Genomic DNA, 115,343 nt, shown 5'->3' with positions numbered 1-115,343 from the left:
ACCAGAACGTCTGCACCCAGTGTGGCCACCATATGGCAATTACCCCGCGTGACAGGTTCAAGCACCTGTTTGATGGCGGTGTTTTCACTGAAGTTGACGTTCCGGCCCCCAAGGACGATCCGCTGCAGTTCCGCGATCAGAAAAAATATCCCGACCGCATGAAAGCAGCCCAGAAGAAGACTGGCGAAAAAGAAGCGATGCTGGTTGCTTTGGGCGAAATTGGCCGCACCCCAATTGTCGCAGCAGCGCAGGACTTTTCTTTCATGGGCGGGTCGATGGGCATGTATGTCGGCAACGCGATCATTGCCGCCGCGCAAGAGGCCGTAAAGCTCAAGCGCCCGCTGATACTGTTTTCTGCCGCAGGTGGCGCTCGGATGCAGGAAGGCATCCTCAGCCTGATGCAAATGCCGCGGACAACCGTAGCTGTTGAGATGCTGAAAGAGGCGAACTTGCCCTACATCGTCGTTCTGACCCACCCCACCACCGGGGGTGTGACCGCGTCTTATGCCATGTTGGGCGATGTCCATATCTCAGAACCCAACGCGCTTATTTGTTTCGCTGGTCCACGTGTGATTGAACAAACGATTAGGGAAAAGCTGCCCGAAGGGTTCCAACGCGCCGAGTACTTGTTGGATCACGGCATGCTGGACCTTGTTACCAAACGCACCGATATGCGCGAAGAGCTGATCACCATCACACGGATGCTGATGAACCAACCCCCGGCGATCAAGGGTGATCTGCCTGCGCCGGAACCGGCAATAGCCGAAGAAGTCGCTGCAGAAGAGACCGGCCAGAAATGACCGCTCAGACATCTGACGCCATTCTTGATCGAATGATGGCGTTGCACCCCAAGATCATTGATCTGACCTTGGACCGCGTCTGGCGTTTACTGGCGGCGCTGGATAATCCACAGCTCAAACTGCCTCCTGTCATTCATATTGCCGGAACCAACGGCAAAGGTTCGACCCAGGCCATGATCCGCGCGGGGCTCGAGGGAGCTGGGCATTCAGCACACGCCTATACTTCGCCCCACTTGGCGCGGTTTCATGAGCGTATCCGTCTTGCCGGAGACCTGATTTTAGAACCCGATCTGACTGCAGTTCTCGACGAATGTTACGCCGCCAATGGCGGTGAAAACATAACCTATTTCGAAATCACGACCTGCGCGGCTTTGTTGGCCTTTGCCCGAGAAAAAGCGGACTATACTCTTCTTGAGGTCGGCCTGGGCGGGCGTCTGGACGCTACCAACGTGGTCGAAAACCCTGCAGTGACTGTGATTACGCCGGTTTCGATCGATCATGAGCAGTTTCTGGGCAACACGTTGGGCAAGATCGCGGCCGAAAAGGCTGGGATCATAAAACCCGGCGTGCCCTGCGTCGTTGGGCCTCAACAGGACGAAGCCCTTGAGGTCATCGAATACACGGCCGCACGGCTCGGCGCGCCTCTGTTAGTCCATGGTCAACACTGGCATGTGCATGAAGAAAACGGACGCTTGATCTATCAGGACGAAACCGGATTGCGGGATCTTCCATTGCCCAACCTTCTGGGCGCGCACCAAATTCAGAATGCGGGCGCAGCCTTGGCTGTTTTGCGCCACCTGGATATGGGCGATGATGCCTATGAGGCTGCCGTGACCAAAGCCGAATGGCCCGCCCGTATGCAGCGTCTGAAAACCGGCCCTTTGATCGAACAGGCACCACAGGCCGAGCTGTGGCTGGACGGCGGTCATAACGCGGCTGCAGGAATTGCGCTGGCTGATGTGCTGGCCAAACTGCCACAGAAACCGACGCATATGATTTGCGGTATGCTCAATACCAAAGACGTGACAGGCTATCTCGCACCGCTGGCCGGACAAGCCGCAAGCCTGACTGCGGTATCAATTCCGGGTGAAGCCGCGACACTCAGCGCAAAAGAAACGGCGACTGCTGCGGCAAAAGTTAACTTGCCCGCGTCTACGGCAAGAAGCGTGTCAGACGCGCTGGCGTCAATTACAAGCCAAGACCCTCAAGCTCGTGTGTTGATCTGCGGCTCGCTCTACCTTGCAGGCAATGTTTTGCGCGAAAACGGCTAACACTTCTTCTGTTTGAAAATACCTTGGGGGAGGCGCGCGCAGCGCGGCGGGGGCAAAGCCCCCTAGGAGCCCCAATCTTTGTCCTGCATCTCCCGTAGGCGTGAGGCCGTGCGTTCAAATTCGAACGTCCCTTCACCTTCCACATACAGCATTTCGGGCTCGGCTGCTGCGGAACAGATCAAGCGGACCCTGGCCTCATAAAGTGCATCGATAAGGGTTACGAACCGTTTGGCTTCGTTGAAGTTGTTCCGCGACAAACGTGGGATGTCTTCCAGCACCAGCACTTTCACAGCGTCGGCAATTGCCAGATAATCAGCAGGTCCCAACATCCGTCCACACAGGTCGTAAAACGATGCCCGTGCAACCCCGTTGCGAAAGGCTGGCAGTTCTACCGCGCGGCTATTGACTTGCAACACAAGCGGTTCGGCAGGGCCGCCCGCAAGATCCTTCCAGACCTCCCGTATGTTCTGCCGGGCTTCCGGGCCTATTGGTGCAAAATAAACCGGCGCGCCTTCCAACCTGTTTTGGCGGTAATCGGTTGGGGACACCAGTTCCCAAACCCGTAGCTGTTCTTTGATATGTGCAATGAAAGGCAGGAACAGCTGCCTGTTCAGCCCGTCTTTATACAGATCGTCCGGGTGCCGGTTTGACGTTGTAACGACAACGACACCGCCCTCATGCAACAGATCGAACAGACGTCCAACAATCATCGCATCGGTGATGTCGGTGATCTGCATCTCATCAAATGCCAGCAAACGGACGGATTTGATCACGTCCTTCGCCACTGGAGCCAGAGCATCTTCGACATTCTCTTGCCGGGCTTTATGCATACCTGCGTGGATTTCCTGCATGAACGCGTGAAAATGGACACGTCGCGCCGGAATATCGCCCAACGTTTCGACGAACATGTCCATGAGCATAGATTTCCCACGCCCGACTCCGCCCCATAGATACAACCCTTTGGGGGGTGGGGGTGCCTTACGGAAAAAACCACGTTTGACGGGCTCGGACAGCGCCGCACGGATGCGTTCGAATTGGGGAAGAACGGCCTCTTGCGCGTCGTCGCGGGTCAGAGTTCCATCCGCGACGCGGGCCTCGTATAGCGATATCAGATCCGTCATAACTCCGAGCCTTACCCGCCCCACCGCGCGTTGAAAAGAAACCATTTTCTCAACACATCAAATTTGGTTATCCGTGACCACAAATCTGCTGAATTGACGCCATCCGGAAAAACGATACGGTCCATCGGAAGAAACGCCCGAGGTCTGAATGCCGCAATCCGCCCGCCTGCTGAATCCGATCCTGATTGTCGGATGTATCATCATCACGGTCAGCTTTGCCGTGCGCGCCTCTTTCGGCGTGTTTCAGATTCCAATCGCGGATGAGTTTGGCTGGCTGCGTACTGATTTCTCCTTGGCGATTGCCATTCAAAACCTCGCTTGGGGAATTGGCCAGCCGATCTTTGGTGCAATTGCCGAAAAAGTCGGCGACCGCAAGGCCATCATACTGGGTGCTTTGACCTATGCTGCTGGCATGGTGCTATCGGCGTGGTCCGTCACACCTTTTGAACATCAGATCTATGCCTGGTTGGTGGGTTTCGGCATTGCCGGAACCGGGTTTGGCGTGGTTCTTGCTGTGGTCGGGCGTGCATCTTCTGATGAAAACCGATCCATGTCGCTTGCCATTGTCACAGCCGCAGGTAGCTTTGGGCAGGTGCTCGGGGCACCTACCGCTGAATGGTTGATGACCTTCTTGCCCTGGCAGCAAGTCTTCATCGTGTTTGCGGTTGCGATTTTGGCACTTGTTCTTGTTCTGCCTTTCATGCGCGCCCCTCAGACGGCAAGCAAGGCGGAACTGCATGAAAGCATGGGAGAGATTTTAGGGAAGGCATTCCGTGATCCTTCCTATGCGCTGATCTTTCTGGGATTTTTTAGCTGCGGGTATCAGCTTGGGTTTATCACCGCTCATTTCCCGGCATTTGTGACCGAGATGTGCGGCCCGATCCAACCTGGTGGCGTTTTGCATTCCGTTGGCATCACCTCAACCTCAGCGCTTGGGGCCGTGTCGATTTCGCTGATTGGTCTGGCCAATATCGGTGGTACGTTGCTGGCCGGCTGGGCAGGAAATCACTTTCCCAAGAAATACCTGCTGGCTGCAGTGTATACAGGCAGAACATTGGCTGCGGCCTTATTCATCCTGCTGCCGATCACCCCAATCTCGGTTATTGTGTTTTCTCTGGTAATGGGATCACTTTGGTTGGCCACTGTGCCACTGACCTCGGGCCTTGTGGCGCACCTTTATGGCTTGCGGTATATGGGCACGCTATACGGCATTATCTTTTTCAGCCATCAGCTTGGCAGCTTTCTGGGTGTCTGGCTGGGCGGTCGTATGTATGACCAGTTCGGCGACTACAGCATGGTTTGGTGGATCGGTGTGGCAATTGGCGCGTTCAGCGCGATCGTGCATTTGCCCATCCGTGAGAACCGCACGGCTGTTCCGGCCTGACGCTTTTTGTCCTGATCTGCCAACGGAAAGAGAGCCAGGACAGATCAAGAACCTTTGTGTTTACGCTGACAAGCGACACACGGCTTGTGCGGGATTAGCTAGCCAGCCCTGTCCGGGAACAAGCCTGCCAAACCTTCTGCAGAGGCTTCGCACATGCCACGCTCGGTAATCAGCCCGGTTACCAACCGGTTGGGGGTGACGTCAAAGGCAGGATTGCCCCCTTCTGTCCCTACCGGAGTCACGCGAACATCTGTTATGGCCGAATTCTCATCCACGCCAAGGACATGCGTCACTTCCCTTGCGTCGCGTTCCTCAATTGGGATTTCAGCCACACCGTCGCGCACCGTCCAGTCAATGGTTGGGGAGGGTAAGGCGACGTAAAAGGGCACTCCGTTGTCATGCGCGGCCAAAGCTTTGAGGTAGGTGCCGATCTTGTTGCACACGTCGCCCTGAGCTGTGGTGCGGTCCGTGCCTGTGATGACCAGATCAACCAACCCATGCTGCATCAGGTGCCCCCCGGCATTGTCCACGATGTAGCGATGGGGGATACCATGCTCTCCCAGTTCCCATGAGGTTAGCGCACCCTGATTGCGGGGCCGGGTTTCATCCACCCAAACATGCAGAGGGATGCCTTCGTTATGCGCATGATACATCGGGCTTGTGGCTGTGCCCCAATCTACCGTCGCCAGCCAACCCGCATTGCAATGGGTCAAAAGCCGTACCGGTTCGCCAGCGAGCTTGCGCGCGGCGATCTCCTTGATCAACGCTAACCCGTGTCGACCAATCGCCGCGTTGATTTCGACATCTTCGTCCGCGATCTCTTGTGCCAAGGCCAAGGCGCGTTCGGCACGATCGGACGCAGCCAGCGGCATCAGAGCCTCTCGGCATCTGTCCAAAGCCCAACGCAGGTTGATTGCGGTGGGCCGCGTTGCGTGCAGAACATCATATGCAGCATCAAACGATGCTTCGGAACTGTCACGGGACATCTGTTCAGCTATGCCAAAAGCGGCCGTCGCGCCGATCAAAGGTGCACCTCTGACCCACATATCCCGAATTGCCGCTGCAAACTCGTCCAGAGTTTTCAGGGTCACGACCCGGAAATCATGCGGCAGCCAGCGTTGATCGATGATCCGAACCTCACCCTCCGACTTGTCCCACCAAATCGATCGATAGTGAGTGCCCTGTACTTGCATAATGCAATCTCCGTGTTCGAATGGTCTGATCAGAATTCAATCACAGGGTGCGTTCTTACGCAGGGCTTGTAAACGGGCGTTTCTGATTTCGTATCAGTATTTTGGATCGGCGTCTGTTTTAGTCAATCGCGCGTGGCTGCGCGTATTTCCCGTTCCAGTGCGTCCAGGAACCGCGACCGGTCGGCTTTGCTGAAGGGTCGTCCACCACCACCCGCACCAAGTGGGTTGGCCGCACGCAGGTCTGCCATCAGGTCGCGCATCGCCAATTGCTGACCAATATTTGCAACTGTGAAGGCTTCACCGTTCGGGCGCAGAACCCGCGCGCCTGCCTCGACACATTTGGCAGCCAGAGGGATGTCGGATGTAATTACGACATCTCCTGCGCCGCAGCGCTCGGCGATCCACTTGTCGGCCTCATCAGCGCCTTCCGAGACGATGACAACCTGGACCAGCGGATTGGCCGAAGGGCGCAGCCCGCCATTGGACACCAGGGCCATGGGCACTTTGTGTCGCGTTGCAACCCGCTCAGCTTCGGCTTTTACGGGGCAGGCATCGCCATCGACATAAAGCGTGGTCACGCCTTCTTGGCCTCTTTCCTGGCGGGTTCAGCCGGTTTTTTGCGAACCTTGAACTCTTCAGGGATCGGCATCCGATTAAACGCATCCAGCCCGGCGATCTTGTAAGCCTCGGCCAGGGTTGGATAGTTGAAGGTGTTCTGAACGAAATAATCCACCGTGCCCTTAAGGTTCAACACAGCCTGCGCAATATGGATCAGCTCTGTCGCGCCTTCGCCGACGATCTGCACACCCAAGACCCGGCGGGTTTTGAGCGAGAACAGCATTTTCAGCATCCCGTGCTCCAGACCCATGATGTGCCCGCGTGATGTCTCGCGGAACCGGGCGACGCCAACCTCATAGGGGATGCCGCGTTCCTGTAATTCTTCCTCGGACATGCCGCAGGTGGAAATCTCAGGTACGGAATAGATGCCATAGGGATACCACGGGCTTTCCGGCAAAGTCGGTGTTTCAAGTGCGTGACAGGCGGCTACGCGCCCTTGTTGCAGAGATGTCGAGGCCAGAGAGGGGTGCCCGATCACGTCACCCGTCGCATAGATATGCGGCACCGCTGTCTGGTACGTTTTGCGATCTACCTTGATACGGTTGCGATGATCGGTTTCCAGCCCAACGGCATCAAGATTGAGTTTCGACGTCGCACCCATACGTCCGGCTGCAAACAGAAGCATTTCAGCCCGAACGTGACGGCCGTTTTCCAATGTCACTTCCACGTGCTCGCCGGCGTCCTCGATCTTTTCAACAGCAGAGCCCAATCGCAGGTCAACACCGTTTTCACGAATCTGATGGGTGAAGTCGTGAATCAAACGGCTGTCGATGAAGTCCAGAAACGTGTCGCGCGGTTCGATCAATGTCACCCGCACGTCCAGGGCGGAAAACATCGTGGCGTATTCGACCCCGATAACGCCCGCGCCAATGACGACCAGCGACCGCGGGATCTCGGCCATTTCCAGAAACTCGTCCCCGTCAACCACGGTCTTGCCGTTGAAGGGTACGTATTTGGGGCGATAGGTTTTTGTTCCTGTGGCAATCAGAAACTTGTTGGCCGTCACCCGCGTGGTCTCACCGGCATCGGTGGCAACTTCAACCTCATGGGGTCCGACGAACTTGGCCAGACCATCCAATGTATCGACGTGATTGCGGTTGAACTGGTGCTCAAGCACATCGACCTCATGGTCGAGTGTCATATGCAGACGGGCTTTCAGATCTTCGGCGCGGATCTGGTCCTTGACCCGATAGGAACGGCCGTAAAAGCTGCGTTCGCGCCAGCCCGAGAGGTTCAACACCGTCTCGCGCAAGGTCTTGGACGGGATGGTGCCGGTATGAACCGACACGCCGCCGAAGCGATCCTTGCGGTCGATGACCAGAACGCGACGTTTTAGTTTTCCCGCCTGAATGGCCGCAGACCGACCCGAGGGGCCAGACCCGATGATGATCAGGTCGTAATCGTATTTGCTCATGCTTCAGTCTCCGTACAGCGCTTCAGCATGGAATGTGATGTGGTCTTCCATAAACGTGGAAACGAAGAAGTACGAATGGTCATAGCCGGGCTGGAAGCGATAGGTTGCCTGCTGACGGCGTTCGGCGATGGCTTGGGCCAGCGCTTCGGGGCGCAGCAGGTCCATGAACTGGTCATTGGCGCCCGTGTCGATCAGGATCGGACCGTCGAAGCCTTTGTCCTTCATCAACAACGACGCATCATGCTTGGCCCACAGGGTCTCGTCGTCACCGAGATAAGCGCTCAACTGTTTGCGGCCCCAATCTGCACCCGTAGGGTTCGAAATCGGAGCAAAGGCCGAAACCGAGCGGAACCGGCCGGGCAGGTTCATCGCCAATGTCAGGGCTCCGTGACCGCCCATGGAATGCCCGGTGATCGCCTGGCGTTCGCTTTCGATTGCGAAGTTTTCAACCAGCAAGGCGGGCAGTTCTTCTGCGATGTAGTCCCACATCTGGAAATGTGGGGCCCATGGATCTTGCGTCGCGTTCACATAGAAACCTGCGCCCTGTCCCAGATCATAGTCTTCATGGTCCGCGACCCCCTCGCCACGCGGGGAAGTATCAGGGAATACGATGGCGATCCCTTGTTCTGCAGCCCAGGCCTGTGCACCCGCTTTGGTCATGGCGTTTTCATGTGTGCAGGTCAGGCCGGACAGATACCACAGGATGGGAACCGGCCCATCCTTCGCTTCAGCCGGAAGAAAAAGGCCAAAAGTCATGTCGCATTGGCAGACCGAAGAGGTATGGCGGTACACGCCCTGCACTCCACCGAAACAGGCGTTTTCCGAGAGGGTTTCCATCAGGCATCGTCCTTACATTAGAGTCTCGACATGGCTAACGATCCAGAGACGCGGCGTAAAGTCCGCGACCGCTGGTCGCGAGAGTATTTTTCTAAAAGGTGAAGGTCAGAGACCACTCAGCCAAGCGATGACCAAGGGTACAGTTAGGATGCTGGTTGCAGTCGAGAGCAAAATGGCCGCCGAGACACGCTGTGGCGCAACGCCGTAATGGGCGGCCAGCATGTAAACATTGCCGGCAACAGGCAAAGCGGCTGCCGCGATTGCAACGGTGGCTGGAAAGATATCGATCGGCATCAGCCATAACAGGACAACGGCAACGCAAACCGGGTGTATCACCAGCTTGCAAAAGCTCAACCAAGCGGCGATTTCGATGCGTTCGGCCGACTTACCGGCCAGAGACGCCCCAATGGCGAACAAAGCGCCGGGGGTGGCTGCGCCGCCCAGAATAGTCAGAAAGTCGTAGAAAGGTCCGGGCACCGGGATTTCCAAAGACGACCAGACCAACCCGACCGAGATGGACACGATCATCGGATTTTTAACCAGCCCAAGACCGATCAGCTTGAACGTGCCCAAGGTAAGCTTACCGTCGCGGCCTCCGTTGATCAGGATTACAATGAGCGAGGAAAATACAACGAGATCCACGGTAAGGACCACCATCACTGGGCCGATGGCAGCTTCGCTGAACAAGAGCGCCAGCATCGGTAGTCCCAGAAAGCCTACGTTGCCAATGGCTGCGCATTGTGCCTCGACAGCTGCTGTTGGAACATCCAGCCCTCGCAGCCAGGCAACGCATGTTGCCAAAACGTAAACAGCAACTGTACCGCTCAGATATCCAAGCACCAAACGCGCATTGAAGATTTCGGCAAACGGCAAGGTGGCTGCAAAGCGAAACAGCATGGCTGAAAGTGCAAAGAAGAAGACAAATTTGGTAAGGTAAGCAGTAGCCTCGGCGGTGAAAAACCGAGTGCGACCCGCCCAATATCCCAGGCCGATAATCGCAAAAAAGGGAAGGGTGCGCAGAAAAACTTCGACCATGGACAGACTCCTAACATGGTTTGTCTGCGCCGCAAGCCTTTGACATCACGGCGCGCGCCCTGGGTTACGGTTTCATAGAGTTCGAAAATCGTTGTATCTGAACTGAACGGTTTATAAACTACAGCAAAGACCAATCCCGGAGATGACATGACCCAAACTGCCACCATTCTGCGCACAGGCCGTAAGTTTGATCAGGTTTTGCGCGGGGCCCGAGAGGTTTTCATGGCAGATGGGTTCGAAGGTGCAAGCGTAGACGACATTGCCCGCGCAGCAGGCGTGTCAAAGGCAACGTTATACAGCTATTTCCCGGACAAGCGCCTGTTGTTCATGGAAGTTGCGCAAACAGAATGTCGTCTGATGTCTGAGCGCATTTTGTCAATGATTGATGAGAGCAAACCTGCGCGCGAGGTGCTGCAGATCGCGGCTACGCAGCTCACTGCTTTTCTTGTATCCGAATTCGCACAACAAGTATTTCGGATCTGCGTAGCCGAACGGGACCGGTTCCCCGAATTGGGCCGCGCCTTTTATGAGGCAGGTCCGCAAAACGGCCAAAGGCAGATGGCAGCGTATCTTGAAAAGGCGGTGGCAAAAGGCGAGTTGTGCATCGAAAATGTGAACATCGCCGCGGAACAGTTTTCCGAACTGTGCAAAGTACGCATCTGGGCGCGTGCTGCATTTGGAATTCAAAACAGCTTTAACCAGAGTGAGATCGATGAGGTCGCGACGCAAGCGGTGGATATGTTCTTGGCCAGCTACGGCTGCGAAAATTCGAAAAAGTGATGGCCCGCGGCCCGAACAGGCACGCAGACCATCGCTCACTCACCAAAGCACTCGATACTAATAGGCTTTATTCCAAAAGTCTTTTGAAAGCCTTTACTCGATAAATGCTCGTGCGAGGCGTTCGCTTATGGGCTGAGCCAGATAGGCAATAACAGCGCGTTCTCCGGTGGTGACAAACAAGTCTGCCGGCATGCCGGGCACCAGATCCAAGGCTGCTACCTCTTTGGATTGCTGATCATCCAGTTTGACCCGCGCTTTGTAGTAGGCCTCGCCCGTGCGTTCGTCTTCCAGCGCGTCGGCAGAGATATCGACAATGGCTCCTTGCGCTTCGGGAACGTCGGCTTGGGCGAAGGCAGACAAACGGATACGCGTGGCCTGACCGATCTTCAGCTTGTCGATGTCGCCGGGTTTCACGCGCGCTTCGACAATCAAAGCTTGGTCTGCGGGCACGATTTCCATGATGTGTTCACCGGGTCTGATCACCCCTCCTGTGGTCGAAGCGGCAAGGTTCACGACACGGCCACTGACTGGTGCAAGGATTTCGATCCTTTTACGGCGCTCCACGGTCCCTGAGAACTGCGGGCGCAGCAGATCAAGCTGGGCATCGACGACAGCCAGTTCTCCGGCCAGAACTTCATCGCGCAGCTTTTTCTGACTGATTATTGTCAGTTTCAACTCGCTGACCTGGTTTTCTGCTTGGGCTATCTGTGTCCGAAGCGACGCATCGACACCTGAAAGCCGTTCAAGCTCGATCTGGCGGGCGCTGACCCGCGTGATTGCAACCAGGCCTTTGTCCAGAAGGGTCTGCAGGCTTTCCAACTCTGCACGTGTGATGGACATCTGGTTTTGCGTACTGATCCGCTGCTCGTTCAGACCTTCAATCTGATCCCGCAGCGCCGAAATGCGCTGTGCGTTGATCTCCGCTTCGGTCGCGCGGGCGCGATGTTCGGCGTCAAACAGTTGTTTTTGTGTCAGAAAAGCTGAAGCCCAGTGAAGGCGCTTCATATCTTCTTCAAAGTTCTGGAAGGCGGTGGCTTCGTCAAACTGAGACTGTCCCTGTAGCTGCGCAATCAGTCGCGCGCGACGGACAGAAAGCTCGCCGATCTGGCTGCCCAGCACGCTGAGGTCGACGTCAATCTCGGTGCTGTCTAGCCGGATCAGAGGTTGCCCCTGTTCAACGGCCTCACCATCGGCGACCAGAATGGACCGGACGATGCCACCGTCGAGATGCTCAACTGTTTTGCGATCCCCTTCGACGACAAATGACGCAGGGGCCACGACGGCGCCGTCAAGTCTGGATGCGAAGGCCCAGTAGATGCTGCCACCGACAAACGCGAGCAATGTGAAAAAACCAAATAGTACATACAGCCGGATGTCGGGTGTCGCTTCGGTCACGTCGACAACCCGCGCATCGTTAAGGTCTGGTGTTGTGTCGTTTGAAGCATAGGGAACGATACGGGTCATTGTGCGGCTCCTGTAATGCGCGTGTCTTCTGAAAGATGCAGGGTGGGCTTGCCAGATGCAGCGCGTTGTGCGGGCGATTTGAGAACGTTTTGAGTTTTGACCTTCAAAACGTCACCCTTGTCGCCAAACTGGGCTTGTGATCCGTTGCGAAGAACCATGACCTTGTTGGCCGCCTGCAATGTGGCCGGGCGGTGGGTCATCACGATACTGATTGATCCCCGCGCCTGAGCTGCCAGAATGGCGTCACGCAGAGCCTTTTCGCCATCTGCATCCAAATCTGAGTTCGGTTCGTCCAGCACTAGCACAAACGGATCACCATAAAGCGCACGGGCCAGGGCAAGGCGCTGTCGTTGTCCGCCAGACAGGAAGAATCCCTGACCGATGCGTGTTTCATACCCATCTGGCAGGCTGCTGATCAGTTCATGCACTCCGGCCTCGCGCGCGGCGCGCAGAACCTCGGCATCATCGATGGCGACGGCAAAGCGACCTATGTTTTCACGGATCGTGCCGTCAAACAAGTCCACATCCTGCGGCAGATAGCCGATCTGCTTGCCCAGATCCTCATGGTTCCATTTCGACATCGGGCTGCTGTCCAGCAGAACCTCACCCCGTTGCGGGTGCCAGATGCCTGTCAGCATCTTGCCCAGTGTTGTTTTCCCGGAACCGCTGGGGCCGATGATTGCCAGCACATCGCCAGCAGCCAAGCTGAAATCAATTCTGCGCAGAGTGGCATTGACCGCGCGTGGCGGACCCGCTTGCGCAATTCTGACATCCAGAGATTTGAACGCACGAGGCAGATGCAGATTGGCAGGCGTTTCCGCGAAATCCTCGGTGAGTTTTGTGATTTTGGCGTACGAGCCGCGTGCGGCAAGGAAGGTGCGCCATTGCCCAATCAACTGATCGATTGGGGCAAGAGCGCGGGCCAAAACAATGGTCGCCGCGATCATGACGCCAGCTGTGGTTTCACCAGTAATCGCCAGCGCCGCGCCAAGGCCAAGAGCCGCGGATTGCAACCACATGCGCAGAGTTTTGGACATGACCGAGAAACTGGCGATCCGGTCGGCCACACGGGTCTTCTGACGATGCGCATCGACCTGAAGGGCAGTCCAGAGCCGAACCAGATCGGACTTCATGCCCAGCGCGTGGACCAGTTCGGCATTGCTGTCTCCGGTTCGAAACAGTGCCTCTGCACGGCCGCGCGCTTGCGCTGCCTGCTGCATCGGCTTGTGTGCACGGGCGTTGTTGATCAGGGCCATTCCGGTCAGTGTCAGAGCTCCGGCCAGTCCAAGCAGCCCAAGAAGGGGATGCAAGACATACAGGACCAACAGATACAGCGGTATCCACGGTGCATCGAAAAAGGCGGTCAGTGTTGTGCCTGATATGAACTCGCGAAAGCCGTTTACGTCCTCGACCAGATTGTCGCCGGGGGTGGATTCCCCCTGCACACGGCGGTTCATCGCGGCCCCCAGAACAGGCGCTCCGACTTTCATCTCGAACCGGGCAGCCAAGCGGCACAGGATGCGCATCCGTATCAGATCAAGGCAGGCAATCACCACAAAGACCCCCGCCAGCAGAAGCGACAGGGCGATCAGCGTGTCGGCATTCTGGCTGGTCAGGACACGGTCATAGACCTGCAGCATATAGATCGGTCCGGCCAGCATCAGCAGGTTCAGAAACAGACTAAAAAAGGCAACTGCGACAAATCCTTTGCGCAGCGACCCCCAGGCGGCTTTGACGGGATTGGTTTTCTGCAACATCGTGTTGATCCTTTCCGGTTTGGAAAAACGGGGCGACCACAAGCCGCCCCGCCAACTGTTTGCTTATGCAACGAAATCGTCGTCGTTCAGTTCGGCGACATTGATGCCAACCAGGCGGACCGAACCCTCATCTCCGAAGCTGATTACGGCATCGCCACCGTCCTGAGCCACGTTGACTTGCGCCCCAAAGTCTGGACCGAAGTCACCAAATTGCAGCTGATCCAGACCTACTTCGAAGTCCTCAATGGTGTCGTTGCCGAAGTTCGCGCCAAACTGGAACGTATCCGCCCCGGCGCCGCCGATGAGGACGTCGTCGCCGCCTTCACCATTCAGCAGATCATCACCGTCCGCGCCATTCAGCACATTGGTCTGATCGCTGCCGAAGATCACGTCGCCATCACCGGATCCGACAACGTTTTCAATGGACTGCAGGATGTCGGTTTCGATCTGATTTTCGATGACGTCCTGCCCAATGACACCAGTCCCACCCTGCGCATCCACATCAAGCGTGGCACCTGCATCGACCAGCGTGTCCTGCACGACCGGGCCATTCTGACCGGCAGGTGCGTTGTGCAGATGGATGGCGGAAACGACACCGGGGATCGGCGTGTTCAGGTCGGCTTCGTTCAGGCCCGCAACACTCAGGTCGCTGGAATAGCTGACTTCGCCCGTTGCCAGATTCTGAGTGATGACAACAGTTGCCTCGCCGGTCGCTAGGCTGTCCGAAGTTGGCCCAGGCTCCTGTGCCGCGTCCAGACCGCCGCTAAGAGACACTGTGCGAATTCCGTTTTCGGTTACATCGCTGTCGACCAGCAACTGTCCGCGGATTTCACCAGCAGGGAAATCGGTCGTGTGGATGTTGTAGTACAGGTTGCCCTGAACCGCTTCCTCTACAAACCAAGCGCCGTCCGGAATGTTTGCTCCGAATTGGTCCGGCGCCGCGACTACCGCATCCGTGATTGACACGTTGAAACCGGTGTCGCGGGTAGCGGTGCCGTTGCCATTGGCGTCCAGACGAACATTGACTGCGACATCCAGATCCGAGAAGTCTGCGGTGTCGATGCCTTCTCCACCGTCGATGAAGTCATTGCCCAGACCACCGGTCAGAACGTTGTCTGCATCGCCGGCGATCAGAACATCATCGCCTGCGCCACCGTCGATATCGCCATTGGTGGTGCCCAGATCCACAAAGATGTCATCACCGTCGCTCAGTAGAACATTGCCGTTGATCACACCTTCGTCGTCGTTGACGATTGTAACGGTGCCTGCATCAGACGCATCGATGGCATTAACCGTGCCACGGATTTCACCTTCATTCAGGATTGCACCCAGCAGATTCAGGCCGCCATCCACGCGGATACCGGCGGCGGCATCCGAACCTTCGGACCCTGCGATCAGACCTTCGTTGACCACAATACCGGCAAAAGAAGCGTCATCCTGGCTGGTGAACAGGCGCAGGCCATCGCCAACCTGATTGCCTTCGGCCGCGTCACCACGACCTTGCAGCGTACCTTCGTTCACAACAACCGCCGATACAACGTCGCCCGACACGTCACCGGTTTGCAAAGACACGGCAGAGCCATTGTTGCCTTCGCCCGCATCCACCAAGCCGGTGTTTGTGAACGCGTAGTTGTCGGCTGTGCCATCCGCATAAACAGTGCCATTGCGCTGATTTCCGGTGCCAATGATTTGGCCTTCGTTGAGCACCTCAAGCCCAACGCCATCGATGTTCAGCGCGCGGCTGTCCGAGGTGATGAGACCGCGGTTAACGAACGATCCGCCGGAGTGGTCACCGGTTCCAAAGTAGACGCCGTTCTGACCGCCTTCGAACACACCAGTTTCTTCATTGATCAACCGGCCTTGGAAATTGACATTGTTCACTGCCCGGAACGCGCCAACTGTACCGTTTGCACCTTCGGACGTGACACTCCCGCTGTTGGTGATGGTGCCAGTAAACGAGGCAGGCGCAAAGCCACCCTCCTGACGCACACCTTCCAGACGAATGCCGTCGCCCGCCGTGCCCAGCGCGGCACCCGCGTTGCCACGTCCGGCGATGACGCCTGCGTTCTCGATTTCAATGTCACCATTGCCGTCTTCAGCCAACGACAGAGAGATACCCGCACCGTTATTGTGCTCACCTGCATCGATCGCGCCTGTCGCCAGATTGTTAATCGAAAAATCGCGTGCAGTATCATCTGCGTAGACGGTGCCGTTGCGCTGGTCACCGGTGCCAAGGATATCCCCGCCGTTGATCAGATCGACACCAGATCCGTCGATATTAACCGCGCGGCTGCCCGACTGGATGGTGCCAAAGTTCAGTACGTCCAGATCATGTTCACCATTGCCAATGTAAAGGCCGTTGCGAGGGCCTTCGATCACACCGGTTGAGGTGTTCAGGATCTCACCCTCGGCATTTGCACCATCTGCGATGCGAAGACCAGCCGCTGTGCCCTGATTGCTTTCGGTCGAGATCAGGCCGCTGTTAATGATCTCGGTTTCCAGGATGGTGCCTTCAGCGCCGTCGTCGATCCGGATGCCGTCGCCCGCCAGCGGGGTGTTGGCAGCCGTTTGACCGCGACCCTGAATGGTTGCGCCAAAGCCGTTGAACACATCGGTTTGCACGCGGTCACCGGCTTCATCACCGATCTGCAGGGAAATACCTGCGCCCTGGTTGCCTTCGCCTGCATCAATCGTACCGCCGGTGAAGTTCGAGATCGAGACTTCCTCGGCCGTTGCGTTGGTATAGATGGTGCCATTGCGCTGGTCGCCAGTGCCAACGATGTCGCCAAAGTTGCGCACATCTATGCCCTGGCCCTGAATATCAACCGCTCGGCTGTCGGAAGAGATGACAGCACCGCGGAAATTGTCCAGGCTGCCCGAGCTTTCGGCACCAGCAAACTGCACGCCGTTAAACTCACCCGCGATCTCGCCGAAATTGCGAACCGCGGCGCTTCCGGTGACTTGGACACCAGTGGCCAATGCGTCAGGCCCATTGTTCGTTTCAATCCGGCCCGAGCGTAAGTTGAAGACATCGACGTCCTGTCCCTGAGCCTGAACAGCGGCAACAGCGTTATTGGTGACAATCTCGCCAAAGTTCAGCAGGCGCGAAAAATCATTTGCCAGAACAAAAGCGGGTGTGTCGTCCACGACAGTGGATTGAAAGAAGTTGTTGATGAGGGTTTGGCCATCGCGGGATGTCTCTTGCGCCAGGGTTGACGTGGTCAAGAGACGGGCGCGCAGGCTTTCTGCAAATTGGGACAGCATGGATCACTCCGTCATTAGGTTGCGTTTGTGCTGGCGGCCCATCTGTCCGGGCTACCGACGCAACAAAGGACTAGGCCGCCCCGCGCGGCGGCTGAAATTCATGGTTCAAATCGGGTATATAACCGGCGCGAATACTCACGAATTTCGTGAGGTGGACGTCGGCAGAATCACTATAAACAAGGGGCTTGCGGTAAATCCGGGATCGGGTGGTCATCTATTCGATTTCGAATTCTGACAGATTTGTCAGCGGATGTGATCGGCATCCGGCCTCGATTGACCTCAGCGGCCTTCTGAATCCAGCCACCAGATCGTATCTTGATAGCTGATTAATCCGAGCACTTTACGTCAGAACTGGATGCCCGTTGAACCTCAGAGATCTGGAATATGTCCTTGCTATCGCAAAACACGGGCAGTTCAGTCAGGCCGCTGCTGCCTGCAACGTGTCGCAGCCTGCGATGTCGAACCAGATAAAAAAGCTGGAACAGGAACTGGGTGCTGAACTGTTCCTACGTCTGAACAACGAGGTGCGCCCAACGCTGTGCGGGGAACGCATTGTTGAGATTGCGGACCGTATTCTGAAGGACGCCCAGAAAATCCGCGATACAGCGATCGAATTTCGAGACCCCGAGGCGGTTCCGCTGACCATCGGCATGACGCCGACGCTCGCACCATATCTGACGGGATACTTTTCCGAACTGTTCAGCGTCCTGTTTCCAAGAATGCGCGTCACTCTGGTCGAAGATCTGCCCCAAAATATGCTGCGCATGGTTGAGGATCACGAGCTGGACATGGCGCTGGTGGCCAAGGTCAATAACAGCGCCAATTTAGACTTCACTTCAATCTGGTCCGAGCCACTGTTCTTGGCTTTGCGCCAAGGGCATCCGCTGTCCACGCTTACCTCCATTACTCCTGAAGAGGTGCCGCCGCATGATTTTATCCGTCTGCCGCACAGTTTTGGCTACGATCTTGAGGATCGGCTTCCACAGCAGGACGGGACAACCCGGATCAGTAAGCGTTTTGATCTGACAGCGTTGCGGTTTGAAACGATCTGTCGTCACATTTGCCATTCAGACGATTGCACAATTGTCTCGGCTCTGGCTGCGGAACAGTTCAAACGGGATAATTGGCCGTTACAATTCATTCCATTTGAGGCACCGGGACATTTACGAGATCTTGGTGCAGCCACGCGCCCCAATTGCCCAAGAAAACCCATGCTGGCGCGGATTGGGGCCTATATCCTTGAAAACCCGCCCGTGGGCGTGATCCCGACCTTCAAGCCCGATGCATCGTCCAAAGGCAAAACCAAGCTTGCAAAACCACTGCCCGAGAAAGCCTGACAGATACGCGAATTGCCCCTGACAGGCGGTACAATCTGTTGACGCAAGGCAAAGGGCGGCTCTATCGGTTGGCGTATCGAAATCCGCAGGAATCTGCCTGCGGCTCTCAGAGCGATGGGGCAGGGCATGAGCAAAATGGAAATTCGCCACGAAGGCATGCGTATCGGGGGACAGGTGGTGTTCACTGATGACGTCGTGCCCGTACACTACCCTTACACAAATGACGTGATTGGCACTGTCCCCGCCGGTATTGCTGAACATGCGCGGCACGCGTTTGAAATCGCGGCGAGTTACAATGCCAGCCTGACGCGGTATGAGCGAAGCCAAATCCTGCGCCGAGCCGGCGAGTTGATCGGAGAGAAGCGCGATTATCTGGCCAAGTGGTTGACGCTTGAGTTGGGTATCTGCCTACAGCATTCGATCTATGAAACCAAACGCGCGCAAGACGTGTTTCAGTTCGCCGCCGCCGAAGCCCTGAAAGACGATGGCGAGGTATTTTCCTGCGATCTGACCCATAACGGGAAGGCTCGGAAGATCTTTACCAAGCGCGAGCCCGTACAGGCGATCAGCGCGATTACACCGTTCAACCATCCTCTGAATATGGTTAGCCACAAGATTGCGCCTTCGATTGCGACCAATAACTGTATGGTTTGCAAGCCGACTGAACTGACGCCACTGACAGCACTAACGCTGGCCGACATACTGTACGAGGCGGGCCTGCCCCCCGAGATGTTCCAGATCGTGACAGGTTGGCCACAGGACATTGGCGACGAAATGATCACCAATGACAATATCGACGTCATCACCTTCACAGGTGGCGTCCCTGTTGGGAAGCTCATTGCATCAAAAGCAGGTTATAGACGACAGGCGCTTGAATTGGGCGGAAACGATCCGCTGATCGTGCTGAATGATCTGGGCGATGCTGATCTGGAACGCGCAGCAACGATCGCAGTTGCGGGGGCCACGGGGAATTCAGGTCAGCGATGCACCGCCATAAAACGCATTCTGGTGCAATACAGCGTGGCGGATCGGTTTGTTCCGTTGGTGCTGGAAAAGGCCAAGGCTATCCGGTTCGGGGATCCTCAGAACCCCGAGACCGAGCTGGGTTGCGTCATCCATGCCGAAGCGGCAGCGTTGTTTGAGAATCGTGTGCGAAAAGCGGCAGAGCAGGGGGCCAACATCCTGTACCACCCAGCGCGGAAGGGCGCGCTGTTGCCGCCAATCGTTGTCGACAATGTGCCCCATGACAGCGAGTTGGTGATGGAAGAGACGTTCGGTCCGATCATACCCATCGTTCGTGTGCCGGATAACGACGTGGATGTGATGCAGATTTCGAACAGCACTGCCTTTGGGTTGTCCTCTGGTGTCTGCACCAACGATTTGAACCGGGCCATCGCTTACATCAATGGATTGGATGTGGGCACCTGCAACATTTGGGAGCAACCCGGCTATCGGATCGAAATGTCACCCTTCGGAGGGATCAAGGACAGCGGCAACGGAGTAAAAGAAGGCGTAATTGAAGCAATGAAGTTTTTCACCAACGTCAAAACCTATTCGCTGCCCTGGCCTCAGTAGGTTGTGCGCATTTGGTAGCCTTGGTGAAAGGTCATACGCACGAAAGTCACAGGGTCTTTGCGGAACCAAGTTGTGCGTTCCAACTGAAACAGGGGTGTTCCAGGAGGGACTGAAAGGAAGTCCTGCAAGGGTGCAGTGGCCGGAACAGCGGAAAACGCGATCTCGGCGTTTGAAAAAGGCACCTCGGACAACAGCCATTCGTTTGGGCCGGTAGTCAGAAAATCTTCGTTCACGACCTGAGGCACAGCTTCGATGTTGATCCAACGCTCTTCAAATTGGAAAGGGCGGTTGTCGGCGTGGTGCATGCATTGCAGATGCACGACTTGGGTGCCTTCGGGAATGCTCAACTTGGCCTGAAGCCAAGCGGGGCAATCAATCACGCTTCTGCTGACAAGCGCATAGCGATATTCGGCGTTCATCTCTTCGATGGTTTGGCGCACCACTGTGATCGGCAGTTTGGCTTGCTTTACAGGCGTGGTCACGACACGCGTGCCCCCCTTGCGCTTTCGGGTCACGATACCTTGTTCTGCCAACTCGCGCAGCGCGCGGTTAACCGTGGCCCGCGCAACGCCAAATTCGGCCGCCAGTTCCAGTTCCGTTGGCAACAGACTGCCCTGCGGCCAGACGCGGGTTTGAATTCGGTTGATGACCTCATCCCGAATATCCTGAAAGCCGACATGTTTTTGATCGGTCACGCTGTGGTTTTTCCGTTAAGCATATTCATAAACTTGTTATGAGCGTTTTTGGTGTGCTGCGTAAAGGGCAGAGCGACCCGTTACAGTTTTGCAAGAAGATCCGCCATGGTTCGTTGATAATTTGATACGATCTGATCCCGTGCAACGTGGCGACCCCCTCGCACCTGATGGCGGCCCGCCGACCACACATCGGTGACAACCTCGTCCTTTGCTGAAAACACCAGCCCATCAAACAATTGTTCAGATGTCAGTGCACAAAGCGCTGGGTTCTGGCAGTCGATGGCTATCAGGTCGGCCAGTTTGCCTTTGGCTATCACACCGGCATCGCGGCCCAGAGCCTGTGCTCCGCCTTTGGCTGCGCCACAATACAGCGTCTGTCCCACAGACCCTTCTCCGACCACCATCACGTTGCGCGCCAAATCCCGCAGACGCTGTGAATATTCTAACGTCCTCAGTTCCTCGGTCAGCGAAATCAGGACGTTTGAATCCGACCCTACGCCAAACGACCCGCCTGCGTTTAAAAATGTGGGGCCATTGAATGGGCCGTCCCCCAGGTTGGCCTCGGTCACAGGGCACAGTCCCGCCACAGCGCCGCTGGCGGCCATGGCCTGTGTTTCGTCTTCGGTCATATGCGTGGCGTGAATCAGGCACCAGTTGGCATCGACATGGACATTGTCCAACAACCACTCAACCGGGCGGGCGCCCAGACCGGCCATCACCTCGGACACTTCCTTGGGTTGTTCGGCGATGTGGATGTGAACAGGACCTTCGCCATGCGTCGCTAAAACCCGCGCCAGATCGCCAGAACAGGTCGCGCGCAATGAATGCGGCGCGATGCCGACCCTGCAGTCTTCGGGCAAATTTCCGAGCGCGTCCTTGGCCTGATCCACCAACATGCAGAAACGATCAACATCGTTACCGAACCGAGCTTGCCCCGTCTCCAGAGGTTTTTTGCCCACCCCGGCATAGGAATACAGCACAGGAAGATGGGTCAGTCCTATCCGTGTCTCGACAGCGGCTGCCATGATCCGGTCAGACAACTCGGCCAGTCGGTCATAGGGCGAGCCATCTGGTTGGTGATGCAGATAGTGGAATTCTCCAACTGAGGCGTATCCGGCCTCTTGCATCTCCATATACACCAAGCTGGCGATCTTCTGGATCTGGTCTGGTGTAAGGTGCGTCGTAAAGCGGTACATCAGATCACGCCATGTCCAGAAGCTGTCGCGACCTGCCATGCGGTATTCGGTCATTCCGGCCATGGCGCGTTGAAATGCATGGCTGTGCAAGTTGGCCAGGGCAGGCAGCAAAGTATCTACAGACACATCATCGGTCTGGGCCGATGTCTCGGCGTGCAAGGCTGCGATTCTGCCGCCTTCAATCTCGACCCGCAGGTTATTTGCCCATCCCGTACTCAACAGAGCGCGTTTCGCAAAGATCGCCATGAATTTCACCTCATTTTATGGATAGACATATTACATATAGAAATGTACGAGAAAAGAGAGAACTGCAAGGAGGCGCAGAGTCGGATGCACTCGCAAGATCGGGTATTTTCAGGTCTGAACGCGACAACGATGATCGCGGAATCTACGGCCTATGGGCTGATCGAAGATGCGGCGATTGCAGTCGAAGACGGCCGTATTGCCTGGGTGGGTCCTCGGGTTGAACTGCCCAGCAAATTTGCCGCGCTGCCCCGAACCGACCTTGAAGGCCGTCTGGTGACGCCCGCGCTGATCGATTGCCACACCCATGTGGTGCATGGTGGCCACCGCGCCGTCGAGTTTGAGATGCGACTGAATGGTGCAAGCTATGAAGAAGTGGCGCGCGCGGGTGGGGGTATCATCTCGACGGTAAAAGCCACGCGTAACGCCAGCATTGATGACCTTATTGCACAGGCGTTGCCTCGCGTGGACGCAATGCTGGCCGAGGGTGTATTGGTGATCGAAGTCAAATCCGGCTATGGTCTGGATCGTGATACGGAATTGAACATGCTGCGCGCTGCCCGCGCGTTGCCGGATCATCGCCCGGTACGTGTCGTAACCAGTTTTCTGGGCGCACATGCAGTGCCCGAGGAGTACAAAGACCGGCCCGCGGCCTACATAGCTGAAATCTGCATTCCAACCCTGCGCGCAGCCCATAAAGAGGGTCTGGTGGATGCTGTGGATGCCTTTTGCGAAGGAATAGCATTCCTTCCCGATCAACTTGTTCCGTTGTTTGATGTGGCGAAAGAACTTGGCCTGCCGGTCAAATGCCATGCCGAGCAATTGTCCAATCTCGGCGGCGCAAAACTGGCGGCCTCGTACAGCGCATTGTCTGCCGATCACATCGAGTATTTGGATGAAGAAGGCGTTCAGGCCATGGCCGACGCCGGCACTGTCGGGGTAATCCTGCCGGGGGCCTTTTACACCCTGCGCGAAACGCAGGCCCCGCCAATAGATCTGTTGCGCAAACATGGTGTGCCAATGGCGCTTGCCACCGATTGCAACCCCGGATCAGCTCCGGTCACTTCACTGTTGCTGACCATGAATATGGGCTGCACCCTGTTTCGTATGACACCCGAAGAGGCTCTGGCAGGGGTCACCGCCCATGCGGCGCGCGCGTTGGGTCTGCAGGATTGCGGGCGGATCGTCGCTGGATTGCGCGCGGACTTGGCTGTGTGGGACATCACCCATCCGGCGGAACTGGCCTATCGCGTTGGTTTCAATCCCCTTCACACCCGAATACTCGGAGGCGTAATTTGACGACCCTCACGCTCATCCCCGGCGCTGTTACTCTGCTGCAGCTGGAACAGGTTTTCCGAGAAGAATGTGCCGTGCGGCTGGATCCGGGTTGCCGGCCCGGTATCGACGCGGCGCATGCCCGTATTGCCGATGCAGCGGCGGGCGCCGCTGCGGTTTACGGGGTCAATACCGGTTTTGGCAAGCTGGCCAGCGTCAAGATCGCGGCCGAGGACACCGCGACGCTGCAACGCAATCTAATTCTGTCCCATTGCTGTGGTGTTGGTCCCGCCATTCCACGCGCGGTTGCGCGGCTGATGATGGTGCTGAAACTGCTCAGCCTCGGACGCGGCGCCTCTGGCGTGCGGCTGGAGCTGATCGACCTGCTTGAGGCTATGCTGGACAAAGGTGTGACCCCGCTGATCCCCGCGCAAGGATCGGTTGGTGCGTCAGGCGATCTGGCGCCGCTGTCGCATATGGCCGCCGTTATGATGGGCGAGGGAGAGGCCGAATTCGGCGGAAGTGTTTTGCCCGGTGGTGAGGCGTTGGCGGCGGCGGGTTTAACACCCGTTGAGTTGGGCCCCAAGGAAGGGCTGGCACTGATCAACGGCACTCAGTTCTCGACGGCTTTCGCACTGGCAGGGCTGTTTGGTGCGTGGCAAGCGGCGCAGAGCGCATTGGTCACTTCGGCTCTCACCACAGATGCAATCATGGGATCTACCGCGCCATTGCAGCCGGAGATCCACACATTGCGCGGTCATCGCGGCCAGATCGAGGCAGGCGTAACGATGCGTGCCATTCTGGCAGGCTCGGTAATCCGAGAAAGCCATCGAGAAGGTGACACCCGCGTACAGGACCCGTATTGCATCCGCTGCCAACCTCAGGTGGTAGGTGCCGCCATGGATGTGTTGCGCCAAGCAGCAACCACGCTTGAGATTGAAGCGAACGCAGCCACCGACAATCCTTTGGTTCTGTCCGAGGCCGGGCTGATCGTCTCGGGTGGAAATTTCCACGCCGAGCCGGTGGGATTCGCGGCGGATATGATCGCACTTGCCGTGGCTGAAATCGGGGCGATTGCGCAACGCCGTATTGCGCTGATCGTCGATCCAGCGCTCAGTTTTGATTTGCCGCCTTTCCTGACGCCAAATCCCGGCCTGAACTCGGGCTATATGATAGCTGAAGTGACAACCGCCGCGTTGATGAGCGAGAACAAGCACTTAGCCAATCCCTGCGTGACAGATTCAACGCCCACATCGGCCAATCAAGAAGATCACGTCTCGATGGCCGCCCATGGTGCGCGGCGATTGGGGCAGATGGTCACTAATCTGGAACGTATTCTGGGGGTCGAATTGCTTTGCGCGACGCAAGGGGTCGAATTCCGAGCGCCATTGCCCACAAGCGAAACGCTACAAGGCGTGATGGCGCGCCTGCGGGCGGTCGTTCCAGCCTTGGGCGATGATCGATATATGGCGACCGAGATCGAAGCAGCCTCGGCCCTGATTGCAAGTGGCGAGATCGCCCATGGCACAGGTGTCGCGATGCCGGAGCTTGGCGCGTGAGCGGTCCGGTCGAAGTCACGCGGGGCGACGGCCCTATCGTTCTGGGCCTGCCACATACCGGCACCGATGTGCCCGCCTCGATCGAAGCCAAGTTGAATGCACGGGGCAGGGAGTTGGCGGATACGGACTGGCATATCCACTCGCTTTACGAGCGACTCCTGCCCGGTGCGACCACTGTGCGGGCAACCTTTCATCGTTATGTGATTGATGCAAATCGCGACCCGGGCGGCGTATCGCTTTATCCCGGTCAAAACACGACGACCTTGGTGCCGCTTACAGATTTTGACGGGCAAGACATCTGGGATATCCCGCCAACAGAGAAGGATATTGTCGAAAGACGCGAGGCGTTTCACGCGCCTTATCATGCCGCGCTGCGGGCCGAGCTTGAGCGGGTCAAGGCGATCCACGGGATAGCCGTTTTGTATGATTGCCACTCGATCCGCAGCCACATTCCGTTTCTCTTCGATGGCATTCTGCCTGATCTAAACATCGGAACAAACAATGGCGTGACGTGCGCGTCAGCTATTGAAGCCATCATACATGAGTTCGCATCATCCTCACCTTATAGCACCATTTTGAATGGCCGTTTCAAAGGCGGATGGACGACTCGGCATTATGGCCGCCCTACCGAGGGCTTCCACGCCATTCAGATGGAACTGGCGCAGTCCACCTACCTGAGCGCTGAAACTGCGCCTTGGGCATATGATACCACCAAAGCCAACCGGCTGCGCCGATGGCTCAAAGATATACTGGACGCCATCCAGGACACCGCATTGGAGATTGCTGCATGACCGATCCTCGCAAGAACACCCGCGACGTCTATCCGCCCACAGGGCCGGAACTGAATGCCAAAAGCTGGATGACAGAAGCGCCGATGCGGATGCTGATGAACAACCTGCATCCGGATGTGGCCGAGAACCCGCATGAGTTGGTGGTCTATGGCGGCATCGGGCGCGCAGCGCGGACGTGGAACGATTTTGATACCATCGTCGCCAGCCTCAAGGATCTAGAAGAGGATGAGACGCTTGTCGTGCAATCCGGCAAGCCGGTGGCCATTGTGCGCACGCACACGGATGCGCCTCGGGTGCTGATCGCGAACTCAAACCTTGTGCCGCATTGGGCCAATTGGGATCACTTCAACGAGCTCGATAAGAAGGGTCTGATGATGTATGGCCAGATGACCGCTGGCTCGTGGATCTATATCGGAACGCAAGGCATCGTGCAGGGAACTTATGAGACCTTTGCCGAAGCCGGGCGTCAGCACTATGACGGCGATCTGACCGGCAAGTGGATTCTGACTGGTGGTCTGGGCGGCATGGGAGGCGCGCAGCCTCTGGCGGCTGTCTTTTCCGGGGCCTGCTGTCTGGCGGTCGAATGCAACCCGGACAGCATCGATTTCCGTCTGCGTACCAAGTACCTGGATGAAAAGGCCGAGACGCTGGACGAGGCGCTTGCCATGATCGACCGCTGCACAAAAGCGGGCGAGGCTAAGTCCGTTGGTCTATTAGGCAATGCGGCTGAAATTTTCCCCGAGATTTACCGGCGGATGCAGGCCGGTGGGATGCGTCCCGATATCGTTACCGACCAGACCAGCGCCCATGATCCGCTCAATGGCTATCTGCCTTTGGGCTGGACCCTGGCCGAAGCTGCCGCCAAACGTGAAAGCGATCCCAAGGCCGTTGAGAAAGCCGCACGCGCCTCGATGAAACAGCACGTCGCTGCAATGGTCGATTTCTGGAACGCAGGCGTACCGACGCTGGACTATGGCAACAACATCCGGCAGGTGGCGCAGGATGAAGGGTTGGAGAACGCATTTGCCTTCCCCGGCTTTGTCCCCGCCTATATCCGCCCGCTCTTTTGCCGCGGCATAGGCCCGTTCCGTTGGTGCGCGCTTTCGGGCGATCCTGAAGACATCTACAAGACCGATGCCAAGATGAAGGAACTGTTCCCCGAGAACACCCATCTGCACAATTGGCTCGACATGGCGCAAGAGCGCATCGCGTTTCAGGGCCTACCCGCGCGTATTTGCTGGATCGGGTTAGGCGACCGCCATAAGGCTGGGTTGGCATTTAACGAGATGGTCAGAAACGGCGAACTGAAAGCGCCCGTTGTCATCGGCCGAGACCATTTGGACAGCGGCTCGGTCGCTTCGCCCAACCGCGAAACCGAGGCAATGAAAGATGGCTCTGACGCTGTCAGCGATTGGCCTTTGCTAAACGCTCTGGTCAATACCGCGTCAGGTGCCACTTGGGTGTCGCTGCATCACGGCGGCGGTGTTGGCATGGGCTTCTCTCAGCACGCAGGTGTTGTCATTTGCGCCGACGGCACGGATGCAGCAGCCAAGCGGTTGGAGCGAGTGCTTTGGAACGACCCGGCCTCGGGCGTCTGGCGTCACGCGGATGCTGGTTATGAGGATGCCAAGGCCTGCGCACGTGAACATAGGCTGCGTTTGCCGGGCATTCTGGGCTGAATTGCTCATCCATCTTTGAATTTGTCTGCATGGCTTAGCGCTAACGCCGAAATTTCCGGTTTCGAACCGGGTGTCTTTCGGCTAGGGCTAAGCCGTTAAGCAGCCAGCAAGGCTAACGACAACTGACAAAGGTGGCTCGCCCGTTGCTCGATATTACACATGTCCGCTCGGTTCTTTCGGACGTCTATGACCTCGCCCCATCGGCCACGCTGGCCAATGAGATGAATGACACGTTTGCCCGTATGGACCGCGTGGTCAGCCCACCGGACTGGGCAATCTATGCGCCCTATGTGCGTGCCATCAATGCGCTTAAGAAAGAGCGTAACGCTGTGATCCTTGGGCACAATTACATGACGCCCGAGATTTTCCATGGTGTGTCTGATTTCGTCGGCGACAGTTTGCAATTGGCGATCAAAGCCAGCGAGGTGGAAGAGGATGTGATCGTTCAGGCCGGTGTGCATTTTATGGCCGAGACGTCGAAAATCCTGAGCCCTCAGAAAACCGTTCTTATGCCTGATATGGAGGCTGGCTGTTCGCTGGCAGAATCGATTACTGCAGACGGAATCGAAGAGATGCGCGCCAAATATCCCGGTGCACCGGTTGTGTCTTATGTGAACACCACAGCCGAGGTCAAAGCGGGTTCCGACATTTGCTGCACATCATCCAACGCGTTGCAGATCGTGAACGCGATGGAAAGCGACACGGTTATTATGACGCCGGATCAATATTTGGCGCAGAATGTCGCAAATCAAAGCCACAAGAACGTGGTTTATTGGCCTGGGTCCTGCATCGTGCATGAACAATATACAGCTCAGGACCTGCGCGATTTCCGCGAATGGAATCCAGGCACACGGCTGATCGCTCATCCCGAATGCCCGCCAGATGTGGTGGCCGAAGCGGACTATTCGGGTTCGACCAGCGGTATTATCAAATACGTGCATGACGAGAAGCCCGAAAAGGCGATGCTGATCACCGAATGCTCGATGGCGTCGAATATTGCCGACGAGCTGCCCGAGGTCGATTTTGTGGGCCCCTGCAACATGTGCCCGTACATGAAGAAGATCACGCTGGAAAAAATCCTCTACGCCCTGCACACGATGGAAGGTCAGGTCGAAGTTGCAGAAGACGTGGCGGAAAAGGCACGCAAATCCGTTCAGGCCATGATTGATCTGTCCCGCAAGCTGGGCATCTGAATTGAAATGACTGACGCCACCACGGATCGGGTCATTATTGTCGGGGCCGGTATCGGTGCGCTTTATGCGGCGTTGAAGCTGGCACCGCGCCCGGTGGTGGTGATCTCGCCAGATCCGTTGGGGCAGGGGGCAAGCTCAGCCTGGGCGCAAGGGGGTGTCGCGGCGGCAATGGATTTGGCGGACAGCCCGGAGAGTCACGCTGTCGATACCGTGAATGCCGGCGCAGGCACCGTCGAGCCTGATGTGGCCGACTTGGTCACTCGCGAAGCACGAGAATACATCCTTGACTTGACCGAGATTGGCACGCCCTTCGACCGCACTGAAGATGGCGGTTACGTTCTTTCGCGAGAAGCCGCGCATAGTTACGCCCGTGTTGTGCGCGTGAAAGGCGATCAGGCGGGCAGTGAAATCATGGCTGCCCTGATCGAGCGTGTGCGCGAGACTTCTTCGGTTCAGATATTGGAAGGCGTCCTTGCGGTGGCTTTGGACGTGGACGAGGGCAAAGTCTCGGGGGTGGTGCTACAGGAGGCAAGACAGACTGGCTCTGCACCCATTACTTTACGTGGACCTGCGGTGCTGCTGGCGGGTGGCGGCTCGGGCGGGCTTTATGCACTGACCACAAACCCGGCACGCATTCGGGGGCAGGTTATTGGCATGGCCGCACGCGCCGGGGCGCTTATTGCTGATGCCGAGTTTGTTCAGTTTCACCCTACAGCTATGGATGTGGGTGAAGATCCTGCGCCTTTGGCCACCGAAGCGCTGCGTGGGGAAGGCGCGATCCTGATCAACAAGCGGGGCAGCCGGTTCATGCAGGCCGTTCACCCGGACGCTGAACTGGCCCCGCGCGACGTCGTGGCGCGTGCGATCTTTGCCGAAGTGCAGGCAGGCAATCGACCTATGCTGGACACACGCGACGCCTTGGGTGCGCGAATTCATAAGCTGTTTCCCGCAGTGGCAGCCTCCTGCGCGCGCAACGGTATTGACCCAGCAAGCGACCCGATCCCGGTCGCCCCGGCGGCCCATTATCATATGGGCGGCATTGCCACGGATACAGATGGTCGGGCCAGCCTGGACAGGTTGTGGGTCTGTGGTGAGGCGTCTTCGACGGGTCTGCACGGGGCCAACCGTCTGGCATCAAACGGGTTGCTCGAAGCGCTGGTCTTTGCCCGCATATGTGCCGAGAGCATAGCAAAGTCGCTGCCAAACGGTGCAAATACCGACCCGATATACTTGCAGTTCGCTCCCTGCGAGGCACCCGATACGGCGCAAGCAGTCCAAGAGTTGCGCGATACCATGACCCGTGATGTCGGTGTCGTCCGGGAACGTTCAGGACTGACCCGCGCATTGAAAACCATAGCCGAGTTAGAGGCGCGCCATGGTGATTGTCCCTCGTTCAGGAACATGTGCGCGACGGCGACGCTGATTGCGGCCTCTGCTTTGCAGCGCGAAGAAAGTCGCGGTGCGCATGAACGCTCTGACTTCCCTGACACCGGTGGCCAACCCGGTGAACGGTCCAAAATGTACCTCTCTGAGGCCCTGCGCATTCGGGCCGAAGCTTGCAAGGAACTGACATGACATTTGCAACCCTGCCAGATCTGATCCTTGAACCTGTGATCCGCGCTGCGCTGATGGAGGATTTGGGAAGCTACGGCGACGTGACCACCCGAACCGTGATCCCGCAGGAGACCACATATACGGCCCGGCTGAACGCACGCGAAGATGCTGTCGTGTCGGGTATGCAGGTCGCCGAAATCGCGTTCCGCCTTGTGGACCCCGCGCTTGAGGTTGAAGTGCTGGTCAAAGACGGCGCGCCCTGTCGTCGTGGTGACACGCTGATGACCATTAAGGGATCTGCTGCCTCAATCCTGTCGGGTGAGCGGGTCGCCCTGAACTTTGCCGGTCGTCTGACCGGCATTGCCACCAAGACCGCCGCATTTGTGGGGCAGACCAAGGGCACCAACGCTCGTATTACCTGCACGCGCAAGACCACGCCTGGCCTGCGTATCGTTGAAAAGCAGGCCGTGTTGCATGGAGGCGGTTACAATCACCGCTATTCCCTGTCCGACGCGATCCTGATCAAGGACAATCATATCGCTGCAGCGGGCGGTATTCGTCAGGTATTGGAAGCCGCCAAGGCCCAGGCCAGCCACATGATGGCGGTTGAAATCGAAGTTGACCGTCTGGATCAGTTGGCCGAGGTCCTGAAAGTTGGCGGAGCCTCGGTCGTGTTGCTGGACAATATGGACGACGACGTGCTGCGCGAAGCTGTTGCCATGGTGGATGGTCAGATGAAAACCGAAGCCAGCGGGAACGTAACCCTTGATCGCGTGGCGTCCATCGCAGCAACCGGCGTGGACTATATCTCGTCCGGTGCCTTGACGCATTCCGCGCGTACTGTGGATCTGGGGCTGGATTTCTGAAGGCGCGGCATTTCCGCTTGATTTGGGTTCATTTGCGCCAACATGGTTGCGCAATTCAGTTTTATCGATAATAAATCTGCGGCAACGCAAGCTGCAGGAAGTTTTATAGATAAAATGATCATCCCTCATTCCGGCTGGACCCGAAAGTCTGCGCAAGCTGTTCATGATCTTCCCTTGATGGATCTTCTGTTCCGGGCACAAACCGTGCACCGTGAGAACTTTGATCCCAACAAGGTCCAGACCTCGAAGCTGCTGTCGATCAAGACCGGTGGGTGTGCCGAGGACTGCGCTTATTGCTCGCAATCGGCCCGCAACGGATCGACCCTGCCAGCGTCAAAACTGATTGAAGTTCAGCGTGTTCTGGCCGAGGCCAAGAAAGCCAAGGATGGCGGCGCAACCCGGTTCTGTATGGGTGCTGCCTGGCGCGAACCCAAACAACGTGACATGCCTGCTCTGGTTGCCATGGTTGAAGGCGTCAAGGCGATGGGTATGGAAACCTGCATGACGTTGGGCATGCTGGATGACACTCAGGTGGTTCAGCTGCGCGACGCCGGGTTGGACTATTACAACCACAACATCGACACCTCCGAACGTTATTACTCCGAAGTGATCACCACCCGAACATTCTCGGATCGGATCGACACGATGAACCGGGTGCAGGAAGCCGGTATCAAGGTCTGCTCGGGCGGTATTCTGGGTATGGGCGAACATACCGGCGATCGTATCGACATGCTTCTGACACTTGCCAACATGACCCCTCCGCCGGATTCGGTGCCAATCAACATGCTGATGCCGCAGGCGGATACACCATTGGCCGATGCAGAGCCGATTGATCCTATCGACTTTGTGCGGATCATCGCAACCGCACGTATCCTGATGCCGAAATCCTATGTTCGCCTGTCCGCCGGGCGCAGTGACATGAGCGATGAGATGCAGGCGATGTGCTTCTTCGCCGGTGCGAACTCGATCTTTGTGGGCGAAACGCTCCTGACTGCGGAAAACCCCGAGGAAGACACCGACTCGGTCCTGTTCGCGAAACTTGGCATTCAGGCCGAAACGGCGGAAGAGCATAAACGCACGGAAGCTGCCGAATGAAAGCAGTCGATCGGCTGGAATCCATGCTTGATGCGCTTGAAGCCCGGCACCGCCGCCGGGATTTGATCCCTGCGCGCGGGTTGGATTTTGCGTCGAACGACTATCTGGGGCTGGCCGGATCAAATCTGTTGAAAGATGCCGCACAGGCCGCCTTGGCGCGCGGGGTGCCGGTTGGTTCAGGCGGCTCGCGCTTGCTGCGGGGTAATCACCCTGAACACGAGGCGCTGGAACAGGAAGCCGCCGCGTTCTTTGGATCTGAAGCCGCGCTTTTCATGGGTGGAGGGTTTCAGGCCAATCAGGCGATCTTTTCCGCCCTGCCGGCGGCTGGAGATCTGGTGCTTTATGACGCTTTGGTTCATGCCAGTGCCCATGAAGGGATGCGTGCCAGCCGCGCGGATCTGCGTGCCTTCCGCCACAATGATGTAGAAGATGCGCGCAAGGCTTTAACCGAATGGCGGGCAACGGGTGGTGCGGGCCACATCTGGATTGCTGTGGAAAGCGTTTATTCCATGGAAGGCGACCTTGCCCCGCTGGAGGACCTGGCTTCCTTGGCGCGCGACACTGACGCTGTTCTGATCGTGGATGAAGCGCACGCCACTGGCGTTTTTGGCCTGAATGGCAAAGGTCTGGCCCATGATCTGAGCGCAGACCTCTTAACCCTGCACACTTGCGGTAAGGGTCTGGGTGTTGCGGGCGGGGTGATCTGTGGCCCGCGTGTGATGATTGATACGCTGATCAATCGCGCGCGACCCTTTATCTTTGCAACCGCGCCTTCGCCTTTGAACGCTGCTTTGGTGCGGGCCACTCTGCAAGAGTTGGCTGCCAATGATCGTTTGGTTGCTGCTGCACGCGAACGCGTCGGCCATGCCCATCACGTGGCCCGGCAAACAGGACTGCCGGATTCGGCCCTGACCAGCCAGATCGTCCCGGTTATTTTGGGGGACGAGGCCAGAACGATGGCGACAGCCTCTGCCTTGCAGCAACAGGGCTTTGACATCCGAGGCATCCGTCCCCCCACCGTTCCCAAGGGAACGTCCAGACTGCGTGTGTCGATCACCGGAAATGTAACCCACGAGGACATCTCGGCACTGTTTGCAACCATCGCCAGCTATCAATCGGAGGCCGCATGAGCGCGCTGATCGTTGCCGGAACCGACACAGGCGTCGGGAAAACCGTTTTTTCCGCTGGTCTGGCGGCGGCTCTGAATGCCCGGTATTGGAAACCCGTTCAGTCGGGCCTGGAAGATGCGACGGACACAGAAACCGTTCTAAAATTGTCGGGCGCCGAAGTGCTGCCCGAGGCGTATCGCCTGAACTTGCCTGCATCACCCCATCTGTCTGCCGAAGACATGGGCGTCGAAATTGATCTCTCACGCCTTGCTGTGCCGCAGGTTGACGGGCCGCTGGTCGTTGAGGGGGCAGGGGGCCTGATGGTGCCGCTGAATCGTAAAAGCTATTACCTGGACCTGATCGCGCAATGGCGGGCTCCGGTGGTTTTGGTCGCACGCACGGCGCTGGGAACGATTAACCACACCACATTGTCCTTAATGGCCCTGCGTGGCAGGGGATGTGAGGTCGTGGGTGTTGCCTTTGTCGGTGAGGCTGAGCCGGATGTTGAACAAACTATCGTTGAGATGAGTAATGTTCGTCACCTTGGGCGGCTTCCGATGCTCGGCGATTTGACACAGCAAAGCCTGGCAGATGCCTTTTCAGCGATAGACGTTGCCACCATTCGGAGGTTCCTGTGACCCCGCTCGAGTTTGACGCCCGACACCTGTGGCACCCTTACACCAACGTGGCCAACCCCGGCGCGATGCACCTGATCGACCGGGCCGAGGGCGTTTATCTGTACCGGGAAGACGGCGTGAAGATGATCGACGCCATGTCCTCGTGGTGGTGTGCAATCCACGGCCACAAACACCCTGCGATCACATCTGCGATGCAGAAACAGCTGGAGAAGATGCCCCATGTGATGTTTGGGGGGCTGACACACCAACCGGCCGTAGATCTGGGGCGCAGGATGGTCGACATGCTGCCCGAGGGACTGGACCGCATTTTCTACTGTGACAGTGGCTCGGTCTCGGTCGAAGTGTCGATGAAGATGGCGGTGCAATACCAAATGGCCCATGGCCGCACCGGTAAATTCGAGTTCGCCACCATTCGGGGCGGCTATCATGGCGATACCTGGAAGGCTATGAGCGTCTGCGACCCGGTCACCGGTATGCACGGGTTGTTCCGCGGGGCTTTGTCGATCCAGCACTTCCTGCCGCGCCCCCACGTGCGGTTGGGTGACGAATGGCCCGCAGATTCGGTACAGAACGGGCTGGAGCCGCTGGAGCGCTTGCTTGCCGAGAAAGGCGACCAATTGGCGGCCCTGATCCTTGAGCCTGTGGTTCAAGGCACAGGTGGCATGTATTTCTATCACCCTCAATGGCTGCGCGCGGCCCGCGCTTTGTGCGACGCCCACGACGTGCTGATTATCTTCGATGAGATTGCAACGGGCTTTGGCCGCACCGGCAAGTTGTTCGCCATCGATCACGCTAACGTCAAACCCGATATTCTGTGCTTGGGCAAAGCGCTGACCGGTGGACATATCTCGTTCGCGGCAACGGTTACCAGCGAGCAGGTGGCTTATGGCATCGGCAACAGCGAAGCGGGCGTGTTCATGCACGGCCCGACTTACATGGCCAATCCGCTGGCTTGCGTTGCGGGATCGGCCAGCCTCGGTCTACTGGCCGAGGGAAATTGGGAACGCCAGGTGTCTGATATCGAGGCCCAGATGCGCACCGAACTGGAGCCAGCCCGCGGTTTGCCTGGCGTAGCGGATGTCAGAGTCCTTGGTGCCATCGGCGTCATCGAAATGAAGGATACGGTTGATCCTTCTGTCGCCCACCAGCTGGCGCCAAAGACCGGAGTGTGGCTGCGCCCCTTCGCGCGCAACATCTATTGTATGCCCCCTTACGTCATCTCTCCTGATGAGCTCAGCCAGGTCACGAGCGCAATGGTCGGGCTGGCCGGGGGGCAGGGATGAAGCACAGGTGGCTGGAGCAATCAGACGACGGCGCTCTGATCCTTGTGTTCGGGGGTTGGGCGCTTGGTGCTGCACCGTTCCAGGGTCTGACCGGTGACGCGTCTGTTTTACTGATTGATGACTATACCCGGCTTGATGATCCCTTGCCTGATTTGACAGGTTTTGACCGTGTCGACATGCTCGCGTTTTCCTTTGGCGTCGCATCCGCTGCGCATTGGTTGGCCAACACTTCGTTTCGTCCCGACCGGCTGGTTGCGGTCAGCGGCACGTTGCACCCGTCTTGTCCTGACCGCGGAATAGCGCCCGACATGATCCGGGCTACAGCAGATCAGCTTACGACCTCCAGCTTTGCCAAATTTTGCCGCCGCGCTGGCTTGCGCGGCGACGCTCCGGAACTGGACATTACCGCCGCACAAAAAGAGCTGCATTCGGTGATTCAACGCGGACCGGCATCGGACCCTGGGTTTGATCTGATGTGGATACCCGAGCGTGACCGCGTCATTCCGACGAAGGCGCAAGAGGCGGCCTGGGCTCATTCTTCCAGCGAAGTCAGATCCATCGCCGGGCTCCATGTGCCTTTCCAAGCGGGTCAGACCTGGGCGGAGTGGCTATCATGATCGTGCAATTGGCGGATAAGGTGCAACGAAGTTTCAGCAGAAGCTTCGAAACCTATCACGACACAGCCAGTCAACAGGCTTGGGTCGCGGAAAAATTGGTTTCCGAACTCTGCCGTGTCGGTGCTCCGGCTCAGTTTCACACAACGTTTGAAATGGGATGTGGTACCGGGCACCTGACCAGAATGCTGCGGCAAAACTTCGATCTTCCCGATTTCATCGTGAACGACATCGCGCCACAAGCCCAAGTGACGGCAGAGGCCGAAGCAGCAGCATTCATCTCAGGCGACGTGCGCTCGGTGCAATGGCCCGATCAGATTGATCTGGTCGCCTCGGCCTCGATGATCCAGTGGATGGAAGACCCGGCCGGATTGTTGCAGCAGGCAGTCGATGCCTTGGCCCCCGGTGGTTGGTTGGCCATTTCAGGATTTGGACCGCAGCAATATCAAGAGTTGTCCCGCATCGGATCAACTGCACACGCACCCGGACTTTGCGAAGCCCGTTCATTAGTCGCAGCTGTCGAAGGGTCGATGCAGGTTCTGGCCGCTGGAGAATGCATCCGGCCATCTTTCTTCAAAACACCAAGGGACGTTTTAAAATATCTGCGCAGAACCGGGGTGAATGGGCGTGCAAAAGGGACATGGACCAAGTCCACTCTGGCCCGGTTTGAAGAAGACTATGTGCGAAATTTTGGAACGGCCAACGGGGTGTCTTTGACATATCACCCGATTTGGATTGTCGCTCAAAAACGATAAGCGCTTATTCGGCGACAACAAGATCAATTTCGTTTGCAGACAACATCTGGCGGATATCCTCTGACGGACGGGTGTCCGTAAAGAACAGATTGATCTGTCTGGCAGAGTCTAAAGTGACCGGCGCGCGCTTACCCAGCTTTTCTCCGTCAGCTACCACGATGCGAACCTGGGCATTCTGGGCGGCGATACGCGCCAGGTTGGCCTCCTGCAGGTCATGCAGCATAAAGCCGGATTCGGCATTGACCGCCCCAACCGACAGAACAGCAAACCGGACGTTCAGACGTTTGATAAGGTCTTGTGCCTCAACACCAAACGCGCCGCCGTCATGGGGGCGCAGTTCACCGCCTGCCATAAACACCCGGTTATTGTTCCGGGACGCCAGAGTCTGGGCAACAAAAACCGAATTCGTCACCACAAACAGGTTGTTATGGTCACACAGAGCCTGCGCCACATAAGCTGTAGTCGAGCCAATATCCAGAAAGACCGAATCTCCGTCGCTGATGACTTCGGCCACTGCTTTGGCCAGCTTTTCTTTTGCATCAACCTTCTTGTCTAGCCGACTTTCCAGCGACGGCTCCAGGATGTCCTCCAACAGATGGACGCCACCATGAACCTTACGCACGATGCCGCGTTCCTCGAGATTGCGCACATTGCGCCGAATGGTTTCCAGCGTAACGCCCAACTCATTCGCCAGGATGCTTACGCGACAGGATCCGCCTGTGCGAAACAGCGCGCGCAGAATCTCTTCTTCTCGTTGGTTGGTTGTTTTAAGGTTCATGTTTTTCGCTCTGATAGTCTCGTCATACGAGTAGTTCAAGGATACCGCAACACCCACAGAAAGCAACATTACGCCAAAACATAGTAGAATATTTGAGCTCAGAATTAAAAATATGTGGCTTTACTTGGTTTTTATTGACACAAAACCCCACAGTGTGTTGGTCTGTCTTCAATGCCACCGATTCATCAAAAAATTCACGACAGGGAGATGGTGTTATGAAATGCAAACTGGGACTTTCGGTACTTGCCGTTGCGGCTGCTACGTCAGCCTGGGCGGAGGAATCCACTGATCCGATCAAGCTTACGCTGCACGACTGGTCCGGTCAGCTGATCAATACCAAGATCATGGGTTCGATCCTTGAAGAAGCGGGCTACAACGTCGAATACGTTCAGGCTGACTACATTGCCCAATTCGCTGGCCTGAAAACGGGCGACCTGCATCTGGCGATGGAAATCTGGGAAACAACCGGCCGCGAGGCATTGGACGAAGCGACGGCTTCGGGCAATGTTGTGAATGTCGGGGAAACCGGTCTGATGGCCATCGAAGAGTGGTGGTATCCCAGCTACATGAAAGAGCGTTGCCCGGGGCTGCCGAATTGGGAAGCTCTGCGCGATTGCGCGGAAGAATTCTCGACCGCTGAAACCGCACCAAGCGGCCGCTATGTCGGTGGGCCCGTGACCTGGGGCGGCTTCGACGAAGAGCGTGTCGAAGCTCTGGAGCTGGATTTCGAGGTGGTACATGCGGGTACCGATGCAGCTTTGTTTGCCGAGCTTGAATCTGCCTATCAACGGCAAGATCCGATCGTTCTGTGGGTTTACGTACCCCATTGGGCGCCGGCCAAGTATGAGGGTGAATTCGTAGAATTCCCGCCATTTTCAGCCGAATGCTATAGCGACCCTTCGGTTGGTGTGAATCCCAACATGGCTTATGACTGCGGCAAGCCGCGTGGGCCAATCTGGAAGGCTGCCTGGTCCGGCTTGCAGGAGAAATGGCCCGGTGCTTATGACATCATCGAGGCGTACAACATCAACAATGACGAAATGAGTGCGATGGTCGGCAAGGCCGATCTGGACGGCGTGGAAATTGACAGTGTTGTTTCAGAGTGGATGGAGACCAACAAAGACCGCTGGTCGGGTTGGATCTCAAAATAATCCACTGGCCAGAGCGGCCCTTTCGCTCTCTCGGACCGCTCTGGCCTTTTTTGCAAACTTACCGGACCACACCGATGCCCCCCAAGACGAAACTGTCCTGCCGCAACGTTTGGAAACTATACGGGCCAAACGCTGAAGCGCTGTTGAAGCAAAACCCCAACCCGTCAGCGGATGACATCCGTGATGCAGGTTTGATTGGGGCCGTGCGCAACGCCAATATCGACATCGCGGAAGGCGAGATCTTTATCATTATGGGGCTGTCCGGGTCGGGGAAATCGACTTTGGTTCGTTGCCTGTCGCGCTTGATTGAACCCACTGGTGGTGAGGTCATTTTTGACGACGCTGATCTGTTACGTGCAAACGACAAAGAACTGATTGAAATTCGACGCCACAAGATGGGCATGGTGTTCCAGCATTTTGCATTGCTGCCACATCTGACCGTCTTGCAGAATGTGATGTTCCCTCTGACCATTCAGGCCACACCAAAAGCCGAGGCCGAAACGAAGGCTCGCGAAGTGGTGGAACTGGTTGGTCTGAAAGGGCGCGAGGATTACTATCCGCGTGAGCTGTCCGGCGGCCAGCAACAGCGTGTGGGTATCGCCCGTTCGCTGGTGACCGAACCCGATCTGTGGTTTCTGGATGAGCCGTTTTCGGCCCTCGACCCCCTGATCCGGCGCGAGATGCAGGACGAGTTTCTGCGGCTTCAGGAACGCCTGCACAAGACCATCGTCTTCATCACGCACGACTTTGAAGAGGCTGTCCGCCTGGCAGACCGCATCGCCATCATGAAAGATGGCGAAGTGATTCAGATCGCCACTCCGGAAGAGCTGGTGATGCACCCTGCCACGGAATATGTGGCTGAGTTCACGAGACATATCCCGCGTTCGAAGGTTCTGACCGTCGGCGGCGTCATGACCCCCGGCGCCGCAGGTGAAGGAGAGCCAATTGCGCAATCTGCCCGCGTTTCTGACGTGGCCGAACGCATCATCGCCGCCGATGCGCCGATCCCTGTTGTGGATGCAGAGGGGCAACCCGTGGGAGCGATTGATCGCAAAGCTGTTGCGCATGTACTATTCGGCGACGGAGATGCGGCATGATCCGGTTGAACCGGGCGCAGGCCATTGCTCTGGCCCTTGTTCTGATCACAATCGTGCTTGGGTACTATGGCCGCGATCTGGGCAAAGCGCTGGATGCGCGTTGGCTGACCAAGTTCCCCTCGGCCTGGGTGATCCCGTTCAAGACCTATATTTCCTCGGCGATGACGTGGCTGATCGAGGACGCTGCCATCGGGCCCGTCTCGTTCACCGATGTCACCCGCGCCATCGCGTGGATGATTGAACAACCTTATAATCTGGTGCTTGCCTTATTGGCGGACGGGTTTGTCAGCGGTCAGGGCAATGACGCGCAGGTCATCCTGCCTGCGATCAGCTGGATCGTTGTGATTACCGCTGTCATCGCTTTGGGGCAATACTGTCGTGACTGGGCACTTGCCGCATTGGTCGGGGCCTGTTTCATCTATCTCGCTGTCTTCGGGCAATGGGAAAGCGCGATGGTGACGCTGGCCTCGGTCCTGATCGCGGTGCCGATTGGAGCGGGCGGAGGGCTGCTGTTAGGCATCCTCGCCTATCGCCATCCGCTGTTCGAAAAGATCATCTCGCCCATTCTGGACCTGATGCAGACGATTCCGATCTTTGCCTATCTGGTGCCGATCCTGTTCATGTTTGGCTTTGGTCCGATCTCGGCTTTGGTTGCCACGATTATCTACGCCACGCCGCCAATGGTGCGGATCACCACGCTGGCGCTCAAGGGCGTGGACCCCGAGATCCTCGATTTTGGTCGCATGGCCGGCACAACCCAGCGGCAGTTGATGTGGAGGGTGCTGGTGCCCTCGGCCAGCCACAGCCTGATGGTGGGCGTCAATCAGGTGATCATGCTGACGCTGAACATGGTAATCATCGCCTCGATGATCGGGGCCGGAGGGCTGGGGTTTGACGTCCTCGCTGCACTGCGCCGTCTGGACATTGGCGCGGGGTTCGAGGCCGGGATTGCCATTGTAGTATTGGCCATCGCTGTCGATCGTCTCAGCCAGGCTTTTGCCGAACGCATGGGGCAGGTGCATCACGAACAACCGGGCTCGTGGGTTGCGCGCCATCGCCGGACAGTTTTGGTGTTGATCCTGTTGGTTGTGACCTGGGTGCTGGGCCAGTTCTCGCCGCTGCTGTTGGAGTATCCCGACAGCCAGACAATCACCACGGGCGCGTTCTGGGACAACACCGTCGAGTATCTGAACGTCAACTATTTCGACGTGTTCGAGGCGATCAAAGTCTTCTTCCTCACGTGGTTCATGATCCCGATAAAGACGGTTTTGCTGGGCATCCCGTGGCCGTGGGCCATTGCAATGCTGATCCTGTTGGGCTGGCACGCGGGCGGCTGTCGTCTGGCAACGCTGTGCGGAGGAATGGCCTCATTAATCCTTGTGTCGGGCCTGTGGTCCAAAGCGATGGTGACGGTCTATCTGTGCGGAGCCTCGGTCATTCTGGCGACGCTGATCGGGGTGCCTCTGGGTGTGCTGGCGGCACTGAACAAACGCGCCGGAGCGGTGATCAACCTACTGATCGACACGCTGCAAACCCTGCCCAGCTTTGTTTACCTGATCCCCGTTGTGATGTTGTTCCGGGTAGGAGATTTCACTGCGCTGATCGCAATCGTCCTTTATGCGCTGGCCCCAGCCGTGCGCTATGCGGCACATGGTGTGCGCTCGGTCAGTGAGGAACTGATTGAGGCCGGTTTGGTTTCCGGCTGCACCCGTACGCAATTGTTGCGCCATATCCGCCTGCCCATGGCGCTGCCTGAGATTCTGCTGGGCATCAACCAAACCATCATGTTGGCCCTGTCGATGCTGGTCATCACTGCACTCGTCGGTACGCGCGATCTGGGGCAAGAGGTCTATATCGCCCTGACCAAGGCAGATACGGGCAGGGGTCTGGTCGCGGGTTTGGCCATCGCGTTCATTGCCATCATTGCCGACCGCCTGATCAATGCAGGTGCCCGTCAGGCCCGCATCCGCTTTGGACTGGAGAGTTAAGATGAGCCAATCCGATTTGATGACCCGCATCCGCGCCCTGCCGATCTGGCAAAGTGAGATCGAGGCCGCGCCTCTGACCGGCGGTATCACCAATGTGAACTACAGAGTCACCGACAGCAGCGGATCTTATGTGGTGCGTGTGGGGGACGATATCCCGCTGCATCAAGTCATGCGGTTCAACGAACTGGCCGCCAGCAAGGCCGCCCATGCGGCGGGTTTGTCGCCGGCGGTTGTACACTCGTCAGGCGATCTGACGGTGCTAGAGTTCATCGAAAGCCGCACACTTACCGAGGAAGATGTCCGCAACCCGGATATGCTGCCGCGCGTGCTGGAATTGGTGAAGGCGTGCCATACCGAGGTACCGAAGCACCTGCGGGGTCCATCGCTGGTGTTCTGGGTCTTCCACGTCATCCGCGACTATGCCGCCACACTCATCGAACGCGGCAGTGCCCATTCAGCGCTGATCCCTGACCTGATCAACGCAGGCGCTACGTTGGAACGCGAGGCCGGGCCGTATGACATGGTGTTTGGCCATAACGATCTGCTCTGTGGCAACTTTCTGAATGACGGCAATCGCCTTTGGCTGATCGATTTCGACTATGCCGGGTTCAATTCGCCGCTTTTCGATTTGGGTGGGCTGGCTTCAAACAATGGTCTTTCCCCCGAACAGGAAGACTGGGTGCTTGAGACCTATTTCCACGCTCCCGTCACCGACGATCTGCGCCACCGTTATACGGCGATGAAATGCGCCTCGCTTCTGCGGGAAACCATGTGGAGCATGGTGTCCGAGATCACCTCGGACATCGAATTCGACTACGCAGCCTATACGGCCGAAAACCTCGCGCGGTTTCGCGCAGCCCTTTCCGATTTCAAAAATACCTGAGGACAGACATGACCGACCTTCCGAAAACAGCCAAAGCCGTCATTATCGGCGGCGGGATCATCGGCTGCTCGACCGCCTACCACCTGGCCAAACTTGGCTGGACCGACACGGTGTTGTTGGAGCGCAAAAAGCTAACCTCGGGCACCACCTTCCACGCGGCAGGACTGGTAGGGCAGCTGCGTTCGAACGCGAATATTACGCAGCTGCTGGGTTACTCGGTTGATCTGTATAACAAGATCGAAGAAGAAACTGGGCTTGGTACCGGCTGGAAGATGAACGGAGGACTGCGTCTGGCCTGTAACGAGGAACGCTGGACCGAGGTGAAACGTCAGGCCACCACCGCGCATTCCTTTGGTCTGGATATGCAGTTGCTGTCGCCGTCTGAGGCGCAGGAACTGTGGCCGCTGATGGACGTCTCGGACGTGATCGGCGCGGCTTATCTGCCAACCGATGGACAGGCGAATCCCTCGGATATCACTCAGGCACTGGCCAAAGGCGCACGTATGGCCGGTGCAAAGACTTTCGAGGACACAAAAGTCACCGATATCGAAATCGAAGACGGCAAGATCCGTGCGGTGATCACGGAACATGGCCGGATCGAATGCGAAAAGGTAATCTGCTGCGCCGGTCAGTGGACCCGCACCTTTGCCAGGCGCTTTGGTGTCAACGTGCCGCTGGTGCCGATGGAGCATCAGTATATGGTCACCGAACCTTTTGATGTACCGTCCAACCTGCCAACCCTGCGCGACCCGGATCGCCTGACCTACTACAAGGAAGAGGTCGGTGGCTTGGTTATGGGCGGCTATGAGCCGAACCCAATTCCTTGGGCGACTAAAGGGATTCCGCAGGGATTCCACTACACGCTGCTCGACAGCAATTTCGACCATTTCGAACAGTTGATGGAATTGGCTCTGGGTCGTGTTCCAGCACTGGAAAACGCAGGCGTTAAGACGCTGACCAACGGGCCGGAAAGCTTCACGCCAGACGGCAACTTCATCATCGGCGAAGCGCCCGAGTTGAACAACTTCTTCGTTGGCGCAGGCTTCAATGCCTTCGGCATTGCCGCTGGTGGTGGGGCGGGTATGGCGCTGGCTGAATGGGTCCACAAGGGAGAACCCCCCTTTGATCTGTGGTCCGCCGATATTCGCCGCTTTGGCCGCTCGCATTTCGATACTGATTGGGTACGCACCCGGACCGTCGAAGCCTATGGCAAACATTACACAATGGGCTGGCCGCATGAGGAGCACGACTCGGGTCGCCCCTGCCGCAAGTCACCGCTCTATGACACGCTGAAATCGCAGGGCGCGTGTTTTGGTGAGAAACTGGGCTGGGAACGCCCGAACTGGTACGCGAATGCGTCGCTAGGAGAGACCGCCAAAGATGAATACAGCTTTGGTCGCCAAAATTGGTTCGATGCGGTGGGCCGCGAACATAAGGCCGCGCGTGAGGCGGCGGTGCTGTTTGACCAGACCTCATTTGCCAAATTCGCGCTGAAAGGCCCCGATGCGCTGGCGGCGATGAATTGGATCTGCGCCAATGATGTCGACAAGCCGGTCGGCGCGTTGGTCTATACTCAGATGCTGAACGACAAGGGCGGAATCGAATGTGACCTGACCGTTGGTCGAGTGGCACATGACGAATTCTACATCGTCACTGGCACTGGCTTTGCCACCCATGATTTCGACTGGATCAACCGCAATATCCCGGAAGGCATGAACTGCCAGCTGTTCGACATCACCTCATCGAATGCGGTGCTGTCGCTGATGGGACCAAAGGCGCGGGATATTCTGGCGGCGGTGACGCGAGATGATGTTTCGAATGACGGGTTTAAATTTGGAACGATCCGCACAATCGGCATCGCCGGTTGCCCAGTCAAGGCGCTGCGCGTCACCTATGTGGGTGAGCTGGGCTGGGAACTGCATCTGCCAGTGGAATATGCCCAAACCGTCTATGCCGCGTTGATGGAGGCGGGCGCGCCTCATGGTCTGGTGAATGCAGGATACCGCTCTATTGAATCGCTGCGGCTTGAGAAGGGCTACCGCGCTTGGGGCTCGGATATCGGGCCGGATCATACACCGTTCGAAAGCGGGCTGGGCTGGGCCGTCAAGCTGCGCAAGGATGTTGCCTTCAAAGGCCGTGCCGCATCCGAAAAGCAGAAAGCAGAAGGCGTCAAAAAGATGCTGGCCTGTTTCACAGTTGACCCCGACATCGTCCTGTTAGGGCGGGAAACAATCTATCGAAACGGTGAAAGGGTCGGTTGGCTGACCTCAGGTGGTTATGGCTATACCATCGGGAAATCGATTGGATACGGTTATATCCGCAACCCCGAAGGCGTTGATCCAGAATATGTCACGTCCGGAGAGTATGAATTGGACGTGGCGACTACGCGAGTACCCTGTCAGGTGACTTTGCAGCCACTTTACGACCCCAAGATGGAACGCGTGAAGGTTTGAAGCCCCGAACGTGATCCGTAATCTATGCGGTAAGCAAAAGCTAGCGGCGGGGCACATCCGTGCCCCGCTTGGTGATTGGCTTGTAGCGGAAAAATGGCGTGAAGACAGCCCGAAAAGGACGCCCGGACCGCTTAAAATGGCTGATACTGATCGTGCCATGTTCCCCATTGCACCCGATGAAAACCGTCGTCAGAAACAACGCAGAAACATCCGTCTGAAAGGATTGAAATGGTCGTCGCACATACGCTGAAGGAACATGCCATTCAGATGGCTGACATTGCGTCGTCGTCTGCGATGCGGTTTTTCCGTGGATCTCTGGGTGTCGAGTTCAAACTGGATGAAAGCCCTGTGACGCAAGCTGACAAAGCGGTTGAAGCCGAGGTTCGGTCCTACCTGAACCAGCACTTTCCCGAGCATGGGGTCTTTGGCGAAGAGCACGGGCAAGAGGCAGGTGATGGTCGGCACATGTGGGTCATTGATCCAATCGACGGAACCCGATCATTTCTGTCTGGGCATCCATTGTTTGGGTTCCTGTTGGCACATCTGGTTGATGGGCAGCCTCAGTTAGGTTTGGTCGGAATGCCCGCTTTGAATGAGGTGTATGTGGGTGTCATTGGTGAAGTGGCCGCTCTGAACGGTAAACCCATTCGGACCTCACAACAAAAGCGTTTGGATCAGTCTATCTTATACGTAAACGAGGGCGACAAGATCCACCGGGATCACCCGGACCTATTCAACCGTTTGATGCAGGCCGGGCAGACGCGTCGGTTTGCCTATGACTGTTATCCGCATGCGTTGTTGGCCGCGGGGCATGTGGACGCTGTAGTGGATTATGACCTGCAACCCTATGACTACTTGGCGGTAGCGCCGCTTGTTGCGGCAGCTGGTGGTGTGATGACCGATTGGCAGGGCAGGGCGTTGACACTGGAGTCAGATGGCGCGGTCGTATCGGCGGCAACCCCTGATCTGCATGCAGATCTTCTGAAACTTATCAACACATAGTCAGTAAAAAGAAGGCCCGGCACTGTGGCCGGGCTCTTCCGTTTTTTGCTTATTCGGCAGCGATGGCTTGTTCAGAGCCAGCGGGTTTCGCAATCGGGCTCCATTCCAGATCACCTGTGTAACGCCAGGCCAGATCACCATTTTCATCCATTGCGATCAGGTGAAGCCAGCGGTTGTCAAACAGGGCTTTGACATTCGCATGCCGTTTCAGAATGTCGTTCATGGCTTCACGCGGCGCTTCGATTACAACGGACAGGCGCAGAGGATCATGCTGGAACGCTTCGCCATCATGGACCGATTGCCAAGGCAGCCCTGGGCGTAAAGCACCTCCGTTCCCCTCGACAACACCAATCCCGCCGACCACGTTGTGCAGCAGCTTGTTGCCACCGCCAAACAAGCCCGGCGCGACGGACGACCCGTAATACTGCAGGCTGATCCAGCTTGCCACGACCACCGGGGCGGTCATGATCAACTCAAGCACGCCAAACCCATCATCTGAACGCCAGTCATAGCTATGCAGAAAGGACAGTCCGGCCAATCCGGTCCCATCGGTCCGGCTGCGTGGGGCCGCAATAAAGGCCCGGCAACCTGCCAAACCCCATTCAGGCCGAAGTTCGGCCCAATCCTTGGCACGGCGGGCGATATCGTCACCTCCGTTGGCACGAGGCAACCGCGCCGAACGCTCGGCGCGCGCCAGGCGTCCGGCTTCATTCAGCCAGGTTTTCAATTTGGCGATCTGCGGGGCCCACAATCCTGCCGGATGGTCCTGATCAAACAGGGTGACGTCATCCGTCGTCGTATTGTGCAGCGCTGGAAGGAACAGCGTGTCAGCGGGGATGTCGATCCCTTTGCCCCGCAGACCCTCGCGCACCTGGTTGTCGTTCAGGAGGCTGGCCAGAAGCCGGGCGCTGACGTCCCCTGCATGACCACCGCAGGCACCGCACTGCAACGCGCTTTCATGGGGGTTGTTGGTGACGTCCGCCCCATGTCCTGCCAGCATCACGATACGAGCAAAATTCCCCGTCAGAGACATAGCGCCCAGGATGGCCTTAGCGGTATCGATGCGCGTGTTCAGATCCATCGAAGGATCCAGCTTGGGTGCAGGATCAAACTTGGTTTCCTTGCCACTGGCTGCCAGCGAGTCCCGAAGCAATTTACCTGCGTAGATCGGCCCGGTCGCTTCGACAAAGGCAAAGGATGAAACAGCGGCCAGCTTGAAACGCCCCCAAGCACGTTTCGCGCGGGCCGTGTAGCGCCGGTCGAGATCGGACAATGTGTCTTCTGCTGCTTTAGATGTGACATTGGGGTTCAGAAGAACGGGCCCCCGCAGCTCGGTCACGTCTGATCCTGCGCATTTATGCGCGCTGGCCAACCCAAAGAACCCGGCAAAGCCTATGGTTTCAATGCCTGCATCCTGTGTTTCCAGCGCCCTGCGGAAGACCTCGGACCGGACGTCAATACAGAACGCGGCCTGAACCATGGGGCGGCCTTCGGTTTTTCTTGGCTGAGATCCGGACAAAGCCTGCCCCAACTTGCGCTGTTGTGCCCGTTCAGCGGCATCTTGCAGAATGGCGTCAATCACCATGTCACGGGACGGTGTGATCGGCGTTTCGTGCACTGCGATGGTCTCCGACCAACGTGACGTAATCTGATCGCGGTACTGGTGGAACAGCGCCTCTTCAAACACCATCCGAATGGCAAGTAGTTCAGCCGTTGTTGTGTCGGTCTGTCCCTGAAGCTCGGCCTGCCACAACAAGTAGCGCGCATATTGTGCCCAACCGCCCAACGTGATCAGCCAGCGATGAAAGGTTGTTCCGGCCGCCTCTGGCGTCACGCCCAGCGTTTCCGCGGCCCGTCCGATGGCCCGCCATTGAGAACGGTTGGTGGCCGCCACAAATGCGCCAAAGCCCTTCAACCCATTGATTTCCGGCGTAAGGTCACGCGAGGCGAACTCCCGCCATGCACTGAATGCACCGCCAGCGCGGCTGGGCTGCCACAGGGCCTGGCCTTCGTCGAAATGACTTGCGGCCCAAGCTCCGATACGTTCTTCGATCAAACCCGGCCAGTCGATGCCCGACACGTCGGCGGCGAGATCCGCAACTGTTGGCAACGGGGCAAGAGGTGCCGCGTTCTTGGTCAAAGCAACGGTCACATCTTCCAGCTTTGGCGGATCAAAGCGGCTTTCGACATGAGAAATTGCCTCGACCAGATCACCGTCAACCATCTCGCCGGTCTTCAGCTTTTCGGCCATGGCTTGCCGGTCAGGTGTGATGCGAACACCGGCGACACGACCAAGGCGTGCAGCTGTCACCGCGAGGGTGTCTTCAGTCTGCCCCAGGAAGGGGTTTACGGCGACGTTGGCCGCCAGCGGAAACAAAGGAGGGATCTGACGTACGGCGTCATTTGCAATCGCGACCAGTTCCAAAAGCGGAGCAGGATAGCTTTCGTGTTTCATATACATGTCTGATCCCCTTTTCATACAGACCGCCGCGTGGACCATCCGTCCAGCAGCCGATCAAAGATTGCGTTGGCATAAAGCCCGTTGGACAGATGCACCCGGATGCCAGCCGCCGCAGGATGCGAGGCCCAAAGCGGGAAGGTTGACTGAGCCAGTGCCACTGCACCAAAGCTGATGAGCGCCAGTACGATCAGAGCCCATTCCAATGGTCCCGCAGCGGGTGTGGGTGGCAAAGTTCCGGCGGTCAGATGCTGCGCTGCAATTTGCAGAACGAAGTAGCTGACAGATGTTGCTCCGGCATAGATGACGGTGCGGCGGGTCAGGGCTCCGGGGGCTGCATCGGCAAATCCCTGCGCCAGCAGATAAGCGACGCCGAAGATCAGGATAACGCCCAGTGCGATGGCCTGAACCGATTTCCCATCGATCCCGAATACCGAAGCCACCGCGCCGTAGATCAAAATGCCGGTTGCGAAAGCCAGCAATACGTTGCGTGCGCTTGGCACAGCCACTGGCCCCGGCCGACGGATCGCCGCAACGTTGCGCACGGCTTCACCGGCGCTTAGGAAGGCATGCGCTTTATAAAGTGAGTGCGCCACGATGTGCAGCAGCGCCAACGGGAACAGTGCCAGCCCGCATTGCATGATCATGAACGCCATCTGAGCGATTGTGGACCATGCCAGAGACGTCTTTACCGCTGGTTGTGTCAGCATCACCAGCCCGCCAAACAGTGCAGTGAACCCGCCAAGCATGACCAGCAAGGCCATGATGCCCGGTGCAACCAGCATCACATCAGCAAAGCGGATCAACAGGAACCCACCGGCATTAATCACGCCTGCGTGCAGCAGTGCTGACACCGGTGTCGGTGCTTCCATAACCTCGGTCAGCCAGCCATGAACAGGGAACTGAGCTGACGCCAGCACGGCGGCCACTGCGATCAACAGGGCCGCAACAATTGTCACCACGGTTGGCTGTGCGGATGACAGGATCGTGGCGATATCGTTTGTTCCGTAGCCGATGATCAACAGGACTACGGCCAGCGCAAGTGCGGCCTCGCTTAGCCGCGCCACAACCGCCTTTTTGCGCGCTGCACGCTGTGCCGTTGTGCGTTCCGGGTAGAACAGCAGTAGTTGATGCAGCGCCAGGCTTGTTGCGATCCAGGCTGCAAGAAGTTGAGTGAGGTTGCCGGACATGACCAGCAAAAGAACGGAAGCAAGCGCAACGGACATCCATCCGGTGAAGGCGCCCTGTTTCTGTTCCCCATCCATGTAAGTCGCTGAATAACGCAGGACGATCCAGCCAATAAAGCTGACCAGAACCAGCATCGTGGCGCTTACCGCGTCCAACCGTACTGACAGTCCGACGCCCCAGAACCCGATCAGTGCCGATGTTCCGGATCCATTCGCAATCAGCAACACTGCAGATAGCGCAGACACAGCAAAGGCTGCCAACGCAGCCCATTCTGCGATTTTAGGTAAGTTGCCCGGGCGCATCCCCGGATGACGGCTGCAATAAAAAGCCGACCCTAAAAAGATCAGCGGACTCAGGAGGGGTAGAAGCAAATAGCTCATGCGTGTGTCCCTTGACGTTCGATACTGACTCGAATTGTTCAAGGAGACATATTTCGCGTGCCATCATATGAAAAATACATTGTTTGATTAAATACGTTCGGTTAAATAGAACGATATGCCGCTTAACTATCATCATCTCCGCTATTTCTGGGCGGTTGCCCATGACGGCAATCTGACCAGGACTGCACAACGTTTGAATCTGTCACAGTCCGCCTTGTCCGTGCAGATAAAGGAATTGGAAGATCGCCTTGGCCATCCCCTGTTTGAGCGCAGAGGCCGCAAGCTGCACCTGACCGAAGCCGGACATATCGCGCTGGACCACGCAGATGCGATTTTTGCGACAGGCCAGGAACTTGTGGCAACCTTGCAAGATGCTGGAAACACGCGGCAGGCGCTTAGGGTGGGGGCGCAGTCCACCCTGTCGCGGAACTTTCAGATTCGCTTTTTGCGACCCATATTGGCGCGTGTTGATGTCGAGGTCATCTTGAGGTCTGGCAGTCCAAGTGAGTTGCTGGAAGGGCTGGAAACGTTGAATTTCGACTTGGTCCTCATGAACCACGAACCCGCGAGTGACAGCCTGACCAGCTTTGTCACTCATCATCTGGCCGAACAACCGGTGAGTATCGTTGGAACCCCGGATCGCCTTGATCCGACGCGCCCGATACGGGATTTGTTGGAAGAACAACCTTTCATCCTGCCCACAACCAACAACAGTGTTCGTACTGCGTTTGACGCTATGGCCAGCCGCATGTCGGTACGGCCTCAGGTAGCTGCCGAGGTGGACGATATGGCCATGATGCGGCTTTTGGCGCGCGAGGATATCGGCTTGGCTCTGGTGGCTCCGATCGTTGTTCAGGATGAGCTGAACTCGGGCCGTTTGGTCGAGGCAAATGAGCATCCGAAGATCAAGGAAAACTTCCACGCAATTACGTTCAAGCGCCGGTTCCCTAATCCCTTGGTGCAGGAGCTTTTGTCACACGGACCAGACACGTAGGCCAAAATCTGACGTCAATCACCGCGCGCGGATTTGAACAGATATAGGAACACAAAAAGAGACCCGATCGACGTTGTTACGATACCTACGGGCAGTTCTTGAGGGGCCAAAAGCAGGCGGGACAGAATATCCGACATCGTCAGCAGGATCGCCCCGACGATAGCTGAGGTAATCAACAGGTTTCTGTGCAGCGTGCCGGCAATGCCCCGTGCAATATGAGGGACCATTAACCCGACAAAACCAATAACGCCGGCCACGGAAACAAAGCTCGCCGTCGCCAATGCCGCGACAAAGAACATACTAAATCGCAAGCCCTGAACGGGTATGCCAAGAGAGGACGCCGTGAAATCTCCGGTTAAAAGGGCATCCAGCCAGCGACTGCGGTAAAGAGCATAACTCAGGATCAGAGCCAGTCCGGTCAGAACCAGTGGGAATGTCTCCCACCGTGCAAGGCCCAACCCGCCAAGCATCCAGAAGATGACCGAATGCGCCGCGCGATTGTCGCCGGAAAAAATCAAATAGTTTGTGATGGCCGAGAACAGAAAGGACACGGCCAAACCGGCTAGAATCAGTTTTTCCGGCGCACTTGTGCGCAGGCCCTGAACCAGTGCCAGAACAATGCCCGAAGCAATCAAGCCTCCGCAAAATGCCGCCAAGGGCAGGGTCCAAATGCCCAGTACATCACCCGTGACGGTGATCACCAACACAGCCCCGGCAGCCGCGCCCGAGGACAGGCCAAACAAGAATGGATCGGCAAGATCGTTGCGCGTGGTTGTTTGCAAAACCACACCAACAACCCCCAATCCTGCCCCGATGACCGCGGCAAACAAGGCGCGGGGAAGGCGCAAGTCGAAAACGATCCGGTGAAGCGGGGACATGTCGCCATCGATCAGGCCTGTTCCTAGACCAATCGCGGCGACCACGTCGCGCACAGGAATATTTGTTGTTCCATAAACGATGGACAGCAGCAAAAGGGCGATCAGAACGATCGCCCCCAGCAAGATCGAACGGCCCAAATGGGCCATATCAGTTGGTCTCCGGGTGCATTGCCTTGACCATCTTTTCGATGGCCTCAATGTTTGCCGGGCCGGGTGTCAGCTCTTCGTAGCGCAGGCCGATCCAGCGCTCGTTCTTGACTGCATCGGTTTGAGACATGACGGGATGATCTTTCAGGAACTGAAAGGTGTCTTCTGCACCGTTTCCTGTCTGATAGTCCAGCAGAACCAGGAATTCCGGGTTTGCAGCAGCCACGGTTTCCCACGACGTACGACCCCAGCTGGTGTCCATGTCATGGGTCACATTCTCTCCGCCTGCTGCGGCGATCATCGCGTCCGGTATCGCAAATTTACCAGCGGTAAACGGCGCATCTGCCGGCCCGTCCAGCAGGAAGACACGTGGTTTGGGCAGATCAGCTGTTTTGGCTTCGATAGCGGCCAGTTGGTCTTTCCAGCCCGAGACAAGCTCTTGCGCCTTGGCTTCGACGCCCATGACCTGACCCAAACGCAGAACGTCGCCAAACAGCAGGTCCATGCTGGCCTCTGGCCGATCTTTGTTCAGATGTACGCAGCTTTCGGTCAGAACCATGGTCTTGATGCCGAAGGGCGAAAGGGTGTCCGGAGTAACCTCGCCACCCGGCTGCATACCGTAATACCACCCTGCAAAGAACATGTCGGGTTCTACTGCGATGAGGTTCTCAACAGTAGGGTATTTTGGTGCAAGCTCTGGTATATCACCGCGCTGTGCATCAAAATCAGGGCTTGTCTTGTACCAGCCCGTGATGCCGGTCAGGCCCACGATCTTGTCTTGCAGACCCAATGCGAAGGCCATGTCGGTCATGTTCATGTCGTGGACAACGATCCGCTCGGGCGCGGTTTCAAAAACCAGCGGTTCGCCGCAATTGTCCACTGTGATGGCTTCTGCGACCGCGCCGCTTGCCAGGCCAGTGAACAGAGCCACAGGCCAAAGTTTCTGCATCATTGTAAGCTCCTGTTATGATGACAGTTTTCTTTTTCGGATATCCAGCGCAGGGATCATGCGGCCTTCATGCTGAAAGCATAGATAATCCACACCAAAGGTGTCGCGGACACGTTCTGAGGTCAGCACGTCGCTGACCGGGCCATAGCCCGTCAGGCGTGTGGATTTCATCAAAGCCACATGCGTGGCGAATTCCGGGATCATGACCAGATCGTGGACGATCATGACCACCGTGACGCCCAGCTCGGCCACCAAGGACAACATGTGCCCCTTGGCGTCTGGATCCAGGTGATTGGTCGGCTCGTCCAGAAACAACAAGGATGGGTTTTGTGCCAAAGCGCGCGCGATGTGAGCGCGCTGTCGCTCGCCACCCGATAGCTGGCTCATCGGCTTGCGGGAAAGATGAGACAATCCGGTTGTTTCCAGAACTCGATCAAGATCTACCTTATGCTCGGTTGCCGATTTATCCGCCTGAATCGGGATTTGCCCAAGCGCAACATAGTCTCGCAAACGCAACCGACCGTCTGGCATTTCTTGCTGGCCTACGACCGCGATGGTTCGGGCACGCTCATGCGCGGACAGGGTGCGCAAGCTTTTGCCTCTTATAAGCACATCACCCAGAGCAATACGTTCTATTCCGCAAAGCAACTTGAGCAGTGTTGTTTTTCCCGCGCCATTCGGTCCCGCAATTGCCAGAATCGAGCCCTCCTCCAAGCCGAAGGATACGTCCTGCAAAAGGACATCGCCGTTCAAAGCGTAATATTCGAGGCCTTCGACCGACAGAAAACTCATGACACCCTCTCCGTTGGAAGGGCTGGTATTCGCGACAAGGTCTTGGTGAATAACGCGGGCGGGCGTTCGGTAGCACTTGTCCAGCCATCGGAACTAAGGCGGTATTGTCCGGCAAATTCCGCCACTGCGTCCAGGTCCAGTTCCGTGTCGATGTCTCCAAACAGATACTGCGCCTTGCCCGGTGCCTGAAGGCCAATGGTGGTTGGTCGGGAACAGCCCGCCATGCAATCAACTGTTCGGATTGCAAATCCCTCGGGCAGTATTGGAGCTAACGCGCCAGTCACTTGATCGGTGGACATGGCACCAGAGCAGGTCGCGCACACAAGAATGAAATGATCAGCGGTTTTCGTCATTGCGTGTAGCGCTTACTGTGGGTTGGACAAAGAAGCAATGTTATAACGTAACGTAGCGCTGAATTAGTGGCACCGCGGGATGCCTCAGCGCAGTAGGTGTTGAAAAAGAAATTTTTGCTGTCAGTCACTCTTAACGCTGTCCGCTCCGCTTGAAACCAAGCGCGGACAGAAGGTGCCACCAATGTAAACACGCGAAAAACGTGCCATCAAAGCCTCCTTCCAGGACGCCCCGCCCCGGGTTGGTTTAACATCGGATGGCAGGTCTCCTGACTTGCGGGTCAAGGCTCGGCCCACCTTCCCAACCCTTTCGGGGTCAGTGGCGCAGTGGCGTCGCTCTCCGCTTACAGTTGCGGGGGCAGTCACGGACTTGGCAAAATACTGTGCCGCACCGTATTCCCATTTTCATCCCTTACGGAACCATCCCGCTCAGCTAGTCTCCTGGTGCTGGACTTGTCAAGCAAGAGAATGAGTGGCGTTTGACGAAATCACTTGGGCTCAGCCCAGTTGTCTGTCGGTTATTGTCAACCCGGTCTACGTCAGTAGTCGGAAACCAATAGGAAATCTGGCGCGGCATCTTCCTCGATCTTTGAAAATCGAGGGATCGGATCTTCGAACACATTATCCGTTCGATCATCATTCACAGTCGAAACCTCGCCGATAAGGCAATCACCGTGCTCGGCCCAGAACGCGTGCCAAACTCCGGGCATCAGGGTTACGCTTTGCCCTGGTTTCAGGCGTAGATGCTCACCTGGTTGCAACGTAACAGGGCAGGCATCGCTGGGCACTGTGACAGGCGTATGCCGGTCGATGCCACCTTCTGGGTCCGATGCATAGATCTCCATCACCAGATCGCCGCCGCCACGGTTGATGATGTCCTCTGCCTTGATGATGTGGCGATGCATCGGAGACAGTTGTTTGTCTTTCGAAATCAGCAATTTTTCTGCGTAAAGCATCCCGCGCCCAGACTGCAAATCATTCACTTCGCCGTTGCGCAGCGTGAAAAGAAACAGGCCCAGTTCATCGAACCGGCCCTGAGCGTAATCGGTGATGTCCCACCCCAACCCGCGGCTGCGGACCGTTTGCGCCACTGGGCTGCGCATCTGTTCGGGTGACCAGTCTGCAAAAGGCGGCAGTACAGCGCCAAAGGACTGGATGAACGCCTGCGCTTCGGATTTGATGCGATTTATGTCAGATCGTTTCATTGGTTTTTCCAAGAATTATAGCTCATGAGCCCAGGGGGGTTCCGCCCCGGCGCGAGATACGGTTACAGCGGCAACTTCGGCGCCCAGTTCCATGGCCGCGTGCAAAGCGCTAGAAGTTAAGTTGCGTACAGCGGGTTTTGTCAGATGCCCGGCGCGGCTGAGACCAGTGAGCACACCTGCATTGAACGTGTCCCCCGCACCGATCGTGTCCACGACCTGCACCGGTTTTACCGGCACCGTCACTTGCGATCCATCCGCCAGATACCCGTTCGCGCCGTCGCCGCCCCGGGTCACAATCAGGGCTGATGGACCGGCTTGCAACAACAAGGCTGCTTTGGCTGCTTCGGGTTCCGCACCGGGAATGATCCAGTCCAGATCCTCGTCCGACACTTTGACGATATCGGATTGCGCGATCATGCGGTTCAAACGCGTTCGAAATCGGGTTTGATCCTGAATAAAACTCGGACGAATGTTGGGATCCAACATGACAGGGCGGTCGTTTCCGTGTTGAGCCAGCAAAGATGCATAAGCATCTGCACATGGCTCACACGCCAAGCTTATACCCCCAAGATACAATGCCGAGATGGCAGGGAGTTGGTCTGGCATATCTTCGGGTGCCAACATACGGCCAGCCGTGTTTTCATCAACGAAACTGTAGGTTGCGTGCCCATCTTCAAGTTGTACAAACGCAAGTGTAGTGGGACGATCCGAGACAATTACATGCGAAACGTCAACGTGGCTGGCCTTTAACGCGTTGATCAGTTGCTGACCAAACATATCCGTAGAAACACCGGTCAACATCCCCACGGACTCACCCAAGCGCCCCATGGCAACAGCGGTATTCAGGATCGCGCCACCCGTATGGGGCACAAAGCCGTGCGCGCCGGACACTGTCGGCTCGGCAATCATGTCAATCAGGGCTTCCCCACAGCACAGGATCATTCCAACGTCCTCTCCCAGAGCCTCAAGCGCAAAAGTCGTTCATCGCTTTAGTGCGTTTTTGCAAAAATTGTTCGCCCCGATGATGCCGAACTCGGCCTGTTCTGAGACGTAAAGGTTCAAGGATTTACGAAGCTCGCTGAACCGCCCGCCGCCATTGAATGCGTCCTTGAAGTCCTGATCAAACAGCCAGCGGTTTTTCTCGGCGACCCCGCCGACAAGAAACACTCCACCAGCAGGCATAAGCGTGACAGCCATATCACCCATAAGCGCGCCCAGATGCGTTGTGAACATCTGCGCAGTTTTGACTGCGATGGGGTCCGAAGCATCGCGGGCTTCCGTCAAAATGTCTTTGGCCGAACGAAACGATGACCGCCCGGTGCCCGCTGCCAGCCCAACGGCCTGATACAGGATTGGAAGGCCAGTTCCGCTCAGAAACATCTCTGCTTCCAAAGCAAGGCTATCGCCAAAGAAACAGTCAGGAGCAATGTGGCGGGCGGCTTCAAAGACGTCGACCTCGTCCCGGTGACGCGGGTACAGCCCAACATGCCCACCTTCGCCGGAAACTGTGTGATAGTGACCTTCGGAAAAAAGCAATGCTCCGACGCCAAGTCCGGTGCCGGGTCCAACCACCAAACGCGTGCCTGCTGGTGGTTTCGCCTGACCTTGCAAAACCGAAACTTCGTTCTGTGTGACGTCAGCAACTGACCATGCCGCGGCCGTAAAGTCATTGATAACAAAAGTATGTTCCGCCCCGGTCGCCTGCGCCAGTTCCAACTCAGACAAGTCCAAATTGGCGTTTGTAAGGCGGATGACGCCGTCTCTGACAGGACCAGCCCCAGCGGCAACAACCGCCTGAGGATTCGTGCCAACCTCATCGCGTAACGCGTGAAATGCGTTCAGCAGATCATCCAGAGTTCCCGTTGGGTGCTTGCGCAGGTCTGTCAGTTCGCCGTTTGTCACAACGCCCAGACGCGTATTTGTTCCACCGATGTCCGCAACCAAATTCCAGTGCTCATGCACAGATCCGGATGGTTGCGCTAACGGCTGAGAGACGTTCTGCCCCTCTGAAAGGGCGGATTTAAGCGCCACGAACGACGCTTTGGGCGTTCTTTCCAGAGTTTCAAAATCCACGTCCACCAGTCCAAACCTTTTCTCGTATCCGAAGGCCCATTCGTAATTGTCCAGCAGAGACCAGACAAAATAGCCTTTAACCGGAACACCTTGTGCCAAAGCGTCCTGCACGGCTGCAAGGTGTGTATCAAGATATTCGATACGGTCCTCATCCCGCACGCGCTCTGCGCTCGCCATTCCGTTTTCGGTGATATAGATTGGTAGCCCGCCCGTATAGTCCTTCTGTGTGCGAACTAGAAAACGGTTTAGGGCAGAAGGTTCTATTTCCCAACCCATTTGCGTTTTTGGCAATGGTCCTGGAACATCCGTCAAGCTGGGCCAAGCGGAATCCTTCGGGGCAATCAGCTTTCGCGTATAGTAGTTCAATCCGCACCAATCGACCTTTGTGCCAATTGTCTCGAAATCATCCTGCCAGCCAGGGGGCAAGTGCGACTCAAGGCCGTCCAGCACCAATTGAGGATACTCTTTCCTGAATACACCACCAAGAAAGAACCGATTGTAAATCGCGTCATACCGGTCCGCTGCAAGTCGCGCTTCGACGCTGTCATCGGCGGGTTCTGCCCATTCAAGGTTGAACACCGCACCAAGGTTGCTCATGCCAAGGCTGCGCATGGCTTGAATGGCGCGTCCATGAGCAAGCAAAACGTGATGCATTGCGCGGGCCGTGGCGCGAATATCGCGCAAACCGGGCGCATGATGGCCCTCGAAATGGCTGAGCCAACCGACACACCATGGCTCGTTGATTGGGGCCGCACTGAACATCCTGTCACCGATGCGGCCCATGATGATTTCGGTGAAGTCTGCGAACCATCCCGCGATGTCTCGGTTGCACCACCCCCCCTGATCCGCAAGAGCGGAGGGCAGTTCCCAGTGATACAGCGTCACACACGGGCGGATTCCGCGGGCCAGCAGCGCGTCTGCCAGCCGGTCATAGTAATCCAGCCCGGCTTGATTGATCTGGCCGCGACCTTCCGGCATGACACGCGCCCAGCTGGTTGAGAACCGATAACAGTCAAAACCGGCCTCGCGCACCAGATCAAAATCCTGCTCGAACCGGTTCAGGTGGTCGCAAGCCAGATCGCCGTTTTCCTCACGCACCACATTGCCGGGTGAGGCCGCAAATGTATCCCAGTGCGTTCGCCCGGCACCACCCTGTGCATGCCCTTCGATTTGATAAGCCGAGGTTGCGACCCCGAAAAGGAAATCTTTTGGGAAGTCAGCGCGAGAATGTTTCATGATTACGTCCTGTTGGGCGCAGGGCCAGTCGAGCGGCCAACAACCAGTTCGGCCTCAAGTAATTTGGTATTGGGCGGACCATCCGGAGACTTGATCCGATCAATCAGCATCTCTGCTGCCATTTCCCCGGCTTGGCGGACAGATGATCGGGTCGCTGTGAAAATCGGGATGTCTTGCCCGTTCTTCAGATACGAAAGGTCATCGTCATGTGCGATGACCGAAACGTCGCGCCCCATAACTAAGCCTGCTTCGTCAATCGCGCGTCTGACCCCGATGGCGGAAATCATCGAGGATGCCAAAATAGCTGTTGGAGGGTCATCAAGCTGCAACATGCCGTGCGTTTCCCGATGCCCGAAAACCTCGGTCATCTCGGCACTGCGCATCAGGTCAGGGTCTGCGATTAAACCGGCTTGCTCCAGCGCCGCCAGATACCCCGCACGTCTGCGCTGTGCAAAATCCATCTCCTCCAGCCCGTTGATAAGGGCGATCCTGCGGTGTCCAAGATCAATCAAAAACCGGGTCGCCCGCAAAAACGAGCTTTTGTTGTTTACATCTATCCAGTCGTAAGGCGTATCCGCGCCCGTTGAACGCCCATGCACGATGAACGGCACTCTCATACGTTTGAGGACCTCGATCCGAGCTTCGTTCACTTTTGGACCTTGCAGCACAATACCATCAACGGCCCCTCGCTGAAAAAGGCTGCGATAGGCTTCTTCGATCGAGGTATCGTCAGCGTTGGTGAACATCATGTCGTACCCATGTTCCGCATATTTCTTTGCTGCTCCGGCGACAAAATCTCCGAAGATCGGGTTCACCATTTCATGTTGCGACGAACTGGGGATCACATGTCCGATAACCATGGATCGACCGGTTGCCAGCCCCTTTGCTCGGCTGTTGGGACGATACCCATGTTTCTGAGCGGCGGCTTGCACACGTACACGCGTTCCCTCGCTGACCTCGGGATAGCCGTTCAGCGCACGGCTTACCGTTGTTTGCGAAAGACCCAGAATTTCTGAGAGCTGCTTTAGGTTCATTATGCTATTCAAAGCGCCTTCAATTGTGTGCACGCACTTGTTGTGTGGGCAATTTAAGCGTCCGTCAACTTGTTTTGCCGCAAATGCCAGATTTATTAATATTGCTGGATTGGGAAAGCGAATTATTGACAGAGAGAAATTGTTAGCGGATAACACATCGCATCCAAAGCGCTTTGAAACTGAGTCTGCAAGCGCACGAAAACTTGGGAGGAGGATGAGATGAGACACTCGCTTTATGCAGGTGCGGCGGTGTTCGCCCTGATGGCTGGGTCTGTTCAGGCGGAAGGTGAATTGATCCACGCCGTAGGTGAGGGCAGCTTTGACTGGGACGGGTTTCAGGCTTTTGCCGATGCAAACGATCTGTCCGGGGAAAGTCTGACCATTTTTGGTCCCTGGCTGGCGGGTGAAGGCAAATCCTTTGAAAACCTCGTCGCGTATTTCGACGAAGCAACAGGCGCGAATTCCAGCTATGTGGGTTCAGATTCGCTTGAGCAGCAAATCCTCATTGACGCGGCAGCAGGCTCGGCGCCGAACCTGACGGTGTTTCCACAGCCCGGTCTGGCCGCAAACCTTGCGAAGCAGGGGTATCTGACACCGCTGGCCGAAGGATCGGCTGACTGGATCAAAGATAACTTTGCCGCAGGTCAGTCCTGGGTCGATCTGGGCACCTTCGAGAACGATCAAGGTGCTGCCGAGTTCTATGGTTTCTTCTTCAACGTGAACGTGAAATCTCTGGTCTGGTACATCCCGGAGAATTTTGAAGATTTCGGGTATGAAGTGCCTCAAACCATGGAAGAGTTCAAGGCGCTGATGGACCAGATGGTCGAAGATGGCGAAACCCCCTTGTGTGTTGGTCTGGCTTCAGGGGGTGCAACCGGATGGCCTGCAACCGACTGGGTTGAAGACCTGATGCTGCGCACCCAGCCGCCGGAAGTCTATGACCAGTGGGTGTCGAATGAGATGAAGTTTGACGATCCTCGGGTGATCGCCGCAATTGAGGAATATGGCAGCTTTACCCGCAACGACGACTATGTTGTCGGGGATGCTGACGACACCGCCGCGATTGACTTCCGCGACAGCCCCAAGGGTTTGTTCGACAGCCCTCCGGCCTGCATGATGCACCGCCAAGCGTCGTTTATTCCGGCGTACTTCCCTGAGGGCACCGAATTAGGCGTTGATGCCGATTTCTTCTATTTCCCGGCTTATGCTGAAAAGGATCTGGGTACTCCGGTACTTGGGGCGGGCACGCTGTTTACAGTCACCAACCCGAACCCTGCTGCCGAAGCGTTCATGGAGTTCCTCAAGACACCTTTTGCGCATGAGATCATGATGTCGCAAGACGGCTTCCTGACGCCTCACCTTGGTGCGAACCCTGAAAACTATTCCAACGACACTCAGCGTGGGCAGGGTGAAATCCTGACCAATGCCACCACTTTCCGCTTTGACGGGTCTGACCTGATGCCAGGTGCAGTTGGTGCGGGAACGTTCTGGACCGGGATGGTGGATTATTCGTCGGGTGCAAAAGACGCAGCCACCGTGGCCAGCGAAATCCAGTCGTCCTGGGACGCGGCCAAGTGATCAACCGCTGGGGCGGTCTTAGGATCGCCCCGCTTGCCAAACGGATGAGCGCACCATGACACCGGCACTTCAAGGCCTGCTGACGATCGCCATCGGCGTGTCGGGTTGTGTGGGCTATTTCTACCTCTCCAACCAGTTTCTGGACAAAGTCCTGTTCCCGCCGCGCGGGCCGAATGCGGGGCGCAACATCAACCGGGCCAACATGATCCGGCCATGGCTGTTTCTGTTCCCTGCGCTTGCTGCGCTGGGGCTGTATCTGGCCTATCCGGTTGTTGAAACGCTGCGCCTGTCACTCACGGAGCGTGTGCCCGGCGGCGGGTACAAGTGGGTTGGTTTGGACAATTACTCGCAAATGGCGGCTGAGCCCAAATTTTGGGAGGCCATGCGCAACAACATGTTCTGGCTGATTGTTGTGCCGGCCATGTCCACGGCCTTTGGTCTGCTTGTCGCGCAATTAACCGACCGCATCCGCTGGGGTAACTTCGCCAAATCTCTGATCTTCATGCCGATGGCGATTTCTTTTGTCGGCGCTTCAGTGATCTGGAAACTGGTCTATGATGCGCGACCTGCAGAACAAGACCAGATTGGCATCTTGAACGCGCTCTATATCTTTTTTGGCGGGGCCGAACCGCAAACCTGGCTGACGGTCCCGTTCTGGAACAGCTTTTTCCTGATGATCGTTTTGGTTTGGATTCAGACCGGTTTTGCCATGGTCATCCTTTCGGCAGCCCTGCGGGGCATTCCTGAAGAAACCATCGAAGCAGCCATTCTGGACGGCGCGAATCCGTTCCAGATCTTCTTCAAGATCAAGGTACCCCAGATCAAGACAACCATCCTTGTTGTTTGGACGACGATCACAATCACCGTGCTCAAGGTCTTTGACATCGTTTTTGCGATGACCAACGGCCAGTGGGAGACACAGGTGCTGGCTAACTATATGTACGACAAGCTTTTCCGGGCCAATGACTGGGGCGTCGGATCAGCCTCGGCCATGGTGATTATGCTGCTGGTTGCTCCAATCTTGGTGTGGAATGTGCGCAATGCCCGCAAGGAGATGGAGTAAGCCATGAGCGATATTGCAGGAACCAAACCGGCGCTCAGATGGGTTGTACACCTTTCGGTCGTCTTTCTTGTGGTGTTGTGGGTCATTCCAACTTTGGGTCTGTTGGTCTCGTCCTTTCGGACAGCCGACCAAATCTCATCAAGCGGGTGGTGGCGATCGCTGTTTCCATCCGAGCAGAACTTGACCCTTCGCAGCGCTGCGCCTGAAACACAGGTGTTGGAAAACGGCGTATACGTGATTGAAGGCCAATTGTTTGACGCGGGCGAGCAGGCAAAAATTTCGAGCTGGGGCATCAGTGCGCGCGAAGTCGACGCCTTTGCGCCCGGCCAAACGGCTGAACTACGCCGAGGTGGCACGATCACAGTGGACGCTGATGGTAATTACCGGATGGAAAACACCGAAGAGTTCTCCGGAAACCGCGGCGCACGTATCTTTGTGACGGCTGAGTTGCCGCCCGAGTTCACTTTGGACAACTACCAGAAAGTTCTTCTGGATCAGAGCAGTACGGACAGCATGGCCAAGGCGTTCTTCAATACGCTGACTGTGACGATACCGGCAACAATCATCCCGATTCTGGTTGCCGCCTTTGCGGCCTATGCGCTGGCCTGGATGGATTTTCCCGGTCGGGCATTGTTAATCGCGGCGGTTGTTGGGCTGTTGGTTGTTCCGCTTCAATTGGCCCTGATACCCTTGCTGAAATTTCACCTGAATATCGGCATCGGTAAGGGTTATCTGGGCGTCTGGCTGGCACATACCGGGTTCGGGATGCCTTTAGCGATTTATCTGCTTCGCAACTACATGGCCGGATTGCCGCGTGACCTGATCGAAAATGCCCGCGTCGACGGTGCGACTGAGTTCCAGATCTTCACCAAACTGATCCTGCCGCTCAGCTTTCCGGCGCTGGCGTCTTTCGCGATCTTCCAGTTCCTTTGGACATGGAACGACCTTCTGGTTGCGAAGGTCTTCCTGATCGACGCGACAGGCCAGACGACCGTGATGACCAACCGCATCGTCGAGCTTTTGGGGACGCGAGGTGGCAACTGGGAAATTCTTGCGACCGCCGCTTTTGTCTCGATCTTTGTGCCGCTGGTCGTTTTCTTCGCAATGCAAAAATACCTGGTCCGGGGCCTGTTGGCCGGATCTGTAAAATAGAGGCGTCTGATGAACGTGCAGAACAACCTTGAACACGGCAAAGCAACAAAACTGTCTTCGGATTGGTGGCGCGGAGGGGTGATCTATCAGATCTACCCGCGGAGTTTTCAGGACAGCAACGGCGATGGGATCGGTGACTTGAAAGGCATCACCACGCGACTGGACTATATCGCGTCGTTGGGTGTTGATGCGATCTGGATCTCACCGTTTTTCAAGTCACCAATGAAAGACTTTGGATACGATGTCAGCGATTATCGCGACGTCGACCCGATGTTCGGAACGCTTGAGGACTTCAAAGAGCTTCTGGATCAGGCGCATGCCAAAGGACTCAAGATCATGATCGATCTGGTTCTGTCGCACACGTCGGACCAGCACCCTTGGTTCAGCAAAAGCCGCAGCAGCCGTGAGAACCCGAAATCCGACTGGTATGTGTGGGCTGATCCCAAGCCGGATGGCACACCACCAAACAACTGGCTTTCGATCTTTGGCGGCTCGGCCTGGCAATGGGATTCTCGCCGCCTGCAGTACTATCTGCACAACTTTCTGACATCGCAGCCGGATCTGAATTTCCACTGCCCGGATGTTCAGGATGCTTTGTTAGACGTCGCACGGTTCTGGCTTGATCTTGGCGTAGACGGCTTTCGGTTGGACACAATCAATTTTTACTTCCATGACAAAGAATTGCGCGACAACCCAGCCCTGCCGATGGATCAGCGCAACGCATCGATTGCACCAGCAGTCAACCCGTACAACCATCAGGACCACCTATTCTCGAAAAGCCAACCCGAAAATATCGCATTCCTTGAACGGCTGCGCGCGCTGACGGACGCATACGAAGGCCGCGCGTGCCTGGGCGAGGTCGGCGATGCGCAGCGTGGGCTCGAGATCATGGGCGAATACACCTCGGGCGACAAGCGGATGCACATGTGCTATGCGTTTGAGTTTCTCGAGAAACGCGCACTGACGGCAAGTTACACCAAACATGTCTTTGACCAATTGCAGGCCAAGGCAGGGGATGCATGGCCCTGTTGGGCGTTTTCGAACCATGACGTGCAACGCCATGCCTCTCGCTGGAATTTGGATGATACCGCGGCCCGGCAACATGCGGTTCTCATGATGTGCCTACGCGGCTCGGCTTGCCTGTATCAAGGCGAAGAATTGGGCTTGCACGAAGCAGATGTGCCGTTTGAGAAGCTACAAGATCCCTATGGCATTGAGTTCTGGCCCGAATTCAAAGGCCGCGACGGTTGCCGTACGCCAATGGTTTGGCAAGCGCAGGATGAACAGTCCGGCTTCAGCACCGCAGAACCCTGGCTGCCGGTCAGCGTCCAGCAGGCTGAACACGCGGTAGACCGGGCCGAGGCGGATCCGCAATCGATGCTGAACCACTATCGCCGCGCCATTGCACTGCGTCATGCACACCCGGCTTTGGCATCTGGACGCCTTTCTGAGATGAACGAAATAGGCCCGGTTCTGACTTTCCTGCGCGAGGACAGTTCTGAACAAATCTTCTGTGCGTTCAATCTCGGATCAGATCAGACCGAGATCAAAGTGCCTGAAGGCAATTGGCAAACCATCAGTCAGGAACTTGGCGGTATCGACGGTGCAAATTCAATCACTTTGGCGGCTTCGCAATTCTGCCTGATGGTTCGGGGAAAGGGATGAGACATGTCTGAACTCAACCTAACGGATGTCGCCAAGTCTTATGGCCCTGTTGACGTTCTGAAGAACATCAATCTCGACATTGAGCAGGGCGAACTGATCGTTTTTGTTGGTCCTTCCGGTTGTGGGAAATCCACTCTGCTTCGGATGATCGCCGGTTTAGAAAAGATTACAGGCGGCACGCTGGAAATCGAAGGGCAGGTCATGAACGATGTGCCGCCCGCACAACGGGGCATCGCGATGGTTTTTCAAAGCTACGCCCTGTATCCCCACATGACCGTGCGCGAGAACATGGCGTTTGCCCTGAAAATCGCCAAGATGCCTACGGCCGAGATTGATGCTGCGGTAGAGCGTGCCGCCAAGATTCTGCAACTGGACCCCTTTCTGGACCGGTTGCCCAAAGCTCTATCCGGCGGTCAGCGACAACGTGTTGCGATCGGGCGCGCGATCGTGCGCGACCCAAAGGTGTATCTTTTTGATGAGCCTCTGTCGAACCTTGACGCAGCCCTCCGGGTCGCCACACGGATCGAAATCGCGCGGCTGAAAGAGGCCATGCCTGACAGCACCATGATCTACGTCACCCACGATCAGGTCGAAGCGATGACATTGGCCAGCCGGATTGTGGTTTTGGCCAACAAGGGTATTGCTCAAGTTGGCACGCCGCTTGAGCTTTATGAAACGCCCGACAACGAGTTTGTGGCCCAATTCATTGGCTCGCCTTCAATGAACCTTTTGCCCGGAACTATCACCGGAACGGGGGCGACAACGACCGTCGAGCTTGCCTCGGGCGGCACCGCCGTTTCCGCGATTCCGACCGAGGACAGTAATCAGGGCAAGCAGGTCAAGATCGGGGTGCGCCCTGAAGACTTTGTCATCACAGAAAGCACCGCGATCCTGACTGGAACCGTTGATTTCACCGAGGCTTTGGGTGAAGTCACACTGTTGTATTTTGAGAAAACCGCGGACGCGGAAGCGCCAATTGCCAAACTGCCTGGTGTTCAAAGGAATATGCGCGGGCAAACGGTTTCCGTGACCGCAGCCCCTGAAAAAGTACACCTGTTCCACAACGGCGTATCGATGCGAAAGTGATAGCAACGGGCGTTCAACGCGACGCTTGACAACGCGATAGTTCGTATTCCACCATAATTGAAACGTTTCAATGGTGGTGAATGAGAGTTTCAGCCCAGCTTTATACCGTCCGCCAATGTGGCGATCTGTCAGATCAGCTGCGTCTGGTTGCAGCTTGCGGTTTTACTGATGTCGAAACCACCGGCCTGCATGATCTCAGCCCGCAGCAGATGGCACGCATTGTTCATCAATCAGGTTTAAACGTAAGGTCGGCGCATTTTGACTGGGAAGAGTTCGACACCCGTTTCGACGAGGTCGTCGAAGTTCTAGGTCTTTTGGAATGCCAGGTGGCCGTCATGCCTTGGCTGGCGCCCCAGGTGCGGCCCGACACTGCCCGGGGATGGATGGCAGTGTCGGGCCAGTTGTCTGAATGGGCTGATCAGCTTAGTGAACACGGCATCCGCCTTGCCTATCACAATCATGATTTTGATTTGGTGGGAAACCCCGGTGAAACGCCTCTGGATCAAATACTGGCCCAGGGGAAAGTTTATTGGCAGCCGGATGTCGGCTGGCTGCAAGCTTCTGGTCTAGACCCTGCGGCAACACTCACTCTCCACGCAGACCGAATCCTGTCGGTCCATGCAAAAGACATCGATCCGGATGCTGGGACAGGTGACGAATGTTGGCGCGATCTGGGTGAGGGCGTTGTGGACTGGGGTGCCACATTAAATGCCCTCGCGCACAGCAACTGCACCGATCTGTTTGTAGAACATGACGAAAGTTCTAATCACAGACGCACGTTGAACACAGGGCGGATGTTCCTGACCGAACAGCTGATCGGGGCCACCTGATGGCGCGGGCGACGATCAAATCGATCGCCAAGAAGACAGGCTATTCTGTTGGCACGGTCTCGAACGCGTTGCGGGATGCCCCGTCAGTGAAACAAGAAACGCGCGAGGAGGTTCAAAAGGCCGCCGCCGCGTTAGGCTATCGCGTCAACCTGGATGGGCTCAAGCTGCGCACCAACAAGTCCTATCGGATCGCAGTTTTGGTGACCGTGTCGGAAGAGTCTGCCGAGGAATGGGAAGGCGTAGAATTCACGCGTATTTTGGCCGGAATTTCAGGCGCGGTTCAGGGGTCGCGCTATCAACTGAGCGTTTTCAGCATCAGCGAAAGCGACACTGAACTGGAGACCTTGCGCTCGATCGTGCAAGAGGGTTTGGCCGATGGCGTGATCTTCTCGGGCACCCGTGTGAACGACCCGCGCATCGCATACTTGCAGGCCGAGGGATTCCCTTTCGTCACATATGGTATGAGCGACAGTACCCGGTCGCATGCCTATGTGGACCTCGACAGTCAGGCGGCTGCCTTCGATGCGACCGCGCGACTAATCCGCCTGGGTCATCGTCGGATCGCATTGATCAACCCGCCTGATGATCTGATCTATGCGCAACAACGACTCAAGGGTTATGCAGATGCTTTGTCAGAGGCAGGGGTGGGCTTTAACCCGACACTGATAGAAACCGGGCCAACGACAGCAGAGACAGGCCAAGTAGCCTTTTCTGCACTAATGAAACTGCCGAACCCACCAAGCGCTATAATTTGCGCTAACGAGGCGATGACCCTTGGCGCCTTGTCAGCCGCAGCCGAAACAGGAGTGAGGGTAGGGCAGGACGTTGTGGTCATTTCAAACGATGACCTGAAACTCAGCCAGTACTTTGTGCCCCCGCCCAGCACCTATTACCTGCCCATTGGTGAAACGAGCCGCCTGTTGGGAGAGTTCATGCTGAAAGCCTTGGACGGCGCTGACCCGCCAGAGATTCAAAAAAAGATCAAGCCCAAACTGATCGAGCGGCAACCTGACACACCTGCGTCACAAGATGCGCAAGTAACCTAGACCAACAGAGGAGAGACCAAACATGTTCAAACACCTAATTGCCGCGGCGACGCTTGCCGCGATGACAGCGCCCGCAGCGTTTGCCGCTGATCTGGAAGGTCGCGTGCTCAAGATCGGGACGGACGCGACCTATCCGCCGATGGAAACCGTGGATGAAACAACCGGTGAGATTGTGGGCTTTGACGTTGACGTCATGAACGCCATTTGCGAGCGCGTGAACTGCGTTCCAAACTTCGTCAACACGGCGTGGGATGGCATCTTTGCAGCCCTTCAGCAAGGCGAGTTCGATCTGGTGATTTCGGGCGTCTCAATCACGCCGGAGCGGGAAGAAACAATGGATTTCTCCGAGCCATACATCGTTGTCAGCCAGGCGATCCTGCTTCAGGTCGACAACGCGGACATGACGTTGGACGATTTCAAGGCGGGTGGTCAGAAGCTTGCCGCACAAACCGGAACGACCAATGCGCAACTGGCCGAAGAATTGGTGGGCCGTGAGAATGTCAGCCTGTATGACAACTTCTCGGCGGCCATTCTAGCGCTGCAAAACGCAGACGTTCAGGGTGTGATTATCGATGGCACATCTGCATCCGCATACGAGCAGGAATTTGCTGGAGAACTGACGGTCGGGATAACCGGTCTGCAGTCCGACCCGCTGGGTATTGTTTTTCAGGAAGGCGACCCAACCGTCGACGCAATCAACACTGGCCTCGCCGCCATCAAGGAAGACGGCACGCTGGACAAGCTGATGGCCCAATACTGGGGCACCAACTGATCCTCTGAACACCTACAGCCCCGGCGGAGTTTATTCGCCGGGGTTTTGACTTAGCGGAGAACCCCATGTCGCGCCTGAGCTCGATCCGCCCGAGCAACCTTGTGTTGCTCGCTGCCGCGCCGTTCATTATTTACCTGTTTGCCACCTCATCCAAGTATTTGCGATCTCTGGTTGCCATCCTGGGGATCGGCAACAATGCGGGGCCTATCTTTGTCGGGTTTTTGCTGATCCTGACAACGGCGACCCTGGGCTATCTCTGCGCCCGGCACTCTCGTTTCCAGTTGCAGGCGCCAGCCTGGTTGCGTGTCTCAGCAATAGCGGCATTTCCGGTTGCGGTCGGGCTGTCGATCCTTTCCTTTGTTGCGCCTCAGATTCTTTTACCTTTCGCCGAGTCAGTGTTTTTTCATGCACTTAACGAAAACACTTCAACTTTGATTGACCGATCCAGCCAGACCTGGGTTCTGTTCCCCGAAGTGGTAAATCAGGTTCAGACAGGTTTACAGATTTTGCTGGCGATCTACGCGGTTGTCGTCGCGCTGTGCTTTGTGTCGGGTCGTCTGGCCAATCCATTGCGCAGTTTCGTGCAAATTGGGTTTGAGGTTCTGACCGGAGCTTCTTTGTTCTACCTGATGTTCATGGCCCATTGGCAATTCGCCACCGGGGTTGCGATCACGTTCCGCGCGGCGATCTTTGCTTATATCTTCGCCGCTATCCTTGGGCTTATCTGGGTTGGGCTACAGTCATTCAAACCCAAAGCGCGCACAACGATGGTCTATGGTGCGATAAGCTTGGGTCTTTTGGGCGTTTCGACCTTCTTCTTCATGCAGCCACAGGTGAATTATGTCCTTGTTGGCAGCACGGACGCCCGCATTGCCATTGTGCGCGGCACCCCGCAGGCGCAGGCAGACATTATCCGTTTCGGTGAATTCGAAGGTGGCGGAGAACAAAATTATCGCATTCGCAGCGCCACAGACGCAGCGGCGGCGCTTGAGCAAATAGAAACCGTTGACAGCGTGTCGGGGGCATTTGTCCCGGTTGAGGCGCATACTCAGGGTTATCCTGTGCTCTGGCAAACCAGCTTTTTGCCGGACAAGTTTCGCAATCCGGCGCTGGCTTTTGCAGTTTTTGGCTTTCTGCTTTTAACGCTGACCATAGGCGGAGCGCAGCATAAATTGCACCCGCTTGCCGTCGGGGCCGAGTTCTTTGTGGATACCATCCGGGGCATCCCGATGCTGGTGATCATTCTCTACATAGGTTTGCCGCTGGCCGGTGCGGTCAAGGACGCCACAGGGGGCGGCATAGACATGACGAATATGACACGCGGGATCATCGCCATCTCGGTGGGTTATTCCGCCTATATGGCCGAGATCTTCCGATCTGGAATCGAGGCGATCCCTAAAGGACAGTTGGAAGCGGGCAGTTCTCTGGGGCTGTCTCGGTGGCAAACTGCACGGCTGATCGTCCTGCCACAGGCATTGCGGATTGTGACACCGCCTTTGGGTAACGAATTCATTGCGATGATCAAGGACACCTCTCTGCTGTCGATCCTTTCAGTCCGGGACATGACCCAGAGAATGCGAGAGTTTCAAGCCGCCAGTTTCCTGCCGTTCGCCCCATTTAACACAGCGGCCATCCTTTATGTCGTGATTACATTGGGATGCGCCAGCTTCTTGAAGTGGATCGAGCGGCGCACCGCAAAGGACGATAGATGAGCAAGCTTGAACTGGGGGTTTGCTATTACCCCGAGCAATGGGACCCGTCCCAATGGCGCGACGATGCCAGACGCATGGTCGAGATGGGGTTGGATTGGGTGCGGATCGCCGAATTCACCTGGGGTCTGATCGAACCCGCGCGTGGGCAATTCCGTTGGGATTGGCTGGACGAGGTGATCGAAATTTTGGGGGATGCCGGTCTAAAAGTTATGATGTCGACCCCCACGGCCGCCCCGCCAAAGTGGCTGATCGATGAGCACCCCGAAATTCTGCCAGTTGGGCCGGACGGTCGGGTCAGAGGATATGGCGCGCGCAGGCATTACTGCTTTTCCAGCGAAATCTATTTGTCCGAAGCCCAAAGGATCGCAACCGAATATGCCCGCAGGTATGGAACAAACCCTCATGTCCACGCCTGGCAGATCGACAATGAATATAACGACCACGATACGGTGCTTAGCTATTCAGAAGCGGCACGCATCGGATTTCGGCGCTGGCTGGAACAGCAATACGGAACTATCGACGCGTTGAATCAGACATGGGGAACAGTGTTTTGGGGATCGCTCTATTCCGCGTTTGGACAGATCGAGCTGCCAATCGGCTTGGTTGCTGCCCCGAACTCGACGCAGGCGCTGGACTTCATGCGGTATTCTTCAGACAGGGTACGTCTGTTTAACAAAGCGCAAGTCGACGTTCTTCGGAAACACGCTCCGGGCCGCGAGATCACGCACAACTTCATGGCCGGTAGTTTTGAGTTCGACCACCATGCCGTCGCTGCAGATTTGGATGTTGTCGGATTCGACAGCTATCCGTTGGGGAACCTGATGGGTTCGACCTTGTCCGATGACGAAAAGCGTCGATATCTGCGAACAGGTGCTCCAGATTATCAGGGCTTTCATTGCGATCTGTATCGCAGTCAGGGACGTGGCCGGATGTGGATTCTGGAGCAGCAACCGGGGCCGGTGGACTGGGCGGCTAAGAATCCCGCTCCGGCTGAGGGTATAGTGCGGCTTTGGACTTGGGCAGCTTATGCTCATGGGGCGCAAGCGGTTATGTTCTTTCGCTGGCGGCAAGCAAAATTTGCACAGGAACAATACCATACCGCCTTGCTGCGTTCAGATAACAGCCCGGATCAAGCCGCAACAGAACTGACTCAGATCGTGAAAGATCGCAACGCGCTGCCCCCGGTTGAACGGTGCAAAGCCAAGGTGGCGATACTGCTGGACTATAGTTCGATCTGGGCGGCGGACATCCTGCCACATGATGAGGATTTTCCGAACGCACATATTTTCCGGGAATGGTATGCGGGCTTGCGCCAGCTTGGCGCAGACGTCGATTTCCTCGGGCCGGAAGATGACTTGAATGGCTACGCGCTGATCCTTCTTCCTCAGAGCATGATTGTCAGTGCAAACCTTGCCGCCAGAATTTCTGATTCGGGTGCGAAACTGGTGATCGGGGCGCGGTCCGGCAGCAAAACGCCTTGGATGCATACCCCAGAAAACCTCGCACCCGGTGCTTTGGCCGCGCTGACCGGAGTTCGTGTGACCCGTGTCGAGTCTCTTCCACATTTGGCGCAAGAGACTGTGCAACTGGCCGACGGTCAACGGTTTGCTTTCTGTGGATGGCGCGAGATTGTCGAGACCAAGGAACACGTTCTTGCCCGCTTTGACAGCGCCTATTGCGACGGAAGCCCTGCTGTCGTTCGATCAGACCGGGCGATCTATTTGGCCATGATCCCTCGCGACAGATTGCTTTTGTCCATTTTGCGACAGGCAATGGAATGGGCTGGCATAAGCACTTTGGAATGCGATTCTGACATTCGTATGACCCGACGTGGTAACTTGCAATTTGCGTTCAATTTTGGGGACGTTCCGAAACACTTGCCCGTCGGAGAGCACCGCACATTTTTGTTGGGCGCTGATCCAGTAGGCGCCAGGGATTTGGCTGTTTGGCAAGAAGATGTGACACCAAAAAGAACAATCTGAACGTGTTCTTGTAAGGAACTGGACTTAAGATTTCTAAAAACTGTCACTTTTGGACTGCCGTACTGACACGGAAAGTCCTATAAACAAAAAATAAAAACAAAACAGTCCATCAATGGGAGAATTCTAATGGCTGATAAATCGACTCTTTCCAGACGCTCGGTGCTAAAAAGCGCGGGCGCAGCTGCTTTGGCGGCACCGCTGTACAGCAAGAGCGCGCTGGCGTCTTCGGGTGAGATTAACATTCTGATGTGGTCGGACTATCTTCCACCCAGCTTTATCGAAGAGTTTCAGACCCTGACCGGCATCAAAGTTAACTACACCGGCATCGGTTCGAACGAAGAAATCATCAACAAGATGAAGGCCACCAAGGGCCAGGGCTTTGACATTGTCTCGCCCACCAACAACCGCTCTTTGCAGTGGGAACCTTTGGAGCTGCTGCAACCCTTTGACATGAACAAGGTTCCGATTGATCTGGTGAACCCGGCAATGGCCAAGATCGGTACTGACGCTTGGAACTTCGGCGGATCAGGCGCGCATTGGCTGCCGCATATCTGGGGCACAGAAGGCATCGCGTATCGCACCGATTTGTGGCTGCCGGAAGGTGATGCGCCGTCTTATGGCGATGTCTGGTCGGAAGAAAACGCGGGCAAGACAATGGGTCGCGCGCATTCGATGATGCTGGGTGCGGGTCTGTTCATGGAGCGTTCTGGCGAAATGGAGCCGGGCTCGGTCTGGGCTGCGTATGGTGACGAAGACACAATGCGCAAGGTCTGGGGTCAGATCACTGACTGGTGCATCGCGCGGAAGGATCGTATCAAATTGATCTGGAATGACGCCGATACGCAGAAGAACGGTCTGCTGAACGAAGGTGTGATCGTTGGCCAAACTTGGGACGGCCCGCCACTGGCGCTGAAGTCCGCCGGCGAGCCAGTGCACTACCAGGCGCCTGTCGAAGGTGCGATGGCCTGGGTTGACGGTATGTCGATTCCAACAGGTGCTGCGAATATCGATCAGATCTACGCATTCATTGACTTTGCCTATCAGGCGAAACCTGCTGGTGTTGCTATCGACAGCCACGGCTACAACTCGCCGGTTCTGGGTGCCGATCAATATTCGGGCGACACTTACAAGAAGAACTTTGCCGAAGCCTATCCGGGGGACTCGCTGGCCAACCTCAACCCGTGGCCGGCCGAAGCGCCTTGGTATGCTGAAACACGGACCGAGTTCGTCAACAAGTTCAAAAGCGCTTAACCGCTTAGAAAAACGGCCCTCCGCAAACCGCGGGGGGCCACAATCTGCGCGCCGTCCCGGCGTGACGGAAAGCAATGTGGTGTGACGACAATGCGCGCCTCAGGGAGATACCTAAAATGAGTGCAGGGGTCGGCGTCGATCTTGAAAACCTGTGGATCCGCTTTGGTGATTTCGTCGCTGTGCGGGACGCGAATGTGAACATCAACGGGGGCGATTTCTTCTCGTTTCTCGGGCCATCGGGCTGTGGCAAAACGACGATCCTGCGCGCCGTTTCAGGTTTTCTGGAGCCCAGTGAAGGCAAAGTGCTGATCGGCGGCAATGACATGCGTGGCATCGGCCCTAACAAGCGACCCACGGCGTTGATCTTTCAGAACCTGGCGTTGTTTCCGCTGATGAAAGTGTGGGAAAACATTACTTTTTCGATGGAAATTAAAGGCGCCAGTGCAGCCGAACGTCGTAAGCGAGCCGATGAGCTTCTGGACATGATCGCGCTGCCGGGACAGGGCGACAAACTGCCCAGCGAACTGTCCGGTGGCCAACGCCAACGTGTGGCCATTGCTCGTGCGCTCTGCGCTGAGCCTGATGTTTTGCTGTTAGATGAGCCGCTGTCGGCACTGGACCTGAAACTGCGTCAGCACATGCGGACCGAGCTGCGTGAGATTCAGCAGCGCGTGGGCATCACCTTTATCTACATCACCCACGATCAGGGTGAGGCGCTCACCATGTCGGACAACATCGCGGTCATGCGTGCAGGCGTGATTGATCAGATTGCGGATGGCAAAACTATTTACAACGACCCGAACACCGCGTTTGCCGCCTCTTTTGTTGGCGAAAACAACGTATTCCGCGGTAAAATTAAACAAGTCATGGGAAATGAAGCGCTCATTGCGACCAACCGATCGGGCGAACTGGTGGCGCGCATTTCAACAGCCAATCAGGGTAAGATGAAAGAGGGCGACGACGCGATGATGTTCGTGCGCCCAGAAGCCTTTACCATCGCTCCCGATGGCAGCACTGGGGACCATTTCGTGACCGCCCGGGTGAAGCACGAGGAGTTCGAAGGAAACGTCTTCAATATCTTCACCGAAGGCGATGGTGGCAAAGAGATCAAAGTGTCTCTGCCAAACCTCGGACAGTCCTTTGAAGACCACACCGGCCAGACTATCACGCTGGAATACGAGACCCGCAATGCGGTTCTGGTGCCAGCGGGTGAACTGGCCGCAGAGTAGGGGTGTAGCAGATGCCCCAGTTTCTAAAAGAATTCTTCAACCGCAATGGCACGGGCATGGGGTTGGCGATCTTGGGTCTGGTTCTGTTTTGGACCATCGGCCTGATTATCCTGCCGCAGCTATCGATGCTGGACTTTTCATTCCGTCCGAACCTTCCGCCGCCCGAGATCGGCGGCCCCAAGGACGTCTATACGCTTGAGAACTACAAGTATCTGATTTACGGCCCGGAAGGTGGCAGTCAGGACTACAACACAGTCGATCTGAGGGTGTTTTTCCGCACTCTTGTCGCAGCAGTTTGTGTGACGATCTTCAACCTGATTATCTGCTATCCAATCGCCTATTACCTTGGGCAATCCGAAGGAAGCCATATCCGCATCTTTGCGATCATGCTGATCATCCCCTACTGGATCAACGAAATCCTGCGGGCTTTTGCCCTGCGGATCATCTTTGGTGAAACCGGGGTGCTGAACACGTTGTTCATGGGCTTGGGAATCTGGGATACGCCGTTTGATTTTATCCGAAACGACATCGCGCTCTATGCCGGTCTGGGTTACGCCTATATCCTTCTGATGGTCTTCCCGATGTATAACGTCATAGAAAGTCTCGATAAAAACCAGATCGAGGCCGCCCGTGACCTAGGTGCGCCGTGGTGGCGGATTCACTGGCGTGTGGTCATTCCTTATGCGAAGCCGGGGATCAGTTCAGGCTGTACCATGGTTTTCATGCTCAGTGCCGGTGCGCTGGCCGCACCTCAGATTCTGGGCGGACCGTCGTCGCTTTGGTTCACGCAGCTGATTTATCAGCAGTTCAACGACAACAATGACTGGCCTCAGGGTGCCGCCTACGCCATCGTTCTGTTGGTGACGTGTATCCTGTTCGTGCTGGCAGTCATGCGCCTGTTCAAGGTGAACATGGGGGATATCGGGAAATGAACAATTCCTTCCTCCGTATAAGCGTCTGGGCATATCTGGCGATCTTCTTCCTGTATCTGCTGGGACCGCTTGTGATCATGTCGATCACCGCGTTCAACTCATCCGGTTTCCCAAGGATGAGCCCATGGGAATGCCTGACCTTCCAGTGGTTTGGTGAGTTGTTTCAGGATCAACGTATCCTGAACGGCATCAAGAACTCGGTGATTGTCGGTCTGGGGACAGTGATCCTGTCGGTAGCAATGGGACTGGCGGGCGCGTTGATGCTGACGCAGATCTGGCCCAAGCTGCGCGCGACCTACTATACGATCATCATTGCGCCAATCCTGATCCCTGGTGTGGTTCTGGGTATCTCGACTCTGGTGTTCTGGGACCGGATCAACCGGATGCTGGGGTTGGGTGCAGATAGCTTTCTGTCGAACGGTATCTTCCTGACGGTGATCGGCCAGTCCACCTTTATCGCAAGCTATTGCATGCTGGTGCTGGTGGCGCGATTGCAGCGCTACGATATTGCCCTGACCGAAGCAGCATTGGACCTTGGGGCCAGCCACGCACAGGCGTTCCGCAAGATATTGCTGCCGTTCATGCGCCCGGCGATTGCCTCGGCGGCGGTGCTGGCATTCCTCGCTTCGTTCGAGAACTACAACACCACCACCTTTACGTTTGGTGAATACCCGACGTTGACAATCGAGCTGGCCCAAAAAGTTCGCTATGGTATCACACCCGCGATTTCAGCGCTGGCGTTCATTATTGTGGCATTAACGGTGTTCTTTGCTTTGCTGAATGAAGCGAAACTCAAGCGTCAGGAACTGGTGGCAGCGGCGCGCAAGAACGCAACGGTTGAGGAACTGGCAGGCAAGATCAAATTGCCCAGCTTCTTTGCTGGAAACGCAGCTGCGGTTCTGGTGGTTGTTTTTGCGATTGCAACGATCACGGTTGTCGGCACCGCAACGGCCTACGACCCTGGTCAGTGCATTGCTGACGTACGCGAGCAGAAACAGCTGGAGGCCGAACAGCGCATTCAGCAACTGCGCGAGCAACGCGAAGAGCGCCGCAAGCAGCGCGAAGCCGAAGAAGCCGAACAGGGCGGGGCACAGTCCACGCCGAAGCCGTCGAACAACAGTGGCTTTGGAAACGTGTTTGCCCCCAACTCTCTGGGCGGAGACGAAAGCGAAAGCGACGATGGTTCGTCCGAGGCCGACCCGGCCCCATCGAACAACAGCGGGTTCGGCAACGTCTTCGACCCCAACAGCCTGCAAAACGACGACTAACTTTGCCGGTTGATAGCCAAGGCATCCGCCCGGATCAGGATCAACCCTGTCCGGGCGGATTGCGTTTCAGGATGGCGACATCGCAGCCTTGAACAGTTTGCCCATTCCAGATCACCGGGTTTGCGTTGTAGTTGATCAGAAACACATGATCAGCTGTCTCGCGCATCCTCAGGCCTTGAGGCATGGCCTGCACGCTCAACCCTGTGTGCCTTGCCGCCATCGCAATGACCCGATCCCAAAGCTGTTCGTCAGGAAACCCCGCCAGATACCAAACCCCGTTTTCCCCTTTGAGCGCGGCTGCCCCATCTTCGAAATTCAGCAAGTCCGTGGCGGAACCTGACAGTCGATCAACCCAGTGCAACGCCGCGCCACCGCCGTTAACAGGTCGCTCAACCGTCGGAGGAAGCGTTTCGACCAGATCGACGTCACAGTCCAATGCACTCAATCCGGGGCGGCCATTCTCGGGAATTTGGAAATCGCCCGTTATGGCACCACTTCGGGGGCCAAGGATGGCGAGTTTACATGCCGATTGCAGACGGCTCTCCAAATCCTGACCAAGCGTCGCCAGACCCGGCGCAAGGATCAGATCGTATTTTCCTGAGAGGTCATGAGTAGATACGAAATCCACCGACATCCCCACGCGGCGCAGCGCGCGATAGGCCGAGAGGACCAATCGAAAGTAATCAAACCCGGCCCCCTGCGGCTGAGTGGCCCATGCCCAGTCCGATGCATAGTCGAACACGATAGCCACCTTGGCTTGCTCTTGCCGCACTTCACCCAATTCTGACAGTGCATCTGCGGTTTGGCGGGCTTCGGTCAAAGCAGGAGCGGGGCGGTTATTCGGCGTCAACAAGCCTGCGTGCATCTGCTCTTGCGCGAAGGGGGCTTGTCGCCAACGAAAATAGCTCACCACTTCAGCGCCATGAGCAACGGCCTCAAGAGACCACAGCCGTACCATTCCGGGAAGGGGCGCCGGGTTATAAGGCGCCCAGTTTACGGGACCGGGTTGCTGTTCCATCACCCACCAACGTCCGCGTCCGACGGCCCTGTAAAGGTCATGATGAAACGCCTGCATATCCGGATCGCCTTGCTGCAGAAAAGCGACCTTGTGCCCGTCGTCATCTTCCAGCCGATCCGACAAAAACCCAATTGGGTAACTGTCCCAGGTGGCGATATCCAAATCTGCGCCGACCTCGAAGTGATCGAAATCCAGAACGCGGCCCATGTAATTGTGCAGCAGCGGGACGTCGGTCAGCTGCCGCAAGACGTCAACCTGAGCCTTGTTGAACGCCACAACCTGATCCGAGCTGAACCGCCGGAACGCCAAAACGTGGGCCGGGTTCGGTTCGGTTACGGTTTGATTGGGCAGGTCGATCTCATCGAAGCTGGCGTATTCCATCGACCAAAACACATTGCCCCATGCAGTGTTGAGCGCTTCGATCGACCCGTATTGTTTCGCAAGCCATTGTCGGAACGCGTGCAGAGCAGGGGCACTGTAGCTGACCGTCGTGTCATGGCACCCATATTCGTTGTCGATCTGCCATGCGGCCACGTGTGGGTTGTGGCCATATCGCTCGCCCATGATACGGGCAATGCGTGAGCATTCATCGACATAGCCTTGATGGCTAAAGCAATAATGCCGCCGCGACCCAAACTTGCGTGGGTGCCCCTGTTCATCCACGGCAAGCATATCCGGGTGTTTATCCACCATCCAGCGGGGCGGTGTCGCCGTTGGCGTGCCCAGCACGACCTTCAAGCCAGCGGAACCAAGTGTTTCGATCGCACGGTCCAGCCAATCGAGTTGCAAATGTCCCGGCTGAGGTTCCATACGGCTCCATGCAAACTCACCGATCCGAACACAGGTCAGGCCGGTGCCGATCATGCGTGCGGCGTCCTCCGCCCACATCGCCTCGGGCCAATGTTCGGGATAATAGCAAACGCCAAGTTCCGGCTTCATAAAATGACCCTGTGTTCTGCCTGACCCCGCCCGGCATTCAGCGCGGCAAAGGTCTTTCCGTTGTTTGGTTGCGCTTCGATTTCGTCGGCACTTAACCCCTGACGCGCTGTTGTGCAGAACAGCGTACTCAGATCACTGCCGCCAAAGGCCGGGCAGGATGTGTGCGCCGCGTCCATTGCCACAGCGCTTAGGAATTGTGCGTCAGGAGTGTAGCACGCAACCCGGCTGGCACCCCATTGGGCAATCCAGACGTTGCCAGCGGCATCAACCACAGCACCGTCGGGGTTCAACCCTTCGGCCCGAAGGTCCAGAAAGACCGTATGATCCCCTTCAGGCCAACCGGTTTCCGCGTCCAGCTTCCAACGCCGAACCTGCCCTGTCACGGTATCGCAAAAATATGCAACCGACCGATCCGGAACAAAACAGATCGCGTTTGAGATTGTTACATCCGCAACCAGACGCTTCAACGCTCCATTCCAGAAACGATAGATCGATCCTGCCCCGGGTTCGGCTTCCTTCCCCATCGTTCCGATCCAGAATCCACCCCAAGGATCAGCACGGCCATCGTTCGAGCGGGTCACTGGGTTGTCTGCCTCCAATGGCGTGATCAGGCTGCGGTCTGCAGTATTGAGGTCAAAACGCCAAAGCCCCGTTTCCGACGCCAGAAGCAGCGTATCGCGGTCTACCCACCCGGCGGCCGAGACATGTTCATCAAATGCCCAGCTATGCGGTTCTTGCCCGTCACGGGTCATCAGGCGTTTGCCGATGATGTCAAACCAATACAACTGTTGCCGCTCGGGGTGCCACAAAGGGCCTTCGCCCAGTTCGCAGGGGCGATCATCGAAAACAGTGCTCATCCCGCCGCCTTGTCATAGGCGGCAACGATCTGGTGGGCGCGATCAGCGATCTCGGTCACGTCCATCCCAGGTTTATACAGCGCCGATCCGATCCCGAACCCATCCGCACCGGCCTTGATCCACTGATCGAAATTCTCAGGTCCCGCACCACCTACGGCAAAGACCAGCGCACCGTCAGGCAAAACCGGGCGTAATGCGGCCAGTCCGGCAGGGCCTGCCATCACTCCGGGAAACAGCTTCAATCCTGTGGCCCCGGCCTTAAGGGCCCCGAATGCTTCGGTCGGGGTGTAGATACCCGGCCAGCTTTGCAGCCCCAAGGCAACCGAACGTCCGATCACGTCAGCATCATAGTTTGGGGACACGATCAGTTTGCCCCCGGCAGCGGAAACAGCTTCAACCTGATCGACTGACATTACAGTGCCAGCGCCAATCAAAGCCTGATCCCCGAATGACCCGGCCAGAATGGCGATGCTGTCTAACGGGTCGGGAGAATTGAGCGGTACTTCGATCCGGTCAATCCCTGCGTCAAGTATCGCGTGCCCAACGGCTTCGGCCTCGGTCGGATTAAGCCCACGAAGAATGGCGATGATGGGACGGCTCATGAATTCACCTTGTCTTTTGCCAGAGCAAGCCCTGCCAGCGTTGCCGCAGTGACGTTTTCAGTTTCGACAAACGCGCCCTGCAATTTAAGAGCAGTTACATAGATCTGCGATACACCGTCGGCACCAATGACAGCCAACTGTTGCCCCAACCAATAGGGTCGGGTGGCGGCCAACTCGGCACCGATCAGCAACCCCGAAAGCTGCGCGCGCGCGGTGCCTTTGTCCTGTCCTTGCAACAAGTCTGCAGCGCGTATACCGAATAGGCGTGCAGCCAGTTGTTCGGGCTTGGACAGTGTATCTGCAACGGCGTCCACAAATGCGTTGTCATCCCAACCTTCGCAAACTGAATGCAGGAGCACCGATTGCCCTGACAACAGGTCGAACATCTCTCCCGTCATAAACGTCCGAAAGCTGACAACTTCGCCCGCGCTAACTTGGACCCATTTCGTATGGGTTCCAGGCAAGCAGATCACCCCATCCCAATTCTGCCGCGCGGCAAGAAATCCCGCGATCTGCGTTTCTTCGCCCCGCATAACGTCCGGTGGTGTTACCTGTTTCAATCCTGGCACGACAAAAGCGCGGATGCGCGGATCGGTGTCTGGAACTTGCACCGGCGCACCGGGCAGAGGTTGGGTTGGAACAGCGCCATAAGGTGCTTCGACCCAGCCTTGCCGTGCTCCGACCATACCGCAGGCAATCACATCGATGCGGGTATCTGTAAGCCACGTTTCAATGAGATCCAGCAAAGCCGCTTGAAATCCACCTTTGCCAACATGAGCCATACCAGCACCGGACTGCGCCTGATCCAGAACCTCAGTCCCCTGCATGGCCCAAGCCCGCAGATGAGAGGTGCCCCAATCAACAGCGATCCAATCTGCTTTCATCCCATCACCCCGTTACAACAACGCCACCGTCAACGACCATGCACTGCCCGGTCATCGCGCGGCTGGCCTTAGACGCCAGAAACAAGGTGGGTGCAATCATATCGTCAGGTGTCAGATGCTCTTTCAGGCACTGCCGATCCAGATGTGCAGCCAAATCTTCGGGCGTGGCCCACATGTCCAGCTGTTTCTGTGTCAGAACCCAGCCAGGGGCCAGAGCGTTGACCCGGATGTTCTGCGGCCCAAGTTCGCGCGCCAACGAGCGTGTCATACCGGTAATTCCGGCATTTGATGTCGTGTAGATTGGATAACCTGCGTTGCCCATCATGTAGCTGATCGAGCTGAAATTGATAATCGCTCCGCCTTCTTTCATCTGCCGGGCCGCTTCCTGACAGGCGAAGTAGTAGGCTTTCAGGTTGACCTCGATCATCCAGTCCCAGAACTCTGGCGTTGTTTCGTCCAAGGCGTGCCGCTGATCGTTGGCCGCGTTATTGACCAACACATTCAGGGGACCATGCGCCTCAGCTGCCTTTTGCATAGTAGCGTGCAGCAGTTGGGTGTCAGTCATGTCACCCTGCATGAAAAGGGGGGCGCGGCCATGTTTGTCGCGCATCTCTTCGACAAACGCATTGGCATCCGAGCGACCGATGAAGGCCACATTGGCGCCTTGAGCCATGAAACCGTCGGTCAGCGCAGCGCCCACGCCGGAGCCACCGCCTGTGATGTAAACGGACGCCCCGTTCAGGTCGTGAAATGTTGCTGGTTGTGGCATCAGTGGCTCTCTCTGGTCACAAGGCGTGTGTCTTTGCCCACAAGGAAATCAAGGTCGGCCCCCTGATCGGCTTGCAGAACGTGGTCGATATAAAGTTTCGCATAACCGCGGGTATAGTGAGGTTCGTCCGGTTGCCACGCGGTGCGGCGCGCGTCCAGTTCCGCTTCATCAACCAGTAATTCCATCTCACCCTTGCTGGCCGAGATACGAATGCGGTCACCGGTTTTCACCAGTGCCAGTGTACCACCGGCTTGCGCTTCGGGGCTGACATGCAGAATGACGGTGCCATAAGCGGTACCGGACATGCGCGCGTCTGAGATGCGGATCATGTCACGCACACCTTCTTTCACCAGCTTGGCCGGGATCGGCATGTTGCCAACTTCGGGCATGCCGGGATACCCTTTGGGGCCGCAGCCCTTAAGAACCAGAATGGTTTTGGGTGTGACCGGCAAGTCATCCCGGTCGATATTGGCTTTCAGGTCCTCAATATTTTCAAAAACATAAGCCTCGGCTTCCGTTTCCAGAAGTTCATCTGTCGCCGCCGAAGGCTTCACGATGGCCCCGTTGGGCGCCAAGTTGCCTCGCAAGACGCGCAGACCGGCGGCAGGTTTCACCGGATCGTTGAAAGGGCGGATGACGTCCGTGTTGAAGCACTCGGCCCCTTCGTAATGGGCTGAAATGTCCTTGTTCAACACGGTTTTTGCCGGGCGAAGGAAAGGTTTAAGCTCGTTCAGCACGACGGGAACCCCGCCTGCGTAGCAGAAGTCCTCCATCAGGTATTTGCCCGAAGGCATACAGTTCACCAACAGGGGAATTTCCGATCCGATCTCAAAATCCTTGAGCGTCAGATCAACGCCAACACGGCCTGCCAGAGCCAACAGATGAACGACGGCGTTGGTAGACCCACCCACGGCGGCATTGGCCAGAATGGCGTTTTCAAAAGCTTCTTTGGTCAGAATGTCCGAGGGTTTCAGGTTTTCGTCCACCATCTCGACGATCCTTTTGCCGGTCAGATGCGCCAGCGCCATACGGCGGGCATCCACGGCAGGCAAGGCAGCATTGGTAGGCAAGGACATACCCATCGCCTCGACCAGCGATGCCATAGTGGAGGCTGTTCCCATTGTCATGCAAACGCCTGCGCTGCGAGACATGCCGGATTCGGCGTTCATGAAGTCCTGCAGGGTCATTTCTCCAGCACGGACCGCTTCCGAGAATTTCCAAACATCTGTGCCCGAGCCGATATCCTGCCCGCGGTACTTGCCGTTCAGCATCGGGCCAGAGCTGACCACGATTGACGGCAGATCGACCGAAGCCGCGCCCATCAACTGCCCCGGTGTTGTCTTGTCACACCCACCCAGAAGGACAACGCCGTCGATGCCGTAAGCACGAATACTTTCTTCGACGTCCATCGCCAGCAGATTGCGGAACAGCATGGCGGTCGGCTTCATCTGCGTCTCGCCCAGTGACATAACGGGGAATTCGACCGGAAAGCCACCTGCCTCCCACACGCCACGTTTGACCCCTTCGGCGAGATCGCGCAGGCCCGAATTACAGGGGGTCAATTCCGACCAAGTGTTGCAGATGCCGATGATAGGGCGCCCGTCAAAAGCATGGTCAGGAAACCCCTGGTTTTTCATCCAGGAGCGATGAATGAACCCGTCCTTGTCGAGCTTTCCGTACCAATGCTGTGAGCGGCGTTTTGTCATTTTTGCGGTGCTTTTCTTGGCTGCGGTTGGAATTGAGTATTTTTTAAAAAGATGAAGATCAGGCGGCCCGAGCAGGGCGGCACCAATCGGGCAGCCAGTCGGCATGGGCTGTTAACAGGTCACTCACCAGGTTGCGGATTTGGCGCAGGTCGAGTTCGGCCGCGGTATGCGGATCCATCATGGCGGCGTGATAGATGTATTCGGGGTTCTGATCTATCAGAGCCCGAACGGTCAGTTCCTGCACGTTGATCTGAGTGCGCATTAAGGCAATCAGTTGCGGCGGGATATCGGTGACGACCGAAGGCTGCACACCGTTGCTGTCGACTAGGCAGGGCGTTTCAACCGCTGCGCCCAGTGGAAGTTGGGGAATTTGGCCGGTGTTGGGCAAGTTGCCATAGGCTGTATAGGGCGTATCCGTGACGATGGCGTTCATCAGGTCAGCGGCAAATTCGTGGCTGCGGATGACTTCAATGTCACGACCGTCGGTCAATGTCTTGGCTTGTTCTTTCCAGTTGGCCACCTGTTCAACGCAGCGGGTCGGGTACTCGTCCAGCGGGATCGAGAACTGCTCGATCAGGTCCTGACGCCCGTCCTTGATGAACCACGGGACGTACTCCGCCAGATGTTCCGAGCTTTCAGTGCAAAAATAGCCAAGGTGATCCATGACTTCATACCGCACTTTGTTGGGGCAGCGTGGCATCAGCAGCGGAGTCTTGGGAATTTGGCCACTGGCATAGCCTTGCCGCAGCGCGGGGTAGAGGTCGCGCCCCTGGTGTTCGAGTTTCAGGAAAAAGGCGACGTGATTTACACCAGCGACTTTGTAGCGGAACTCGTCTTTGGGCAGGTCAAGATCATGGGCCAGTTCTTCGACCGTATTCTGAACCGAATGGCACAGGCCAACCTGTTTCAGCGCCGGGAATTGCTCGGCCAGCGCCCAGGTGTTGATCGCCATCGGGTTCACATATTGCAACAGTGTTGCGTTCGGGCATAGCTGCATCATGTCACGTGCGACGTCCCACAACACCGGAACCGTGCGCAATCCGCGCATGATGCCACCGACGCCCAGCGTGTCGGCAATGGTTTGGCGCAGGCCATATTGCTTGGGGATTTCGAAATCGGTGACAGTGCAGGGCTCATACCCTCCAACCTGAAAAGCAGTAATTACAAAATCTGCGCCATCCAAAGCTGCGCGACGGTCGGTATGAGTCGTCACCGTTGCCCCTGTGCCGACCGAACGGATCATAGCGCGTGCTACAGTTTCGCTTTCAGCAAGCCGCTCGGGATCAATATCCATAAGCGCAAAGTGGCTGTTTGCCAGTGCAGGGGTCAGCAGGGCGTCACCAACGATATTCTGCATGAAGATCGTGGAACCTGCACCGATAAAGGTGATCTTTGTCATCTTACAAACTCTTGGTTTGACGTTATTTTACTGCACCGAGGGTCAGGCCCGCGATGAAGTGTTTCTGCATGAGGAAGAACATGGCAACAGGCGGCAAGGCTGCGACGATCGAGCCTGCACTCATCAATTGGTAAGCAGCCCTGAACTGGGCGTTAAAACTGGTGATCCCCGCCGTAACAGGTTGGCTTTCTGCGCCTTGGGTTAGAACAACGGCCCAGAAATAGTCGTTCCAGATAAAGGTAAAGATCAGCACGCTGAGCGCAGCGATTGCAGGTTTCATCAAGGGCAAAACGACATACCAGAAGATACGGATTTCGCTGATACCCTCGACCCGTGCAGCTTCGATCAACTCGAAGGGCAGGGCGCGAATGAAGTTCCGCATGAACAAGGTGCAGAACCCGGTTTGGAAAGCAATGTGGAACAGGACAAGGCCAGTTTTGGTATTGTAGAGACCGAGTTCAAGCGTGAGATCACGGACAGGCACCATCAGGATCTGGAAGGGAACAAAGTTGCCCGCAACAAACATGAAAAAGATCCAGAGGTTTGATTTGAACTTGTAGATCCCAAGCGCAAAGCCTGTCATGCAGCTTAGCGCGACAGCTCCGATCACCGTCGGGACGGTGATCATAAACGAATTCAACAAATAGCGCGGCATGTCCGAGTTGAAGAACACCTGCCCGTAGTTGAACGCGCCTTCAAAGCTTGATGGCAATCCCCAATAGTTTGCATTGGTGAAGTCTGCCGCGGGCTTGACCGAAAACAGGGCAACCGCCAGCAATGGACCAAGCCATAGCAACAGGGCCAGCGGCAGCATGGCCTGATAGGTGATCTGCGCCGCGCGAGGTTGTTTTTCGATGGGTTTGGGAAACATTTCAGTGCCCCTTTTCTTCGCGGTACATCGACCACAGGAAGTAGGCGATGAAGCAGAGCATGATGAGGAAGAGGATCACTGCGATCGCGGCGCCATATCCCATGCGGAAGCCGTATTCAGACAGGGCAACCTCGAACATGTAGTAGGCCAGCACCCGAGATGATCCGAAGGGTCCGCCTTGGGTCATGATCGAGATCAGGTCGAAGCTGCGCAACGCGCCGATGATTGTAACTACGAAAGCGATGAAGGTGGCGGGGCGCAATTGTGGCAGGATGATATGCCACAGCATTCTCCACCCTTTTGCGCCATCCAATCGCCCGGCCTCGATCTGTTCCGGATCCACAGCGTTCAAGCCCGTCAGATACAGGATCATGCAATATGCGGTTTGCGGCCAAAGACCGGCGAAGATGATGCCATAGGTGACGAACCGTTCGTCGCCTAGCACATTCAGCGGGCCAAGGCCGAAGAAACCAAGGAATTCGTTCAAGAGCCCGAAGGTCGGGTCATAAAACCATGTAAATACAAGGCCGACGACCACCTGAGAGATCACGAACGGGAAGAAAAACAGGGACTTGTACAGGCGGATGCCCCAAACCGTCTGGTTCAGGAATAATGCAATGAACAGGCCCGCCGGAATCGCCAGAAGATAAAGGACCAGCCAGATCAGGTTATTTTTCAGCGAGATGAAAAAAGCATCCCGATCCACCCATTCCCAATACAGGTCTTCGTAATTCCGGAACCCGACATATTCGGCTGCGCCCAAACCGTCCCATTCGTAAAGGGACAGGTTGAAGGATTGGAATACCGGGATGATCACATAGACCATGAAGAACAGCAGACCCGGTGCCAGAAACAACCACGGCGCAATTCGCTGCTGGTTGCGGTGAAACCAGCTTTCTTGTTCTGGGATGTCGGCGGCAACGGTCATGACGGTGTTCCGGGTGATAAGGGGTGGCGGACTGAAGCCCGTCCTATATTTCAGGGGATAGGTAGGCCGGGCAATTAGCCCGGCCCGATCCGCTTAGTTGTCGTAGATGCGCTGACGAGCGCGTTCCAGTTTCGCCAGAATACGATCAGCATTGTCCGGCTTGACCATGAATTCCTGGAAGCCTTCCATCGACACTTTGGCCATTTCAGCCGGTGCATCGCGATCCCAGAACTGAGCGACACCGCCCGGGCTGTTGGATGACAACATTTGGAAGCCCTGCTGGAGGAACTTGTCGTCATCCACCGAAGACTGCGCGTTCACAGGCAGCTGACCAAGGTTTGCTCCATTGTTGATCTCGGTCTGCTCGTCTGCCGAAACCACAAAGCGCAGGAACTCACGTGCGGCTTCTTTGTTGGACGCATTGGCCGGGATGTGGAACGTGTCTGTCGGCGCGTCTTCGGCCAATTCGACGTCGGGATTGATGGAAACGAACTGGTAGAAGTCCAGTTGATCATCCGTCAGCCCCGCATCACGCAACGGCGCAACGGCGAAGTTGCCCATCAGGTAAGCAGCGGCTTCGCCATTGACCATGAAGGGCAGGGCCTCTTGCCAGCTATAGGTCTGGTGGTTGTCGATGAACGCACCCATGTCGATCAGCTGTTTCCAGTTGGCGAAGGTCTGTTTGACTCGATCATCTTCCCAGCTGATTTCGCCATTGGCGAGCTGGTTGTGGAAGTCAAACCCGTTGGTGCGCATGTTCAGGTAGTCGAACCAGCCACCGGCGGTCCACAGGAACTTGGTGCCGATGGTATAGCAGGCGCGACCTGAATCGACGATCTTCTGGCAGTTGGCCAGTTCTTCTTCCCAGGTCGTCGGCTCGCTCAAGCCCAGCTCATCAAAGATGTCTTTGCGATAGTAAACGCCCCACTGATAGTAGGTGTATGGCACACCCCACTGCTTGCCATCGATGGTCATCGCGCCTTTGGTCGAAGCCAGGTTCTCGGCAATTTCAGGCTCGGCCCACAGGTCTGATACGTCTTCAAACAGGCCAGCCTCAACATACGGCTTCATGCGATTGGCTGCGTACCAAGTGGCCACGTCCGGAGTGTCGGCCGTAAGGAAATTGCGGATCTGCGTTTTATAAGCTTCGCGGTCGATCACGGTGGTTTCGATTTCCAAACCTGGATGCTGTTCCGCAAACCGCTCGATCATCGCTTCCATCGTCGCACGCGGCGCCGGGTTTGACGTGTCCAGAAAAATGCGCAGCTCTCCGGTCAGTTCCGCAGCTGCCGGCGCCGCCATTGCGACGCCAAGCGCCAGCGCAGCCGTTGTGCGCTTGAAAGTGGAATACATGGTCTCCTCCCTGTTGCTCCCATGTGAGGTTCCAAATATTGAAACCAAGTTTTATATATTGAAAACTACACATCGACTCGGTTAGTCTTGTCAAGACCCATCGAGAGGAAGCGATGGAAAACGGAGGAGAACGCAAGACCGTGTCAGGTGATGGAACCATAGGCAAAGCATGTGACGTGTTGGATCACGTCGCGGCTTTTCAACGCCCTGTGCGGTTTTCTGAACTGCTGGACAGCAGTGCCTTTCCCAAGGCAACGCTCTACCGATTCCTTCAATCCCTGACGAATCAGGGAATGTTGTCTTACGACCCGGACAGACAAACCTATGCGCCTGGAATGAGGTTGGTTCGGCTGGCCCATGCCGCATGGACACAAAGTTCTCTGGCACCGATTGCTCGCCCGTTTCTTGACGGGCTGAGCCGGGAAACCGGGGAAACCGTGCACCTGGCACAGCTCGATTCGGGGCAGGTTCTGTATGTCGACAAACGCAATGCGGCGCAGCCCATAGAAATGTACTCGCAAGCTGGCAAAGTCGGCCCTGCTTACTGCACCGGGGTCGGCAAGGCGATGATGGCGTTTTTAGAGGAAGACGCGCTGAACAGGGTGATTTCTCAGCAAAGCTATCACCGTTTCACCGAAAAAACCCTGACTTCCGAACAGGCGCTGCGTGAAGATCTTGATCGGATAAGAGCCCGGGGATTTGCGGTAGACGACGAAGAACACGAACCCGGCATCATTTGTATCGCCTGCCCGGTGTTGACGTCGAACAATCGAATGCTGGGCGCGATTTCCGTGACAGGCTCGACGGAACGGATGAATTTCAAACAACTCGAAGCCTGGGTGCCGCGTGTACGCCGCGTGGCTGAACAGATCGGGGCCGAAGCGCAGGCATGGCGCTTTCCCGAAACAGGTCCAAACCATAGCAATGACAGGATGCAAGTGACATGACAGGAGTAACTCTGAACCAGGCGATCAAGCGGTATGGTCAGACGCAGGTCATTCACGGGATTGACCTGCAGATCGACGATGGTGAGTTCTGCGTTTTTGTTGGCCCCTCGGGATGCGGCAAGTCCACTTTGTTGCGCATGATTGCAGGGCTTGAAGAAACCTCGGAGGGTCAGATTCACATCGGTGCGCGGGACGTCACGCATATGGACCCTGCTAAACGTGGGGTTGCGATGGTGTTTCAAACCTATGCGCTTTACCCGCACATGACGGTTGCCGAAAACATGGGGTTCGGCCTTCGCATGAATGGTGTCGCAAAACCCGAGATTGAAAAGAAGGTTCAGGAAGCATCGAACATTCTGAAGCTGGATCAATACCTCAAGCGCAAACCCAAGGCTCTGTCTGGGGGTCAACGGCAGAGGGTTGCAATCGGTCGGGCCATTGTTCGCGGGCCCGAGGTTTTTCTGTTTGATGAACCCTTGTCGAACCTGGATGCCGAATTGCGGGTCGAGATGCGGGTCGAGATCGCGCGTTTACACCAAGAGATCGGTGCAACGATGATCTACGTGACCCACGACCAGGTAGAAGCCATGACTATGGCCGACAAAATCGTAGTCCTGCGCGACGGTCGAATCGAGCAGGTGGGTGCCCCGATGGACCTCTACAGAGATCCCGACAACCGCTTTGTTGCCGGCTTTATTGGCTCACCCGCGATGAACTTCCTGGAATGTGAGTATGCCGATGGGCACGTTACCCATCCTGCCTTGGCTCAGCCATTGCCGATCACTGCAACGGTTCCTGCCGGACAGAGCAAGGTGACTTTGGGGATGCGCCCGGAACATATCCAGATCGACCGCTCGGCGCAGACCTGCACCGTGGATCTGACCGAGGCCTTAGGAGGCGTTTCTTATTCCTATCTGCTGACACCAAATGGCGACAAACTGATTGTCGAGGAGCGGGACGATCAGCGTAGCAAAACGGGCGACCGGATTGGCATTTCAATCCTGCCCGAACGTGCCATGGTGTTCGACCCCGAGACAGGGCAGAGGTTTCGGTAGCGTTTCAACATTTGGCTGATCCGAAAAGCTTGTTTGGTGCCTTCATAGCAACTACCTATGGTAGAAACGTATTTGTTTTGAGGATACTATGCGCATTCGCCTCGCCGCGTTGATCGTCGTTTTTGCGACACTGTTACTGGGCTTCAACACGCCTTCGAAAGCGGAAAGAGAATACGCCAAACTGCGTGCCGTCTGTGGAATGGGCGGTGGATCAAAATTGGCTATTCCGGCCTGCACTGCGCTGCTTGCCCTGAATGACGAGCCGTTGGATGCGCGTCAGGACTACTACGCCAAACGGGCGCAGGCTTTGCACTGTAGCGGGTACTATCAGCAGGCCATTCAAGACGCGGATCGCGCGTTATCCTTGAATTCTGATGATGCGGTTACACTCATCTGGCGCGGCTATTCCAAGAACGCGCTGGAAAACAAAGCCGGTGCCCGGGCCGATTTTGTACAGGCACAAAAGATCCGACCCAACAGCACATATGTTTTGTTCAACGTGGCAAAGCAGATGCAAGCATGGGGTGAAGTTTCTCTTGCGTTGGAAGGCTATGAAAAGGTGTTAGACCTTGATGCTGGCTATGAAGATGTCGGCGTCCGCTATTTGAATCTTCTATACGATGCTATGCCCACCGAGGACTTTGAGTCCCAGTTGACGAAAGCTGAAACGAAATGGCCGGATCAGCCATGGGCACACGGCGCCCGAGTCACGTATGAACTTCGCCATGGCTATGATTTGGGCAAAGCCTTGTATGCGGCTGAATCAAGAATAGCGCTTACCCCGAATCCGAAAGCGGATTTGTTTCTTCTTGCCATTTTTCACATGAAGATCGGCGATGAAGAAAAAGGGATCGAATACGCCGCGGCCTATGCGAAAGCAGAGAACAAAATCGACTGGGGCGAAAAAGGATCGGTCCGGAGAACGATAGATCTTTTGCTTGGATACATAGTCCATGGGCAGAGTACTGAGTGGGTAACGCGAAGCCATGCCTTTGCTGCTTTGGGTGCAACAGATCTCGCTCGTGCAGAGTATCAGCAATTCTTGGCAAAAGGCGGTCCGTACTCTTTGGGGCTTCTTATGGACATTATTGAGGGCGCTGGCGTTCCCGTCGACCCGCAAGCCCGAAATGGTTCAGTTGAACATATCAACAAGGCAATTGATGATCACATCCGCCGATTGGAACAGAAAGTCGGGTTCGCGTCACTTGGCCCCCAAGTCAAATGAGGGCAGGGCTGCGAGTAGTTTTCCCGACCCGTGGCAAAACGCGCGCATGTAGGCAATTGATTCCAAGCCAAACCTGATTTATGGGAAGCCCTGTCAAAACAGAGTCACCCAGGGGCGGTATCGTGATCGCGTCCCTCCCGCGCCGCGCTATTGCGGCCCTTAACTCTTAGATCGCACGCCCCGAAAGGCTTAAAAAAGGTAAAAGAATATGGCAGATAAATCGAACTTCGACATATTGTATACCATTGTAGACGAAGCGCCCGAGCTGGCCAGCGCCTCGTTCCTGCCCATCATCCGCAAGTTCGCATCTGCAGCGGGCGTTAGCGTTGGAACCAAGGACATTTCACTGGCTGGGCGCATTCTCGCAACCTTCCCCGAGAAGCTGACAGATGCGCAGCGCATCACCGACGATCTGGCTGCTTTGGGGGATCTGGTAAAAACACCAGACGCCAATGTCATCAAGCTGCCGAATATCTCGGCCTCAGTCCCACAGTTGGTTGCCGCCATCGAAGAGCTTCAGTCGCAGGGATATGACATTCCCGCTTACCCGGAAGAACCTTCCACGGACGAAGAAAAAGCAATTCGCGCACGGTATGACGCGATCAAGGGTTCCGCTGTGAATCCAGTTCTTCGTGAGGGCAACAGCGACCGCCGCGCCGCTCGTGCCGTAAAGAACTATGCCCAAAAGAATCCCCATTCTATGGGTGAGTGGGTCTCGGACAGCAAAACCAAAGTGTCGTCCATGACCGGCAACGACTTTTATGCCAATGAAAAATCCGCAACCATTTCCGCTGCTCAGGCCGGTAACGCAAAGATCGAATTCGTTGGTAAAGACGGCGGCGTAACCGTCCTGAAAGACGCCTGGCCGCTGGAAGAAGGCACTGTGGCCGACGCTACCTTCATGTCGGTCAAGGCCTTGTCTTCTTTCTTGGCAGACGCTGTCGAGGACACCAAGAAAGACGGCACCATGTTCTCGCTGCACATGAAGGCGACGATGATGAAGGTCAGCGACCCGATCATCTTCGGCTATGCCGTCAAAGCGTGGCTGGCCCCGGTGTTTGAGCAATTCGGTGCCGAATTGGACGCACTGGGTGTGAACCCGAATTCGGGCCTGGGTGACGTGTTGGATCGTGTGAAAGACAACGCCGTTATCATGGCCGCCATCGATGCGATCAAAGGTGATCGTCCGTCGATGTACATGGTTGATTCAGATCGCGGTATCACCAACCTGCACGTGCCCTCAGACGTGATCATCGACGCCTCTATGCCTGCCGTGATCCGTGCAGGCGGCAAGGGTTGGGATGAGACAGGCGCCAAGGGTGACACCAATTGTGTGATCCCTGACCGCTGCTACGCGCCGGTCTATGACGAAACCATCAAGTTCTTCAAAGCCAACGGCGCGTTAAACCCAGCGACCGCAGGTGCAGTCGCCAACGTCGGCCTGATGGCACAGAAGGCCGAAGAATATGGCTCGCACCCGACCACGTTCCAAGCCCCTGCCGATGGTACGATCCGCATCGTTCTTGCGAATGGTGAAACGTTGCATAGCCACGAGGTCGAGGCTGGCGACATCTGGCGCGCCTGCACCGTCAAGAAAGCACCGATCGAGAACTGGATCCAACTGGCGATGGACCGTCAGCGCCTGACCGGGTCCGAGGCGATTTTCTGGCTGGACGCAAACCGCGCCCATGATGCCGAACTGATCAAATACGTCAAACCGGCGCTCGAGGCCGCTGGCGTTGCCGACAAGTTCCTGATCATGGCCCCGCGCGAAGCCACCCGCCAGTCGCTGGAAACCATCACGGCGGGCAACGACTCGATTGCCATCACCGGCAACGTGCTGCGTGACTATCTGACCGATCTGTTCCCGATCCTCGAACTGGGCACTTCTGCCAAGATGCTGTCGATTGTGAAACTGATGAATGGCGGCGGATTGTTTGAAACCGGGGCAGGAGGGTCCGCTCCGAAGCACGTTCAGCAGTTGGTTGAGGAAAACCACCTGCGCTGGGACTCGATGGGAGAGTTCTGTGCTCTTGGTGAATCTCTGAACTTCCTTGCTGACAGCAAAGGCAACGCCAAGGCAGGTGTTCTGGGTGCTGCTGCCGAAGCTGCAACGCAGGGCATCTTGGACAACAACCGTTCGCCAAGCCGTAAAGTGGGTCAGCCGGACAACCGCGACAGCCACTATTGGTTCGCACGCTACTGGGCAGAAGCTTTGGCAGCCCAATCCGATGACGGCGAACTCGCAGCCGAATTCGCGCCCTTAGCAGACGAACTGGCAGGGAAGGAAGAGCAAATTCTGTCTGAACTGGCTGCTGCTCAGGGTGCTGCTGCGGATTTGGGAGGGTACTACCACACAGACCCGGCCAAGACGGCCGCTGTGATGCGCCCCAGTGCAACACTGAACGCGATTATCGGCTAATCAAAATAACAGCAGGTGCTTAGGCATTTGCCTTGTATGCCACCAGGGGCCAGCACACAGTGCGGCCCCTATTTTTTGGGCTCGGTCAGCCCAAAGTTATGGTGTCACAAAAATTTGGAGCTTTCTCTAGGTCTCGGGTGCTCGTTTGAAATTCACAGAAGTCCGAGAACACAGGTGGAATAAAATTAGCAAATTTTTTCAATACGATGGAGTGAAACTGCACTGACCTACGGGATTCCCCCAATAGCTGCGACCATCACACTACGTTAAATGTGTGGTAACAGAGAATTTCACTGGTGAGGCCTTAGGGCTATATCACTCACTCAGAAAATGACCAGCATTTGGGGTGCTGGTCATTTTGCTTTTTGAAGCCCGAGATCGTGAAAAGTCCGTAACAACCGACACGGAGATACAGAGCACGCAAACGCTGTTGGGTGGAGTAAACCAATTTTTGAAAATACGCTGCCCGTCAGGCGAATTTGCGTGACTTGGCTTTTGCAAGGGAAGTTTGCATCCGGTTCACCCCTGAGGCAGCGACACCTTCATACTGAAGGTAGGACATGCGGCGCGCCTCTCGCCGTGCGAGGGCAAGAGATTGCAGGATAAGTGCGCATACAATCGACAGCATCGAAGCAACAAACCCCGATACGGCAACGACCAGTGATGGAATCCGGTCAACCAGCCCTGTATCCAGAAACTCGCGGAAAACCGAAATAAAGACCAACAGCGAAGGTACGAAAGCCAACACGGCCAAGGACAAGAAGAACGAGATGGGTTTTTCGTCTTTGATCAGAAGGCCGATCATCTTCAAAATACGCCAACCATCCGAAAAAGTGGCCAGTTTGGAGTTCGAATCCGGCAGTCGTGAAAAGTAGCGGGTTTCTACTTCGCCAATTGGCATACGCATCTGCATCGCATGTACGGTGAGTTCGGTTTCAATCTCGAACCCGTTGGATACAGCCGGGAAGCTTTTGACAAAACGTCTGCTGAAAACCCGATAACCGGACAGCAGATCGTTGATTTTGCTTTTGAAAAAGAACTTCACGAGCCCGCTGAACAGGGCATTCCCGAATTTGTGTCCGCGACGGTAAGCGTCCGTTTGATCATTCACGCGCGCGCCATTGACCATGTCCAGGTTCTGCAAAACCAACAGGTTGATTAAGTCCGGAGCAGCCGAGCTGTCATACGTCGCATCTCCGTCCGCCATGACGTAGACATCAGCATCTACATCGGCAAACATTCTGCGCACAACGTTGCCTTTGCCCTGATAAGGCTCAGAGAAGACCAGCGCACCAGCCTCTTCCGCGATCTTGACCGAGTCGTCTGTGGAATTGTTGTCAAATACGTAAATGACTGCCTCAGGCAGGGCGGCACGAAACTGTTTGACAGTTTCGCCAATGGCAATCGCTTCATTGTAGCACGGTAAGATCACGGCAATATCCAGGTCCGGCCTGTTCACAGGCGTGACCGATTTTTTCCTAAGATCCAAGGCACCTTGTATCATGCGTCACTCATGCTTTTGCGGTCCCGCAAGGGGAATGATGATTGCGCTTCAGGCTCAGAATGCTGTGCCTATGAGGCGGTTATGCAGCAGATAAACGGCCAAAATTTGTCTTCCGAAGAAATTGGACGCTTCCTGAAAGAAAAAAGGGCCGGTTCAAAGACCGGCCCGTAGTTTCAGCTGAACCGAGGGATCAGTTCGAAGCTGCGTTCAGTTTTGCATTTTGTTCACGTAGCGAGTCTGAAATAATCGCGTACCATTCGCCGGACTCGCGCATTTCGTTCAGGCCTTTGTTCATCATCGCAATATACTCACGCGCGAACGGGTTTGTACGATGCGCAAGGAAACTCATCGATGACAGCGTCGAAACATAGGGGTTTTCAATGATGTCAGACGAGGTCAAACCCATGTCGTTCATTGTGGATGCGAATAGATCAACCTCGAACGCGGCCACATCGGCCGTGCCGGTCAAAACCGCATCCAGGCATTCACGCGCGGAATTCGGCTGGACAACAGTTGTATTCTCACGGTTCAAGCCGACTTCTTCCAGGACAACCATGCTCCAACCTGCCATCCGACAGATGGTGGATCCTTCAAAATCCTTGAAATCCGTAGCGTTAGCATACTGGCTTTCTGGCAGGGTGAAGAAGCCACCAACGATGTCGTAAACTGGAACCGAAGCAACAAACTGGGTACAGCGCGCGGTTGTTTCAGCTGACCATTCGTATGTGCGGTTCGTACAATCTGGGATAGTCCAAGCGATGGAGATGTCAAACGCACCAAGTGGCAACAGGGTATCAAGGTGCGAGCTCCAGTCATCAACGAAACTGACCGAATAATCGCGTTGGTTACCCGCGCGCTGAAGGCTGGTCGTCGCCAGACGAGTCATGATGCCGCCACCGCTAAGGTTCTCGGTTGTAAACGGCTCCCAGCCGTTACCGGCAACCATCTTGATGGGAGGCGCATAGACGTTGGAACGCTTGACACTCGCCGCGCGCTCTTCTTCTTCTGCGATGATTTCTTGAGCAGTCCGACCGTTGGGCAGGCTACCGTCTTCGCAAGGCAGCGCCAGTACCAGGCCCGGCTCCAGAGCGTTCGGGTTGATGATCTCGTTGCGGTTCGCGTTGAAGATCGGCTGGTAGTTCGAGGTGCCATAGGCTGCGATTGCGATAGTCGCCATCGTGTCGCCGTCCTGAACGGTGTAGTTGGTACAAGCTTCCTGCGCTGCGGCTGCACCAGCAGACAGTGCTGTAACGGCGGTGGCCGACAGGGCTACTTTTTTAAGGTTGAATTCAAACATGTCCACGTCCTCCAGACTTTAGTTTTGTCAGGCCAGTTGGGGCCTTATCCATTTTCCATTTGATGCCGCAGAGCGGTCGACACGATGTCGCGCCATTCTCCGGATTGCTGCATGATTGCCAGACCCTGATTAAGCGTCTCAAGGATCGCCTCCCCATCAGGATTATCTTTGTGGGTCATGACGTTAAGCGACTTGATCGCCGCGAGGTTGGGGTTTTCGATGATGCGGTGTTCGTATCCCAGACGTTGGATTGCCTCGACGGCCAGATGGGCTTCGATTGCGACAATGTCCGCGCGGCCTTCGATCACCGCGTGAAAGCAATCATCGGGCGAAACCGGGCGCAACAAAGTGATGATCGGCTCGTAAAGGCTGACGGCGTCCATGTGAGATGTCGACCAACCTTCGGGACGGCAAATCGTTGTGCCTGCAAAGTCGGCATAGCTCAGCGCCTCTTCATACCCCGAGCCTTCAAAGGCAAAGAAGGTGTCCACAACTTCGTAGAACGGGTTCGAGAAGTTGTAGGTTTCACAGCGCGAGCGATCGCTTTCTGACAGGGCTTCAGGCTCTTCGCAATTTGGGCGCGACCAGGGGAAGGTTCCGTCAAAAGCCAGCGTTGGCATCAACAGATCCAGATGAGATGACCAGTCGTTCACAAACTGGATCTTGTAGGACTGTTCCGGTGCTGCGCGTAGCATGGCCGTTTCAACAAGGTTGGTATACAACCCACGGTTTGGCAGCGCTTCGTCGGTGAAGGGGGCATAGTTCCCGCCGGTGATTAACAAAAGCTGCCGGTCTCGAATTTCCGGACGCTTTCCTGCATCGGCATTCCGGATCAACGCAGCGGCTTCTGATCGGGCGGCCTCAATTTCTTCTTTGGCTGCGGCCCGTGCTTCGACGACTGCCTCTTCACTGGCTTTCTTTGCTTCCGCTTCGGCTGCTGCCACACGGGCTTCGGCCTCAGCCACAGCTTTTGCGGCGCGTTCCTCGGCGGCTTTTACCAGTTCTGCTGCCATTTCCGCAGCAAGACGTTCTGCTTCGGTATCGGCAAGGGCCGGAGCTCGGCCGACATCTTCCAGACACGGCAACTCCAGAACGTCGCCAACACGGATTATGTTTGGATTCGACCCAATGACGTCACGGTTGGCGTCGAAGATAATGCGGAAGTCTTCGGTAGAATAAACTTCAATCGCCAATTCTCTGAGGCTGTCACCACGTTGGATTTCGTAGCTGGTACAAGCCTCTTGCGCTGACGCTGCGCCTGTGGCGGCAGCAAGAGCAAGGCTGGATATGATGAGGTGCTTTTTCATGGGTCCTGTTGCTTTGCCTGATTATGTTCTTGTGAATTTCGCGACAGCGATGGACAGATTGTCCTGATCCGGATCGTCTTTGGCCTGAACTGCCAACAGCAACGCCTCGGCGATATCCTGAGCCAGAGAGTGTTGGTGCTTGCTCAGAACCGATTGAATTTCAGTGTCGCTGAGATACTGCAAGCCATCACTGCCAAGGATCAGAATATCCGTTGATGTGACCTGCAAGGGATGTTCGGGGCAATCCACTTTGGGAATAGCACCGCCCATGATCACGGATGTCAATTGGTTTCGGTCCAAACCCCGCGCGTCAGCCTCTGTGATCTCTCCCGCGCTCAGTTTCGCATCGATCACGGGCGCCATTGAGTGATCTTCATTGACCTGCGTTAACGTGTTGTCACGGAACAGGAAAAGTGGGCTGTCCCCGATGGAAATCCAGAAAACGCGTTGTCCCATAAGCAAGACACCCAACAAGGTCGAGCCCATGTTAAAGCCCTGTCCCTGTACCTCGTTATGGTTGGCGATCGCGGCATTAGCCTGCATGGCCGCCAATGGAAGAGCGTCTATCGCGGATCCTTCGTTTACCGTTTCGGCCTCAAGTTCTGCGTCCAACGCGTCACGCCAGGCTGAAATCACCATTTCTGACGCGACCTCACCGGCGTCGTGACCGCCCATACCATCGGCAATCACGACATAGCCCGCATCTGACGCGTCGAACATGCGCGCCGCGATGGCGTCTTCCTGCGTCTCTCGCTGACCCTGGTTCAGGATCAGCGCAACATCATATGCCGGAGTTGCCAGCATCTATCAGGAATCCCGCCAATCAAAACCTTCGTCGCAGAAGGCTGTAAATCGGATGGAGGTTTCGCTGATACGGATCAAATCACCGCTGAACAAGGCCACGGTGCTTAGCACGGGCTTGCCGTTCAGACGTACAAGGTTAGCCTTGCCGCCATGACCCAGGTAACACTTTCGATCTTCAGGGTCATAGGCAATGACGGCATGGTTCGAACGAGAGATACCGGTGTCGCCAAAGTCGAGTTGGATTGCCTGGTCATCATTTCGACCAATCTGCATCAGGCCTTCGGTCAATGTGATGCTGGCACCGCGACCGGGCCCGGACGTAACGACCAGCCAGCCAACGGGGAAGGTCTCTTGTGCGGCTTCAGTCTTGGCGACGGGTTCCGAGGTTTCGATCAACTCTTGCACGTGCGTATCTGCACGCTCAAAACCCAGGAAGGTTGTTTTGACGCGCGAACGGCGGTCTTCCGTCGGAGCGGGGGCAGCGGCAGGGGGCGTAGGCTGGACTGCCTCAGCAACCGGTTCAACGGTCTGTTCCGGCTCTTGCACCGGGGCCTCTGCAGCTTCGGTGACCACCTCCTGCGCGGCTTCCTCAGCTTCCGGTTCCACCGTTTCAACCACAGTGCTTGCTGAGGTCACTTCTACAGGGGTCATCGCCGGGTCATCGGCAATATGCAAGGTGATGATCTGTTCGTCTTCGACCACTTCCTCTTCTTCAGCGATCTCAGCGGTCAGGATTTCTTCCGGTGCGTCATCCTCGCTTGCTGTGTCTTCGGCGAAAATGGACTCTTCGACGTTTTCAGCGACCTCGGCCTCGGCCTCGTCGAATTCGGGCATTTTCTCTTCGGGGATCAGTTCATCCGTTTCCTCGTAGGACTCGGACGTCATGTTCCCACCAGCCAGCGCCGCCCGCAGAGCGTTAAAGTCCGCAATGGGCTCTTGTTTTTCGCCTTCAGCTGCAGGGGTTTCCACCGCGTCTGTGGTTTCCGAAGTATCTTCTTCTTTGGATTTGCCGGCACCTTCTAGAAGCCGGCTCAGAGGGCTTTTGTATTTGAACATGGTGTCGACACCTTTGATTTGGCGGCACGAATTTCCTGTGCCGTAGGCTGCTACTTATCCCGCACACGCAAGCGCGGAGACACTCATCGGGTACTCAAGGGAACTGGTACTCTCTGCGGCGGGCCGGTCCCCGCCGGGGTGACAAAACTGGCTGCCACCCTCAGCAAACACACGCTGGCAGATCACAAACGAACCGGTCAGATCACTCCTGTGCAAGCTGCATGATTGCAGCGGCTTCAGCACCGTTACGCAGGACGGTTAGATTTGCTTCGGGCTTACCTTCAGCGACCAGCTCTAAGAGCATCGCGTCCAGGCTTTCCGATCCATCCAGGTTCATGCGGGATTGGCTTTCGCTCAGCAGGACGTCACCTCTTTGCAGGCCGCCTGCGGCGTCGGACGGAACTGATTCCACCACAGTTTTCCAGCCCTCATCATCCGAACTGCTGACGGTAAAGGTGTAACCGTTCTCGAGCCCGACCGAGCGCACCACTGGCAGGGCAAGCAGCCCATTTTGTGCCCGGGTTTGTCCAAGCGGACGATAGCGGGCGGCCACACGGGTATAGCCGTCTGGGTCGATGCTCAACTTGTCCAATACCTGAGCAGCAAAAGTGGCGTCCTCGCGGATGGGCTTTCCGTTTAATGTGAAGATCACTGCGCCGCGCTGCACCCAATCGCCAATCACACTCATGTCTTGATTTGGATTGAGGCCGGTCACAGCGATGGTAGGCCCTGTCGAACCGCGACGGCGAGACGTCTGGAAAGGAATTTCTACATCCCAATGGGCAAAAGATACCTGCTGTTCCGCTGGAGTAGCACCAGATGCAGCGACCTCTGGTTCCGCCTCTGCGACGGTAGCGACCTGAGCCTCGGTTTCCGACGTGTCAGGGGTTACGGGCGCTGTTTCTGTGACAACTGTCTCCGCAGTCTCGGCTTGTGCCTGCTCGACAGGCTCTTCTGCTAGAGGTGCAGTTTCTGGCTCTGGCTCTGGCACTGCTGCGATTTCAGCTTCGGGCTCTTCTGTTACTGTGCTGGTGACCTCACTTGCTGACGCTGCAGCTCCGGCTGTCTGCACTTCGTCGGTAGCTTGTGCAGCCGGTGCCTCAATCTGTGCTTCAGGTTTATCACCAGACATCGCAAAATAACCGCCAGCCGCCAGAGCAACTGCAACCACTGCCACACCAGCGATCAGTTTGCCGCTGCCGCCAGAACCGCTTTGAACCACAGTATCGACAGCGACAGGCGTTTCTTCTTTCACGGTGAGTTTTGCCAGATCCTCATTCTTCTTGTCGTCGTTGCCAACAACGATATCGGAGTTTCCAGCCAGCAGCGCAGTCACGACGGCTTCGGCGTTTTCACTTTCCGCCTTGATCCGCGCCTTTTCTTCTTCTTTGTCTTTCCGGTCCATGCCCACGATCACCGAGACCGGGCGATAGGCAAAGGTATCAAACATAACACCCGGGCCGCGGAACATGCGCAACCAATCCAGCGCTGTCTGCAAGCGATCTGTCGTGTGAACTTCCATCGCCTTGTCAATCGCTTCAAGGAATCCGTCGGGATACCCTTCGAAACGACCCGCAAGGGGGGTATAGGGATCGTCCTGTCCGTTGTTAAAGGCGTTCAAGCGGCTCTGACCATCGACCGGGCGTTCACCACTGATGGCATGGTACAGCGTTGCAGCCAGTACATACAGGTCGCTGCTCGGGCCCTGTTCGGCGCCCCGTACATAGAATTCGTGCGGAGAATAACCGTCTTTGATGACACGAAGGGTGAGCAAAGCCGCGGATTTGTTTGCAGCCTGCTCCCGCGCCGCGCCAAAGTCGATCAGGACCGGATCGCTGTTCTCATCGATCAGGATGTTGTCCGGTGAAATGTCGCGGTGCAACATGCCGCTTTGGTGAATGAACGAAACGGCAGACAGCATCTTCTCCGTGACTTGCACGATGAAATCGGGGCCTGCATCGTTTTCCGGGTTTTCAACATAATCCAGCAGATCGCAGCCGCGGATCAGATCCATCGCGATGTATGCGGTGTCATTGTCTTCAAACACCTGATGCACATCGACGATGTTGGGATGCACAAGGCGTGCGTGATTGCGGGCTTCCTGAATAAACAGGTCAATGATCGCGCGCAGGTCTTCTTTGTAAGCGGGGTCGTTAGGTTCGACCAGATCACCGTTGCGCCGACACAAAGCACCAGGGAAACACTCTTTGATCACCACGTCGCGCTCCAGGCTGTCGCGCGCAAGATAGGTGATCCCAAATCCCCCGTTGCTCAGAAAGCGGAGGATCTCATACTGACCGCGCAGCAATTTTGCGCCCGGTTGCAATCCTTCAATTTTTGGTTCGTCGTGCGTCGCACCGACAGCCTGGTTGTGGCTCATTTCAATCCGCCCGTTCTACTCGTTTTGCGGCTAAATCTAACAGGGCCAACAGCCCACGAACTCACAACCAAAAACAACCGCAGGACACTTAAGAACGGTTAGACGTTTCAAATTTGACTTTATTGGGGCCGCCTGATGGCTTCACTATGGATCGTTTTTCGATCTATAGCATATATAGTTATTTGGGTGTCAAAATATCTATATATTGATAAATGGGGCGACGGCATTGAAAACGTACACCCCAAATTTAGCCGGTTGGTCTACGAATTCGAAACAATAAAGGACCGATTCCTCGGCCCTTCGAATCGCTGAAATGCGCTCAATCTTAACGGGAGATTATCAAGTGCCGGTTTTGGACTGAGCTGCGGCAACCGTGCTGCCGGCCCATGCCAGGTTGTCTCCCAACTGTGCAAGTATGCTGATTGCATCCTTTAATGGTGCATCGCCGCTTTCGAACTGCAACAACAAAAGCAAGTCGGTTGCCTTTTCAAACTCGGCAGGAATCCAATCCGCTTCAGGGTCAATTTCGCCGCCTTGCTCCAGCCGTTCCGCAAAGTCTTCGACAATCTCCTGACAGCTTTGCAAGAAGGCGGCGGGCTCAATATCCGAGGACTCGCGCAGATCTTCGTAAATGCTTGCAATCGCGGCCAGCCAGTCTTCAAGAATGGGGTTGTTCAAGGGGGGCAGGGCGGAGCCTAATGCGGATTGCATTGTTGAAGTATCCGAAAGAGCCGGTTCCGGTTCGGGTCCCTGTAGCTCTTTAAGATACGGCAGGAATTCATCCTGCAAGTCTTTCTGAGCGGCCTCCAGGTCATTGCGACGCCGGTTCGAAGCTACGTCCAGAACTTGTTCGGCAAGATTCTGTCCACCGCACGTCTCCCATAGAGCGAAGTCGGGTTCCGGCTCTTGGGCCATTGCCTTGACCGCCACCGGAGTGCCAATCGGAACGACCTCGCGGAACATCCCTTCCTTTTCCTTGTTAAGACGAGCCAAAACGCGGTCCAGTGAACCCTGTACCGGCGGCAAGTCTGCGTGTGTTACAGCAAGCAGGCTATTCGAGCGCAGTTCAGGTGGCACTTTCGACCACAGGTGGCGCTCAGTCTCGCGCCACGCGTTTGTACCGTTTGTGCACCAGATGGCGCAGTCGACAAATTTCAGCAGATCCAGCGTATTTTTATAGGTGTCGTCCAAAGCACCCGAACCAGGAAGATCAAACAGGGAAATTTCCTTAAGCGCAGGCGTATTGATCCCCACCGAGATGAAATCAGGTTCGTCCGCCGCCGCTTTTTCAAGGGCGATACCGGAATATGTCTTCGGCTCTTTGTTCCACCAGCCTACAGTTGTTTCAGGCGTTTCGGCGTAAGCTACAATTACCAGCGGCAGTTTCAGATGTTGCGGACCGGTGGGCAGAATATCTGCACCGGCCAGCATGTTTGCGAGGCTCGACTTGCCCGCACCAAATTCCCCGGCAAACCCGATATTGACCGCGTTGGACAGCCGTTCAGCGTGGGCCAAAGCCCTGGCGCGCATATCCTCCAAAGTCTCGTCCGACGACAGTTTTTCTGTCGCGGTCAGAAAGCGCTCCAGCTGGTGCACTTCCTGTTCGGTTCCGGGAAATTCAATCATTCCGCAGCCTCTGCTTGTCGTTCGTCCGCATTGCCAGTTCCAAAGACGCTCTCCAGATCCGAAGCAATTCGGCGTGCTCTGTCGAATGCAGCTTGTGCTTCGGCCTGAGCATTCAATTCACCGGCACCAGAACGGTGTTCAAAATGACCCGCCAACAGCGCGACATAGTGATCCAAAACTGTGTTCAGCCGTTCCAGCAAGTTGTCTCGTGTGGTGTCGATCAAATCGTCTCCGATCAGTTCGAACTCTTGCACAATCATTCGTTCGGCCCGCGTAACGACACTGTTGCGCGAGATCAGGCGCGACAACCAGTTTACACGCAATTCAACCGTAATTCCACGGGTGAGGGCAGTGGTGTCTGGCCTGAACCAGCGAACTGCGCTGGTGTTCATGCGATTGTCGACGGGCTCTTGCCAACCCGGCAATGCGCGTAAAGCTGCGTTGCATTGCATGTCGATCGCATAGAGTTCGCTCAGCATACGCTGGCGAACCACTTGCGATGCACCTTGCACCAGTTCCCGCATGTGTTCGCGCAACGGGGTAAAGTTCAGCTCAGTTGCGCCCCCCTTGGCCAGCAGAGGTGATTGACCATTTGGCCCACGCACCACGGCCGAGACGGATTCGGCAACCGTGTCATCCATCACACCACGCAGATTGGACAGGACATCATCCATGTCCCGTGTGATGTCCTGGGTCTTATCGGCAACCAATTTGCGCAATTCGCCAAGCGTCTTGTCACTGTCTTCAGTGTTGCGCGTACCCGAGCTGTTTTCGTCCTTCAACGCACGCAAATGAACCTGAGACCGCTCAAGCTCGCCCATTGCGAAACTGTCAAGGTGTTGCCATGCCATACGAAGCTGTTCGTCAATTGGCCCGTCAGTGAGGGCTTTGGTGACGTGCCGGCGTAGATCAGGCAGACCAGAGGCGATCATTGCTGCAAAGCGCAATACAGCCTCTCGACTGATCGGACCTGGGCCTTGTTTGATTTCGGCCACGCCGTTTAGGTATTGTTTCATCTGTTCCGGATGCGCCCGCAGCCACGCCAGAACATGATCATGATTCACACCGGTCTCATCGCCGGTCAAAGCATAGTGCGCCCATTGAGCACTGCCCATCAGCACATCGATATCAGAATTGCCGAGCGCTTTTTCCAACCCGTCCAGAACATCAAAACGGACCTTGGCCGCATCCTCGGGGCCGTCGCCCAATTCATCAACTCGGTTGATGAACACAACAATCTGGCCAAGCTCCAAAGCCTGCATCAGACGGAATAGTTTCAGGTCTGCGCGCGACAAAGCCTGATGTGCGGACAGAACCACCACAAAGAAATCGGATTCCTTGAGGTATTGGCGCGAAATCTCTTCACGGATCAGCAGGGGGTCATTGACCCCCGGAGTATCCGTTACAGTTAAGGGAAACGGGAAATGCCCGATGTCAAAATAGACTTCGGCTTTCCGGGTGATGTCACTGTAAAGTCCCCGATCACTGCCGGGGTCAACGCTGCCATCCTCAGCAGGATCATCGCCCGCGCACACGTAACGCGCCAGGTCGTCTGAGTTCAGTTCATCCAGATCGTGGTGTTGCCCCAACAACTGCTCATAGCTGTCGCCCAGACGCAGGCGCGCCCGGGTCTTCATGGCCTCGACCTGTTCTTCGATCATCTCGCGCTTATAGCTGTCCTCGTCATCGGGGAACATGTTGCGCAGTTCTTCACCTTCGGCGATCAGGGATTGCCATTGGTGGTTGTCGAAGAAATGAAATTCAGCCCCATCGGTACGGCCGGATGGATGCCCGAAATGCATATCGGTGATCACGGTGGTCCATGGGTTGACGTCCGATGGCAGGTACTCTGCCTGCCCCGTGAACCCGTTGATCAGACGGGATTTACCAGCTTTGATCTGCCCGACAAAGGCGATTGACGGCTTCAGACTTCCCAGATCTCCGATGATACGCGAAATGAAATGACGCGTTTCATCATTGCTGGTTTCGTTCATATCTTCTGCGATGCGGATAAGCTCGCGGCGATGTGTTTCACTCATTACTCACTACCTTGGTCACACAAAATCGGATTGAATTAATCGAAAATTTGAATGCTCGGGGGGAAGTCATTCCTTTTCCCCCTGCAAAGACGTCCACAGACTGACGACCGCCCCCAGTTTGCGCGCGTCGTGGATGGCAACGGCGATTTGCCCGGTGTCACTGAGCGCTGCAATTCCAGCACCCTTACCTCCAGATGGGCGCATGACGATAAGGTGGGGGCCGTCAAACTCGTCCCGAGTGTCGTTATCCCAGCCTGCAAGATCCGCAGCAAAACGAGCTACAACGTTCTGGTCGGGATGCATATCTTCGGAAGGCTGACAAGAGTCCGCATAGGACAGGGCGGTTTTTTCCACACTGTCGATCAAAACGCGGCCAGATGCAAAACGCCTGGCACCGTCAAAAAACTCTTGTGCCAGAAGTGTTTCTGTATCTTCCATCTGAGCTGGCAGAGGCTCGTCCTCCGTGAGCATCTCCACATCCGGCACCACCGAAACAATCGGTTCAGCAGACAGTTCGATGGCCGCGCAGGCCCCTACGATTTCACTGTAGGTCAAGCCAACGTCGTCTGCCTCAAGATCTGAATCCGGCTTGCCGGACATCATTTCAAGCGGGGCAGGGGCGTTTGCGATGTCAGACACAAGTTGAGCCAGTTTTTCGACCAACTCACCGCGCCCTTCGGTTTCGAAGTCAGGCTTCGGTCCAGTCGGCACCTGGAAAACATCTGTGACACGTGAACTGTTCACTTCGATGGCCAGACACGCGCCATTAGAAGCCGTGAATTCCAGCCGACGAGGTAGAACAGTACCACGAATAGCATGCAAAACAGCGCTACGCCTCGCTGCAGCGGACTCGCCCGCGATCGTTACCGCTGGTGACAGCCGCGCAACCGAGGACCGCCCGATGTCTTCGAGCATGTCCAGAATGTCAGTGTCCATCATACCGTGACCCCCTCTGGTCCCGTTCAAACTGCGGCCGCGACCGGCCCCAGACTGAGATGTGATTTTGTAAGCGCCAACCCGACATTTGCGCTGTTGCGGCAGATATAGCAGACCACGTGATCAGGATATTCCTTGGTCCGCAGGAAAATATTAAGGCGATCTTTTGAAAACACTGCGATTTCCCCAAACCCAGTGTTTTCCGACTCTTCGCCCCCGGCCTGACGCAAAAGCGCCTCGAACGCAGCCACACCGCGCCCTTGAAACAGGTTGGCCACAGCGATGGCCAACGTATCCAGAGATTCCGTGCTGTCTGGCTCCGAAACGCAACTGCCCAGCAACATCCCGGTTTCCATATCGACATACCCGGCTGCGATGCAGTCGGGTATTGTTTCGATCGCTGTGCTCAAGGCGTCCTGAATAGACATTTAAGTCCTTGTTTTTATTAATGTGTTTCTGTTAGATTGATTCGGCTTTCATTACAATACGTGCCACTCTGCTGCGCTGTTCTCTTTGGCTTTTGGAATGGGTTGCAATGCGTCCTTTGTCTGCTTTTCGCTGTGTTCGATCGCGATTTGGTCGAACTCTGCCAAAAACGCTTTGAACACGCTTCTGAGCCCATCTGCATCCTTGGGCAGATCCGCGCTGTTCGCAATCTCACGCCACATGTCCGATGCGCTCAGGGGTGAGCCAACCGCGACCTCTGGCAATTCCCCAAGCACTGCAATATTCGCGTCCACCTGATCCGGCAAGGCAGCTTCAATCAGCCCGCTGGTTTCGGGCTCCGGTTCATAATCGTCGGCATTGTTTCCGGGTTGGGCTGCCATCAAAGCGGCAATAGACGAAACCGAGACTTCAATCCCACGATCTTCAGGTTCTTCGACGTCTCGGATGTGATCCACCGCAGCGTCCTCATCCAACGTTTCGTGTTGCAAGTTTGTGTTCAACGAAGCCAGAACATCCTCAGATGTATCTTCCTCGTCAGCCGCAGCGCTGACGCCTTCTATGTCGGTGCTCTCGTCAAGAAGATCGTCAGTTTCATCGTCTAAATCGGTACCGCCTGACAAGTCGAATTCATCGACGGTGTCATCCAACCCGGCCACACTGGTCAGTTCCAGCGGATCATTCGATGTGTCCTTAAAAAAGGCACGTAGATCATCGCTTGTATCTGGTTCTTCCAGCGTCGGCGGCTCGGGTTCCGAGACCATTTCGGCCCGCAAACGCTCGGCCTCTTCCGCGTTGATACGCACGCGTTCGGCTTCGTCCGTGCGTCGTTCCACTCTGGCGGGGCGAACGGGAAAGCTTGTGACGACCGCAGCATCATCCTGTTCTGACTGAGCTACCGAGTCCACTGGGTTGACCAACCGCAACGGTGCGGCTTCTGACTGTACCTCTCCGTCCGATTTCCGCGCTGGCCGCACGGGTTGCACTTTCGGCGCATCCGGTTGACTCTTGTCGATCTGATACCGGGCCAGTTGGTCGGCGCGGTTTTCCATGATCTGCTCTGTGATCTCAAGGAAGCTGTCGATCATCTTTCCGCCGCCGCTACGCGACCACATTTCGGCGTCACCGGTTTTGTCGCGGGCGACGATCGCATCGCGCGCAGAAAACAGAATGGACCGATTGAACAAGTGGCCCGCTTCACGGTTCACGCGGCGCAGAACTTTTTGACGGTCTTTGATGTTCAGCGCATCCGCCCGTGTGATCAAAAGCAGCGAGTTGTGCTGTAGGCGTTCGGGCAAGGAAACCCAAGTCGCACGCTCGGTCTCGCGCCAGGCTTGGGTCGCATGGGTGCACCACAAGACACCATTTGCCTGGCCAACGGCGCGTTGCCAAACATCAGTTGAGATTTTTGGATCCGAGATACCGGGGGTGTCGATCAGGTCGACCGCCTCAAGAATGTCGGCTTCAAGAAACACACGTATGAACTGTGCATCGTTGACGCCAACGCTCTCAAGATCGTCCAGCTCAATGACTTCAATGCTTCCGTCGTGACGTTTGACGTAAGGAGCGCGATTGCCCCAGCTAAACCAGACCGGCGGCAACTGGGTCGCGGTGACCTGCGTCGGCAAGGTCTGCGTTCGCAGCAGAAAGTTCATCAACGTAGACTTGCCGGCGCTGAATTCGCCCATCAGGGCAAAAACCGGCTTGCGGCGGGACCAATGCTCGATACGTTCCCATGCCTTCGGTGAAACAAAGCGTGTTTGTGAATCTTTTGCCATTTTTCTACTTATGCCGCTTCGTTGCTTAGATCTTTTAGGATGTCACCCAGAATCTCATCTTTGGATTTCTGAGGCTGCAAACCCGCCATCGCCGCTGCAGTTTGGCCTGCATTTTTGTCAGCCGATGCCGAAATGCTCAGCAGTGTTTCTTTCTGCTCGCGCATGAAGTCCGTCAGAGTTGCGCGGACGTTTTCAAGCACCGCGGCAATCTGGTTTTCTTCAATGTCCTTGGTGATCGAGTTGGCTTCGGACGCGATCAGACGTGTGTAGTCTGCAGCATAAGCCTCGAACCCTTTGCGTCTTTGCCACCATCGACGCCACCAGGTGCTTTGCAAATCCAGCGCGATGGTCCGGCCAATGCCCAGCGGAGGTGGAACACGGGGTACGATGGGTGCTTCGATGCTGAATTCACCCAGATGATTGCCCAGAATCTTGTGATACAACGCTTCGACATCCGCAGCTGCGGTGGCATATAGCGCCCCGGCGTCTTTGCGCATCGCGCGGGCAAAGCTGAAATAGGCTGCCTTTTGCAGCGTCCGCAAGCCCGCAGGGTCGTATTGCCACGTACCTTGTTCGCCGTTTTTCTCAAGATGGGCGATCAAAGAGTCTGTTGCGCGTTTGACAAAGCTGGATTCAGCCGAGTTCAGACGTTCCAGCACTTTGTCGCGCAAGGCATTTGTCAGTTCTGCCGCTTTCTTTTCATATTCCGCCGACACGGTGTTGATTGCGTCTTCTGGTGACACGCCGTCCAGGTCTCTGGTAACACCTTCACCTTCGGACAGGTTTTTCGCGACTGCTGTAGCTCGGATTTGGCTTGCTATATTACGTGCACGGTGGCGTACACGGTCCATCAGCCGTGTTCCTGCGCCTTCGGCAATACGCTCATTGATAGCCAAAAGCAGATCGGGCAGGCCGGACAGGGCCCAAATCTTGTCCAGCGATGCCGCTTGATCACCGAAACCTGCGGCCAAGTAGAATGTGTTCAGCGCTTCGCGCGCCTCTTCGGTCAGAATGTCCGGGTTTCCGGTCAAGGCTGCTTCGGCCCACAGAGCACTGCCAAACACGACGCTTGTATTGGTGTCGATATTGTTTTGCTTCAGTGTATCCTGAATGCGATCGCGGATTTCAGGAACTTGGTTGACGGGATCAGAAAGCTCATCGATGCGGTTAACGAACAGGACAATCTGGCGGTTTTCGAACTGCGCAATAATACGCATCAAAGCCATGTCCATTGTGGTCAGCGCCTGGCTTGCAGCCAGGACGACTACACAAACCTCAGACCCGCGCAGACTGCGCAGCGTGATCTGTTCGCGCACCATGAATGTATCGTTGACACCCGGCGTGTCGCACAGCTTCAGCGCGATGGGATATTGCGGAATATCCATGTAAAGCTCAGCCGATTTTGTGACGTCGGCAAATCGACCGGTTTTCGGATCAATATCCGGATCATCTTCGTCGCCAAGGCAAACATAGCGTTGGATCAGTTCTTCGTCGAAGTGATCGTACTGATGGCTCTGACCCAGGATCAGGTCAAAATGCTTGCCAAGGCGTTCTTCTGATTTGGCTTTCATTTCGCCAATCTGACGGCGGATGTCATCCATTTCGTCATCTGCACCAGCCCGGTTCGCAAGTTCGCCTAAACGACCGCCGCCGACCATCAGGTTGTCCCATTCCTCCTGCTCAAAGAATGTGAACTTGGCTTTGGTGTCGCCTGGCGGGCGTGTGTTGATGTTCAGGGTCGTGACCACAGATGTCCACGGGTTGACGTCCGACGGCAGCAGGGCAGGGCGCCCGGCCAGAATATTCACAATGGATGACTTGCCTGCTTTGACTTGGCCCACCATTGTGATGCTGGCGGTGAAATTTTCCATCCGCGTCTTGAGGGTCGCCAGACGTGCCGAGGAGCGCGCATCAGCCACCTCAGTCAGTTGATCGATCTGCGCCGTCAGCGACGTCATGGCAGAGGTCATCGGTGCCAGTGCTTCGTTGCCGACAGACAAAAGGTGATCGTTGCGCGCCATGCTTAACCTCCGGTTCCCGTAGCAGCAATCTGGGGTTCATGCGACACGCGCCCCGCAGGGATGCTTGTCAGAGTGTCGATGCGCGCGATCAAATCCAGGGCATTGCCCAGAATCTCGGCCTCGGCACGCGGGGAAATGGTTTCGTAAGCTTTGGAGTCCGCCAAGACTTCGATCGAGCTGAACCGGTCACCGTTCTCAAGGCACGCGACACGACGTCCAGTGGGAAACCCATGTGACTTCGCGACAGGTAATGGCATTCTGGCATTCGCCAAAAGATAATGTTCGCCCGAGTGGGTGCGCAGCGAAATGCCAAAGCCAGTATTGGGATGATCTCGGTTCAGTGTCTTGAGCTCGCCAAGAAAGCTCTCGCGAGCAAAGAAGACAGCGTCTTGCTCGGCGGCAACGGTAGGGTTTAGATCGGTCACAGCAGAAAACCTTGTACTGGAGTTGAGCAGAAAACTCGTACCGATGCCAAAGTGGCGAAAAAGACTCATTAACTCCTTTCAACCAAAAAGACCCTTCAAGGCGGTCTTATTTTGACGCGAATAAGATTTTTTGGCGGTTGAAATGTGGCGGCTTCATGGCGAGCCTCGCAAAAGAATGCCTCAACCCATACGAGCATAGCAATTTTCTTCTCTTACCGTGCCTGCTGTCGGCAACTATGTAGAGCCTTTGAGTATGTTGTGTGGTACGTAGATTACTAAATCATTGACTAGTATACATTAATTTGGATGGAATGCTGTTCAGGAACTGTGTTGAGAGTTATTTGTCAGCCTCGCAAGAATGAATTGCGCCTCACCGCTGAAACCAAAGTAGGAAACACTCTCTTTGATCGCTCAACGTAAACGCGTCAGCGAGGATGGCGAAAAACTGCGGCTTTCGAATGGATCCCGCGAAGAATAAGCATGGAAGAAACGGCTCAAGGCGACCAGAAATTTCCGTGAACTTAGTTCATGTCGCTTTGTGGGGTTTCAAATCGACCTTGTTTACTTGTGCTCCAAGTCAGAGCGACAGGCATGGTACAACCTAGGCAACAAAGTTCACATTTAGCCCAATTTACCTCTCGCACTCGGACGCAAGCTTTGTTATCAGCGCCCCAGTCTGGCGCTACGGCGCTTGGTTGCGGGTGTGGCGAAATTGGTAGACGCACCAGATTTAGGTTCTGGCGCCGCAAGGCGTGGGGGTTCAAGTCCCTCCACCCGCACCAAAGAATTGAATAAATTTAATACATATTAGATACTTAGTTGAAACCAGTTGTTGTCGGCCCCACTAACAGGCCAACCTTAGTCTCGCCGTAGTCTGCGGATTGTCGGTAAAGTCAGCAATGAGCCCTGGAGTGAGCTGCTCACAAGTCTTCGAGAACTCCATCAGGGTGTAACGGTAGTTGTTTGCACTTCACCGAATGGTGAAATTTGGATTAGTCACTAACTATTACTCTGGAATGGCGCATGTTGCCGCCTGCCAACGGATGTACGAGGCGCCAAAGCGGATATTAGGAAATACCAGGTTTAAGTCCTGCGTTATGGACATTCGCGGCGACCTGCTTGAACGCCTCCTTTGCGGACCAAACTGCCGTCCATCGCTTGCTCTTTTATGCTGCAAACGAGGGATGACCAAATTGCGTATTGAAGAACCTCAAGAAGTTGCCGAACTGGTTAACACTGAGGAGATCCCAGCAGCCTCAAGGTGTCGTGACTTAGCATGCGGAAACCTAAGCCACGATTTCAGACGATTCGGCCAGTGCGACACGCGCGGTTCCAGCTTCGCCTGCCTTGTCATCCCGCAGTGGTAGTGACAAGGTTCACGGCGGTACCTTCGGTGTAAGACGGCTCAGATCGCAATTAACTTGCGGGTGTGAGCGGTTGCCACAACATCAAGAGTCACTACCCATCAATAAGACGAGGGAAGATCCCAAATGCAACCTGCACTTTTTCTTCACATCCAGAAGACTGCCGGAACATCGGTTCAGGAGATGGCGCGCGCCGTGTACGGGAACGACGCGGTCTGTAGTCATGGCGACTTCCTGACAATCGGGCGTGCCGGCTGCGAGGCTTACGATTTTGTTTCCGGCCATTTTGGTGTCGCCTTCGCCAAGCCGCTTCTGGAAGGCAGGTATACCTTTACGTTTCTACGCGACCCAGTTTCGCGGATTGTGTCACTTTATTCATTCTTGTCAAAGCAGGATGCCGATAAAAGCAAGCTTGCGGAAGTTGCGAAACGCCATGATCTGAAGGGTTTCGTTACGCGGGCGAAGGAGCCCGAATTTGCACCGCATATCTGGAACCACCAAGTCTGGCAGCTTTATCACGGCTGGGTCTCGTACGACATGGGACAGGACAAGGACGGAAAGTACATTACCAATTTCATCGATCAAGACGAAGACAGCCTGCTTGAGGGTGCGCGGGCCAATCTCGCCCTGTTCGATTATGTCGGATTCGCCGATAGTTTCGACAGCGATATCCGAAAGATCTTCAGGGACCTAGGTGCAGGCGAGATCGAGGTGCCGCATTCGAACGCCTCGTCTTCGACCGCAATGGTTCTGGACGGGGAAACGCGGGCGGCAATCGAAGAGATGACGGCATTGGACCGGCAGCTTTATGAGGGCGCTCGGGCGGTTAAGGCCTACGGTTGATTGGTGGCTCGAGGTTTCCTGCTCACTGCCCGCGAGGCCATTGAGGACAGCCGCAAACCATTCAATTCAATGGCACGAAACGTGACTTCCACAATCGCCATGAGGCAGATCATGACTGTCAAACTTGTCACAAGGAATGCGGGAGAACCGAGTCGAGACACGAAGAAATCGTGGATCATGTAAATCTGGTCGCGGAAATAGAACAGGAAGACTGGATGACAAAGATAGATACTGAAACTGCGATCGCCGAGATATCTCATTAGGCCGTTCGAAAGAAGCCAGCTGGGACGCAGATATTGCCAAGCGGTTAAAATCGCGAAAATGATGCCAAACACCAACAGGTCTGGCCGCACGATCCGCCAATCGGGAACAAAACGAAGGGCTTCGGAAACCCATAGCAGTATCGCGATCGAGATACCCGCAAAGATTGAGACGGTTCGGTGAGCAATTGTCTCTAGTTGGGTGTACCAGTTGATAAAGAAGAACGTGACCATTCCAAGCGCAAAAAACCAAAGGTTTGACTGGAAGGAGAAATAAGCCCAAGGGGGAGAACGCCCAGTATCAAGATCGATGTTTCCAATAATGATTCGGGATACGAGGCTAACGGCCAATGCCACGATAAGTAGCAATATCGCCCGGCTAGTTCCTGTCAAGGCGATCAGCAGAAATGGAAAAACTGCATAGAATAGCATCTCAACCCCAACCGTCCATCCAGCCCAAACCATCGACGCGTGCGGAACCAACCCGAAGGTGAAAGTAATGTTGGCAAAGATTTGCCAGTCGGGTGAGATAATGCGACCAGCGCTCAGATACTGCCTTAGCAATTCCGAAGCCAGAACCGCATAGAACAGTGGGGCGATCCGGAAAAAGCGTTTGATCGCATACTGAACCAGCCAATTCGGTTGCCCGATCCGCCGAACATTGGTGTAGGAAAGAGAGAACGCGCTAAGAACGAAGAAGAGAAACACACCGTGTCCGAAATGGGTTGTTACAAACCAGAGCCAGTCGGGCACGTCGATCTTGATTTGCCGGTTTATGTGAAACAGTACAACCGAAACGGCTGCCAAACCCCTTAGCCCCAGAAGCGCCGGCATTGTGCCGCCTGCCGCTGGGTTAGAAGGTGTGGGGCGGTCGTCGCCAAGCGTGTTAAAGAGGTTTATTTTTGGCAATCGACTCAAGATCTTTCTCTCTGACGGGGTCCGTGCACTAACAACCAAGAAGGCCTTGTCTAGTCAAGTTGGTTAATTGGGCAAATCGCGCGGTTGGGTACTTGGGTCGTGGCACCCATCAGGGCCAGCGGTCGCATACACCGCGCGAACAGGCCGGACACAAGACCGCTTCTGACAAATGCCAATCACCCCAAAAGTTCTTGCTTTTCAGGAGCCATCCATACGGGACAAAGCTGACGCCGACGACTTTCAAGCCTTTAGTAGCCTGCAGCCAAACACCGGCATTGGTTATTTTCGCAGTGGTTGGCTGTTGGAAGGCTACTGGGCTGTAGGCATGAAAGCTGAACAAACGAACTGGGTATCCTTACAACTAGGGTT

The 115,343-nt window shown here is 56.1% G+C and carries 92 protein-coding genes, 1 tRNA gene, 1 pseudogene and 1 riboswitch (1 of these 95 running past the window's edge); of the genes and pseudogenes, 47 read left to right on the top strand and 47 right to left on the bottom strand.

Features of this window, described 5'->3' with window-relative positions:
* Positions 1-800, top strand: partial view of an acetyl-CoA carboxylase, carboxyltransferase subunit beta gene (gene accD, locus GS636_RS17850; protein ID WP_171671274.1) — the 3' portion only. Its footprint begins 130 nt before the window's first position; 800 of the gene's 930 nt are visible here — the last part of the coding sequence; the start codon falls outside the window, past its left edge; its stop codon occupies positions 798-800.
* Positions 797-2,071 carry a folylpolyglutamate synthase/dihydrofolate synthase family protein gene (locus tag GS636_RS17845; RefSeq protein ID WP_171671271.1) on the top strand — a complete coding sequence of 425 codons (1,275 nt, stop codon included), beginning with the start codon at positions 797-799 and terminating at the stop codon, positions 2,069-2,071. Before accD ends, GS636_RS17845 begins: the two co-directional genes overlap by 4 nt.
* 62 nt (positions 2,072-2,133) lie before the next feature.
* Here the strand turns inward: GS636_RS17845 and zapE are convergent, their stop codons facing one another.
* Positions 2,134-3,192 carry a cell division protein ZapE gene (gene zapE, locus GS636_RS17840; RefSeq protein WP_171094894.1) on the bottom strand — a complete coding sequence of 353 codons (1,059 nt, stop codon included), beginning with the start codon at positions 3,190-3,192 and terminating at the stop codon, positions 2,134-2,136.
* Between the two features lie 148 nt (positions 3,193-3,340).
* Between zapE and GS636_RS17835 the strand changes: the two genes are divergently transcribed.
* On the top strand, positions 3,341-4,576 hold the full coding sequence (locus GS636_RS17835; RefSeq protein WP_171185379.1) for an MFS transporter: 1,236 nt from the start codon (positions 3,341-3,343) through the stop codon (positions 4,574-4,576).
* A gap of 98 nt (positions 4,577-4,674) precedes the next feature.
* On the opposite strand, the gene mtnA is transcribed toward GS636_RS17835, so the two are convergent.
* The 5 genes from mtnA to GS636_RS17810 all read right to left on the bottom strand — a co-directional run bounded on the left by mtnA (position 4,675) and on the right by GS636_RS17810 (position 9,673).
* Positions 4,675-5,769, bottom strand: coding sequence for an S-methyl-5-thioribose-1-phosphate isomerase (mtnA, locus tag GS636_RS17830; RefSeq protein WP_171671269.1), 1,095 nt, complete (start codon positions 5,767-5,769; stop codon positions 4,675-4,677).
* A 122-nt stretch (positions 5,770-5,891) separates the two neighbouring features.
* On the bottom strand, positions 5,892-6,347 hold the full coding sequence (locus GS636_RS17825) for a YaiI/YqxD family protein (protein ID WP_171671266.1): 456 nt from the start codon (positions 6,345-6,347) through the stop codon (positions 5,892-5,894).
* On the bottom strand, positions 6,344-7,801 hold the full coding sequence (sthA, locus tag GS636_RS17820; protein ID WP_171671264.1) for a Si-specific NAD(P)(+) transhydrogenase: 1,458 nt from the start codon (positions 7,799-7,801) through the stop codon (positions 6,344-6,346). The genes GS636_RS17825 and sthA overlap by 4 nt, the downstream gene beginning before the upstream one ends.
* A 3-nt stretch (positions 7,802-7,804) precedes the next feature.
* Positions 7,805-8,638 (bottom strand): S-formylglutathione hydrolase, encoded by an 834-nt coding sequence (fghA, locus tag GS636_RS17815; protein ID WP_171671261.1) that lies wholly within the window; start codon positions 8,636-8,638, stop codon positions 7,805-7,807.
* A 105-nt stretch (positions 8,639-8,743) separates the two neighbouring features.
* Positions 8,744-9,673, bottom strand: a complete 930-nt coding sequence (locus tag GS636_RS17810; protein ID WP_171671259.1) for an AEC family transporter — start codon at positions 9,671-9,673, stop codon at positions 8,744-8,746.
* Positions 9,674-9,820: 147 nt separating this feature from the next.
* Between GS636_RS17810 and GS636_RS17805 the strand changes: the two genes are divergently transcribed.
* Positions 9,821-10,453, top strand: a complete 633-nt coding sequence (locus GS636_RS17805; RefSeq protein WP_171671257.1) for a TetR/AcrR family transcriptional regulator — start codon at positions 9,821-9,823, stop codon at positions 10,451-10,453.
* 93 nt (positions 10,454-10,546) lie between these two features.
* Here GS636_RS17805 and GS636_RS17800 read toward each other — a convergent pair whose 3' ends face one another.
* The 3 genes from GS636_RS17800 to GS636_RS17790 all read right to left on the bottom strand — a co-directional run bounded on the left by GS636_RS17800 (position 10,547) and on the right by GS636_RS17790 (position 16,938).
* The gene (locus GS636_RS17800) at positions 10,547-11,917 is read right to left on the bottom strand and encodes an HlyD family type I secretion periplasmic adaptor subunit (RefSeq protein ID WP_171671254.1); all 1,371 of its coding nucleotides are present in this window, start codon (positions 11,915-11,917) and stop codon (positions 10,547-10,549) included.
* Complete coding sequence (locus tag GS636_RS17795) at positions 11,914-13,674, bottom strand: type I secretion system permease/ATPase (RefSeq protein WP_171671251.1); 1,761 nt, start codon at positions 13,672-13,674, stop codon at positions 11,914-11,916. The genes GS636_RS17800 and GS636_RS17795 overlap by 4 nt, the downstream gene beginning before the upstream one ends.
* A 63-nt stretch (positions 13,675-13,737) precedes the next feature.
* A complete protein-coding gene (locus tag GS636_RS17790; protein WP_171671249.1) occupies positions 13,738-16,938 on the bottom strand; it encodes an S-layer family protein in 3,201 nt (1,066 codons plus the stop codon).
* A 362-nt stretch (positions 16,939-17,300) separates the two neighbouring features.
* Here GS636_RS17790 and GS636_RS17785 point away from each other — a divergent pair, with 362 nt between their 5' ends.
* Positions 17,301-18,275 carry a LysR family transcriptional regulator gene (locus GS636_RS17785; protein WP_171671247.1) on the top strand — a complete coding sequence of 325 codons (975 nt, stop codon included), beginning with the start codon at positions 17,301-17,303 and terminating at the stop codon, positions 18,273-18,275.
* Positions 18,276-18,401: 126 nt separating this feature from the next.
* Complete coding sequence (gene phnY, locus GS636_RS17780; RefSeq protein WP_171671245.1) at positions 18,402-19,850, top strand: phosphonoacetaldehyde dehydrogenase; 1,449 nt, start codon at positions 18,402-18,404, stop codon at positions 19,848-19,850.
* Here the strand turns inward: phnY and GS636_RS17775 are convergent.
* Together GS636_RS17775 and GS636_RS17770 are read right to left on the bottom strand one after the other, a co-directional pair.
* Positions 19,844-20,545 carry a UTRA domain-containing protein gene (locus tag GS636_RS17775; RefSeq protein ID WP_171671243.1) on the bottom strand — a complete coding sequence of 234 codons (702 nt, stop codon included), beginning with the start codon at positions 20,543-20,545 and terminating at the stop codon, positions 19,844-19,846. The genes phnY and GS636_RS17775 overlap by 7 nt on opposite strands.
* 80 nt (positions 20,546-20,625) lie before the next feature.
* Positions 20,626-21,987 (bottom strand): formimidoylglutamate deiminase, encoded by a 1,362-nt coding sequence (locus GS636_RS17770; RefSeq protein WP_171671240.1) that lies wholly within the window; start codon positions 21,985-21,987, stop codon positions 20,626-20,628.
* Positions 21,988-22,071: 84 nt separating this feature from the next.
* Here GS636_RS17770 and hutI point away from each other — a divergent pair, with 84 nt between their 5' ends.
* The 13 genes from hutI to GS636_RS17705 all read left to right on the top strand — a co-directional run bounded on the left by hutI (position 22,072) and on the right by GS636_RS17705 (position 36,395).
* Positions 22,072-23,283 carry an imidazolonepropionase gene (gene hutI / locus GS636_RS17765; RefSeq protein WP_171671238.1) on the top strand — a complete coding sequence of 404 codons (1,212 nt, stop codon included), beginning with the start codon at positions 22,072-22,074 and terminating at the stop codon, positions 23,281-23,283.
* Positions 23,280-24,818 (top strand): histidine ammonia-lyase, encoded by a 1,539-nt coding sequence (gene hutH, locus GS636_RS17760; protein ID WP_171671236.1) that lies wholly within the window; start codon positions 23,280-23,282, stop codon positions 24,816-24,818. Before hutI ends, hutH begins: the two co-directional genes overlap by 4 nt.
* A complete protein-coding gene (gene hutG / locus GS636_RS17755) occupies positions 24,815-25,609 on the top strand; it encodes an N-formylglutamate deformylase (protein WP_171671233.1) in 795 nt (264 codons plus the stop codon). The genes hutH and hutG overlap by 4 nt, the downstream gene beginning before the upstream one ends.
* Positions 25,606-27,288, top strand: a complete 1,683-nt coding sequence (gene hutU, locus GS636_RS17750; RefSeq protein WP_171671230.1) for a urocanate hydratase — start codon at positions 25,606-25,608, stop codon at positions 27,286-27,288. The genes hutG and hutU overlap by 4 nt, the downstream gene beginning before the upstream one ends.
* Positions 27,289-27,431: 143 nt before the next feature.
* Positions 27,432-28,481, top strand: a complete 1,050-nt coding sequence (gene nadA, locus GS636_RS17745) for a quinolinate synthase NadA (protein WP_171185413.1) — start codon at positions 27,432-27,434, stop codon at positions 28,479-28,481.
* 6 nt (positions 28,482-28,487) lie between these two features.
* Positions 28,488-30,056 carry an L-aspartate oxidase gene (locus tag GS636_RS17740; protein WP_171671227.1) on the top strand — a complete coding sequence of 523 codons (1,569 nt, stop codon included), beginning with the start codon at positions 28,488-28,490 and terminating at the stop codon, positions 30,054-30,056.
* On the top strand, positions 30,053-30,901 hold the full coding sequence (gene nadC, locus GS636_RS17735) for a carboxylating nicotinate-nucleotide diphosphorylase (RefSeq protein ID WP_171671224.1): 849 nt from the start codon (positions 30,053-30,055) through the stop codon (positions 30,899-30,901). Before GS636_RS17740 ends, nadC begins: the two co-directional genes overlap by 4 nt.
* Before the next feature lie 114 nt (positions 30,902-31,015).
* Entirely contained in the window at positions 31,016-31,996 is a 981-nt protein-coding gene (gene bioB / locus GS636_RS17730) for a biotin synthase BioB (protein WP_171671222.1), read from the top strand.
* On the top strand, positions 31,993-33,126 hold the full coding sequence (locus GS636_RS17725; protein ID WP_171671219.1) for an 8-amino-7-oxononanoate synthase: 1,134 nt from the start codon (positions 31,993-31,995) through the stop codon (positions 33,124-33,126). The genes bioB and GS636_RS17725 overlap by 4 nt, the downstream gene beginning before the upstream one ends.
* Entirely contained in the window at positions 33,123-33,743 is a 621-nt protein-coding gene (bioD, locus tag GS636_RS17720) for a dethiobiotin synthase (RefSeq protein ID WP_171671217.1), read from the top strand. Before GS636_RS17725 ends, bioD begins: the two co-directional genes overlap by 4 nt.
* Positions 33,740-35,026: an adenosylmethionine--8-amino-7-oxononanoate transaminase gene (gene bioA / locus GS636_RS17715; protein WP_171671214.1), complete on the top strand. Its 1,287-nt coding sequence runs from the start codon at positions 33,740-33,742 to the stop codon at positions 35,024-35,026. Before bioD ends, bioA begins: the two co-directional genes overlap by 4 nt.
* Positions 35,023-35,643: a DUF452 family protein gene (locus GS636_RS17710; RefSeq protein WP_171671212.1), complete on the top strand. Its 621-nt coding sequence runs from the start codon at positions 35,023-35,025 to the stop codon at positions 35,641-35,643. Before bioA ends, GS636_RS17710 begins: the two co-directional genes overlap by 4 nt.
* Positions 35,640-36,395 carry a methyltransferase domain-containing protein gene (locus tag GS636_RS17705; protein ID WP_171094842.1) on the top strand — a complete coding sequence of 252 codons (756 nt, stop codon included), beginning with the start codon at positions 35,640-35,642 and terminating at the stop codon, positions 36,393-36,395. Before GS636_RS17710 ends, GS636_RS17705 begins: the two co-directional genes overlap by 4 nt.
* 4 nt (positions 36,396-36,399) lie before the next feature.
* On the opposite strand, the gene GS636_RS17700 is transcribed toward GS636_RS17705, so the two are convergent.
* Positions 36,400-37,173: a DeoR/GlpR family DNA-binding transcription regulator gene (locus tag GS636_RS17700; RefSeq protein ID WP_171094839.1), complete on the bottom strand. Its 774-nt coding sequence runs from the start codon at positions 37,171-37,173 to the stop codon at positions 36,400-36,402.
* A gap of 215 nt (positions 37,174-37,388) precedes the next feature.
* On the opposite strand from GS636_RS17700, the gene GS636_RS17695 reads away from it, so the two are divergent.
* The 6 genes from GS636_RS17695 to GS636_RS17670 all read left to right on the top strand — a co-directional run bounded on the left by GS636_RS17695 (position 37,389) and on the right by GS636_RS17670 (position 45,747).
* Complete coding sequence (locus GS636_RS17695) at positions 37,389-38,324, top strand: ABC transporter substrate-binding protein (RefSeq protein ID WP_171671209.1); 936 nt, start codon at positions 37,389-37,391, stop codon at positions 38,322-38,324.
* A gap of 74 nt (positions 38,325-38,398) precedes the next feature.
* On the top strand, positions 38,399-39,421 hold the full coding sequence (locus tag GS636_RS17690; protein ID WP_171671207.1) for a glycine betaine/L-proline ABC transporter ATP-binding protein: 1,023 nt from the start codon (positions 38,399-38,401) through the stop codon (positions 39,419-39,421).
* Positions 39,418-41,409: a proline/glycine betaine ABC transporter permease gene (locus GS636_RS17685; RefSeq protein WP_171671204.1), complete on the top strand. Its 1,992-nt coding sequence runs from the start codon at positions 39,418-39,420 to the stop codon at positions 41,407-41,409. The genes GS636_RS17690 and GS636_RS17685 overlap by 4 nt, the downstream gene beginning before the upstream one ends.
* 1 nt (position 41,410) lies before the next feature.
* Positions 41,411-42,292 (top strand): phosphotransferase, encoded by an 882-nt coding sequence (locus tag GS636_RS17680; RefSeq protein ID WP_171094832.1) that lies wholly within the window; start codon positions 41,411-41,413, stop codon positions 42,290-42,292.
* Positions 42,293-42,300: 8 nt separating this feature from the next.
* Positions 42,301-44,745, top strand: a complete 2,445-nt coding sequence (locus GS636_RS17675) for an FAD-dependent oxidoreductase (protein WP_171671202.1) — start codon at positions 42,301-42,303, stop codon at positions 44,743-44,745.
* Between the two features lie 228 nt (positions 44,746-44,973).
* On the top strand, positions 44,974-45,747 hold the full coding sequence (locus GS636_RS17670) for an inositol monophosphatase family protein (RefSeq protein ID WP_171671199.1): 774 nt from the start codon (positions 44,974-44,976) through the stop codon (positions 45,745-45,747).
* 49 nt (positions 45,748-45,796) lie between these two features.
* Here GS636_RS17670 and GS636_RS17665 read toward each other — a convergent pair whose 3' ends face one another.
* Together GS636_RS17665 and GS636_RS17660 are read right to left on the bottom strand one after the other, a co-directional pair.
* On the bottom strand, positions 45,797-48,208 hold the full coding sequence (locus GS636_RS17665) for a YbcC family protein (protein WP_171671196.1): 2,412 nt from the start codon (positions 48,206-48,208) through the stop codon (positions 45,797-45,799).
* Positions 48,209-48,222: 14 nt separating this feature from the next.
* Positions 48,223-49,773, bottom strand: a complete 1,551-nt coding sequence (locus tag GS636_RS17660; protein ID WP_171671193.1) for a proton-conducting transporter membrane subunit — start codon at positions 49,771-49,773, stop codon at positions 48,223-48,225.
* Positions 49,774-49,888: 115 nt separating this feature from the next.
* Here GS636_RS17660 and GS636_RS17655 point away from each other — a divergent pair, with 115 nt between their 5' ends.
* A complete protein-coding gene (locus tag GS636_RS17655; protein ID WP_171094822.1) occupies positions 49,889-50,767 on the top strand; it encodes a LysR family transcriptional regulator in 879 nt (292 codons plus the stop codon).
* Positions 50,768-50,781: 14 nt separating this feature from the next.
* Here GS636_RS17655 and GS636_RS17650 read toward each other — a convergent pair whose 3' ends face one another.
* The 9 genes and pseudogenes from GS636_RS17650 to GS636_RS17615 form a co-directional block, all read right to left on the bottom strand.
* Positions 50,782-51,792, bottom strand: a complete 1,011-nt coding sequence (locus GS636_RS17650; RefSeq protein ID WP_171094819.1) for an iron ABC transporter permease — start codon at positions 51,790-51,792, stop codon at positions 50,782-50,784.
* Position 51,793: 1 nt separating this feature from the next.
* Positions 51,794-52,744: an ABC transporter substrate-binding protein gene (locus tag GS636_RS17645; protein ID WP_253284769.1), complete on the bottom strand. Its 951-nt coding sequence runs from the start codon at positions 52,742-52,744 to the stop codon at positions 51,794-51,796.
* 12 nt (positions 52,745-52,756) lie between these two features.
* Positions 52,757-53,533, bottom strand: a complete 777-nt coding sequence (locus GS636_RS17640) for an ABC transporter ATP-binding protein (RefSeq protein WP_171094817.1) — start codon at positions 53,531-53,533, stop codon at positions 52,757-52,759.
* Positions 53,530-53,886, bottom strand: coding sequence for a DUF1636 domain-containing protein (locus tag GS636_RS17635; protein ID WP_171671190.1), 357 nt, complete (start codon positions 53,884-53,886; stop codon positions 53,530-53,532). Before GS636_RS17635 ends, GS636_RS17640 begins: the two co-directional genes overlap by 4 nt.
* 238 nt (positions 53,887-54,124) lie before the next feature.
* Positions 54,125-54,323: riboswitch (cobalamin riboswitch) on the bottom strand.
* Positions 54,324-54,422: 99 nt separating this feature from the next.
* Complete coding sequence (locus GS636_RS17630; protein WP_171671188.1) at positions 54,423-55,088, bottom strand: D-lyxose/D-mannose family sugar isomerase; 666 nt, start codon at positions 55,086-55,088, stop codon at positions 54,423-54,425.
* A 15-nt stretch (positions 55,089-55,103) separates the two neighbouring features.
* Positions 55,104-56,030, bottom strand: coding sequence for a carbohydrate kinase (locus GS636_RS17625; RefSeq protein ID WP_171094811.1), 927 nt, complete (start codon positions 56,028-56,030; stop codon positions 55,104-55,106).
* Positions 56,031-56,069: 39 nt separating this feature from the next.
* The gene (locus GS636_RS22760; RefSeq protein ID WP_371732126.1) at positions 56,070-57,050 is read right to left on the bottom strand and encodes an ROK family protein; all 981 of its coding nucleotides are present in this window, start codon (positions 57,048-57,050) and stop codon (positions 56,070-56,072) included.
* Between the two features lie 45 nt (positions 57,051-57,095).
* Positions 57,096-58,397, bottom strand: a pseudogene (locus GS636_RS22755) (GH1 family beta-glucosidase); the annotation flags it as partial.
* Positions 58,398-58,399: 2 nt separating this feature from the next.
* Positions 58,400-59,431 carry a LacI family DNA-binding transcriptional regulator gene (locus GS636_RS17615; protein WP_171671183.1) on the bottom strand — a complete coding sequence of 344 codons (1,032 nt, stop codon included), beginning with the start codon at positions 59,429-59,431 and terminating at the stop codon, positions 58,400-58,402.
* A 219-nt stretch (positions 59,432-59,650) separates the two neighbouring features.
* Here GS636_RS17615 and GS636_RS17610 point away from each other — a divergent pair, with 219 nt between their 5' ends.
* The 14 genes from GS636_RS17610 (at position 59,651) to GS636_RS17545 (ending at position 76,997) form a co-directional block, all read left to right on the top strand.
* Entirely contained in the window at positions 59,651-61,009 is a 1,359-nt protein-coding gene (locus tag GS636_RS17610) for an ABC transporter substrate-binding protein (RefSeq protein ID WP_171671180.1), read from the top strand.
* Between the two features lie 55 nt (positions 61,010-61,064).
* Positions 61,065-62,072 (top strand): carbohydrate ABC transporter permease, encoded by a 1,008-nt coding sequence (locus GS636_RS17605; protein WP_171185461.1) that lies wholly within the window; start codon positions 61,065-61,067, stop codon positions 62,070-62,072.
* A 3-nt stretch (positions 62,073-62,075) separates the two neighbouring features.
* Positions 62,076-63,224: a carbohydrate ABC transporter permease gene (locus GS636_RS17600; protein WP_171671177.1), complete on the top strand. Its 1,149-nt coding sequence runs from the start codon at positions 62,076-62,078 to the stop codon at positions 63,222-63,224.
* Between the two features lie 9 nt (positions 63,225-63,233).
* The gene (locus tag GS636_RS17595; protein ID WP_171671175.1) at positions 63,234-64,889 is read left to right on the top strand and encodes an alpha-glucosidase; all 1,656 of its coding nucleotides are present in this window, start codon (positions 63,234-63,236) and stop codon (positions 64,887-64,889) included.
* A gap of 3 nt (positions 64,890-64,892) precedes the next feature.
* On the top strand, positions 64,893-65,975 hold the full coding sequence (locus GS636_RS17590) for an ABC transporter ATP-binding protein (RefSeq protein WP_171671173.1): 1,083 nt from the start codon (positions 64,893-64,895) through the stop codon (positions 65,973-65,975).
* Between the two features lie 80 nt (positions 65,976-66,055).
* The gene (locus tag GS636_RS17585; protein WP_171671171.1) at positions 66,056-66,805 is read left to right on the top strand and encodes a sugar phosphate isomerase/epimerase; all 750 of its coding nucleotides are present in this window, start codon (positions 66,056-66,058) and stop codon (positions 66,803-66,805) included.
* Positions 66,805-67,851: a LacI family transcriptional regulator gene (locus GS636_RS17580; protein WP_171671168.1), complete on the top strand. Its 1,047-nt coding sequence runs from the start codon at positions 66,805-66,807 to the stop codon at positions 67,849-67,851. The genes GS636_RS17585 and GS636_RS17580 overlap by 1 nt, the downstream gene beginning before the upstream one ends.
* A gap of 22 nt (positions 67,852-67,873) precedes the next feature.
* Positions 67,874-68,623, top strand: a complete 750-nt coding sequence (locus GS636_RS17575) for a basic amino acid ABC transporter substrate-binding protein (RefSeq protein ID WP_171671166.1) — start codon at positions 67,874-67,876, stop codon at positions 68,621-68,623.
* 65 nt (positions 68,624-68,688) lie between these two features.
* Positions 68,689-70,335 (top strand): amino acid ABC transporter permease, encoded by a 1,647-nt coding sequence (locus GS636_RS17570; protein ID WP_171647195.1) that lies wholly within the window; start codon positions 68,689-68,691, stop codon positions 70,333-70,335.
* Positions 70,332-72,317: a beta-galactosidase gene (locus GS636_RS17565; protein WP_171671163.1), complete on the top strand. Its 1,986-nt coding sequence runs from the start codon at positions 70,332-70,334 to the stop codon at positions 72,315-72,317. The genes GS636_RS17570 and GS636_RS17565 overlap by 4 nt, the downstream gene beginning before the upstream one ends.
* Positions 72,318-72,443: 126 nt before the next feature.
* On the top strand, positions 72,444-73,568 hold the full coding sequence (locus GS636_RS17560; protein ID WP_171094786.1) for an extracellular solute-binding protein: 1,125 nt from the start codon (positions 72,444-72,446) through the stop codon (positions 73,566-73,568).
* Between the two features lie 116 nt (positions 73,569-73,684).
* On the top strand, positions 73,685-74,797 hold the full coding sequence (locus GS636_RS17555; RefSeq protein ID WP_171094784.1) for an ABC transporter ATP-binding protein: 1,113 nt from the start codon (positions 73,685-73,687) through the stop codon (positions 74,795-74,797).
* Positions 74,798-74,808: 11 nt separating this feature from the next.
* Positions 74,809-75,729: an ABC transporter permease gene (locus tag GS636_RS17550; protein ID WP_171185474.1), complete on the top strand. Its 921-nt coding sequence runs from the start codon at positions 74,809-74,811 to the stop codon at positions 75,727-75,729.
* On the top strand, positions 75,726-76,997 hold the full coding sequence (locus tag GS636_RS17545; RefSeq protein ID WP_171094780.1) for an ABC transporter permease: 1,272 nt from the start codon (positions 75,726-75,728) through the stop codon (positions 76,995-76,997). Before GS636_RS17550 ends, GS636_RS17545 begins: the two co-directional genes overlap by 4 nt.
* 40 nt (positions 76,998-77,037) lie before the next feature.
* On the opposite strand, the gene GS636_RS17540 is transcribed toward GS636_RS17545, so the two are convergent.
* From GS636_RS17540 to GS636_RS17495, 10 genes are all read right to left on the bottom strand, one after another.
* Positions 77,038-78,954 (bottom strand): beta-galactosidase, encoded by a 1,917-nt coding sequence (locus GS636_RS17540; RefSeq protein WP_171671161.1) that lies wholly within the window; start codon positions 78,952-78,954, stop codon positions 77,038-77,040.
* On the bottom strand, positions 78,951-79,811 hold the full coding sequence (locus tag GS636_RS17535; RefSeq protein WP_171671159.1) for an SMP-30/gluconolactonase/LRE family protein: 861 nt from the start codon (positions 79,809-79,811) through the stop codon (positions 78,951-78,953). The genes GS636_RS17540 and GS636_RS17535 overlap by 4 nt, the downstream gene beginning before the upstream one ends.
* Positions 79,808-80,413: a 2-dehydro-3-deoxy-6-phosphogalactonate aldolase gene (locus GS636_RS17530; RefSeq protein ID WP_171671156.1), complete on the bottom strand. Its 606-nt coding sequence runs from the start codon at positions 80,411-80,413 to the stop codon at positions 79,808-79,810. The genes GS636_RS17535 and GS636_RS17530 overlap by 4 nt, the downstream gene beginning before the upstream one ends.
* Entirely contained in the window at positions 80,410-81,297 is an 888-nt protein-coding gene (locus tag GS636_RS17525; RefSeq protein WP_171671153.1) for a 2-dehydro-3-deoxygalactonokinase, read from the bottom strand. Before GS636_RS17525 ends, GS636_RS17530 begins: the two co-directional genes overlap by 4 nt.
* A gap of 4 nt (positions 81,298-81,301) precedes the next feature.
* Positions 81,302-82,066, bottom strand: a complete 765-nt coding sequence (locus GS636_RS17520) for an SDR family NAD(P)-dependent oxidoreductase (protein WP_171094768.1) — start codon at positions 82,064-82,066, stop codon at positions 81,302-81,304.
* Entirely contained in the window at positions 82,066-83,772 is a 1,707-nt protein-coding gene (locus GS636_RS17515) for an IlvD/Edd family dehydratase (protein ID WP_171671151.1), read from the bottom strand. Before GS636_RS17515 ends, GS636_RS17520 begins: the two co-directional genes overlap by 1 nt.
* 58 nt (positions 83,773-83,830) lie before the next feature.
* Positions 83,831-85,171 (bottom strand): alpha-glucosidase/alpha-galactosidase, encoded by a 1,341-nt coding sequence (locus GS636_RS17510; RefSeq protein WP_171671149.1) that lies wholly within the window; start codon positions 85,169-85,171, stop codon positions 83,831-83,833.
* Positions 85,172-85,193: 22 nt separating this feature from the next.
* The gene (locus GS636_RS17505; RefSeq protein ID WP_171094761.1) at positions 85,194-86,042 is read right to left on the bottom strand and encodes a carbohydrate ABC transporter permease; all 849 of its coding nucleotides are present in this window, start codon (positions 86,040-86,042) and stop codon (positions 85,194-85,196) included.
* Position 86,043: 1 nt separating this feature from the next.
* Positions 86,044-86,970 carry a carbohydrate ABC transporter permease gene (locus GS636_RS17500; protein WP_171094759.1) on the bottom strand — a complete coding sequence of 309 codons (927 nt, stop codon included), beginning with the start codon at positions 86,968-86,970 and terminating at the stop codon, positions 86,044-86,046.
* Positions 86,971-87,063: 93 nt separating this feature from the next.
* Positions 87,064-88,323 (bottom strand): ABC transporter substrate-binding protein, encoded by a 1,260-nt coding sequence (locus GS636_RS17495; RefSeq protein WP_171185487.1) that lies wholly within the window; start codon positions 88,321-88,323, stop codon positions 87,064-87,066.
* 140 nt (positions 88,324-88,463) lie between these two features.
* Between GS636_RS17495 and GS636_RS17490 the strand changes: the two genes are divergently transcribed.
* From GS636_RS17490 to GS636_RS17475, 4 genes are all read left to right on the top strand, one after another.
* Positions 88,464-89,270 (top strand): IclR family transcriptional regulator C-terminal domain-containing protein, encoded by an 807-nt coding sequence (locus tag GS636_RS17490; protein WP_171671303.1) that lies wholly within the window; start codon positions 88,464-88,466, stop codon positions 89,268-89,270.
* The gene (locus GS636_RS17485) at positions 89,267-90,325 is read left to right on the top strand and encodes an ABC transporter ATP-binding protein (protein WP_171671146.1); all 1,059 of its coding nucleotides are present in this window, start codon (positions 89,267-89,269) and stop codon (positions 90,323-90,325) included. The genes GS636_RS17490 and GS636_RS17485 overlap by 4 nt, the downstream gene beginning before the upstream one ends.
* Positions 90,326-90,542: 217 nt before the next feature.
* Positions 90,543-91,550 (top strand): tetratricopeptide repeat protein, encoded by a 1,008-nt coding sequence (locus GS636_RS17480; RefSeq protein ID WP_171671144.1) that lies wholly within the window; start codon positions 90,543-90,545, stop codon positions 91,548-91,550.
* A 208-nt stretch (positions 91,551-91,758) separates the two neighbouring features.
* Complete coding sequence (locus GS636_RS17475; protein WP_171671142.1) at positions 91,759-93,972, top strand: NADP-dependent isocitrate dehydrogenase; 2,214 nt, start codon at positions 91,759-91,761, stop codon at positions 93,970-93,972.
* 469 nt (positions 93,973-94,441) lie between these two features.
* On the opposite strand, the gene GS636_RS17470 is transcribed toward GS636_RS17475, so the two are convergent.
* The 13 genes from GS636_RS17470 to GS636_RS17410 form a co-directional block, all read right to left on the bottom strand.
* Positions 94,442-95,476, bottom strand: coding sequence for a glycosyltransferase family 2 protein (locus tag GS636_RS17470; RefSeq protein ID WP_171671139.1), 1,035 nt, complete (start codon positions 95,474-95,476; stop codon positions 94,442-94,444).
* A gap of 190 nt (positions 95,477-95,666) precedes the next feature.
* Complete coding sequence (locus GS636_RS17465) at positions 95,667-96,773, bottom strand: transporter substrate-binding domain-containing protein (RefSeq protein WP_171671136.1); 1,107 nt, start codon at positions 96,771-96,773, stop codon at positions 95,667-95,669.
* 44 nt (positions 96,774-96,817) lie between these two features.
* Positions 96,818-98,080, bottom strand: coding sequence for a transporter substrate-binding domain-containing protein (locus GS636_RS17460; protein ID WP_171671133.1), 1,263 nt, complete (start codon positions 98,078-98,080; stop codon positions 96,818-96,820).
* A 21-nt stretch (positions 98,081-98,101) separates the two neighbouring features.
* A complete protein-coding gene (locus GS636_RS17455; protein ID WP_171671130.1) occupies positions 98,102-98,884 on the bottom strand; it encodes a PP2C family serine/threonine-protein phosphatase in 783 nt (260 codons plus the stop codon).
* Positions 98,885-98,887: 3 nt separating this feature from the next.
* Positions 98,888-99,940 carry an FHA domain-containing protein gene (locus GS636_RS17450; RefSeq protein ID WP_171671128.1) on the bottom strand — a complete coding sequence of 351 codons (1,053 nt, stop codon included), beginning with the start codon at positions 99,938-99,940 and terminating at the stop codon, positions 98,888-98,890.
* 202 nt (positions 99,941-100,142) lie between these two features.
* Entirely contained in the window at positions 100,143-102,320 is a 2,178-nt protein-coding gene (locus tag GS636_RS17445) for a serine/threonine-protein kinase (RefSeq protein WP_171671125.1), read from the bottom strand.
* A gap of 339 nt (positions 102,321-102,659) precedes the next feature.
* Positions 102,660-103,946, bottom strand: coding sequence for a dynamin family protein (locus tag GS636_RS17440; RefSeq protein ID WP_171094740.1), 1,287 nt, complete (start codon positions 103,944-103,946; stop codon positions 102,660-102,662).
* The gene (locus GS636_RS17435) at positions 103,943-105,985 is read right to left on the bottom strand and encodes a dynamin family protein (RefSeq protein ID WP_171671122.1); all 2,043 of its coding nucleotides are present in this window, start codon (positions 105,983-105,985) and stop codon (positions 103,943-103,945) included. Before GS636_RS17435 ends, GS636_RS17440 begins: the two co-directional genes overlap by 4 nt.
* 66 nt (positions 105,986-106,051) lie before the next feature.
* Positions 106,052-106,924, bottom strand: a complete 873-nt coding sequence (locus GS636_RS17430) for a hypothetical protein (protein ID WP_171671120.1) — start codon at positions 106,922-106,924, stop codon at positions 106,052-106,054.
* A 23-nt stretch (positions 106,925-106,947) separates the two neighbouring features.
* Positions 106,948-107,349 carry a hypothetical protein gene (locus GS636_RS17425; RefSeq protein WP_171671117.1) on the bottom strand — a complete coding sequence of 134 codons (402 nt, stop codon included), beginning with the start codon at positions 107,347-107,349 and terminating at the stop codon, positions 106,948-106,950.
* 51 nt (positions 107,350-107,400) lie between these two features.
* Positions 107,401-109,143 (bottom strand): dynamin family protein, encoded by a 1,743-nt coding sequence (locus GS636_RS17420; protein WP_171671114.1) that lies wholly within the window; start codon positions 109,141-109,143, stop codon positions 107,401-107,403.
* A gap of 8 nt (positions 109,144-109,151) precedes the next feature.
* Positions 109,152-111,164, bottom strand: coding sequence for a dynamin family protein (locus GS636_RS17415; protein ID WP_171671112.1), 2,013 nt, complete (start codon positions 111,162-111,164; stop codon positions 109,152-109,154).
* 2 nt (positions 111,165-111,166) lie between these two features.
* Complete coding sequence (locus GS636_RS17410) at positions 111,167-111,589, bottom strand: hypothetical protein (protein ID WP_171185511.1); 423 nt, start codon at positions 111,587-111,589, stop codon at positions 111,167-111,169.
* Positions 111,590-112,286: 697 nt separating this feature from the next.
* Between GS636_RS17410 and GS636_RS17405 the strand changes: the two genes are divergently transcribed.
* Together GS636_RS17405 and GS636_RS17400 are read left to right on the top strand one after the other, a co-directional pair.
* A tRNA-Leu gene (locus GS636_RS17405) sits at positions 112,287-112,371 on the top strand.
* A gap of 708 nt (positions 112,372-113,079) precedes the next feature.
* Positions 113,080-113,796: a sulfotransferase family 2 domain-containing protein gene (locus tag GS636_RS17400; RefSeq protein ID WP_171185513.1), complete on the top strand. Its 717-nt coding sequence runs from the start codon at positions 113,080-113,082 to the stop codon at positions 113,794-113,796.
* Here GS636_RS17400 and GS636_RS17395 read toward each other — a convergent pair.
* Positions 113,787-114,974 (bottom strand): acyltransferase, encoded by a 1,188-nt coding sequence (locus tag GS636_RS17395; RefSeq protein WP_171671109.1) that lies wholly within the window; start codon positions 114,972-114,974, stop codon positions 113,787-113,789. The two genes, GS636_RS17400 and GS636_RS17395, sit on opposite strands and share 10 nt — an antisense overlap.
* 169 nt (positions 114,975-115,143) lie before the next feature.
* On the opposite strand from GS636_RS17395, the gene GS636_RS22595 reads away from it, so the two are divergent.
* The coding region (locus tag GS636_RS22595) for a hypothetical protein (RefSeq protein ID WP_216602949.1) at positions 115,144-115,343 on the top strand (200 nt) is incomplete at its 3' end.

The organism is Ruegeria sp. HKCCD4884, from assembly GCF_013110855.1.
Taxonomy (GTDB): domain Bacteria; phylum Pseudomonadota; class Alphaproteobacteria; order Rhodobacterales; family Rhodobacteraceae; genus Ruegeria.
Note: the sequence above shows the minus strand (reverse complement) of the source record. Positions and strands in the feature narration are given on the sequence as shown.

Excerpts from the sequence above, each read along its gene's own strand:
- GS636_RS17540 (WP_171671161.1), bottom strand. The coding sequence starts at position 78,954 with ATGAAGCCGGAACTTGGCGTTTGCTATTATCCCGAACATTGGCCCGAG.
- GS636_RS17420 (WP_171671114.1), bottom strand. The coding sequence starts at position 109,143 with ATGGCAAAAGATTCACAAACACGCTTTGTTTCACCGAAGGCATGGGAA.
- bioB (WP_171671222.1), top strand. The coding sequence starts at position 31,016 with ATGATCATCCCTCATTCCGGCTGGACCCGAAAGTCTGCGCAAGCTGTT.
- GS636_RS17790 (WP_171671249.1), bottom strand. The coding sequence starts at position 16,938 with ATGCTGTCCCAATTTGCAGAAAGCCTGCGCGCCCGTCTCTTGACCACG.
- GS636_RS17500 (WP_171094759.1), bottom strand. The coding sequence starts at position 86,970 with ATGACCGTTGCCGCCGACATCCCAGAACAAGAAAGCTGGTTTCACCGC.
- GS636_RS17800 (WP_171671254.1), bottom strand. The coding sequence starts at position 11,917 with ATGACCCGTATCGTTCCCTATGCTTCAAACGACACAACACCAGACCTT.
- GS636_RS17810 (WP_171671259.1), bottom strand. The coding sequence starts at position 9,673 with ATGGTCGAAGTTTTTCTGCGCACCCTTCCCTTTTTTGCGATTATCGGC.
- GS636_RS17660 (WP_171671193.1), bottom strand. The coding sequence starts at position 49,773 with ATGAGCTATTTGCTTCTACCCCTCCTGAGTCCGCTGATCTTTTTAGGG.
- GS636_RS17445 (WP_171671125.1), bottom strand. The coding sequence starts at position 102,320 with ATGAGCCACAACCAGGCTGTCGGTGCGACGCACGACGAACCAAAAATT.
- GS636_RS17650 (WP_171094819.1), bottom strand. The coding sequence starts at position 51,792 with ATGGCCCATTTGGGCCGTTCGATCTTGCTGGGGGCGATCGTTCTGATC.
- GS636_RS17520 (WP_171094768.1), bottom strand. The coding sequence starts at position 82,066 with ATGCCACAACCAGCAACATTTCACGACCTGAACGGGGCGTCCGTTTAC.
- GS636_RS17550 (WP_171185474.1), top strand. The coding sequence starts at position 74,809 with ATGCCCCAGTTTCTAAAAGAATTCTTCAACCGCAATGGCACGGGCATG.
- GS636_RS17555 (WP_171094784.1), top strand. The coding sequence starts at position 73,685 with ATGAGTGCAGGGGTCGGCGTCGATCTTGAAAACCTGTGGATCCGCTTT.
- GS636_RS17675 (WP_171671202.1), top strand. The coding sequence starts at position 42,301 with ATGACCGACCTTCCGAAAACAGCCAAAGCCGTCATTATCGGCGGCGGG.
- GS636_RS17535 (WP_171671159.1), bottom strand. The coding sequence starts at position 79,811 with ATGAGCACTGTTTTCGATGATCGCCCCTGCGAACTGGGCGAAGGCCCT.
- GS636_RS17545 (WP_171094780.1), top strand. The coding sequence starts at position 75,726 with ATGAACAATTCCTTCCTCCGTATAAGCGTCTGGGCATATCTGGCGATC.
- GS636_RS17610 (WP_171671180.1), top strand. The coding sequence starts at position 59,651 with ATGAGACACTCGCTTTATGCAGGTGCGGCGGTGTTCGCCCTGATGGCT.
- GS636_RS17400 (WP_171185513.1), top strand. The coding sequence starts at position 113,080 with ATGCAACCTGCACTTTTTCTTCACATCCAGAAGACTGCCGGAACATCG.
- GS636_RS17770 (WP_171671240.1), bottom strand. The coding sequence starts at position 21,987 with ATGGCGATCTTTGCGAAACGCGCTCTGTTGAGTACGGGATGGGCAAAT.
- GS636_RS17615 (WP_171671183.1), bottom strand. The coding sequence starts at position 59,431 with ATGAACCTAAAGCAGCTCTCAGAAATTCTGGGTCTTTCGCAAACAACG.
- GS636_RS17415 (WP_171671112.1), bottom strand. The coding sequence starts at position 111,164 with ATGGCGCGCAACGATCACCTTTTGTCTGTCGGCAACGAAGCACTGGCA.
- GS636_RS17450 (WP_171671128.1), bottom strand. The coding sequence starts at position 99,940 with ATGTTCAAATACAAAAGCCCTCTGAGCCGGCTTCTAGAAGGTGCCGGC.
- GS636_RS17440 (WP_171094740.1), bottom strand. The coding sequence starts at position 103,946 with ATGATTGAATTTCCCGGAACCGAACAGGAAGTGCACCAGCTGGAGCGC.
- GS636_RS17515 (WP_171671151.1), bottom strand. The coding sequence starts at position 83,772 with ATGACAAAACGCCGCTCACAGCATTGGTACGGAAAGCTCGACAAGGAC.
- GS636_RS17600 (WP_171671177.1), top strand. The coding sequence starts at position 62,076 with ATGAGCGATATTGCAGGAACCAAACCGGCGCTCAGATGGGTTGTACAC.
- GS636_RS17625 (WP_171094811.1), bottom strand. The coding sequence starts at position 56,030 with ATGATCCTGTGCTGTGGGGAAGCCCTGATTGACATGATTGCCGAGCCG.
- GS636_RS17485 (WP_171671146.1), top strand. The coding sequence starts at position 89,267 with ATGACAGGAGTAACTCTGAACCAGGCGATCAAGCGGTATGGTCAGACG.
- GS636_RS17505 (WP_171094761.1), bottom strand. The coding sequence starts at position 86,042 with ATGTTTCCCAAACCCATCGAAAAACAACCTCGCGCGGCGCAGATCACC.
- GS636_RS17475 (WP_171671142.1), top strand. The coding sequence starts at position 91,759 with ATGGCAGATAAATCGAACTTCGACATATTGTATACCATTGTAGACGAA.
- GS636_RS17455 (WP_171671130.1), bottom strand. The coding sequence starts at position 98,884 with ATGCTGGCAACTCCGGCATATGATGTTGCGCTGATCCTGAACCAGGGT.
- GS636_RS17695 (WP_171671209.1), top strand. The coding sequence starts at position 37,389 with ATGAAATGCAAACTGGGACTTTCGGTACTTGCCGTTGCGGCTGCTACG.
- GS636_RS17740 (WP_171671227.1), top strand. The coding sequence starts at position 28,488 with ATGACTGACGCCACCACGGATCGGGTCATTATTGTCGGGGCCGGTATC.
- GS636_RS17835 (WP_171185379.1), top strand. The coding sequence starts at position 3,341 with ATGCCGCAATCCGCCCGCCTGCTGAATCCGATCCTGATTGTCGGATGT.
- GS636_RS17655 (WP_171094822.1), top strand. The coding sequence starts at position 49,889 with ATGCCGCTTAACTATCATCATCTCCGCTATTTCTGGGCGGTTGCCCAT.
- GS636_RS17705 (WP_171094842.1), top strand. The coding sequence starts at position 35,640 with ATGATCGTGCAATTGGCGGATAAGGTGCAACGAAGTTTCAGCAGAAGC.
- GS636_RS17565 (WP_171671163.1), top strand. The coding sequence starts at position 70,332 with ATGAGCAAGCTTGAACTGGGGGTTTGCTATTACCCCGAGCAATGGGAC.
- GS636_RS17425 (WP_171671117.1), bottom strand. The coding sequence starts at position 107,349 with ATGTCTATTCAGGACGCCTTGAGCACAGCGATCGAAACAATACCCGAC.
- GS636_RS17605 (WP_171185461.1), top strand. The coding sequence starts at position 61,065 with ATGACACCGGCACTTCAAGGCCTGCTGACGATCGCCATCGGCGTGTCG.
- mtnA (WP_171671269.1), bottom strand. The coding sequence starts at position 5,769 with ATGCAAGTACAGGGCACTCACTATCGATCGATTTGGTGGGACAAGTCG.
- GS636_RS17435 (WP_171671122.1), bottom strand. The coding sequence starts at position 105,985 with ATGAGTGAAACACATCGCCGCGAGCTTATCCGCATCGCAGAAGATATG.
- hutU (WP_171671230.1), top strand. The coding sequence starts at position 25,606 with ATGACCGATCCTCGCAAGAACACCCGCGACGTCTATCCGCCCACAGGG.
- GS636_RS17580 (WP_171671168.1), top strand. The coding sequence starts at position 66,805 with ATGGCGCGGGCGACGATCAAATCGATCGCCAAGAAGACAGGCTATTCT.
- GS636_RS17560 (WP_171094786.1), top strand. The coding sequence starts at position 72,444 with ATGGCTGATAAATCGACTCTTTCCAGACGCTCGGTGCTAAAAAGCGCG.
- fghA (WP_171671261.1), bottom strand. The coding sequence starts at position 8,638 with ATGGAAACCCTCTCGGAAAACGCCTGTTTCGGTGGAGTGCAGGGCGTG.
- GS636_RS17795 (WP_171671251.1), bottom strand. The coding sequence starts at position 13,674 with ATGTTGCAGAAAACCAATCCCGTCAAAGCCGCCTGGGGGTCGCTGCGC.
- GS636_RS17570 (WP_171647195.1), top strand. The coding sequence starts at position 68,689 with ATGTCGCGCCTGAGCTCGATCCGCCCGAGCAACCTTGTGTTGCTCGCT.
- GS636_RS17460 (WP_171671133.1), bottom strand. The coding sequence starts at position 98,080 with ATGAAAAAGCACCTCATCATATCCAGCCTTGCTCTTGCTGCCGCCACA.
- GS636_RS17670 (WP_171671199.1), top strand. The coding sequence starts at position 44,974 with ATGGTCGTCGCACATACGCTGAAGGAACATGCCATTCAGATGGCTGAC.
- GS636_RS17640 (WP_171094817.1), bottom strand. The coding sequence starts at position 53,533 with ATGAGTTTTCTGTCGGTCGAAGGCCTCGAATATTACGCTTTGAACGGC.
- GS636_RS17665 (WP_171671196.1), bottom strand. The coding sequence starts at position 48,208 with ATGTATATGAAACACGAAAGCTATCCTGCTCCGCTTTTGGAACTGGTC.
- nadC (WP_171671224.1), top strand. The coding sequence starts at position 30,053 with ATGACATTTGCAACCCTGCCAGATCTGATCCTTGAACCTGTGATCCGC.
- hutI (WP_171671238.1), top strand. The coding sequence starts at position 22,072 with ATGCACTCGCAAGATCGGGTATTTTCAGGTCTGAACGCGACAACGATG.
- GS636_RS17495 (WP_171185487.1), bottom strand. The coding sequence starts at position 88,323 with ATGTATTCCACTTTCAAGCGCACAACGGCTGCGCTGGCGCTTGGCGTC.
- GS636_RS17645 (WP_253284769.1), bottom strand. The coding sequence starts at position 52,744 with ATGATGCAGAAACTTTGGCCTGTGGCTCTGTTCACTGGCCTGGCAAGC.
- GS636_RS17575 (WP_171671166.1), top strand. The coding sequence starts at position 67,874 with ATGTTCAAACACCTAATTGCCGCGGCGACGCTTGCCGCGATGACAGCG.
- GS636_RS17680 (WP_171094832.1), top strand. The coding sequence starts at position 41,411 with ATGAGCCAATCCGATTTGATGACCCGCATCCGCGCCCTGCCGATCTGG.
- sthA (WP_171671264.1), bottom strand. The coding sequence starts at position 7,801 with ATGAGCAAATACGATTACGACCTGATCATCATCGGGTCTGGCCCCTCG.
- GS636_RS17685 (WP_171671204.1), top strand. The coding sequence starts at position 39,418 with ATGATCCGGTTGAACCGGGCGCAGGCCATTGCTCTGGCCCTTGTTCTG.
- GS636_RS17635 (WP_171671190.1), bottom strand. The coding sequence starts at position 53,886 with ATGACGAAAACCGCTGATCATTTCATTCTTGTGTGCGCGACCTGCTCT.
- GS636_RS17590 (WP_171671173.1), top strand. The coding sequence starts at position 64,893 with ATGTCTGAACTCAACCTAACGGATGTCGCCAAGTCTTATGGCCCTGTT.
- GS636_RS17630 (WP_171671188.1), bottom strand. The coding sequence starts at position 55,088 with ATGAAACGATCTGACATAAATCGCATCAAATCCGAAGCGCAGGCGTTC.
- GS636_RS17845 (WP_171671271.1), top strand. The coding sequence starts at position 797 with ATGACCGCTCAGACATCTGACGCCATTCTTGATCGAATGATGGCGTTG.
- GS636_RS17430 (WP_171671120.1), bottom strand. The coding sequence starts at position 106,924 with ATGATGGACACTGACATTCTGGACATGCTCGAAGACATCGGGCGGTCC.
- GS636_RS17700 (WP_171094839.1), bottom strand. The coding sequence starts at position 37,173 with ATGAACCTTAAAACAACCAACCAACGAGAAGAAGAGATTCTGCGCGCG.
- GS636_RS17805 (WP_171671257.1), top strand. The coding sequence starts at position 9,821 with ATGACCCAAACTGCCACCATTCTGCGCACAGGCCGTAAGTTTGATCAG.
- zapE (WP_171094894.1), bottom strand. The coding sequence starts at position 3,192 with ATGACGGATCTGATATCGCTATACGAGGCCCGCGTCGCGGATGGAACT.
- GS636_RS17510 (WP_171671149.1), bottom strand. The coding sequence starts at position 85,171 with ATGACAAAGATCACCTTTATCGGTGCAGGTTCCACGATCTTCATGCAG.
- GS636_RS17585 (WP_171671171.1), top strand. The coding sequence starts at position 66,056 with ATGAGAGTTTCAGCCCAGCTTTATACCGTCCGCCAATGTGGCGATCTG.
- GS636_RS17690 (WP_171671207.1), top strand. The coding sequence starts at position 38,399 with ATGCCCCCCAAGACGAAACTGTCCTGCCGCAACGTTTGGAAACTATAC.
- GS636_RS17470 (WP_171671139.1), bottom strand. The coding sequence starts at position 95,476 with ATGATACAAGGTGCCTTGGATCTTAGGAAAAAATCGGTCACGCCTGTG.
- GS636_RS17595 (WP_171671175.1), top strand. The coding sequence starts at position 63,234 with ATGAACGTGCAGAACAACCTTGAACACGGCAAAGCAACAAAACTGTCT.
- bioD (WP_171671217.1), top strand. The coding sequence starts at position 33,123 with ATGAGCGCGCTGATCGTTGCCGGAACCGACACAGGCGTCGGGAAAACC.
- phnY (WP_171671245.1), top strand. The coding sequence starts at position 18,402 with ATGAGCAAAATGGAAATTCGCCACGAAGGCATGCGTATCGGGGGACAG.
- GS636_RS17725 (WP_171671219.1), top strand. The coding sequence starts at position 31,993 with ATGAAAGCAGTCGATCGGCTGGAATCCATGCTTGATGCGCTTGAAGCC.
- GS636_RS17525 (WP_171671153.1), bottom strand. The coding sequence starts at position 81,297 with ATGAAAGCAGATTGGATCGCTGTTGATTGGGGCACCTCTCATCTGCGG.
- GS636_RS17465 (WP_171671136.1), bottom strand. The coding sequence starts at position 96,773 with ATGTTTGAATTCAACCTTAAAAAAGTAGCCCTGTCGGCCACCGCCGTT.
- GS636_RS17710 (WP_171671212.1), top strand. The coding sequence starts at position 35,023 with ATGAAGCACAGGTGGCTGGAGCAATCAGACGACGGCGCTCTGATCCTT.
- GS636_RS17530 (WP_171671156.1), bottom strand. The coding sequence starts at position 80,413 with ATGAGCCGTCCCATCATCGCCATTCTTCGTGGGCTTAATCCGACCGAG.